This window comes from Rhodococcus aetherivorans (assembly GCF_025722975.1).
GTDB lineage: Bacteria > Actinomycetota > Actinomycetes > Mycobacteriales > Mycobacteriaceae > Rhodococcus > Rhodococcus aetherivorans.
On sequence record NZ_CP106982.1, the window covers coordinates 3437322 to 3551697 of the forward strand.

Annotated in this window: 108 protein-coding genes, 2 tRNA genes and 1 pseudogene (2 of these 111 only partly in view); 45 read left to right on the top strand and 66 right to left on the bottom strand. The window is 72.6% G+C overall.

Going from position 1 to position 114376, the window contains the following annotated elements; translation table 11 throughout:
- The 5 genes from OCS65_RS15395 to OCS65_RS15415 all read left to right on the top strand — a co-directional run.
- A protein-coding gene (locus OCS65_RS15395) for a flavin-containing monooxygenase (protein WP_050035243.1) crosses the window boundary here: on the top strand, positions 1-1433 show its 3' portion. It extends 232 nt beyond the left edge of the window; 1433 of the gene's 1665 nt are visible here — the last part of the coding sequence; its start codon lies off the left edge, out of view; it ends in the stop codon at positions 1431-1433.
- Complete coding sequence (locus OCS65_RS15400; protein WP_050035242.1) at positions 1430-1810, top strand: hotdog fold domain-containing protein; 381 nt, start codon at positions 1430-1432, stop codon at positions 1808-1810. Before OCS65_RS15395 ends, OCS65_RS15400 begins: the two co-directional genes overlap by 4 nt.
- Entirely contained in the window at positions 1807-3105 is a 1299-nt protein-coding gene (locus tag OCS65_RS15405; RefSeq protein ID WP_185712753.1) for an NAD(P)/FAD-dependent oxidoreductase, read from the top strand. The genes OCS65_RS15400 and OCS65_RS15405 overlap by 4 nt, the downstream gene beginning before the upstream one ends.
- Before the next feature lie 77 nt (positions 3106-3182).
- A complete protein-coding gene (locus OCS65_RS15410) occupies positions 3183-3878 on the top strand; it encodes a hypothetical protein (protein ID WP_050036361.1) in 696 nt (231 codons plus the stop codon).
- On the top strand, positions 3875-5221 hold the full coding sequence (locus OCS65_RS15415) for a flavin monoamine oxidase family protein (RefSeq protein ID WP_144415024.1): 1347 nt from the start codon (positions 3875-3877) through the stop codon (positions 5219-5221). Before OCS65_RS15410 ends, OCS65_RS15415 begins: the two co-directional genes overlap by 4 nt.
- A 150-nt stretch (positions 5222-5371) precedes the next feature.
- Here the strand turns inward: OCS65_RS15415 and OCS65_RS15420 are convergent, their stop codons facing one another.
- From OCS65_RS15420 to OCS65_RS15445, 6 genes are all read right to left on the bottom strand, one after another.
- Positions 5372-5563, bottom strand: a complete 192-nt coding sequence (locus OCS65_RS15420) for a hypothetical protein (RefSeq protein ID WP_158507569.1) — start codon at positions 5561-5563, stop codon at positions 5372-5374.
- A gap of 460 nt (positions 5564-6023) precedes the next feature.
- Entirely contained in the window at positions 6024-7265 is a 1242-nt protein-coding gene (gene mshC / locus OCS65_RS15425; protein WP_006939365.1) for a cysteine--1-D-myo-inosityl 2-amino-2-deoxy-alpha-D-glucopyranoside ligase, read from the bottom strand.
- A gap of 51 nt (positions 7266-7316) precedes the next feature.
- Positions 7317-8120 (bottom strand): SCO1664 family protein, encoded by an 804-nt coding sequence (locus tag OCS65_RS15430; protein ID WP_050035239.1) that lies wholly within the window; start codon positions 8118-8120, stop codon positions 7317-7319.
- 4 nt (positions 8121-8124) lie between these two features.
- A complete protein-coding gene (locus OCS65_RS15435) occupies positions 8125-8709 on the bottom strand; it encodes a DUF3090 domain-containing protein (RefSeq protein WP_006939363.1) in 585 nt (194 codons plus the stop codon).
- A gap of 42 nt (positions 8710-8751) precedes the next feature.
- Positions 8752-9432 (bottom strand): histidine phosphatase family protein, encoded by a 681-nt coding sequence (locus OCS65_RS15440; RefSeq protein ID WP_006939362.1) that lies wholly within the window; start codon positions 9430-9432, stop codon positions 8752-8754.
- A gap of 56 nt (positions 9433-9488) precedes the next feature.
- Complete coding sequence (locus OCS65_RS15445) at positions 9489-10334, bottom strand: undecaprenyl-diphosphate phosphatase (protein WP_170914091.1); 846 nt, start codon at positions 10332-10334, stop codon at positions 9489-9491.
- 191 nt (positions 10335-10525) lie between these two features.
- On the opposite strand from OCS65_RS15445, the gene OCS65_RS15450 reads away from it, so the two are divergent.
- From OCS65_RS15450 to OCS65_RS15470, 5 genes are all read left to right on the top strand, one after another.
- Positions 10526-11464 carry an aldo/keto reductase gene (locus OCS65_RS15450; protein WP_029543698.1) on the top strand — a complete coding sequence of 313 codons (939 nt, stop codon included), beginning with the start codon at positions 10526-10528 and terminating at the stop codon, positions 11462-11464.
- A 108-nt stretch (positions 11465-11572) separates the two neighbouring features.
- Positions 11573-12247, top strand: coding sequence for a biliverdin-producing heme oxygenase (locus tag OCS65_RS15455; protein ID WP_006939358.1), 675 nt, complete (start codon positions 11573-11575; stop codon positions 12245-12247).
- Positions 12244-13254 (top strand): heme/hemin ABC transporter substrate-binding protein, encoded by a 1011-nt coding sequence (locus tag OCS65_RS15460; protein ID WP_006939356.1) that lies wholly within the window; start codon positions 12244-12246, stop codon positions 13252-13254. The genes OCS65_RS15455 and OCS65_RS15460 overlap by 4 nt, the downstream gene beginning before the upstream one ends.
- On the top strand, positions 13251-14330 hold the full coding sequence (locus OCS65_RS15465) for a FecCD family ABC transporter permease (RefSeq protein ID WP_006939355.1): 1080 nt from the start codon (positions 13251-13253) through the stop codon (positions 14328-14330). The genes OCS65_RS15460 and OCS65_RS15465 overlap by 4 nt, the downstream gene beginning before the upstream one ends.
- A complete protein-coding gene (locus OCS65_RS15470) occupies positions 14327-15229 on the top strand; it encodes a heme ABC transporter ATP-binding protein (RefSeq protein WP_006939353.1) in 903 nt (300 codons plus the stop codon). The genes OCS65_RS15465 and OCS65_RS15470 overlap by 4 nt, the downstream gene beginning before the upstream one ends.
- Here OCS65_RS15470 and OCS65_RS15475 read toward each other — a convergent pair.
- Positions 15182-15529, bottom strand: coding sequence for a hypothetical protein (locus OCS65_RS15475; RefSeq protein ID WP_006939351.1), 348 nt, complete (start codon positions 15527-15529; stop codon positions 15182-15184). The two genes, OCS65_RS15470 and OCS65_RS15475, sit on opposite strands and share 48 nt — an antisense overlap.
- 138 nt (positions 15530-15667) lie before the next feature.
- Here OCS65_RS15475 and OCS65_RS15480 point away from each other — a divergent pair, with 138 nt between their 5' ends.
- Genes OCS65_RS15480 through OCS65_RS15490 form a run of 3 tightly spaced genes read left to right on the top strand, consistent with a single transcriptional unit; the run spans position 15668 to position 18047 of the window.
- Positions 15668-16675 (top strand): NHL repeat-containing protein, encoded by a 1008-nt coding sequence (locus OCS65_RS15480; protein WP_006939349.1) that lies wholly within the window; start codon positions 15668-15670, stop codon positions 16673-16675.
- Entirely contained in the window at positions 16675-16935 is a 261-nt protein-coding gene (locus tag OCS65_RS15485; protein WP_006939347.1) for a DUF5703 family protein, read from the top strand. Before OCS65_RS15480 ends, OCS65_RS15485 begins: the two co-directional genes overlap by 1 nt.
- 41 nt (positions 16936-16976) lie before the next feature.
- Entirely contained in the window at positions 16977-18047 is a 1071-nt protein-coding gene (locus tag OCS65_RS15490) for a quinone-dependent dihydroorotate dehydrogenase (protein WP_006939345.1), read from the top strand.
- A gap of 110 nt (positions 18048-18157) precedes the next feature.
- Here the strand turns inward: OCS65_RS15490 and OCS65_RS15495 are convergent, their stop codons facing one another.
- Together OCS65_RS15495 and OCS65_RS15500 are read right to left on the bottom strand one after the other, a co-directional pair.
- On the bottom strand, positions 18158-18691 hold the full coding sequence (locus OCS65_RS15495; protein WP_006939343.1) for a YbhB/YbcL family Raf kinase inhibitor-like protein: 534 nt from the start codon (positions 18689-18691) through the stop codon (positions 18158-18160).
- A 29-nt stretch (positions 18692-18720) separates the two neighbouring features.
- Positions 18721-20082 carry a M20/M25/M40 family metallo-hydrolase gene (locus OCS65_RS15500; protein WP_006939341.1) on the bottom strand — a complete coding sequence of 454 codons (1362 nt, stop codon included), beginning with the start codon at positions 20080-20082 and terminating at the stop codon, positions 18721-18723.
- 113 nt (positions 20083-20195) lie between these two features.
- Between OCS65_RS15500 and OCS65_RS15505 the strand changes: the two genes are divergently transcribed.
- Together OCS65_RS15505 and OCS65_RS15510 are read left to right on the top strand one after the other, a co-directional pair.
- Positions 20196-20281, top strand: a tRNA-Leu gene (locus OCS65_RS15505).
- A 225-nt stretch (positions 20282-20506) separates the two neighbouring features.
- Positions 20507-20592 (top strand) — tRNA-Leu (locus OCS65_RS15510).
- Positions 20593-20668: 76 nt separating this feature from the next.
- On the opposite strand, the gene OCS65_RS15515 is transcribed toward OCS65_RS15510, so the two are convergent.
- Entirely contained in the window at positions 20669-20893 is a 225-nt protein-coding gene (locus OCS65_RS15515) for a PLDc N-terminal domain-containing protein (RefSeq protein ID WP_006939339.1), read from the bottom strand.
- 146 nt (positions 20894-21039) lie between these two features.
- On the opposite strand from OCS65_RS15515, the gene OCS65_RS15520 reads away from it, so the two are divergent.
- The 6 genes from OCS65_RS15520 to OCS65_RS15545 all read left to right on the top strand — a co-directional run bounded on the left by OCS65_RS15520 (position 21040) and on the right by OCS65_RS15545 (position 27392).
- On the top strand, positions 21040-22482 hold the full coding sequence (locus tag OCS65_RS15520; protein WP_006939337.1) for an SDR family oxidoreductase: 1443 nt from the start codon (positions 21040-21042) through the stop codon (positions 22480-22482).
- Positions 22483-22623: 141 nt separating this feature from the next.
- Positions 22624-23022, top strand: a complete 399-nt coding sequence (locus tag OCS65_RS15525; RefSeq protein WP_185712751.1) for a universal stress protein — start codon at positions 22624-22626, stop codon at positions 23020-23022.
- Between the two features lie 47 nt (positions 23023-23069).
- Positions 23070-23456 carry a DUF2784 domain-containing protein gene (locus OCS65_RS15530; RefSeq protein ID WP_006939334.1) on the top strand — a complete coding sequence of 129 codons (387 nt, stop codon included), beginning with the start codon at positions 23070-23072 and terminating at the stop codon, positions 23454-23456.
- Positions 23457-23466: 10 nt separating this feature from the next.
- Positions 23467-24711, top strand: coding sequence for a saccharopine dehydrogenase family protein (locus tag OCS65_RS15535; protein ID WP_029543680.1), 1245 nt, complete (start codon positions 23467-23469; stop codon positions 24709-24711).
- A 284-nt stretch (positions 24712-24995) separates the two neighbouring features.
- Positions 24996-25940 (top strand): sulfite exporter TauE/SafE family protein, encoded by a 945-nt coding sequence (locus OCS65_RS15540; RefSeq protein ID WP_006939331.1) that lies wholly within the window; start codon positions 24996-24998, stop codon positions 25938-25940.
- 21 nt (positions 25941-25961) lie between these two features.
- Positions 25962-27392 (top strand): CoA transferase, encoded by a 1431-nt coding sequence (locus tag OCS65_RS15545; protein WP_029543678.1) that lies wholly within the window; start codon positions 25962-25964, stop codon positions 27390-27392.
- Here OCS65_RS15545 and meaB read toward each other — a convergent pair.
- The 3 genes from meaB to mutA are packed head-to-tail and all read right to left on the bottom strand — an operon-like array spanning position 27337 to position 32475.
- Positions 27337-28356 (bottom strand): methylmalonyl Co-A mutase-associated GTPase MeaB, encoded by a 1020-nt coding sequence (meaB, locus tag OCS65_RS15550; RefSeq protein ID WP_006939329.1) that lies wholly within the window; start codon positions 28354-28356, stop codon positions 27337-27339. The genes OCS65_RS15545 and meaB overlap by 56 nt on opposite strands.
- Positions 28357-28362: 6 nt before the next feature.
- The gene (gene scpA / locus OCS65_RS15555) at positions 28363-30609 is read right to left on the bottom strand and encodes a methylmalonyl-CoA mutase (protein WP_006939328.1); all 2247 of its coding nucleotides are present in this window, start codon (positions 30607-30609) and stop codon (positions 28363-28365) included.
- The gene (mutA, locus tag OCS65_RS15560) at positions 30610-32475 is read right to left on the bottom strand and encodes a methylmalonyl-CoA mutase small subunit (RefSeq protein ID WP_231772831.1); all 1866 of its coding nucleotides are present in this window, start codon (positions 32473-32475) and stop codon (positions 30610-30612) included. It abuts the gene before it with no gap.
- 224 nt (positions 32476-32699) lie between these two features.
- On the opposite strand from mutA, the gene OCS65_RS15565 reads away from it, so the two are divergent.
- The 3 genes from OCS65_RS15565 to OCS65_RS15575 are packed head-to-tail and all read left to right on the top strand — an operon-like array spanning position 32700 to position 34510.
- Positions 32700-33356 (top strand): TVP38/TMEM64 family protein, encoded by a 657-nt coding sequence (locus OCS65_RS15565; protein ID WP_185713472.1) that lies wholly within the window; start codon positions 32700-32702, stop codon positions 33354-33356.
- A gap of 39 nt (positions 33357-33395) precedes the next feature.
- Positions 33396-33977 (top strand): hypothetical protein, encoded by a 582-nt coding sequence (locus OCS65_RS15570; protein WP_185712747.1) that lies wholly within the window; start codon positions 33396-33398, stop codon positions 33975-33977.
- A complete protein-coding gene (locus OCS65_RS15575) occupies positions 33974-34510 on the top strand; it encodes a hypothetical protein (RefSeq protein WP_050035231.1) in 537 nt (178 codons plus the stop codon). The genes OCS65_RS15570 and OCS65_RS15575 overlap by 4 nt, the downstream gene beginning before the upstream one ends.
- Positions 34511-34522: 12 nt before the next feature.
- On the opposite strand, the gene OCS65_RS15580 is transcribed toward OCS65_RS15575, so the two are convergent.
- The 3 genes from OCS65_RS15580 to OCS65_RS15590 all read right to left on the bottom strand — a co-directional run bounded on the left by OCS65_RS15580 (position 34523) and on the right by OCS65_RS15590 (position 37077).
- Complete coding sequence (locus tag OCS65_RS15580; RefSeq protein ID WP_006939305.1) at positions 34523-35761, bottom strand: SPFH domain-containing protein; 1239 nt, start codon at positions 35759-35761, stop codon at positions 34523-34525.
- Positions 35762-36193, bottom strand: a complete 432-nt coding sequence (locus OCS65_RS15585) for an NfeD family protein (protein WP_029543671.1) — start codon at positions 36191-36193, stop codon at positions 35762-35764.
- A gap of 62 nt (positions 36194-36255) precedes the next feature.
- A complete protein-coding gene (locus OCS65_RS15590; RefSeq protein ID WP_231772913.1) occupies positions 36256-37077 on the bottom strand; it encodes a DUF3097 domain-containing protein in 822 nt (273 codons plus the stop codon).
- A 107-nt stretch (positions 37078-37184) separates the two neighbouring features.
- Here OCS65_RS15590 and OCS65_RS15595 point away from each other — a divergent pair, with 107 nt between their 5' ends.
- Positions 37185-37994 (top strand): hypothetical protein, encoded by an 810-nt coding sequence (locus tag OCS65_RS15595; protein ID WP_006939299.1) that lies wholly within the window; start codon positions 37185-37187, stop codon positions 37992-37994.
- An 85-nt stretch (positions 37995-38079) separates the two neighbouring features.
- Here the strand turns inward: OCS65_RS15595 and OCS65_RS15600 are convergent, their stop codons facing one another.
- The 8 genes from OCS65_RS15600 to OCS65_RS15635 form a co-directional block, all read right to left on the bottom strand.
- Positions 38080-39144 carry a ferrochelatase gene (locus OCS65_RS15600; protein WP_006939297.1) on the bottom strand — a complete coding sequence of 355 codons (1065 nt, stop codon included), beginning with the start codon at positions 39142-39144 and terminating at the stop codon, positions 38080-38082.
- Positions 39145-39153: 9 nt separating this feature from the next.
- Positions 39154-39966 carry an NADH-dependent enoyl-ACP reductase InhA gene (inhA, locus tag OCS65_RS15605; protein WP_006939295.1) on the bottom strand — a complete coding sequence of 271 codons (813 nt, stop codon included), beginning with the start codon at positions 39964-39966 and terminating at the stop codon, positions 39154-39156.
- A 52-nt stretch (positions 39967-40018) separates the two neighbouring features.
- Positions 40019-40768 carry a 3-oxoacyl-ACP reductase FabG1 gene (gene fabG1 / locus OCS65_RS15610; RefSeq protein WP_029543667.1) on the bottom strand — a complete coding sequence of 250 codons (750 nt, stop codon included), beginning with the start codon at positions 40766-40768 and terminating at the stop codon, positions 40019-40021.
- Positions 40769-40847: 79 nt separating this feature from the next.
- On the bottom strand, positions 40848-41828 hold the full coding sequence (locus tag OCS65_RS15615; protein ID WP_006939291.1) for a VWA domain-containing protein: 981 nt from the start codon (positions 41826-41828) through the stop codon (positions 40848-40850).
- Positions 41825-42778 (bottom strand): DUF58 domain-containing protein, encoded by a 954-nt coding sequence (locus OCS65_RS15620; protein ID WP_029543665.1) that lies wholly within the window; start codon positions 42776-42778, stop codon positions 41825-41827. Before OCS65_RS15620 ends, OCS65_RS15615 begins: the two co-directional genes overlap by 4 nt.
- The gene (locus OCS65_RS15625; protein WP_006939288.1) at positions 42775-43935 is read right to left on the bottom strand and encodes an AAA family ATPase; all 1161 of its coding nucleotides are present in this window, start codon (positions 43933-43935) and stop codon (positions 42775-42777) included. Before OCS65_RS15625 ends, OCS65_RS15620 begins: the two co-directional genes overlap by 4 nt.
- A 153-nt stretch (positions 43936-44088) precedes the next feature.
- Positions 44089-45888 carry an NlpC/P60 family protein gene (locus tag OCS65_RS15630; protein ID WP_029543663.1) on the bottom strand — a complete coding sequence of 600 codons (1800 nt, stop codon included), beginning with the start codon at positions 45886-45888 and terminating at the stop codon, positions 44089-44091.
- Positions 45889-46232: 344 nt separating this feature from the next.
- A complete protein-coding gene (locus OCS65_RS15635) occupies positions 46233-46778 on the bottom strand; it encodes an Rv1476 family membrane protein (protein ID WP_006939285.1) in 546 nt (181 codons plus the stop codon).
- A 257-nt stretch (positions 46779-47035) separates the two neighbouring features.
- Between OCS65_RS15635 and acnA the strand changes: the two genes are divergently transcribed.
- A complete protein-coding gene (acnA, locus tag OCS65_RS15640) occupies positions 47036-49840 on the top strand; it encodes an aconitate hydratase AcnA (RefSeq protein ID WP_065922572.1) in 2805 nt (934 codons plus the stop codon).
- Positions 49841-49937: 97 nt separating this feature from the next.
- Positions 49938-50510, top strand: a complete 573-nt coding sequence (locus OCS65_RS15645; RefSeq protein ID WP_006939281.1) for a TetR/AcrR family transcriptional regulator — start codon at positions 49938-49940, stop codon at positions 50508-50510.
- A gap of 5 nt (positions 50511-50515) precedes the next feature.
- Here OCS65_RS15645 and OCS65_RS15650 read toward each other — a convergent pair whose 3' ends face one another.
- Both OCS65_RS15650 and OCS65_RS15655 read right to left on the bottom strand, forming a co-directional pair.
- Entirely contained in the window at positions 50516-50761 is a 246-nt protein-coding gene (locus tag OCS65_RS15650; RefSeq protein WP_006939279.1) for a helix-turn-helix domain-containing protein, read from the bottom strand.
- 154 nt (positions 50762-50915) lie between these two features.
- Positions 50916-52544, bottom strand: coding sequence for an ABC-F family ATP-binding cassette domain-containing protein (locus tag OCS65_RS15655; protein WP_006939277.1), 1629 nt, complete (start codon positions 52542-52544; stop codon positions 50916-50918).
- A 125-nt stretch (positions 52545-52669) separates the two neighbouring features.
- On the opposite strand from OCS65_RS15655, the gene OCS65_RS15660 reads away from it, so the two are divergent.
- From OCS65_RS15660 to ku, 3 genes are read left to right on the top strand one after another with little or no spacing between them, the layout of a single operon-like run.
- Positions 52670-53458, top strand: coding sequence for an SDR family oxidoreductase (locus OCS65_RS15660; RefSeq protein WP_043798805.1), 789 nt, complete (start codon positions 52670-52672; stop codon positions 53456-53458).
- Positions 53459-53461: 3 nt separating this feature from the next.
- Positions 53462-54571: a lycopene cyclase family protein gene (locus tag OCS65_RS15665; RefSeq protein ID WP_006939274.1), complete on the top strand. Its 1110-nt coding sequence runs from the start codon at positions 53462-53464 to the stop codon at positions 54569-54571.
- Between the two features lie 52 nt (positions 54572-54623).
- Entirely contained in the window at positions 54624-55601 is a 978-nt protein-coding gene (gene ku / locus OCS65_RS15670) for a non-homologous end joining protein Ku (protein WP_006939272.1), read from the top strand.
- Positions 55602-55664: 63 nt separating this feature from the next.
- Here ku and OCS65_RS15675 read toward each other — a convergent pair whose 3' ends face one another.
- The 8 genes from OCS65_RS15675 to OCS65_RS15710 all read right to left on the bottom strand — a co-directional run bounded on the left by OCS65_RS15675 (position 55665) and on the right by OCS65_RS15710 (position 62690).
- Complete coding sequence (locus tag OCS65_RS15675) at positions 55665-56057, bottom strand: MarR family winged helix-turn-helix transcriptional regulator (RefSeq protein ID WP_044476102.1); 393 nt, start codon at positions 56055-56057, stop codon at positions 55665-55667.
- Positions 56058-56149: 92 nt separating this feature from the next.
- Positions 56150-56530, bottom strand: a complete 381-nt coding sequence (locus OCS65_RS15680) for a metal-sulfur cluster assembly factor (RefSeq protein ID WP_006939268.1) — start codon at positions 56528-56530, stop codon at positions 56150-56152.
- Positions 56530-57027: a Fe-S cluster assembly sulfur transfer protein SufU gene (sufU, locus tag OCS65_RS15685; protein WP_006939267.1), complete on the bottom strand. Its 498-nt coding sequence runs from the start codon at positions 57025-57027 to the stop codon at positions 56530-56532. The genes OCS65_RS15680 and sufU overlap by 1 nt, the downstream gene beginning before the upstream one ends.
- Positions 57027-58280, bottom strand: coding sequence for a cysteine desulfurase (locus OCS65_RS15690; protein ID WP_006939266.1), 1254 nt, complete (start codon positions 58278-58280; stop codon positions 57027-57029). The genes sufU and OCS65_RS15690 overlap by 1 nt, the downstream gene beginning before the upstream one ends.
- Before the next feature lie 14 nt (positions 58281-58294).
- On the bottom strand, positions 58295-59095 hold the full coding sequence (sufC, locus tag OCS65_RS15695; protein WP_006939265.1) for a Fe-S cluster assembly ATPase SufC: 801 nt from the start codon (positions 59093-59095) through the stop codon (positions 58295-58297).
- Positions 59096-59139: 44 nt separating this feature from the next.
- A complete protein-coding gene (gene sufD, locus OCS65_RS15700; RefSeq protein ID WP_043798812.1) occupies positions 59140-60375 on the bottom strand; it encodes a Fe-S cluster assembly protein SufD in 1236 nt (411 codons plus the stop codon).
- On the bottom strand, positions 60376-61821 hold the full coding sequence (gene sufB / locus OCS65_RS15705) for a Fe-S cluster assembly protein SufB (RefSeq protein WP_006939262.1): 1446 nt from the start codon (positions 61819-61821) through the stop codon (positions 60376-60378).
- A gap of 89 nt (positions 61822-61910) precedes the next feature.
- Positions 61911-62690, bottom strand: a complete 780-nt coding sequence (locus tag OCS65_RS15710; protein WP_065922574.1) for a helix-turn-helix transcriptional regulator — start codon at positions 62688-62690, stop codon at positions 61911-61913.
- Positions 62691-62749: 59 nt separating this feature from the next.
- Here OCS65_RS15710 and mptB point away from each other — a divergent pair, with 59 nt between their 5' ends.
- The 4 genes from mptB to OCS65_RS15730 are packed head-to-tail and all read left to right on the top strand — an operon-like array spanning position 62750 to position 67250.
- Complete coding sequence (gene mptB / locus OCS65_RS15715; protein ID WP_029543646.1) at positions 62750-64495, top strand: polyprenol phosphomannose-dependent alpha 1,6 mannosyltransferase MptB; 1746 nt, start codon at positions 62750-62752, stop codon at positions 64493-64495.
- Positions 64492-65436 carry an ABC transporter ATP-binding protein gene (locus tag OCS65_RS15720; RefSeq protein WP_006939255.1) on the top strand — a complete coding sequence of 315 codons (945 nt, stop codon included), beginning with the start codon at positions 64492-64494 and terminating at the stop codon, positions 65434-65436. The genes mptB and OCS65_RS15720 overlap by 4 nt, the downstream gene beginning before the upstream one ends.
- Positions 65433-66230, top strand: a complete 798-nt coding sequence (locus tag OCS65_RS15725; RefSeq protein ID WP_029543644.1) for an ABC-2 transporter permease — start codon at positions 65433-65435, stop codon at positions 66228-66230. The genes OCS65_RS15720 and OCS65_RS15725 overlap by 4 nt, the downstream gene beginning before the upstream one ends.
- A 54-nt stretch (positions 66231-66284) precedes the next feature.
- Positions 66285-67250 (top strand): COX15/CtaA family protein, encoded by a 966-nt coding sequence (locus OCS65_RS15730; protein ID WP_006939252.1) that lies wholly within the window; start codon positions 66285-66287, stop codon positions 67248-67250.
- 79 nt (positions 67251-67329) lie between these two features.
- Here OCS65_RS15730 and OCS65_RS15735 read toward each other — a convergent pair whose 3' ends face one another.
- Complete coding sequence (locus OCS65_RS15735) at positions 67330-67671, bottom strand: hypothetical protein (protein WP_006936605.1); 342 nt, start codon at positions 67669-67671, stop codon at positions 67330-67332.
- A 22-nt stretch (positions 67672-67693) separates the two neighbouring features.
- Between OCS65_RS15735 and OCS65_RS15740 the strand changes: the two genes are divergently transcribed.
- Positions 67694-68659, top strand: a complete 966-nt coding sequence (locus tag OCS65_RS15740; protein ID WP_006936604.1) for a quinone oxidoreductase family protein — start codon at positions 67694-67696, stop codon at positions 68657-68659.
- Positions 68660-68746: 87 nt separating this feature from the next.
- Here OCS65_RS15740 and OCS65_RS15745 read toward each other — a convergent pair whose 3' ends face one another.
- Positions 68747-69724 carry a heme o synthase gene (locus tag OCS65_RS15745; RefSeq protein ID WP_263507263.1) on the bottom strand — a complete coding sequence of 326 codons (978 nt, stop codon included), beginning with the start codon at positions 69722-69724 and terminating at the stop codon, positions 68747-68749.
- Positions 69725-69908: 184 nt separating this feature from the next.
- On the opposite strand from OCS65_RS15745, the gene tkt reads away from it, so the two are divergent.
- From tkt to pgl, 5 genes are read left to right on the top strand one after another with little or no spacing between them, the layout of a single operon-like run.
- Positions 69909-72011: a transketolase gene (gene tkt, locus OCS65_RS15750; RefSeq protein ID WP_029543638.1), complete on the top strand. Its 2103-nt coding sequence runs from the start codon at positions 69909-69911 to the stop codon at positions 72009-72011.
- Between the two features lie 5 nt (positions 72012-72016).
- Complete coding sequence (tal, locus tag OCS65_RS15755) at positions 72017-73153, top strand: transaldolase (protein WP_029543636.1); 1137 nt, start codon at positions 72017-72019, stop codon at positions 73151-73153.
- 4 nt (positions 73154-73157) lie between these two features.
- Positions 73158-74699 carry a glucose-6-phosphate dehydrogenase gene (zwf, locus tag OCS65_RS15760; protein WP_006936597.1) on the top strand — a complete coding sequence of 514 codons (1542 nt, stop codon included), beginning with the start codon at positions 73158-73160 and terminating at the stop codon, positions 74697-74699.
- Positions 74696-75604 (top strand): glucose-6-phosphate dehydrogenase assembly protein OpcA, encoded by a 909-nt coding sequence (opcA, locus tag OCS65_RS15765; protein WP_373566476.1) that lies wholly within the window; start codon positions 74696-74698, stop codon positions 75602-75604. The genes zwf and opcA overlap by 4 nt, the downstream gene beginning before the upstream one ends.
- On the top strand, positions 75597-76364 hold the full coding sequence (gene pgl, locus OCS65_RS15770) for a 6-phosphogluconolactonase (RefSeq protein ID WP_029543632.1): 768 nt from the start codon (positions 75597-75599) through the stop codon (positions 76362-76364). Before opcA ends, pgl begins: the two co-directional genes overlap by 8 nt.
- 3 nt (positions 76365-76367) lie before the next feature.
- Here pgl and OCS65_RS15775 read toward each other — a convergent pair whose 3' ends face one another.
- Positions 76368-76529, bottom strand: coding sequence for a hypothetical protein (locus OCS65_RS15775; RefSeq protein ID WP_155951779.1), 162 nt, complete (start codon positions 76527-76529; stop codon positions 76368-76370).
- A 150-nt stretch (positions 76530-76679) separates the two neighbouring features.
- Between OCS65_RS15775 and OCS65_RS15780 the strand changes: the two genes are divergently transcribed.
- The 3 genes from OCS65_RS15780 (at position 76680) to OCS65_RS15790 (ending at position 79421) form a co-directional block, all read left to right on the top strand.
- Positions 76680-77168, top strand: a complete 489-nt coding sequence (locus OCS65_RS15780) for an SRPBCC domain-containing protein (RefSeq protein ID WP_006936589.1) — start codon at positions 76680-76682, stop codon at positions 77166-77168.
- An 11-nt stretch (positions 77169-77179) separates the two neighbouring features.
- On the top strand, positions 77180-77374 hold the full coding sequence (locus tag OCS65_RS15785) for a hypothetical protein (protein ID WP_006936588.1): 195 nt from the start codon (positions 77180-77182) through the stop codon (positions 77372-77374).
- 160 nt (positions 77375-77534) lie between these two features.
- Positions 77535-79421, top strand: coding sequence for an alkyl/aryl-sulfatase (locus OCS65_RS15790; RefSeq protein WP_263507265.1), 1887 nt, complete (start codon positions 77535-77537; stop codon positions 79419-79421).
- A gap of 37 nt (positions 79422-79458) precedes the next feature.
- Here the strand turns inward: OCS65_RS15790 and OCS65_RS15795 are convergent, their stop codons facing one another.
- From OCS65_RS15795 to rpe, 16 genes are all read right to left on the bottom strand, one after another.
- Positions 79459-79869 (bottom strand): nuclear transport factor 2 family protein, encoded by a 411-nt coding sequence (locus tag OCS65_RS15795; protein ID WP_006936582.1) that lies wholly within the window; start codon positions 79867-79869, stop codon positions 79459-79461.
- 94 nt (positions 79870-79963) lie between these two features.
- On the bottom strand, positions 79964-82735 hold the full coding sequence (gene ppc / locus OCS65_RS15800; protein ID WP_263507266.1) for a phosphoenolpyruvate carboxylase: 2772 nt from the start codon (positions 82733-82735) through the stop codon (positions 79964-79966).
- 70 nt (positions 82736-82805) lie between these two features.
- Positions 82806-83039 (bottom strand): preprotein translocase subunit SecG, encoded by a 234-nt coding sequence (gene secG / locus OCS65_RS15805; protein WP_003939471.1) that lies wholly within the window; start codon positions 83037-83039, stop codon positions 82806-82808.
- Between the two features lie 73 nt (positions 83040-83112).
- Positions 83113-83895 carry a triose-phosphate isomerase gene (gene tpiA / locus OCS65_RS15810; RefSeq protein WP_263507270.1) on the bottom strand — a complete coding sequence of 261 codons (783 nt, stop codon included), beginning with the start codon at positions 83893-83895 and terminating at the stop codon, positions 83113-83115.
- A gap of 1 nt (position 83896) precedes the next feature.
- Positions 83897-85108 (bottom strand): phosphoglycerate kinase, encoded by a 1212-nt coding sequence (locus tag OCS65_RS15815; protein WP_006937693.1) that lies wholly within the window; start codon positions 85106-85108, stop codon positions 83897-83899.
- Between the two features lie 20 nt (positions 85109-85128).
- On the bottom strand, positions 85129-86148 hold the full coding sequence (gap, locus tag OCS65_RS15820; RefSeq protein ID WP_006937692.1) for a type I glyceraldehyde-3-phosphate dehydrogenase: 1020 nt from the start codon (positions 86146-86148) through the stop codon (positions 85129-85131).
- A 177-nt stretch (positions 86149-86325) separates the two neighbouring features.
- The gene (whiA, locus tag OCS65_RS15825) at positions 86326-87303 is read right to left on the bottom strand and encodes a DNA-binding protein WhiA (RefSeq protein WP_170914087.1); all 978 of its coding nucleotides are present in this window, start codon (positions 87301-87303) and stop codon (positions 86326-86328) included.
- Positions 87300-88367, bottom strand: a complete 1068-nt coding sequence (locus OCS65_RS15830; protein ID WP_029543623.1) for a gluconeogenesis factor YvcK family protein — start codon at positions 88365-88367, stop codon at positions 87300-87302. The genes whiA and OCS65_RS15830 overlap by 4 nt, the downstream gene beginning before the upstream one ends.
- Positions 88364-89218 (bottom strand): RNase adapter RapZ, encoded by an 855-nt coding sequence (gene rapZ, locus OCS65_RS15835; protein ID WP_170914089.1) that lies wholly within the window; start codon positions 89216-89218, stop codon positions 88364-88366. Before rapZ ends, OCS65_RS15830 begins: the two co-directional genes overlap by 4 nt.
- 71 nt (positions 89219-89289) lie before the next feature.
- A complete protein-coding gene (uvrC, locus tag OCS65_RS15840; RefSeq protein WP_263507271.1) occupies positions 89290-91443 on the bottom strand; it encodes an excinuclease ABC subunit UvrC in 2154 nt (717 codons plus the stop codon).
- 9 nt (positions 91444-91452) lie between these two features.
- On the bottom strand, positions 91453-91926 hold the full coding sequence (locus OCS65_RS15845) for a PH domain-containing protein (RefSeq protein ID WP_029543619.1): 474 nt from the start codon (positions 91924-91926) through the stop codon (positions 91453-91455).
- Entirely contained in the window at positions 91923-92405 is a 483-nt protein-coding gene (gene ribH, locus OCS65_RS15850) for a 6,7-dimethyl-8-ribityllumazine synthase (protein WP_006937682.1), read from the bottom strand. The genes OCS65_RS15845 and ribH overlap by 4 nt, the downstream gene beginning before the upstream one ends.
- Positions 92406-93656: a bifunctional 3,4-dihydroxy-2-butanone-4-phosphate synthase/GTP cyclohydrolase II gene (locus OCS65_RS15855; protein WP_006937680.1), complete on the bottom strand. Its 1251-nt coding sequence runs from the start codon at positions 93654-93656 to the stop codon at positions 92406-92408. It abuts the gene before it with no gap.
- 60 nt (positions 93657-93716) lie between these two features.
- Positions 93717-94325, bottom strand: coding sequence for a riboflavin synthase (locus tag OCS65_RS15860; RefSeq protein WP_006937678.1), 609 nt, complete (start codon positions 94323-94325; stop codon positions 93717-93719).
- A 10-nt stretch (positions 94326-94335) separates the two neighbouring features.
- On the bottom strand, positions 94336-95379 hold the full coding sequence (ribD, locus tag OCS65_RS15865) for a bifunctional diaminohydroxyphosphoribosylaminopyrimidine deaminase/5-amino-6-(5-phosphoribosylamino)uracil reductase RibD (RefSeq protein ID WP_006937676.1): 1044 nt from the start codon (positions 95377-95379) through the stop codon (positions 94336-94338).
- Positions 95376-96059 carry a ribulose-phosphate 3-epimerase gene (gene rpe / locus OCS65_RS15870; protein ID WP_029543611.1) on the bottom strand — a complete coding sequence of 228 codons (684 nt, stop codon included), beginning with the start codon at positions 96057-96059 and terminating at the stop codon, positions 95376-95378. Before rpe ends, ribD begins: the two co-directional genes overlap by 4 nt.
- Positions 96060-96232: 173 nt before the next feature.
- On the opposite strand from rpe, the gene ppsA reads away from it, so the two are divergent.
- A complete protein-coding gene (gene ppsA / locus OCS65_RS15875; RefSeq protein ID WP_072635229.1) occupies positions 96233-98512 on the top strand; it encodes a phosphoenolpyruvate synthase in 2280 nt (759 codons plus the stop codon).
- A gap of 87 nt (positions 98513-98599) precedes the next feature.
- Here the strand turns inward: ppsA and OCS65_RS15880 are convergent, their stop codons facing one another.
- From OCS65_RS15880 to fmt, 3 genes are all read right to left on the bottom strand, one after another.
- A complete protein-coding gene (locus OCS65_RS15880; RefSeq protein WP_263507272.1) occupies positions 98600-99529 on the bottom strand; it encodes a 1-phosphofructokinase family hexose kinase in 930 nt (309 codons plus the stop codon).
- 91 nt (positions 99530-99620) lie between these two features.
- A complete protein-coding gene (locus OCS65_RS15885; protein WP_006937668.1) occupies positions 99621-101066 on the bottom strand; it encodes an RsmB/NOP family class I SAM-dependent RNA methyltransferase in 1446 nt (481 codons plus the stop codon).
- Complete coding sequence (gene fmt / locus OCS65_RS15890; RefSeq protein ID WP_006937666.1) at positions 101063-101986, bottom strand: methionyl-tRNA formyltransferase; 924 nt, start codon at positions 101984-101986, stop codon at positions 101063-101065. The genes OCS65_RS15885 and fmt overlap by 4 nt, the downstream gene beginning before the upstream one ends.
- 248 nt (positions 101987-102234) lie before the next feature.
- Between fmt and OCS65_RS15895 the strand changes: the two are divergent.
- A pseudogene (locus OCS65_RS15895) lies at positions 102235-102594 on the top strand (rhodanese-like domain-containing protein); the annotation flags it as partial.
- On the opposite strand, the gene OCS65_RS15900 reads toward OCS65_RS15895, so the two are convergent.
- The 10 genes from OCS65_RS15900 to carB form a co-directional block, all read right to left on the bottom strand.
- Entirely contained in the window at positions 102494-103642 is a 1149-nt protein-coding gene (locus OCS65_RS15900; RefSeq protein ID WP_029543608.1) for a phosphatase PAP2 family protein, read from the bottom strand. The pseudogene OCS65_RS15895 and the gene OCS65_RS15900 sit on opposite strands and share 101 nt — an antisense overlap.
- A 114-nt stretch (positions 103643-103756) precedes the next feature.
- Entirely contained in the window at positions 103757-104734 is a 978-nt protein-coding gene (locus OCS65_RS15905; protein WP_006937662.1) for an esterase/lipase family protein, read from the bottom strand.
- Between the two features lie 244 nt (positions 104735-104978).
- Positions 104979-106997: a primosomal protein N' gene (locus tag OCS65_RS15910; RefSeq protein WP_263507273.1), complete on the bottom strand. Its 2019-nt coding sequence runs from the start codon at positions 106995-106997 to the stop codon at positions 104979-104981.
- 21 nt (positions 106998-107018) lie between these two features.
- Positions 107019-108233: a methionine adenosyltransferase gene (metK, locus tag OCS65_RS15915; RefSeq protein ID WP_006937654.1), complete on the bottom strand. Its 1215-nt coding sequence runs from the start codon at positions 108231-108233 to the stop codon at positions 107019-107021.
- Between the two features lie 125 nt (positions 108234-108358).
- Entirely contained in the window at positions 108359-109642 is a 1284-nt protein-coding gene (gene coaBC, locus OCS65_RS15920) for a bifunctional phosphopantothenoylcysteine decarboxylase/phosphopantothenate--cysteine ligase CoaBC (RefSeq protein ID WP_050035210.1), read from the bottom strand.
- Entirely contained in the window at positions 109639-109941 is a 303-nt protein-coding gene (gene rpoZ / locus OCS65_RS15925; RefSeq protein ID WP_003935406.1) for a DNA-directed RNA polymerase subunit omega, read from the bottom strand. Before rpoZ ends, coaBC begins: the two co-directional genes overlap by 4 nt.
- Complete coding sequence (gmk, locus tag OCS65_RS15930) at positions 109938-110585, bottom strand: guanylate kinase (RefSeq protein ID WP_050035209.1); 648 nt, start codon at positions 110583-110585, stop codon at positions 109938-109940. The genes rpoZ and gmk overlap by 4 nt, the downstream gene beginning before the upstream one ends.
- A gap of 67 nt (positions 110586-110652) precedes the next feature.
- Complete coding sequence (mihF, locus tag OCS65_RS15935; RefSeq protein ID WP_003935409.1) at positions 110653-110973, bottom strand: integration host factor, actinobacterial type; 321 nt, start codon at positions 110971-110973, stop codon at positions 110653-110655.
- A gap of 423 nt (positions 110974-111396) precedes the next feature.
- Positions 111397-112221, bottom strand: a complete 825-nt coding sequence (pyrF, locus tag OCS65_RS15940) for an orotidine-5'-phosphate decarboxylase (RefSeq protein WP_006937640.1) — start codon at positions 112219-112221, stop codon at positions 111397-111399.
- Positions 112218-114376, bottom strand: partial view of a carbamoyl-phosphate synthase large subunit gene (gene carB, locus OCS65_RS15945; RefSeq protein ID WP_006937639.1) — the 3' portion only. Its footprint extends 1231 nt past the window's final position; the window shows 2159 of its 3390 coding nt (coding positions 1232-3390); its start codon lies beyond the right edge, outside the window; the stop codon is at positions 112218-112220. Before carB ends, pyrF begins: the two co-directional genes overlap by 4 nt.

The window sequence follows — 114376 nt, forward strand, 5'->3', positions numbered from 1 at the left end:
AATGGACGTGGAGTCAGCGATTCGCGCCGCAGGCCGAGATCCTCGGTTACATCAACCACGTGGCCGACCGCTTCGACCTGCGCAGGCACTTCACGTTCAATACCCGCGTGGTCGGCGCGAGATGGAACGCGGCCGACCGGCTGTGGGAGGTGCAGCTGGACAACGGCGAGACCCGCCGCAGCCGCTACGTGATCTCGGGCGCCGGCGGTCTGTCCACCCCCAAGGACTTCGACGTGCCGGGCCTCGAGAACTTCACCGGTCTCCAGGTGTCCACCAGCCGGTGGAACATCTCGCTCGACGACCTCGCCGGCAAGCGTGTCGCCGTGATCGGCACCGGATCCTCGGGCGTGCAGGCCATCCCCCTGATCGCACAGGTCGCCGAGCACGTCACGGTCTTCCAACGTACCCCGAATTACGTGATGCCGGCCCGCAACACCGACCTCTCCCCAGCGCAGATCGACTCCATCAAAAGCAACTACCCGACGATCCGCGAGGAATGCCGGCACTCCCCCGGAGGCATCCCCGATCGTCCCGCGGTCGACAGGGCCTTCGACGTGTCGGACGAGGAGCGTCAGCGGCGCTACGAGGCGGCCTACGAGCTCAGTGGATTCAACGGCGTCGGTGCCGAGTTCGCCGACCTGCTCACCGACGTCGAGGCGAACCGGACCGCGTCGGAATTCATCCACAACAAGATCCGGGAGATCGTCAAGGATCCGGCCACCGCCGAACTGCTGGTGCCCAAGTACCACTCTCTAGGCGCCAAGCGCAGCTGCTTCGGAACGGACTACTACGAGACCTTCAACCGGCCCAACGTGTCGTTGGTGTCGCTGCGCGACGAGCCGATCGAGACGATGACCACGAACGCAATCGTCACCTCGACGGGGACGTACGAGGCGGATGCCGTGGTGCTCGCCATCGGGTTCGACGCCTTCACCGGCCCGCTGTACGGGCTGAACCTCACCGGTGCCTCCGGCCGGAAACTGCAGGAGGCCTGGCACGACGGTGTCCGCACGTACCTCGGGATCATGACCGCGGACTTCCCCAACTTCTTCATGGTCGGGGGCCCGCAGAGTCCCGCGCTGGCGAGCAACGTGGTGATGACCATCGAACAGGCCGTCGACTGGATCGCAGACCTGCTCGAGCACACCCGCGACTGCGGCGCCACCGTCGTCGAGGCCACCGCCGAGGGCCAGAACGACTGGGTGAACATCACCGAGGAGACCGTCGCTGCCACCCTGTACGCCACCACCGACTCGTGGTACCGCGGCTCCAACGTCGCCGGCAAGCCCAACACCTTCATGGGCTACGTGGGCGGCGTCGGCAAGTACCGCCGCATGTGCACCGAGATCGCCAAACGCGGCTACCCCGGCATCCAGCTCGACGGCGAGGCACAGTCCCGCCACCTGGGCCCGATCCATCAGGAGATCTCGTGAGCACGGCAGTCCACCGACGCTACGTCGCCTTCTCCGACGCGCACTACGCGGGCAATCTGGTCGACGGCGCCTTCGCCCTGAAGTTGTTCGGAGACGTCGGCACGAACCTGTCGATCGAGATCGACGGCCACGAGGGCCTGTTCGCCGGCTACTCGTCCGTCGAGTTCCTCGCCCCGGTCCGCGGCGGCGACGTCGTCGAGGCCGAGGCCACGTTGGTGAAAAAAGGCAACCGCAGCCGCACGGTCGACTTCGAGCTCCGGGTGATCTGCCGCGCGGCGGACGACTCCGGCCGGTCCGAGGTCCTCGAATCGCCGCTGGTCGCGGTGCGCGCTCGCGGCACCGCGGTCATCCCTGCCGGGAAGGAGCGAGCGTCATGAAACTGATCCACGAGACGGGTTGGGCCCCACCGCCCGCCACCGTCGCACCACCCCTGACCGGTGACATCGACTGCGATGTCGTGGTGATCGGAGGCGGCGGGGGCGGCATGTCGGCCGCCCTCCGCCTCGCCGAGAAGGGCGTCGACGTGGTCCTCCTCGAGGCACAGACCCTCGGCTGGGGCGCCAGCTCCCGCAACGCCGGATACATCACGAACTCGGTCGCCGCCGACCCGGAGCTGCTGGGTCTACTGCTCGAGGCTGAGCGATTGCGCCACCTGTACCGGTTCGCCGAGAACGCGGTGCACTTCGCCGAGGACGCCATCACCCACCACGGGATCGACTGCGGCTACCAGCAGGCCGGCATCGTGATGGCCGCGGTGTCCAAGGGGCAGCTGCGGCGCGCGCGCCGCAACGCGAAGGTCTTGGCCGAGGCCGGATCGTCGGCCGAGTTCGTCGAGGGTCGTGCCGCGGGCCTTCCGGACGGCTTCCTGGGCGGAGTGCGCGAGGGCGTCGGCGGCACGCTCAACCCGGGTGAGTTCGTCCTCGGCCTGCGGGCCGCGACGATCACGTCCGGTGTGCGCGTCTACGAGCACACCCCCGCCCGCGACGTCACGGACACCGGCGGCGGGGTCACCGTCGACACCCCGGACGGACGGGTTCGGGCTCGCAAAGCACTGCTGACCACGAACGCCGACAGCGCGGGCCTGTCCATCGCGCCGAAGAACCTCGCCACCCCGGTGTGGACCTCCCTGGTCGAGACGGAACCCGTCACCCCCGAGCGACTCGACGAGATCGGCTGGACCAGCCGCGCCCCGATGGTCACGCTGCACATGATCCTCGAAAGCTACCGCCTCACCCCCCGGGGCACCATCGTGTTCGGCACCCGCCGCCTACAGACCGGCCGGACCCCCCTCCCGGACCGCACCCCCGACCAGCACGTCGCCGACGACCTCGTCCGCGGATTCCACGAGCGATTCCCAGGCCTGCGCGACGTCCCGCTACAGCAGGCCTGGGGTGGCTGGATCGGCATGAGCTCCACGTGGCTCCCCGTCGCCGGCGAGGCCTCCGACAACGTGCTCTACTCGCTCGCCTGCAACGGCCACGGCTTCGCCCAGGCACAGTACGTGGGCCATCTGCTGGCAGATCGGATCAGCGGCGCGGCGCTGCACGACGATCTGGCGGCGATCTGGCACGGCCGCAAGCACTTCCGACGCAGCTTCGTCAGCGGCCCCGCCCTGTACGCAGGCTGGCTCGCCGATCGCGCCTCGGACCGCCTGGCAGCCCTGACGAAATAACAAATCGCCCCGACCCGGTTGCTCGGATTCTTCATCGCTCATCCGAACGGCTGATGTCATCACGCAAGGAGAAGGCCATGTCCATCCGAGAACTGCTCTTCGCGGCCGCGGACATCTGGATGATCACCGTCGGATTCACCTACGGAATCAAGTTCCTTCGGAACTACAAGAACTATCTGCTCGGCATCGAGTGGATCATCGTCGCGACGTCGGGTACGAACTTCCTGATCTACGGCCTCGTCGAGGCTGGTCACGACAGCCCGATGTACGCCGCCGCATACTTCCTGGACGCCTTCTCCCGGTCCATCGGTATCACGCTGATCCTGGTGCTCGGACTGATGAAGGTCACCCACCGGTACAAGCCGTCCGCGGCGGTGGACATCGGTGCGTTCGCTCTCGCGACCGTGGTGGGCATCGTCCTCAGCCAGTTCGCTGAGGAGATCGGCACCCCCGGCAAGATTTTCTACCTCGTGGCCAACGTGCTCACCACGATGTTCCTGATCTACTTCGTCCAGCGCCTGTGGAACATCGGCGAGCGTGGGCATGCTGTGTGGGCCGCCGTGGCCACCGCCTGCGGGTTCGTCATCGCCGCGACCTACGACTTCGTCCACATCTCGGGCGACGACGCGGAGCACACGATCTTCTACATCTTCGCCCTGTCCACCTGGGGCCTGCAGATGTTCGTCTACTACCGCGCCTACCGGGCGTTCGACGCCCACAACAAGTGCGTCGACGCCCAGGCGGTCAGCAGCGACGCTCCAGCCACGGCTTGAGCCACGAAGAGACCACCGAGGTAGTCGTCGTCGGCGCCGGAATGGCAGGTTTGACGGCGGCGACCACGCTGGCGCCGGAGATCGACGTGGTTGTGCTTGAGTCCACCGATCGCACGGGCGGGCGAGTCGAGACCGTGCGGCAGGGCGACTACTGGATCAATGTCGGCACCCAGTTCACCGAGGGCACCGGCACGCTGATCGATGCGCTCAACCGGCACGGCATCGAGATGGGTTCGCTCGCAGGCAAGAGCGTCGCGCTGTACCTGAACGGCGGGGTGATCGACACCTCGAATCCCGTCGCGCTCATGTTCCGCACCCGGATGACCATCCTGGACCGTCTCGGGATGGCCATGGTCGGTGCACGCATCCTGGCGGTGATGCCGTTCCTGGAGTCGCAGCGCCGGATCGCGCAACGGGTTCGCGCCAGGCTCGACACCACGCTGGCGTCGTACCTACTCACGGGAGTCCGGTCGGAGCTGGCCGCCGCTGTCGTCCGGTCGTGGTCGGCGCAGTGGATGGGATGCGAGGTGGAGGAGACGGCCGCCACCCAGTTCGTCACGTCGGTGGGCCTCGCGCTGGCCGACCCGGAGAAGATCCCGAACTTCTCGCTGCCGGTGGGTGGCAACCAGACGCTGACCGACGTGCTGACGGAGGATCTCGGTGACCGGATCCGGCTGAACTCGGCGGTGCACTCGGTGCGGCAGGACGGTGACGGCGTGGTCGTCGACTACCACGACGGTGACCGACCGGTGCGGCTGCGGGCCGAACGCGCGATCGTGACCACCCCCGCCGACATTGCCGAGCGGATCATCCCGGACCTTCCCCAGCAGCACCGGAACGCGTTCAACGACATCACCTACGGGCGGTACGTGATCGTCGGATTCTTCACCGACGAAGTCGGGCCGCAGCGCTGGGACGACCACCTCGGCATCTCTACGCCGCAACTGTCATTCCAGGCGATGTTCAATCACGCCGCGGCGATGCGGAGCGGCGGCGAGCGTAAACCGGGTGGCGCCCTGGCTTGTTTCGCCGGCGGGGCTCAGGCCGACTCTTTGCTCGACCTGCCCGACGAGGAGATCGTGGCGCGATTCGCCGAGGACCTACTCGCCGTGTTCCCCGAGCTGGAAGGGAAACTGGGCGAGGGCATCGTGCGACGTCACCGCCGGGTCGTGCCCTTCTGGGCGCCCGGGCGGAGGAACTCGCTTCCGACGTTGCGTGATCCGCTCGGACCCATCTACCTCGCCGGCGACTACCAGCTCGATCTGCCGTCGCTCGCCGACGCAGCCACGTCGGGCGAACGAGCGGCGAACGCCGTACTGGCGAATCTGAACCGACCGCGATAGACGAGGACCCGGCAGCCCAGCGTGATCAGTCGTTTCCCCAGACTCCCGGGGTGCGGGGTAGGTCGCCGACGAACCGCATCGGTTCGTCGACACCGCGACGGTTGGCTGGCGCAAGATGCCGCACTGCGGCGCTGGCGGCTGCCGCCGGGCTCAGTGCACCCGAAGCACTGTGCCGGCGTCGGCCAGCACGGCGCTGGCCTCTGCGGCGTCGGCGTCGGTGCCGGTCGGATCGAGATAGGTGCCCTCGCCATGTTCGGTGTCGGCTGTGGTTGAGGCGACGGCGCCGGTGTGGTCACGCTCCGCCACTGGGTCGGGGTGCCTCGGTGCGGGATCGAACGCCATCGACCACACGATCCAGCCCGCTCAGCGGCGGCGTGGATCCCGACCTGGCAGGAACTGCATCTACCACGACCGAAACTTCCACCTACCTGTGGCAATTGCGACGAGTACGGCTGGCTTCCCGACGACGAACTCGGCAGAGCGGTTCGCCGCCCTTGCCGCCGCACCGGATTCGAGCGGCCGGTAACACCCCTCGGAGTTCCGAGCGCACGCAGGCGCGCCGAACCTCGCTCCGCCCACGACCGCACGCACCGAATGCTGCGTGCGAGTAATGCGTGACGCGGAAGAAGCGTCCATTCGCCGTGGTCGTTCCGATGGATCCGCCGTCACATCGCAACAACCTTCCTGAACCTATCGGGCCGCAGCGACGCACTCCTGGACCGGCACGCTCCACACTATGAGTCGAAAGTGCACATCTGCCTTGGCCTGTCGTGACGAAATGTGCACGTTCGACAAACCAGCTTCAGCGCAGCGGGATGCCGAGCAGGGCGTCGACGGCGTTCGCGAACGCGACGGGCGCGGAGGTGTCGTCGCCGCCGCGGTCGACGGCGAAGCGGGCCCAGGCGTCGAGGGCGTCGAGGGCCTTGGGGGTGTCGAGGTCGTCGGCGAGGTGCTGACGCAGCCGCGCGATGGTGTCGTCGGCGGACTGGGCCGAGCCCAGGGCCGCGGCGTCGCGCCACAGGGCGAGGCGGGCCTGGGCGTCGGCGAGGACCTGATCGGTCCAGGCGCGGTCGGTGCGGTAGTGCCCGGCGAGCAGGCCCAGGCGGAGGGCGGCGGGGTCGACGCCCTGGCCGCGGAGCTTGGAGACGAACACGAGGTTGCCGCGGGACTTGGACATCTTCTCGCCGTCGAGGCCGATCATCCCGGTGTGCACGTAGTGCCGGGCGAAGCGGCGGTCGCCGGTGACTGCCTCGGCGTGGGCAGCGGAGAATTCGTGGTGGGGGAAGATCAGGTCGCTGCCGCCGCCCTGGACGTCGAAGCCGCTGCCGATGCGGTTGAGGGCGATGGCGGCGCATTCGATGTGCCAGCCGGGGCGGCCGTCGCCGAACGGGGACGGCCAGGCCGGTTCGCCGGGCCGCTGCGCGCGCCAGAGCAGGGCGTCGAGCGGGTCGCGCTTGCCGGGCCGGTCGGGGTCGCCGCCGCGTTCGGCGAAGAAGTGCTCCATGGTGGCGCGGTCGTAGCCGGATTCGTAGCCGAACTGCTCGGTGGCGTCGGCGCGGAAGTACACGTCGGGGTATTCGGCGTCGTCGACGATGTACGCGGCGCCGGAGGCGACGAGTTTCTCGACCAGTTCGACGACCTCGCCGACGGATTCGACGGCGCCGATGTAGTCGCGGGGCGGCAGGACGCGCAGCGCCTCCATGTCCTCGCGGAACAGGGCGGTCTCGCGCATGCCGAGGACGATCCAGTCTTCGCCGTCGCGGGCGGCCCGTTCGAACAGCGGGTCGTCGACGTCGGTGACGTTCTGGACGTAGTGCACGTCGTGGCCGGCGTCGCGCCACACGCGGTGGACCAGGTCGAAGGCGAGGTAGGTGGCGGCGTGACCGAGGTGGGTGGCGTCGTAGGGGGTAATGCCGCAGACGTACATCGTGGCCGTGGGGCCCGGGGTGACGGGGCGGACCGCGCGATCGGCGGTGTCGTACAGCCGGAGCGGGGGGCCCTGACCGGGGACGGACGGGAGCGCGATGTCGGACCATGACAGCATGCGCACGAGCCTAGTAGAGGGCGCGGGCGGCTCCGGACGGAGGCCGGGTCCTCAGAACGCCGGCCAGGGGATGCGCCGCTCTCCGACCGGGCGGGGCATGACGGGGCGGCGGAGCAGGGCGCCGACGCGGCCCCGCAGGGCGGCGACCTCGCCGGCGGTGATGTGGGTGCCCAGCCGCTGCCCGAGTTCGCCGTCGAGTTCGCGGGCGAGTTTGTCCAGGTCGACGAGCAGCGACGGGTCGACCTGGCTGCCGGCCCAGCCCCACAGCACGGTGCGCAGCTTGTTCTCCCGATGCAGGCAGATGCCGTGGTCGACGCCGTACACGCCGCCGTCGACGCCCTCGAGGGCGTGCCCGCCCTTGCGGTCGGCGTTGTTGAGGATCACGTCGAGCACGGCCATGCGCTGCAGTCGCGGGTCGTCGGCGTGGACGAGGACGACGTCGGTGCCGTCGAGATCGCGGGCGCGCAGGACGGGCAGCCAGCCGGGCGGGACGGCGTCGATCGGGCACAGGTCGACCAGGTCGAGGCGGCCGGGCGGGTCGGCGGGGTCGGGGGTGTCGATCCACCGCTGCACCATGCCGGTCCCGAAGGGTCCCTCGCGCAGCACGGTGGTGGGGATGACGCCCCAGCCGAGGGCCTCGGAGACGAGGTAGGAGGCCACCTCCCGGCCGGCGAGGGTGCCGTCGGGGAAGTCCCACAGGGGCCGTTCGCCGCGGACGGGCTTGTACACGCAGCGCACGGTGGTCGCGTCGAGGGTGGCGTCGCACACCAGGGTGGCGTTGCTGGCGTGCACGACGCGGCCGACCACGGTGAGTTCGCCGTCGGTGAGCACGGTGCGGACGTCGGGGCTGCCCACCGGCTCAGGTCTCCTCGCCGAGCCAGGCGGCGGGGTCGAAGCCCTCGGTGCGCAGGTACCCGTTGGTGCGTACGCAGATGTGGCCGCCGCCGACCGGTTCGCCGCACAGCGGGCACGGGGTGCGGCCGGCGGCGACGACGAGTTCGGACCGGGCGGCGAATTCGCGGGCCTGCTGGGGGGTGAGGAAGACGCGGACCGCGTCCGGGCCCTCCTCGGCGTCGTCGAGGACGACGGACTCGTCGACTTCGGTCTCGGTGACGGCGAGCAGCTCGACGACGACGTTGCCGCTGTCGGCGTCCCAGCCCAGGCCCATGGTCCCGACGCGGAACTCCGCGTCGATGGGGGTGACGAGCGGACTGATGTCGACGTCCGCGTCCTCGGGCAGGTCCGTGCCGAAGCGGCGGTGCACCTCCTCGAGCAGCAGGCCCATGCGGTCGGCGAGGATCTGCACCTGCTGCTTCTCGAGCATCACGCTCACCACCCGGGAGGCGTGCACGGCCTGCAGATAGAACACCCGGTCGCCGGGTTCACCGACGGTGCCGGCGACGAACCGGTCCGGGGTCCGGAAGACATGTATCGCGCGGGCCATCGCACCTCCTCGTTGTCGAATCCATCCGGTGTCGCTCTCCCATTATCCGCCGCGGGGACCGACCTCCCCGCCCGGCACGGGCGCCGGTTGCGCCGGCGGCGCGAGCCCGGACAGGTCCGAGCCGGTGTCGTTGACGCGCAGCACGAACGGGCGGGTCTCGGTGTAGCGGACGACGCTGAGGGAGGCGGGCTCGGCGACGATGCGCTGATAGCCGTCGAGGTGCGTGCCGAGCGCGTCGGCGAGGACGGCCTTGATGACGTCGCCGTGGGTGCAGGCGATCCAGACGACGTCGCCGCCGTGGGCGGCGGCGAGGCGGCCGTCGTGTTCGCGGACGGCGGTGACGGCGCGGGCCTGGACCTGTGCGAGGCCTTCGCCGTCGGGGAACACCGCGGCGGAGGCGTGCTGCTGGACCACCTTCCACAGCGGTTCCTTCAGCAGGTCACCGAGTTCGCGGCCGGTCCACTGCCCGTAGTCCACCTCGACGAGGCGGTCGTCGACGAGGGGGGTCAGGCCGCGGTCGGCGGCGAGGGGGGTCACCGTCTGGCGGCAGCGCAGCAGCGGCGAGTGCACGATCTCGGCGATGGTGAGGCCGGCGAGCCGGTCGACGAGGCCCTTGGCCTGGATGTGGCCCATCTCGTCGAGTTCGACGCCGGGGGTGCGGCCGGCGAGGACCCGGGAGGTGTTCGCCGTCGAGCGCCCGTGCCGCAGCAGGATGACCGTCATGAAGCCAGCCTAATGGGCCGGGCGCCCGACGAGCGGGCCCGGCGTGGGTCCCGGGGTCAGGTGGCCGAGATGGTGCCGGTGGCGAGCAGGGCCAGGACGACGGCGCCGAGGGCGATGCGGTAGCCGACGAACCAGTACATCGAGTGGTTGACGACGAACCTGAGCAACCAGGCGATCGAGGCGTAGCCGACGGCGAATGCGACGGCGGTGGCGACGAACAGCTGGGCGCCGGAGGCGTTGAGGCCCTCCCCGGCGGGTTCGAACGCGTCCGGGAGGCTGAACAGGCCGGAGGCGACGACGGCGGGGATGGCGAGCAGGAACGAGTACCGGGCGGCGGCCTCGCGGGTCAGGCCGAGGAACAGGCCGGCGCTGATGGTGCCGCCGGAGCGGGACACCCCGGGGATCAGGGCCAGCGCCTGCGCGCTGCCCATGAGGATGCCGTCGCGGAGGGTGAGTTCGTCGAGCTTGCGGGTCTTGCGGCCGTAGCGTTCGGCGGCGGCGATGACGAGGGCGAACACGATGAGCATGGTGGCGATGAGCCACAGGTTGCGGGCGCCGGTGCGGATCTGGTCCTTGAACAGGAATCCGAGGACGCCGACGGGGATGGTGCCGACGATCACGTACCAGCCCATGCGGTAGTCGAGGTCGCTGCGGTGTTCGCGGTGGGCGAGGCCACGGAACCACGCGGCGACGATGCGGACGATGTCCTTGCCGAAGAAGACCAGGACGGCCGCCTCGGTGCCGAGCTGGGTGACGGCGGTGAAGGACGCGCCGGCGTCGGTGCCGAAGAAGATCTCCGAGACGATCCGCAGGTGGCCGGAGGACGAGATCGGGAGGAACTCGGTCAGACCCTGCACGAGGCCGAGGACGAGGGTCTGGAGCCAGGTCATGGATTCGCCGATCACGCGGCGACCTCCGGGTGATCGTGGGGACGGTCGCCGGGGGTGGGGTCGATTTTCACCTGGGCGAGGGTACGCGGCGCGGCGGAACGGTTTTCGCGGCCTCGCGGCACTAGGGTGCTGGGTCAGGGGCGGCGGTCGCGGCTGCGGCGGATCGGCCCCGTCGGTCGGATGGTCACGAGGCGCGGGCGGATATGGAACACAGAACGGTGGGTGCGAGCGGGCTGCGGGTCTCGCGGCTCGGTCTGGGCACCCTGAGCTGGGGACGCGGCACGGACGGGGACGAGGCGGCGGCGCAGCTGTCGGCGTTCGTCGACGCCGGCGGCACCCTGGTCGACACGTCCCCCGCCTACGGCGACGGGGTGGCACAGCGGATCCTGGCGGAGCTGCTCGACGACGTGGTGCCGCGGGATCAGCTGGTGGTGTCCGGCAGCTCGGGCATCGACACCTCGAAGGTCGGGGCGGGCCGGGTGGACTGTTCCCGTGCGGGCCTGCTCACGCAGCTGGACCGCACGTTGCGGGAGCTGGGCACCGACCACCTGGACCTGTGGCAGGTGGCGACGTGGGATCCGCGGACGCCGGTCGACGAGGTCGCGGCGGCGCTGGAGTTCGCGGTGACCAGCGGCCGGGCCCGGTACGTGGGGGTGCGTGGGTACCTGGGCTGGCAGCTGGCGACGGCCGCGGCGGTGGCGACGCGCCACGCGCCGCTGGTGGCGACGCAGGTGGAGTACTCGCTGCTCGCGCGCGGGGTCGAGGAGGAGCTGATCCCGGCGGCGCTGCACCACGGGGTGGGGGTGTTCGCGGCGGTGCCGCTGGCGGGCGGGGTGTTGACGGGCAAGTACCGCGACGGCATCCCGGCGGACTCGCGCGGCGCCGACGACGTGCACACCGAGGAGGTGCGCAGCTATCTGACCGAGCCGGCGGCGCGGGTGGTCGAGGCGGTGGCGACGGCCGCGGACGGGCTCGGGACGTCGCCGCTGGCGGTGGCGCTGGCGTGGGTGCGGGACCGGCCGGCGGTGGCGTCCACGGTGGTCGGCGCGCGGGATCTGGCGCAGCTGACCGGGGTGCTGGTGGCCGAGGAGCTGGAGTTGCCGGCCGCGATCGCGGCCGCGCTCGACGACGTCAGTGCGTGACCTCGGACACGTCGCCCCCCGGATCCGCCGCCGGGTCAGGTTAGCCTGTCTTCTAGGTCGGCGTGGGTGCGCCGACGGTGGACGTCGGGCACGAGGAGGAACCGGTCGATGACCGCGATCGAGGTCACGGGGTTCGCGGAACGGCTCCGGCGCGAGACGGCGCAGGCGCACAGCGATACCGAGAACGCGCAGTTCGTCACCGAACTGCTGGCCGGCCGGCTCACCCGGGAGGGCTACGCGGCGCTGCTCGCCCAGTCGTGGTTCGTCTACGAGGCGCTCGAGCGGGTGGGCCGGGGCCACGCCGGCGACCCGATCGCCGGGCCCTTCCTGGACGACGCGTTGCTGCGCACCCCGGCGCTCGAGGCGGATCTGACGTTCCTGCTCGGCCCGCGGTGGCGGGAGACGATCGCGCCGCTGCCCGCGGCCGAGCGGTACGTCGCGCGGCTCGAGCGGGTGGCCGCGGCGCGGCCGGAGGTGTTCCTGGCCCACCACTACCTGCGGTATCTGGGGGACCTGTCCGGCGGCCAGATCATCCGGCGCATGCTCGAGCGGGCCTACGGGTTCGACCGGGACGGGCTGCGGTTCTACATCTTCGACGACATTCCCAAGCCCAAACCGTTCAAGGACGCCTACCGGGCGAAGCTGGACGCGGCGCCGCTCGACGAGGTGCAGCAGCGCACGGTGATCGACGAGGCCAACCTCGTGTTCGGGCTCAACGGCGACCTGTTCGCCGACCTGGCCGCCGACCTCGATCGGTACCGCACGACCCCTCCCCTGCCATGACGCGGCGCGGCCTCTTCGCGTTCCTCGCCGCGGCGCTCGCGCTCGTCGCGCTCGTCGCCGGCTGTTCGGCCGCCCCGACCGGGGGTGCCGGGACCGGGGCGCGCACCGCGGTGGTGGACGACCCGAACCCGCGGCCGATCACCGAGGCTCCCGCCCCGGCGCTGCCGGTGACGGTCCGCAGCGTCGACGGCGCCGAGGTCACCGTCACCGACGTCGCCCGCATCGTCACCGCCGATCGGTCGGGCACCCTCGCGCAGACCGTGTTCGCCCTCGGTCTGGGGGACCGGCTGGTGGGGCGGTCGACGGCGGGTTTCCCCGCCGTCGAGCAGGTGCCCAATGTCACCCCCGGTGGGCACGGGCTCTCGGCCGAGGCGATCCTGGCCCTGGCCCCGACGGTGGTGCTGACCGACACGTCGGTCGGCCCGCTGGCGGTGCAGGAGCAGCTTCGGGCCGCGGGCGTGCCGGTGGTGTTCGTCGACCCGCGCCGCACGCTGGCGACGGTCGGCGAGCAGATCCGTTTCGTGGCCCGGGCCCTCGGCGTGCCCGCGGCGGGTGAGGCCCTGGCCCAGCGCACCGACGACGAGATCGCCGCGGCCCGCGCGGCCGTGCCGGACGACGGCGACCGCCCGACCGTGGCGTTCCTGTACCTGCGCGGGTCGGCGATCAAGATGCTCGGCGGTCCCGGGTCGGGCGCCGACGCGCTCGTCGAGGCCCTCGGTGGCCGCGACGCGGGCACCGTCGCCGGCTTGACCTCCGAGTTCACCCCGATCACCAGCGAGGCGATGATCGCGTCCGCCCCCGATGTGATCTTGATCATGACCGAGAGCCTCGCCTCCGTCGGCGGACCCGCGGGGCTCGCCCAGCTGCCCGGCGTCGCGCAGACCCCCGCCGGGCGCGACGGCAACGTCGTCGACATGGCCGACTCGGTGCTGCTGAGCTTCGGCCCGGACACCGGGCGGGTGCTCGCCGCGCTCGCCGCTGCGCTCTACCCCGCCGCGCCGGCATGAGCGCCGTCGACACCGCCGCGCCCGCCCGGCTGCCCGCCGCGCACCGCGGCCGGACCGCCGCGGTGGTCGCGGGCCTGACGGTCGCGCTGCTGGTGCTGGCGGTGCTCTCGGCGTGCCTCGGGCAGGTGCCCACGTCGCCGGCCGAGGTGATCGGCAGCGTGCTGCACCGCGCCGGGCTCGACCTGGGGCCGCTGCCCGCCCACCCGGCCGGGGAGGTCACGCTGTGGGAGGTGCGGTTCCCGCGGGTGGTGCTGGCCGTCCTGGTCGGCGCGTCGCTGGGCTGCGCGGGGGCCCTGTTGCAGGGGGTGTTCGCCAACCCGCTGGCCGAGCCCGGCGTGATCGGCGTGTCCGCGGGCGCCGCCGTCGGCGCGTGCGCCGCGATCGTGCTCGGCGGCGCGTTCACCGCCGGATGGGCCCTGGCCGGCGCCGCGTTCGCCACCGGTCTGCTGACCACGAGCCTGGTCTACGTGCTCTCGCGTTCCGAGGGCCGCACCGAGGTGGTGACGGTCATCCTCACCGGCGTGGCGGTCAACGCGTTCGCCGGCGGCCTGATCGCCCTGTTCACCTTCGTCGCCACCCCCGCCGCCCGCGACCAGATCGTCTTCTGGCAGCTCGGCAGCCTGGGCGGGGCCACGTGGGACGTCGTGGCGGTGGTCGCGCCGCTGGCGCTGGGCGGGATCGCGGCGGCCGTCGTGCTCGCCCCGAAGCTGGACCTGCTCGCCCTCGGCGAGCACGTCGCGCGGCATCTCGGTGTCGACGTCGAACGGGTGCGGCAGGCCGCCATCGTGATCGTCGCCGTGCTGGTGTGCTCCGGGGTCGCGTTCACCGGCATCATCCTGTTCGTCGGCCTCGTGGTGCCGCACCTGATGCGGATCGCGCTCGGGCCCGCGCACCGCGTGCTGATCCCCGCCGCCGCGCTGTGCGGCGCGGTGGTGCTGCTGGCCGCGGACCTCGGCGCCCGCACCCTGGTGGAGAACGCGGACCTGCCGCTGGGCATGCTGACCTCGCTGGTCGGCGGCCCGGTGTTCTTCTGGATGCTGCGCCGCACCCGGGCGCGCCAGGGAGGCTGGGCGTGAGCCCGCGCCTGCCGTGGCCGGACCGGCACGTGCCGGCCCGTGCCGGCCGCGGCGCGGTGACGCTGCGCGCCGCCGGGGTGCGGGTCCGCCGCGGGGACCGCGTCGTCCTCGACGGCGTCGACCTCGAGGTGCGGGTCGGGGAGGTGCTCGCGCTCGTCGGCCCCAACGGCGCCGGCAAGTCCACCCTGCTGGCCGCGCTCGCCGGCGACCATCCCGTCGCCGCGGGCCGCGTGGCGGTCGGCGACCGCCCGCTGGAGGAGTTCTCGGCCGCCGCCCTGGCACGTCGACGGGCGGTGCTGCCGCAGCAGCACGCCGTCGGCTTCGCGTTCACCGCGCTGGAGGTGGTGCGGATGGGTCGCGCGGCGTGGGCGCGCACCGGGCGCAGCCGGGACGACGACGCCCTGGTGGCGGCCGCGCTGACCGAGGCCGACGTCACGCATCTGGCGCACCGGCCGTTCCCCGCGCTCTCCGGCGGCGAACGGGCCCGGGTGGCGCTGGCGCGGGTACTGGCCCAGGACACCGAGACGCTGCTGCTCGACGAGCCCACCGCCGCGCTCGATCTGGGCCATCAGGAGACGGTGATGCAGGTGGTGCGGGCCCGCGCCGACGCGGGTACCGCCGTCGTGGTGGTGCTGCACGACCTGGACCTGGCCGCGGCGTACGCCGACCGGATCTGCGTGCTCGAACGGGGCCGCGTTGCCGCCGACGGCCCGCCCGCGCAGGTGCTGACCGGCGAGCTGCTCACCCGCGTGTACGACTACCCGGTGCGGGTCCACGCCCATCCCGAGACCGGCGCACCGCTGGTGCTGCCGCACCGGCCGCCGCGGCACCGCGAGGCGGGTGCGGCGGGGTCAGCGGCCCGGCAGCAGCCCGAGCACGCGGTCGAGCAGCGTCGGTGACCGGCACGGCCGGGCGCGCGCGACGGTGTCCCGCACCGCCGCCACCACGCTGCGTTCGTCGGCGAGGTCGATCTCCGCGACCGACGCCCGGGCCCGGGCGATCACGTCCGCCGCGGTGGGGACGGCGACACGGCCCGCGGGCCGGTACACCTCCACCCGCAGCGTCTTGCGGCGCACCCGGAACGAGAACGGCTGTCCCTCGTCGGTGCGACCGAACCCGTGCGCGTGGACGCCCGGGCTGACGTATTCGACGGCGAAGCCGTCGGCGGGCACGTCGGCCGAGCCGGTGGGCCAGGTCACATCGGTCTCCTCGCGGGGTGGAGGGCGGGCGAGGCGCCTGCGGCGGCGCCGCGGCGATCAGGAACACTGGGGGTCGGGTGCGGGGCCGGCGACGGTGCCGCCCCGGACCGACCGTGGACGAGTACGAGGAGCGAGACGATGGGCAGACCGGCAGCACGTGGCGCCGCCGCGGCGGTGGGGTTCGCGTTGGCGCTGGTCACCGGGTGTTCCTCCTCGAACAGCGGCGACAACCTGCCCACCATCGACGCGGCCACGCCGGCCGTGGCTCCGGCGCCGGCCGTCCCGCCGGCGGGAACGGTGCAGGCGCTGGGCCGTGCCGTCGACGCCCTCACCGTCGATCCTGGCACGAGTACGGTCGCCGCGCTCACCGACGACGGGTCGCGGCTGCTGCTGCTCGGGGCCGCCGATCCGGCCGCGGCGCCCCGCGAGGTCGCGCTGCCGGCCGCGGCGGTGACCGTGGTTCCCGGGGCCGACGGCGAGGTCCTGGCCCCCGGTCCCGGAGTCGTCGCGCGGGTGGATGTGCGGGCGGGCACCGTCGCCGAGGTGCCGGTCGACGGCGACGCCCGCGCCGCGGCCGTGCTGGCGGACGGCCGCCTCGCCGTGGGCACCGCCGACGGTGTCACCCACGTCGTCGACCCGTCTGGTGCGACGCAGACCGTCCCCGGCCTGGCCTCGGTCGACGCGCTCGCCGCGGTGGGCACGTCGCTCGCCGCCCTGGACCGTCGCCAGACCTCGCTGACCGAGGTCGACGTCGCCGACGGTGATCTGGGGCTGGCGTTGCGCGCCGGGGAGGGCGCCACGCAGCTGACCACCGATCCGTTCGGCCGGGTGCTGGTGACCGACACCCGCGGCGGGGAACTGCACGTGTACACCCTCGACCCGCTGGTGCTGCGCCAGCGTTACCCGGTGCCGAACGCCCCGTACGGCGTCGCCTACGACACCGCGAACGATCTCGTGTGGGTCACCTCGACCGGCAGCAACGAGGTCATCGGCTACGATCTGTCGACCGGGATTCCGCAGGAGCGGGGCCGGTACGCGACGGTGCGGCAACCGAACTCGGTGGCGGTCGACGCCACCGACGCGGTCCTGGTGATCGGGTCCGCGACCGGGGACGGACTGCAGCGGATCCCGATCGGGGGTGTGTGATGGCAGGGGCACGCGAGGTGGGCGGCCGGTGGACCCGGCTGCCGGTGGGCTGGGACACCAGCAACGACGAGTACGAGTACGTGCCGCTGCGGCTGCCGCGCGACGTGTCCCGGGTCAGCGCGTCGCTGCGGCTCGCCATCCAGGCCGAGTTCCACGGCTGGGAGCTGACGCGGGTGCGGCTGTATCCCGACGGCAGCCGCCGGGTGCTGCTGCGCCGCCGCAAGACCGGCCACCACGTTCCCGAACCCACCGTTCGTTGACGCCGACCCCGGGCACCGCCCGGGCCTGCAGGGAGTGTTACGTGTATCGCTTGTTCCTTCGACTGCTGTTCCTGCTGCCGCCGGAGCGGATCCACCACATCGCGTTCACGGCGATGCGGCTCGCGACCCGGGTCCCGCCGCTGCGGGCGCTGATCGCGAAGGTCCTCGTCGTCGACGATCCGGTGCTGCGCAACACGGTGTTCGGGGTGACGTTCCCGGCCCCGCTCGGCCTCGCGGCCGGCTTCGACAAGGACGCCGCCGGGGTGAACGCCTGGGGCCCCCTCGGCTTCGGGTTCGCCGAGATCGGCACCGTCACCGCCCAGGCGCAGCCCGGCAACCCGGCGCCCCGGCTGTTCCGCCTGCCCGCGGACCGGGCGCTGATCAACCGGATGGGCTTCAACAACCACGGGGCCGGGGAGGCCGCGAACCGCCTGCGCACCCGCGTGCACACCGTCCCCATCGGCGCGAACATCGGCAAGACCAAGATCGTCGCGCCCGGGGACGCCGCCGACGACTACACCGCCAGCGCGCGGCTGCTCGGCCCGCTCGCCGACTTCCTCGTCGTCAACGTCTCCTCCCCCAACACGCCCGGGCTGCGGGACCTGCAGGCGGTCGAGTCGCTGCGGCCGCTGCTCGCGGCGGTGCTGGACACCGTGCACGTGCCGGTCCTGGTGAAGATCGCCCCCGACCTGTCCGACGACGACATCGACGCGGTGGCCGACCTCGCCGTCGAGCTCGGGCTGGCGGGCATCGTCGCCACCAACACCACCATCCGGCGGGACGGGCTGCGCACCGACCCGGCCCGGATCGCGGAGATCGGCGCCGGCGGCCTGTCCGGTCCGCCGGTCGCGGAGCGCTCGCTCGAGGTGCTGCGCCGGCTGCACGCGCGGGTCGGTGACCGGCTGGTGCTGATTTCGGTCGGCGGCGTCGAGACCGCCGAGCAGGCGTGGGAGCGGATCCTCGCCGGCGCGTCGCTGGTGCAGGGCTACACCGGTTTCATCTACGGCGGCCCGTTCTGGGCGCGCCGCATCCACAAGGGCCTCGCCCGCAAGGTGCGGGCCGCGGGCTTCGGTTCGGTCGCCGAGGCGGTCGGCGCGGACGCCCGCGTCTGATCCGCCGAGCCCGGCTCGGCGGGCCGGGACACGCCCGTCCGGACAGGCACACCCGTGCGGACGGGTGTGCCTGTCCGATTCCGGTGCGGAGGCGATCCGCGGAACGCGGTCTACTGCTCGAACGTGCCGTGCAGCGTCGCGCGCGCGATCGCGTGCGAGAACACGTTGAAGCCGAGGAACGCGGGCGTCGAGCCGGTGCCCACCCCGTCGAGCTTGTCCACGTCGAGGGCGTGCACGGCCACGATGTAGCGGTGCGGGCCGTGCCCGGCCGGCGGGGCCGCGCCGAGGAAGCGGTGCAGGCCGCCGTCGTTCTTCAGGGTGACCGCGCCCTCGGGCAGGCCGGAGCCGGTGTCGTCGCCGGCGCCGGCGGGCAGCGACGTCACCGAGGCCGGGATGTTCGCCACCGCCCAGTGCCAGAACCCGGACGCGGTCGGCGCGTCGGGGTCGAACACGGTGACGACGAAGCTCTTGGTCTCGGGGGGAAAGCCCGACCACGACAGCTGCGGGGAGATGTCCTGCCCGCCGGGAACCCCGAAGATCCCGCTGGCCTGTGCCGGCTTCAGCGGCCGACCGTCGGTGATGTCCTCGCTGGTGAGCTCGAACGTGGGCAGGTCGGGCAGCGGCGCGTACGGGTCGTGGGCCATACCGGTCCTTTCTCTGGGTGCTGGTGTGCTCAGGCGTGCAGCAGGAAGTGTTCCATGACGCGGGTGCCGAAACGCAGCGCGTCGACCGGTACACGCTCGTCCACCCCGTGGAACAGCGCGGCGAAATCCAGCTCCGGGGGCAACTGCAGCGGGGCGAACCCGAAGCAGCGGATGCCGAGCTTGGCGAAGGCCTTCGCGTCGGTGCCGCCGGAGAGCATGTAGGGCACGGTCCGGCCGAGGGGATCGTGGGCGAGGATCGCCGCGTTCATCGCCTCGACGAGGTCGCCGTCGAATGTGGTCTCGTACGAGTCGAGGTCGGTGATCCACTCGCGGGTGACGTCCGGGCCGATCAGTTCGTCGACGGTGCGTTCGAACTCGGCGCGCCGGCCCGGCAGGATGCGGCAGTCGACGACGGCCTGCGCCGTCTGGGGAATGACGTTCGCCTTGTACCCGGCGTCGAGCATGGTGGGGTTGGCGGTGTCGCGCAGGGTGGCGCCGACGATGCGGGCGATGGACCCGAGTTTGGCGAGGGTGCCGTCGAGGTCGGGCGAGGCTGGATCGAAGTCGAGTCCGGTCTCCTCGGCGACGGCGGCGAGGAACTCGGCGACGGAGTCGGTCAGCACGAGCGGGAAGGTGTGGGTGCCGAGCCGGGCGACGGCCCGGGCGAGGGCGGTGACGGCGTTGTCCTCGTGCAGGAACGAGCCGTGGCCGGCGCGGCCCTTGGCGGTCAGCCGCATCCAGCCGAGGCCCTTCTCGGCGGTCTCGACGAGGTAGAGGCGGCGCTCCCCGCCGTCCCGGCGCGGCACGGTCAGGGAGAATCCGCCGACCTCGCCGACGGCCTCGGTGATGCCGTCGAACAGGTCGGGGCGGTGCCGCACGAGCCAGTGGCTGCCGTAGGTGCCGCCGGCCTCCTCGTCGGCGAGGAACGCGAAGACCAGGTCGCGCGGCGGCACGATGTTCTCGGCCTTGAATCGGCGGGCGACGGCCAGCATCATCCCGACCATGTCCTTCATGTCGACCGCGCCGCGACCCCAGACGTAGCCGTTCTCGACGGCGCCGGAGAAGGGGTGCACGCTCCAGTCGGCCGGTTCGGCGGGGACCACGTCGAGGTGCCCGTGCAGCAGCAGTGCGCCCCGGGACGGGTCGGCACCCGGCAGGCGGGCGAACACGTTGCCCCGGCCGGGAGCCCCGGATTCGACGTATTCGGTGGTGTAGCCGACCTCCTCGAGCCGCGCCGCCACCCACATCGCGCAGTCCCGTTCGCCGCGGGTGGTGGCGAGGTCTCCGGTGTTGGAGGTGTCGAAGCGGATCAGCTGCGACACCAGGTCGACGACTTCGGCCTCGGCGCGGGATCCGCCGGCCGGCTGGGCGGGATTCGATGTTGTGGACACGGTCCCCTGTCTACCATCGATCTCGGCAAACACGCAGGTGGGCGGGGCGATTTGGGCGCCGCGACGCGGTGGGTTACTCTTTCACAGCGCCCGCGGAAGTGGGAGCGGAGCAGGTCCGAGTGGCGGAATGGCAGACGCGCTAGCTTGAGGTGCTAGTGTCCTATTAACGGACGTGGGGGTTCAAGTCCCCCCTCGGACACTCTGAGTTGAGACAGACGGCGAAGGCCCCGAACCGATCAGGTTCGGGGCCTTCGCCGTTGCGGCGCCGCGCGGCCGTCCGTCGGGCCCGGCGGCGCGCACCGCCGGAGCGTTCCCCCCCGGACGCCGGGGCGGCCGGACGCGGGCCGCTGACCAGCGGATTGGGACCGCGCGCCCGGGTGGGTTACGCTGAAACGGCACCCGCGGGAGCGGGGAGCATCAGCATGTCCGAGTGGCGGAATGGCAGACGCGCTAGCTTGAGGTGCTAGTGTCCTATTAACGGACGTGGGGGTTCAAGTCCCCCCTCGGACACTCCGAGTCGAGACAGACGGCGAAGGCCCCGAACCGATCAGGTTCGGGGCCTTCGCCGTTGCGGCGCCGGAGCCGCTCAGCCGATCCGGCCGCGGCGGAAGTACGCGATCGGACCGATCCAGTTCACGGCGATCATCGCAGCCCACTTCGCCTTGCTGCCCGCGACCTTGTCCGCCGGGCGCCGCGCCAGATCGATCCATGCCGTCGCCGCGAGCGAGAGCTGCACGCAGGCGAGCGTGAGAACGAGCGTCTGCTGCCACGGGGACAGGTCGCGGAACTTCGGGCGGCGCCGTGCGGTCATCGTCGTCTCCTGGGGTCGGGGATCCTTCCGGCCCGAGCCTGCCAGGTTTCGGGCGCCGTGGGCAGGGCCACAGGTCCCGCGGGGTCGGCCCCGCGCGCACCGCCGGATACCATCGGTCGGTACCGCACCACACGACGAACAGGCCCATGACTTCGCACACCGACGCGTCGGGCATCGACCCGGCCGACCTCGCCACCTGCCTCCGCGTCCTGTCCCTCGTGGACGAGCTCGACGCCGACCATCCGGATTCGGTGACGGTGCAGCGCGCCGTCGGGAGCATGTTCAAAAAGCTCAAGCAGTTGCGCCGCAACGAGACCCGCCGGGCCAAGGTCGCCGCGGACCGGCAGGTGCTCGCGGCGACGGCGACCGGATCGCCCACCCGCATCGACGACGAGACAGCCGGGATCGCGCTGAGCTCGAACGCACCGGGGGCGAGCGCGGGCACCCTGATCCGGCCGCGGGGCTGCTACGTGTGCAAGGACAAGTACACCCGGGTCGATGCGTTCTACCACCAGCTGTGTCCGCGCTGCGCTGCGGAGAACCACGCGAAACGGGACGCCCGTACCGATCTGACGGGACGGCGGGCGCTGCTCACCGGCGGCCGCGCCAAGATCGGCATGTACATCGCGTTGCGGCTGCTGCGGGACGGCGCCCACCTGACGATCACGACCCGCTTCCCGAACGACGCGATCCGCCGCTTCGCCGCCATGGACGACAGCCCCGACTGGCTGCACCGGCTGCGGATCGTCGGCATCGACCTGCGCGACCCCGCCCAGGTCGTGGCGCTCGCGGACGACGTGGCCGCGCAGGGCCCGCTGGACATCCTCGTCAACAACGCCGCGCAGACCGTGCGCCGCTCCCCCGGCGCGTACTCCGCCCTCGCCGAGTCCGAGTCCGGCCCGTTGCCGGCGGGTCCGTTGCCGGAGGTGCTCACCTTCGGCAAACCCTCGGACGCCCATCCGGCCGCGCTGGCCGGGTCGCTGCCGTCCGAGCTGACCGCCGAGTCGCTCACCTCGCTCGCGCTGGTCGCCGGGTCGGCGACTCCCGCACGGATCGCCGCCGGGGTCGCGGTCGACGCCGGCGGCCTGCTGCCCGACCTGGTGCACACCAACAGCTGGGTGCAGACGGTCGGCGAGGTCGAGCCGCTCGAACTGCTCGAGGTGCAGTTGTGCAACTCCGTGGCCCCGTTCATCCTGGTCAATCGCCTGCGACCGGCCCTGGCGGCGTCCCCGGCCCGCCGCACGTACGTGGTGAACGTCTCGGCGATGGAGGGGCAGTTCGGCGGGCGCCGGTACAAGGGCGCCGGGCACCCGCACACCAACATGGCCAAGGCCGCGCTGAACATGCTCACCCGCACCAGCGCCGAGGACCTGCGCGCCGACGGGATCCTCATGACCGCCGTCGACACCGGCTGGATCACCGACGAACGGCCCCACCACACGAAGCTGCGCCTGGCCGACGAGGGCTTCCACGCCCCGCTCGACCTCGTCGACGGGGCGGCCCGCGTGTACGACCCGATCGTGCAGGGCGAGGCCGGGGTGGACCTGTACGGCTGCTTCCTCAAGGACTACCGCCCGGCCCCGTGGTGAGCGCGCCGGCACCCGGCAGCTGAGATCCATCCGACACGTCCCCGCAGGTGGAGACCAGTTCCACACCGCCGGGAGCGGCCAGGGAGACCCCCGGACGGGGATACTGGAAGGCACACGTCACCGCCGCCCCCGGAGGACCCCATGCCCGTTGCCGTAGTCCACGCCGCGACCCCGGAAGGACATGCCGCGCTCACCACGGCCGCCCGCGAGGCCGCACACAGCGACGGCACGACCCTCGTGCTCGTCGCGGTCGACGACGACGGCCCGTCCGGGCAGCGGGAACTCGAGTCGGTCCGCACGGACGTCACCGCCACCCTCGGCGCCGACGGGTGGGAGCTGCGGACGGCGGTGCACGACGGGGACCCGGTCGGCGCCCTCGTCGACCTGGTGGAGCGGTCCGGCGCGGAACGTCTCGTGGTGGGCACCCGCGACCGCAACGCGCTCGGCAAGTTCCTGCTGGAACGACGCCTGCAGCGGCTGCTGCTCGAGGTGCCGGTGCCCGTCCTCGTCGTCAAGGGCACCGACGCGGACGCAGGATAGAAGCCCGGAACTGCCGCTCCCCCGCCCGATCCGGATAGGCTGGCGGCATGGCGTACCGGCTGTTGGCCGACGTCACCGTGGTCGTGCACCTGGCCTTCCTGCTGTATGTGACGTTCGGCGGTTTCCTGGCGTGGCGGTGGCCCCGCACGCTGGTGCTGCACGTCGTGGCGGTGGTGTGGGGGTTCGCCACCGTCCTCGTCGGGTTCGACTGCCCGCTGACCGATCTGGAGAACTGGGCGCGGCGCCGCGCCGGGATCGCCGGCCTGCCGCCGAGCGGGTTCATCGACCACTACCTGACCGGGGTGATCTACCCGGAATCGGCGGTGGGGCTCGTGCGGGCCGCGGTGGCGGTGACGATCGTGGTGTCCTGGCTCGGCTGGTGGCTGCGGCGCCGTCGTGTGAGCCGCGTCGCATCCCGACTTACCCGGCAGTAGGGTGTGGCGCATGACTGCCTCCCGCGATCTCGACATCGTCGTCTACGGCGCCACCGGCTTCGTCGGCCGGCTCACCGCCGCCTACCTCGCCGAGCACGCCCCCGAAGGGGTGCGCATCGCGCTCGCCGGCCGCTCCGCCGAGCGCCTCGAACGGATCCGCACCGGGCTGGGCGCCGCCGCGGCGGCCTGGCCGGTGCTCGCGGCGGACGCCGGCGACCCGCAGTCGCTCGCCGCCCTCGCCGCCCGGACCCGCGTGGTGGTCACGACGGTCGGGCCCTACGCCAAGTACGGGCTGCCGCTGGTGCAGGCCTGTGCCGAGGCGGGCACCGACTACGTCGATCTCACCGGCGAGGTGCTGTTCCACCGCGAGAGCATCGACCGGTTCGACGACGTGGCCCGCCGCACCGGCGCCCGCATCGTCCATTCCTGCGGATTCGACTCGATCCCCTCCGACCTCGGCGTGCACGCGCTGCACCGGGCCGTACAGGCCGACGGCGCCGGCGACCTGACCGACACGACCCTGGTGGTGCGTGCGATGCGGGGCGGCGTCAGCGGCGGCACGATCGACTCGATGCGCACCCAGGTGGACGTGGTGCGCCGGGACGCCGAGGCCCGCAAGGTCGCCCTCGCCCCGTACTCGCTGTCGCCGGACCGGTCCCGCGAGCCGGACCTCGGGCGGCAGAACGACCTGGCGACCGTCGACGGGAAGTCCTTCGCCCCCGAGCTGTCCGGCCGGCTCGCACCGTTCTTCATGGGCCCCTACAACACGCGGGTGGTGCGCCGCAGCAACGCGCTCACCGGCTGGGCGTACGGGCCGCGGTTCCGCTACCGGGAGGTGATGAACGTCGGCTCGTCGCGGTTGTCGCCCCTTGTGGCGACCGGTGTCGCGGCCGGCTTCGGGGCGCTGGTGGCGGGCCTGGCGTTCCCCCCGACCCGGTTCCTGCTCGACAAGGTGCTGCCCGCGCCCGGGCAGGGCCCGTCCGAGTCGGCGCGCGAACGCGGCTTCTTCACCATCGACCTGTACACCACGACGAGCACCGGCGCCCGCTACACCGCCCGCGTCGCCGCCCAGGGCGATCCCGGGTACAAGGCGACCGCGGTGATGCTCGGCGAGTCGGCGCTGTCGCTGATCCTCGGCGGCGACCGTCTCCACGCGGGCGGCGGGGTGCTCACCCCCGCGACGGCCTTCGGGGACGTGCTCACCGACCGGTTGCGCGCCGCCGGATTCGAGATCACGGCCCGGCGCCTGCCGTGACCGGCCGCGGCGGCATCCCCGGGCGCGACACGCCGCCCGAAGATGCCGCCGCCGCGCACGACCGGCTATGCTCGGACGGATCGTCGCGAGCGCGGCGGACAGCAGACCGGCGAAGGGACACGAACGTGCAGGCGACGAGCATCGCGGCGGCTCCGGCCACCCTGCTCGCGTTGATGGCGTTCTGGCCCACCCGACGGGGCGCGTGCTTCGACCAGGAGTGTTGCTGAGCGGCGTCCGCCGCCCACCCTCCCCCGGTTCGCTCCTTCGTGGTCGGAGTCTTCTGCATGTTCGCTCTCCTGGTGTTCACGCTCGTCGGTATCGGCGCACAGCTCGTCGACGGTGCCCTCGGCATGGCCTTCGGTGTCACCGCCACCACCCTCCTGATCTTCAGCGGGATCGGCCCCGCACACGCCAGCGCCGCCGTGCACCTCGCGGAGGTCGGCACCACCCTCGTCTCCGGCGCCTCGCACTGGCGGTTCCGGAACGTGGACTGGGGGGTGGTCGCGAAGCTGGGCGTGCCCGGCGCGGTCGGCGCATTCCTCGGCGCCACCGTGCTCTCCAGCCTGTCCACCGAGGCCGCGATTCCGGTGACATCGACGATCCTGCTGGCCATCGGTGTCTATGTGGCGCTGCGGTTCTCCGTCCGGCCGCCCGCCGTCGCGCACGCCCGCACCTCGCCGCACTCGGCGAGGTTCCTGTCTCCGCTGGGCCTGTTCGGCGGGTTCATCGACGCCAGCGGCGGCGGTGGATGGGGGCCGATCACCACGAGCACCCTGCTCTCCCGCGGCAAGACGGCCCCGCGGACGGTGATCGGCTCGGTCAGCGCCTCCGAGTTCCTCGTCGCGCTCGCCGCCAGCATCGGCTTCCTCGTCGGTCTCGGCCGGGAATCGCTCGGCAACCTCCTCGTCGTGGCCGGTCTCGCCCTGGGCGGGGCGATCGCCGCGCCGATCGCGGCATGGCTGGTCAGCCGGGTGCCGGCCACCCTGCTCGGCACCGCCGTCGGCGGCGTCATCGTGCTGACCAACGCGCAGAAGCTGTTCACGGCGTTCGAGATCTCCGGCACGGCCTCCACCCTGCTGTACCTGCTGATCGTGGCCGGATGGATCGCGCTGCTCACGGTCTCGTGGCGCCGCTCCCGGCTCACCCGCGCCGAATCCGCCGGTGCGCTCGAACGCCTCGAGCCGGCCCGCCCCGAACTGCGCGAGCCGGCCGCGGACCGCACGAGCTGAACCTCGCTCTAGGCTCGGCGCATGACGCGCCCCCTCGCCCTGCTCGACGACTACAGCGCCGCCCTCGCCGACGCCGGCCTCGACGTCCCGGCCGACCCGGCCACCGGCATCCGCTGCGCCCCGGCCGGGCACTTCCTCGCCGCCCGGCTGCCGGTGGGCGACCTCGCCACGGGGGCCGTGGCGGCCTTCGCGTCGGCCGCCGACCGATACCGCCACACCCGCGGACTCGAGCCGCAGGGGGCGCGGCTCGACCCGGAGCGCATCGCCGCCTCGTTCGCCGGGGACCGGATGCTGCGCCTGGCCGGCCGGCCCGTTCACGGGTTCGCGGCACTGTCCGGGTTCTTCGCCGCCGCCGACGGGTGGGTGCGCACCCACGCCAACTACCCGCACCACCGCGTGCGTCTGCTCCGCGCACTCGACCTGCCGGACGGTGCGGGCCGGGACGACTGCGCCGCCCGGATCCGGCAGCTGCCCGCCGCGGCGGTCGAGGACGCGGCCGCCGCGCACGACGCGATCGCGGTGCGGGTGCGCACCGAGCACGAGTGGGCCACGAGCGCGCAGGGCCGGGGCGCGGCGGCGGGCCCGCTGGTACGGATCCTCGCCCGGTCCGACAGTGCCGGCGAGACCCGGCCGGGCGGCGATCCGGCGCGGCCACTGACCGGGATCCGGGTGCTGGATCTGACCCGGGTGATCGCCGGCCCCGTCGCCGCCCGGGCGCTGGCCATGCTGGGGGCGGACGTGCTGCGGGTGGATCCGCCCGCGCTGCCCGAGATCGCCTGGCAGCACGCCGAGAACGGGCAGGGCAAGCGCACCGCGCTGCTGGACCTGCGCACCGCCCGCGGCCGGGAGACGTGCCGCCGCCTGCTCGCCGACGCCGACGTGCTGCTCACCGGCTACCGGCCCGGGGCGCTCGACGCGCTGATCGGCGCACCCGTGCACCAGGCCCGGCCGGGCGTGGTGCACGGCCGGGTGTGCGCGTGGGGATGGTCCGGGCCGTGGGCGCCCCGTCGCGGCTTCGACTCGATCGTGCAGGCCGCCTCCGGGATCGCCGTCGTCGAGGGCCGCCCGGACGCGCCGGGAGTGCTCCCGGTGCAGGCTCTCGACCACGCGAGCGGCTACCTGCTCGCGGCCGGGGTGCTCGACGCGCTCACCGCGCGGCTCCGGGACGGGCGGGGCCGCGACGCAGCGGTCGCGCTGGCCCGCACCGGGGCGTGGCTGCTGCAGGCGCCCGGCCGCAACCCGCACCCGGCGACGCCGGCGAGCCCCGGCGCGGGCACCGTGGCCACGCACGCGGCGGTGACCGCGGCCCGGCCCGCGCTCGCCGAGTATCCGGACTATCCGTTCCCGGCCCGCGCGTGGGGCGCCGATCCGGCGGCCTGGGCCCCGGCTCCGGTGTCTAGGGTGCGGCGTCGAACGCGTCGAGGATCTGCTGGGCGGCCAGGGCTGCCGTGAGGGAGCCGTCGCGCACGGCGCGTTCGACATCGCCGCGGAGCGCACGCACCCGCGGGTTGGTCTCGAGCCGGCGCAGCAGCTGGTCGTGCACCATGGTCCAGGTCCAGTCCACCAGCTGGCGGCGCCGGTTCTCCTCGAACAGGCCCGCCTCGGTGAGCACCCGGCGGTGTTCGAGGACGGTGTCCCAGAACGTGTCCAGGCCGGCGCCCTCCAGGCCGCTCATGGTGATCACCGGGGGTTTCCACACCGCGTCGTGCGGGTGCACGAGCCGCAGCGCGCCGGCGAGTTCCCGGGCCGCCACCCGCGCGTCGCGTTCGAACGGCCCGTCGGCCTTGTTCACCGCGACGAGGTCGGCGAGTTCGAGGACGCCCTTCTTGATGCCCTGCAGCTGGTCGCCGGTGCGGGCGAGGGTCAGGAAGGTGAAGCAGTCCACCATGTTCGCGACGGTGACCTCGGACTGCCCGACGCCGACGGTCTCGACGAGGATCACGTCGAATCCGGCGGCCTCGAGCAGCACCATCGTCTCGCGGGTGGCCTTGGCGACGCCGCCGAGGGTGCCGGCCGTGGGGGACGGCCGGATGTAGGCGTCGCGCTGCACCGACAACCGGGCCATGCGCGTCTTGTCGCCGAGGATGGAGCCGCCGGTGCGGGTCGACGACGGGTCCACCGCGAGCACCGCCACCCGGTGGCCCTTGCCGAGCAGGTACATGCCCAACGCGTCGATGAAGGTGGACTTGCCGACGCCGGGGACGCCGGTGATGCCCACGCGCATCGCTCCGCCCGCCTCCGGGAGCAGGCGCAGCAGCAGCTGTTGTGCCTGCTCCCGGTGGTCGTCCCGGGTGGATTCGACCAGGGTGATCGCCTTCGCCAGGCCGGCCCGCCGGTTGGCGAGCACGGCCTCGGCGAGGGCGTCGACGTCGACCGCGGGCCGACGGGTGGGACTGCCGACCGGGGTGCTGCCCATGCCGGGTCAGGCTCCCAGGTCGTGACCGAGCTGGTCGGCGAGCTTGTGCAGCAGGCCCACCGCGGCGTCCGCGATGACGGTGCCGGGCGGGAAGATCGCCGCGGCCCCGGCCTGGTACAGCTCGTCGAAGTCGCCGGGCGGGATGACGCCGCCGACGACGATCATGATGTCCGGGCGGCCCACCTCGGCGAGGGCCTCCCGCAGCGCGGGCACCAGGGTCAGGTGTCCCGCGGCCAACGACGACACGCCGATGACGTGCACGTCGTTGTCGGCCGCCTGGTTCGCGACCTCCTCGGGGGTCTGGAACAGCGGTCCCACGTCGACGTCGAAGCCGAGGTCGGCGAAGGCGGTGGCGATCACCTTCTGCCCGCGGTCGTGACCGTCCTGCCCCATCTTCGCGACGAGGATGCGCGGCCGGCGGCCCTCCTCCTCGGCGAACTTCTCGACGAGTTCGGTTGCGGTGCTGATGTTGCCTGCCTTTCCGGCCTCGTCCCGGTAGACCCCGCTGATGGTGCGGATCTCGGCCTGGTGCCGTCCGTACACCTTCTCGAGGGCGTCGGAGATCTCGCCGACGGTGGCCTTGGCGCGGGCCGCGTCGATGGCCAGGGCCAGCAGGTTGTGGTCCGGGCCGCCGTCGGCCGAGCCGGCGGCGCGGGTCAGCGCGTCCAGCGCGACCTGCACGGCCTCGGGATCACGGTCGGCGCGCAACTGCTCGAGCTTGGCGATCTGCTCGGCCCGCACGCGGGAGTTCTCGACCTTGAGGACCTCGATCTCGTGGTCCTCGGTGACCTGATACTTGTTGACGCCGATCACCGGCTGGCGGCCGGAGTCGATCCGCGCCTGGGTGCGGGCCGCGGCCTCCTCGATGCGCAGCTTCGGGATGCCCTCGGAGATGGCCTGGGCCATGCCACCGGCCTCCTCGACCTCCGCGATGTGCTTGCGGGCGCGGTTGGCGAGCTCGTGGGTGAGCCATTCGAGGTAGTACGAGCCGCCCCACGGGTCGATCGGCCGGGTGGTGCCCGATTCCTGCTGCAGCAGCAGCTGGGTGTTGCGGGCGATGCGGGCGGAGAAGTCGGTCGGCAGTGCCAGCGCCTCGTCGAGGGCGTTGGTGTGCAGCGACTGGGTGTGGCCCTGGGTCGCGGCCATCGCCTCGATGCAGGTGCGGGCGACGTTGTTGAACACGTCCTGCGCGGTGAGCGACCAGCCGGAGGTCTGCGAGTGGGTGCGCAGCGACTTGGACTTGGCCGACTTCGGGTGGAACTTCTCGACGAGCTCGGCCCACAGCAGACGGCCGGCCCGCATCTTGGCGATCTCCATGTAGAAGTTCATCCCGATGGCCCAGAAGAAGGACAGGCGCGGGGCGAACTTGTCGATCTCCATGCCCGCGTCGAGGCCGGCGCGGAGGTACTCGACGCCGTCGGCGAGGGTGTAGGCCAGCTCGAGGTCGGCGGTCGCACCGGCCTCCTGGATGTGGTAGCCGGAGATCGAGATGGAGTTGAAGCGCGGCATGTTCGCGCTGGTGTAGGCGAAGATGTCGGAGATGATCCGCATCGACGGCTTGGGCGGATAGATGTAGGTGTTGCGGACCATGAACTCCTTCAGAATGTCGTTCTGAATGGTTCCGGCCAGCTGCTCGGGCTTGACGCCCTGCTCCTCCGCGGCGACGACGTACAGCGCCAGGATCGGCAGGACGGCGCCGTTCATGGTCATCGACACCGACACCTGCGACAGGTCGATGCCGTCGAACAGCTGCCGCATGTCGAGGATCGAGTCGATCGCGACGCCGGCCATGCCGACATCGCCCTGCACGCGGGGATGATCCGAGTCGTAGCCGCGGTGGGTGGCCAGGTCGAACGCCACCGACAGGCCCTTCTGCCCGGCCGCGAGGTTGCGCCGGTAGAAGGCGTTGGACTCGGCGGCGGTGGAGAAGCCCGCGTACTGGCGGATGGTCCACGGCTGGTTGACGTACATCGTCGGGTACGGGCCGCGCACGAACGGCTCGAGGCCCGGGTAGCTGCCCAGCGGGTAGCCCTCGGCGACGATCCGGTCGCGGTCGGCCTTGGTGTAGACGGGCTTGACGTCGATGCCCTCGGGCGTGGACCACACCACCTGATCGGTCGTGTAGTGGTTGGCGGCGGCGACCGATGCGACGAGCGCCGTGGCCTGCTCCTCGGTGGGGGCGGCGGGAGCCGGCGCCGCCGGATCCGTCAGCGGGACGTCGGCGAAGCTGCCGATCTCGTGTTCGATGCTCACTTACGCTCCCAGGGTGGTCAGCAGGTCGGTCAGCGCGGCGATCGCGTCGATCTTGGCGGTGAGGAACCCGTCCGGGCGCTCGGCGCCGGTGGTCTCGCTCACGGCCCTCTCCGGCCCGGCCAGCAGGACGGTACCGATCCCGGCGCCGCGGAGCGCGGTGACCGCGGCGGCGGCCTGTTCGCCGTAGCGCTTGTCGGTGCCGCACACGACGGCGACGGTGGCGCCCGAGTCGCGGACGGCGGCGGCGATGCTGTCGTCGTCGACGGACAGCGGGCCGGGGTTGACCGTCTCGATGCCGCCGGAGGCGAGCAGGTTCGCGGCGAACGTCGTGCGGATGTTGTGCTCGGCGATCGGGCCGAGCGGGGCGAGCAGCGCCCTGGGCCGGGTGCCGTGCGCGGCGAGATGGAGGTCGGAGCGGTTGCGCAGCGCCTCGAACGCCGCGGCGTACCGGGCGACATCGGCGCCGGCGTCGGCGGTCTCCGCGGGCAGCGGGGCCTCGGCGAGGTTCGGGAACTCGTTGACTCCGGTCACCGCGGTCCGGCGGTGGGCGATGTCGGAGTCCCGGCGGGCGCGGGTGGCGGCGATGCGCTCGCCGATCAGGCCGTCGTCGAGGGCGGCGCGGTAGCCGCCGGCCGCCTCGATCTGCTGGAAGAACTCCCACGCCTTGGCCGCGATCTGCGCCGTGAGTTCCTCGACGTACCAGGACCCGGCGGCCGGGTCGAGGACGCGGCCGAGGTTGGATTCCTCGAGCAGCAGCAGCTGGGTGTTGCGGGCGATGCGCGCGGAGAAGGCCTCCGACACGCCGAGCGCACCGGTCGGCAGGGCGGTGTCGAACGGGAGCACGGTGACCGCGTCCGCCCCGCCGATGCCGGCGCCGAACGCGGCGAGGGTGGTGCGCAGCATGTTCACCCAGGGGTCGCGCTGGGTCATCATCGCGGCGGAGGTGACGGCGTGCTGGGGGGCGTGGCCGGCGTCGGCGGCGCCCACGACCTGCGCGATGCGGGCCCACAGCTGCCGGCCGGCGCGGAACTTGGCGATGGTCTGGAACTGGTCGTCGGTGGCGGCGAGCCGGAACTCGATCTGGCCGAGCGCACGGGCCGCGGACTGGCGGCTGCCGGTCAGCTCGCGCAGGTACTCGAGGCCGGCGGCGACGGCGGCCCCGAGTTCCTCGGCGTCGGCGGCCCCGGCGTTGTGGAACGCGGTGCCGTCGACGGTGAGGGCCCGCACGGTCTCGGCGCGGTCCGCGGCGGCGTGGGCGAGTTCGACGGCCTGGGCGACGGTGACGTCGGCCCGACCCGAGAACGCGCTGGTCAGCGGCGCGGCACCGAGGTGCAGGCGCACGGCGCCGCGGTCGGCGACGTCGGTGCGCGCATCGAGCAGGGCGTAGAGGGCGGCCGCGGCGGCGGCGGTGTCGGCGCCGGCGTCGAGGGTGACCGGCGCGAGGTCGAACAGGACCTTGTCGAGCGCGGCGGGCAGGTCGGCGATCGCGATGCCGTCCGCGCCGACGCGCAGCCACAGGGCGCTGACGCCGTTCTCGAGGGCGTCGAGGATGCGCTCGTTCACGTCACCGGCGGTGTCGCCGAAGCGGGCGCTGACGAGCCAGCCGGTGTTGACGTCGCGGGTCGCGGAACCGCCGCGGACGAACGGGAAGGAGCCGGGCAACGGCGCCTCGGGACGCTCGTCGCGCACGCCGTAGAGGGGGGCGACGGCGACGTCGTCGTAGGTGGTGGTCGCGAGCAGCCGCTGCGGTTCCGGTCCGAGCTCCGCGGGGTCGACGCGGCGGGACTTGGCCAGCACCCCCGCCACCGCCTCCTGCCACTGCGCATAGGCGCGCGCAGCGTCCTCGGCTTCTGAAGCTAATGACACGTGAGGGTCCTCTCGTACGCAGCGGGCGGGCTCGCCGAACACGGCCGTGGGAAACCTTAAACCGATTCCGATGTGATGCTAGCCGCATACACGCCGGCCCTATTGTGGGGATCACCACAGTTTCCCTAGCGATCGATAATGTCGTCGCCTAAGGAATCTACCGCGTGCCGAGGCAACCGCTCGTCCGGCCCCCGGCCCCGGTATCGTGACCGTTCGTGACGAGGATGCTGCGGGACCGCCGGATCCTCGGTGCCCTCGCCGTACTGGCCGCGCTCGCGGTCGTCGCGGTGCTGCTCCCCCACCCGTCCGTCGCCGAGGTGCGTGCGTGGGCCGAGTCGGCCGGGCCGCTCTTCCCGCTGCTGTTCTTCCTGATCCACGCGGTGGTGACCGTGGCCCCGTTCCCGCGGACGGTGTTCACCCTCAGCGCCGGGGTGCTGTTCGGGTCGGCCACCGGGATCGCGGTGACCGTCGCCGCCACGACCGTCAGCGCCGTGCTGGCGCTGCTGCTGGTGCGCGCGATCGGCCGCGGCGTGGTCGAGGCCCACCTGAATCATCCGACGGCGCAGGCGGTCGACGAGCGGCTGGCCCGCCGGGGCTGGCTCGCGGTGGGGTCGCTGCGGCTGATCGCGCCGCTGCCGTTCGCGGTGGTCAACTACTGCTGCGGGGTCTCGTCGGTGCGGCTGGTCCCGTACACGCTGGGCACGGTCGCCGGCATCCTGCCGGGCACGGTGGGCGTGGTGTTGCTCGGCGACGCCCTGACGGGACGGACCGATCCCGCATTGCTGGCGGTCTCGGCGGTGTGCATCGCTCTCGGCGCGTCGGGACTGTGGCTCGAGTCGCGCCTCCCGGCGCCCGCCCCGCGCCCGACCGGTCAAGTCTGAAACCTTGATTTTCCATATTCAAGTCTGCATCCTTGAGCCATGTTCGTGTTGACCGTCGACCAGCGCGGCAGCCGTCGCGACGTCGACCGGGTCGCGGACCTGCTCACCGAGCTGCGCGACGCCCAGCTGCTGCGCCCGTTCGAACGCACCGCCGGCGACGAGGTCCAGGCCGTCGCCGACGACCCGGCCGTCGTCGTCGATCTCGCACTCGACCTCGTCCGCCGCGGCTGCTGGAGCGTCGGCATCGGCGCCGGCGCCGTCGAGCAGCCCCTGCCGGCGCAGACCCGCGCCGGCCGGGGACCGGCGTTCGAGCATGCCCGCCGCGCCGTCGACCGCGCCAAGAACGCCCCCGCGCGGGTCGCCGTGGAGGGCTCGGACGCCGCCGCGGCCGCCGACGCGGATGCCGCCCTCACCCTGGTGGCGCTGCTGGTGACCCGCCGGTCCGACGCCGGGCACGAGGCCGTCGACCTCGTCCGGGGCGGGCTGACGCAGGCCGAGGCCGCCGCGCGGCTCGGCATCAGCACCCAGGCGGTGTCGCAGCGCCTGGCCGCCGCCGGCTGGCAGGCCGAACCGGCCGGGCGCGACCTCGCCCGCCGCCTCCTGGAAAGGGCCGACCGTTGACCGTCGTCACCCTGGTTCTGCTCGCCGTCGCCGCGCTGGCTCCGGCCCTGAGCCTGCGCCGCGGCGCACCGGTGTGGCTCGTCGCCGGGCTCGCTACGGCGGCGCTCGCCGGCGCCGCCCTCACCGCGACGGCCACGCCCGCCGTGCACGGCGTCGCCCTCGCCGCGACCCTGGTGCTCACGACCCTGGCGGCGGTCACCGGGGGCGCCCCCGCCGTGCTGGCCTCGTTCCGCATCGCCCGCCGCCAGCCCGACGCGGGACCGACCCCCTCCCCGTCGCCGGCCGGCCCCGAACCGCCGCCCGGGCCGCTGCGCGGCGGGCGGGTGATCGGCCTGCTCGAGCGGGCGGCGGTCGCCGCCGCGATCCTGTCCGGCTGGCCGGAGGGCATCGCCGTCGTGCTGGCCGTCAAGGGCCTGGCCCGCTACCCCGAACTGCGCGAACCCCAGGCCTCCGAGCAGTTCATCATCGGCACCTTCACCAGCGTGCTGTGGGCGATCGCGGTGTGCGGGGTCGGGCGGGGCCTGCTCACCTGAGCGGCCCTCCGGTCACCGGGGTTCGCCGTGCCGCTGCCCCGGCTGCGGCTGCACCCATCCGCCCGTGATCGGCTCCGACGGCGGCAACGCCGTCGCGGGGGACGCGGCCGGCTCCCCGCCCCGGCGTTCGGCGCCGGTCGGGTTGTGCAGCGCCGGATCGACCGGCTTGCGGGCGACGGCCTCGGCGGCGGCGACGGCCTGCGCGACCTCCGGGTCGCGCGCGGTGGAGAACCAGTCGGCCACCTCGTCGGTGTCGTCCTCCGGCCGCGGGAGCCTCTCGTCGACCGGGCTCGGCTCGAACCGGAACACCCCGTCCTCGCCCGGCGCACCGAGGTGCCGGGCGAAGCCCTTGAGGGCGTCCCCGAAATCGCTCGGCACCATCCACACCTTGTTCGCGTCGCCCTGCGCCATCTGCGGCAGCGTCTGCAGGTACTGGTACGCGAGCAACTCGGGCGTCGGCCGACCGGACTTGATCGCCGCGAACACCTTCTCGATGGCCTTCGCCTGGCCCTGCGCCTCGAGGTACTTCGCGGCGCGGTCACCCTGGGCGCGCAGGATCCGCGACTGGCGATCGGCCTCCGCCTCGAGGATGGCCGCCTGCTTGGCGCCCTCGGCCGACAGGATCCGGGACTGCTTGTCGCCCTCGGCGGTCTTGATCGCCGACTCCCGGTGCCCCTCGGCGGTGAGGATCATCGCCCGCTTCTCCCGGTCCGCCTTCATCTGCTTCTCCATCGACTCCTGGATCGACGGGGGCGGATCGATGCTCTTGAGCTCCACCCGGGCCACGCGCAGTCCCCAGCGGCCGGTCGCCTCGTCGAGCACGCCGCGCAGCTGCCCGTTGATCGAATCGCGGGACGTCAGCGTCTCCTCCAGGGTCATGCCGCCGACCACGTTGCGCAGCGTGGTCACCGTCAGCTGCTCCACCGCCGCGATGTAGTTGCTGATCTCGTACACGGCGGCCTGCGGATTCGTCACCTGGAAGTACACGACCGTGTCGATGCTCAGGGTGAGGTTGTCCTGGGTGATCACCGGCTGCGGCGGGAACGAGACCACCCGCTCGCGCAGGTCCACCTTGGCGCGGATCCGGTCGACGAACGGCACCAGGAACGTCAGCTGTCCCGACACGGTCCGGTAGTAGCGGCCGAGCCGCTCGATCACCGCGGCCTCGGCCTGCGGCACCAGCGCCACCGATTTGACGACCACCAGCGCCACGAACGCCACGACGACGGCGAGCACGATCAGCGCTTCCATCTACGGCCCCTTCCACACGACGGCCGTCGCGCCGTCGATCTGCATCACGGTCACGGTCGTGCCGGGCGGATACACCTCGGTGACGTCCAGCGGACGCGCGGTCCACACCTCACCGTCCAGCTTCACCTGCCCGGAGTGCGCGGCCACCTCCTCGAGCACCAGTGCCTGCTTGCCCGGCAGGGCGTCCACGTTCGTCGCCTTCGCCGGCGGCAGGGCGTAGCGCCGGCGCAGCACCGGCCGCACCCCGCCCAGCAGCACCAGCGACGACACCGCGAACACCACCGCGTCGGCCCATACCGGCAGATCCGTCGCGGCGGACACCCCGGCGGTGGCCAGGGCTGCGCCTCCGAGCATCAGCAGGACGAAATCACCCGTCAGCGCCTCTGCGGCGGCGAGCACCAGCCCGGCGATCAGCCATATCAATGCCGACACGACGCCATCCAACCACAAATCGGACATCGCGGGTGGCTCCGCAGGTCACGGCCCCGGCGCGGTCAGTCCCCGGTGGGCTCGGTGACGAAGTCGACGAGCCGCTCGACCGCCCCGATCAGCGGCGCCTCGAGATCCCGGAAGCTCGACACCGCCGAGTAGACGCGGCGCCACCCGTCCTGCGGGCTGCCCCACCCCAGCGCCCGGCACACCCCGGTCTTCCAGTCCTGCCCGCGCGGAATCGTCGGCCACGCCTCGATTCCCAGCGCCTTGGGCCGCACCGCCTGCCACACGTCGACGAACGGATGCCCGGTGACGAGCACGTGCGGCCCGAGGTTCGCGGTCAGCCGCTCCTCCTTGGATCCGGCGACGAGATGGTCGGCGAGCACCCCCACGCGGCGGCCGGGACCGGGCGCGAACCCGGCGAGCCGCTCCCCGAGATTGTCCAGGCCCTCGAGTTGCTCGACCACGACCCCCTCGACGCGCAGATCGTGCCCCCACACGCGTTCGACGAGGGCCGCGTCGTGCACGCCCTCCACCCAGATGCGGCTGCCGCGCGCGACCCGCGCCCGCAACCCCTCGACCTTCGTGGACCCGGACGCGGACCGGGTGGGGCCGCCCGCCGTCGGCCGCGGCGCGGGCCGCACCAGCGTCACCGGCCGGCCGTCGAGGAGGAACGCGGCGGGGCGCAGCGCGAACAGCCGGGTGCACCGCGAAGCGTCCTCGAGCCGGACGAAGTCGCCGTCGTAGGTGCGTTCGATGCCGACGATCGCACCGCACCAACCGGACGCGACGTCCTCGACCACCAGGTCCTTCTCGGCGGGCACCTCGGGGATCGTGGGCTTACGGGCGCGCGGATGGTCGGCGAAGATGTCGCCGCCGTACATGTCGGGACTCACGCCCGCCACGTTAGGGCCGCCGCGGCCGCCGCGGCGGGAGGGCACGCCGACCGGCCGTGGCCCCGTTGCCGGGACGGCGCCTATGCTCGGAAACCGTGAGTTCACCCGGTCAGACCCTGACGGTGTGGGCCGGTTCCTGGTTGGCCGGGCACGCCGCACCGGACGACGTCATCGACGCCCTGCACGCCTGGGCGCCGATGCATCTGGTGGTCTCCCGCGACGAGCCCGCCGCCGACTTCTCCGCCGTGCCCGAGCATTCGCCCGTGGACGGCGCCGCCGTGCTGCTGTCCGCGCTGCGCCGGGCCGATCCGGCCGGCGTGGACGGGATCCGGCTGGTGCTGCCCGTGCCCGGCGACGTGCGGGGCCTGCCGCCGGGCACCGAGCTGGCGCGCGCCGCGGTCGCGGCCGGCGAGGCGGTGCTCGCCGGCGCACCCGGGACCCCCGGTCTCGGCTTCGTCCCCTCGGTGGAGGGGCCCGACGTGCTGCGCTGGACGCTGTTCGCGGTCCCGGCGGTGCCCGAGCCGCCCGCCGAGCCCGGCCTCGGGGAGGCCGAGTTCGCCATGCGCGAGGCGGTGCGGGACGCGGCGGCGAGGGTGGGCCGGGTGCTGACCGTCGGCGCGGACGGCCGCACCGCCGACCCCAGGGAGCAGATCGCGGCCGAGGTCGCCGAACATGCGCGGCACCGGTATCCGGAGTCGATGCCGGGGCGTGCGGCCCGCATCCTCGACTCGGCCGATCAGGTCGCGGCCATCCTCACGGTCGCCGGCCGCGGTGTGGAACCGAGGGCCGCCTCGGCCAGCGGGCAGGCCGCGCGGGAGGAGGCGCTGCGTCCGCTGTGGGCCGCGGTGCGGGCCGCCCGGCTCGGGGCGGTGGCGGCCGCGGTCCGGGCGGGGCATCACGCCTGACCCGATGCCGCGGACACGCCTCGGAGAGGCCCGGCGTCCTCGTTCTCTTACCCCGAGCCCGGGGTGGTGGGCTGAGCCCGCCCGGTCAGCGGCGGGGCCGGGCCGGTGGCCGGCAGCATTCCGGTGCGCACAGCACGCCGTTGCAGCCGACGCCCAGCAGCGGCTGGGTGCCGCGCCGCACGGGGGCGGCGCCGTCGAGGTGTTCGCGCACCAGCTCGCGCACCATCTGCACGAACCGCGGGTCGGGGCCGGCGGTGGCGGCGCGGGCGAACGCCATGCCGAGTTCCGCGGCCCGGTCGCGGGCTTCGGTGTCGAGGTCCCAGACGACTTCGAGGTGGTCGGAGACGAAGCCGACGGGCACGACGACGACCGCGTCGACGCCGCGCGCGTGCAGGGCCTCGAGGTGGTCGACGATGTCCGGCTCGAGCCACGGCACCTGCGGCGGCCCGGATCGGGACTGCCACACCAGGTCGTGGTCGGCGCTGCCGGCGGCGGTGGCGACCAGGCGGGCCGCCTCGGCGACCTGCCGGCTGTACAGGTGCCCGCCCAGCTCGGGTGGGCCGCCGGTGGCGTCGGCGGCGGTGGGCACCGAGTGGGCGGTGAACACCAGGCGCGCCGCGTCGCGGCGGTCGGCGGGCAGCTGTGCCCGCGCCGCGGCGACCGCGTCGGCGACGGCGTCGAGGAACAGCGGGTGATCGTAGAAGTGCCGCAGCTTGGTCAGCACGGGTGCGTCGTCGCCGACGGCGGCGCGGGCGCGGGCGATGTCCTCGTGGTACTGCCGGCACCCCGAATAGCCACCCCACGCCGAGGTGGGGAACACCAGCGCGTTGCGCACCCCGTCGTCGCGCATGGCCGCGACGGTGTCCTCGATCATCGGGTGCCAGTTGCGGTTGCCGAAGTAGATCGGCAGATCCAGCCCGGCGGCGGCGAAGTCCGCCTCGAGGCGCGCGATGAGGTCGCGGTTGAGGGCGTTGATCGGTGAGACACCCCCGAAGTGCAGGTAGTGCTCGGCGACCTCGTCGAGGCGTTCGGGCGGCACGCCGCGGCCCCGGGTGACATTCTCGAGGAACGGGCGCACGTCGTCCGGCCCTTCCGGACCGCCGAACGAGAGCACCAGCAGTGCGTCGTACGGCTCGGAGGTACGGGTCATGGCTCGACCCTAGGCGCCGGCACCGAAGCCGACCTGGGAATGGAATCCCCCGTCGACGTAGACGATCGACCCGGTGGTGCCGGGCAGCCAGTCGGACAGCACCGTGCACACGGTCTTCGCGACGGGCGTGGGGTCATCGACGTCCCAGCCGATCGGGGCCGCTGCGGACCAGCCCTCGTTGAGCCGGTTCATCTCGGCGCCGGGGCCGGTGGCGTCGCCGGCGATGGCCTTGGCGGCGAGGGTCTTGATCGGGCCGGCGGCGACGAGGTTGGAGCGGATACCGCGGCCGCCGACCTCCTTGGCGACGTACCGGTTGACGGACTCGAGGGTGGCCTTGGACACGCCCATCCAGTTGTAGAACGGGACGGCGCGGGCGGGGTCGAAGTCCATGCCGACCAGGGAGGCGCCGTCGTTGAGGACGGGCAGCAGGGCCTTGGCGAGCGCGGCGTAGGAGTAGGCGGAGACCTCGAGGGCGACGGCGACGTCGGTCCACGGCGCGTCGAGGAACGGGCTGCCCAGGCAGGAGCGGGGGGCGAAGCCGATGGAGTGCACGACGCCGTCGAGGCCCTCGGGGGCGAGCTCGCGCACCCGGCCGGCGAGGGTGTCGAGGTGGTCGGTGTTCTGCACGTCGAGTTCGAGGGCCGGGGGCACCGGCTGCGGCAGCCGCTGCGCGATGCGATCGATCAGGCGCAGCCGGTCGAAGCCGGTGACGACGACCTTCGCGCCCTGTTCCTGCGCGACCTTCGCGGTGTGGAAGGCGATGGAGGCGTCGGTGATGATGCCGGTGACGAGAATGGTCTTGCCCTCGAGCAGTCCGCCCATGAGTGTGTCGGTCCTCCAGTGAGTTTCGGATGTGGTGGCGTGCGTGCCGGCGTCAGTGCCCCATGCCGAGGCCGCCGTCGACGGGGATGACCGCGCCGGAGACGTAGGCGGAGTCGTCGGACGCGAGGAAGCTCACGACCGCCGCGACGTCCTCGGGCTTGCCGAGACGCTGCAGCGGGATGAACTTCTTCGCGGTGTCGCGGACGTCGTCGGAGAGCTCGGCGGTCATGTCCGTCTCGATGAATCCGGGCGCGACGACATTCGCCGTGATCGAACGCGAGCCGAGTTCGCGGGTCACCGAGCGGGCCAGGCCGATGACGCCGGCCTTCGAGGACGCGTAGTTGATCTGCCCCGCCTGACCGGCCATGCCGACGACCGAGCCGAGGAAGATCATCCGACCCCAGCGCCCCCGCAGCATCGCGCGGTTGGCGCGCTTCGCGCACCGGAACGCACCGGTGAGGTTGGCGTCGATGACCTTCGCGAACTGGTCCTCGGTCATCCGCATCAGCAGCGTGTCGTCGGTGATGCCGGCGTTCGCGACCAGGACCTCGACCGGGCCCTGGTGCTCTTCGACCTCCTTGAACGCGGCGTCGACGGACGCGCTGTCGGTGACATCGCACCGGACGCCGAACAGTCCGTCCGGGGCGCCGGAGCCGCGGTGGGTGACGGCGACCTTGTGGCCGTCCGCCTGCAGGCGGCGAGCGACGGCGAGGCCGATGCCGCGGTTGCCGCCGGTGACGAGAACCGAGCGGGGGGTGGCCGCGGGGCGCGGCGATCCGGCGGGGCTGCTTGCGTCAGTCATGGGGTCAAACCCTATCTGGTGGCGGTACGGGTCGGTAACAAGGCGCCCGCGGCGGCGGGCACGCGGTCCGCGGCGCAGGTCAGGGCAGGCGTTGGCGCAGCAGCAGGGCGGCGGCGACACCCCCGGCGACGGCGAGGACACCGAGGATCAGCCACGGGCGGCTGGCGTCGCCGCGGGTGGTCTCGTACCCGATCTGTTCCTCGAGGGTGTTGTAGGCGTCCTCGAGTTCCTGCAGGTTCGATGCGGTGAAGAAGGTGCCGCCGGAGAGGTTGGCGATCTCCTTCAGGGACGGGTCGTCCACCGGCACCGGGATGCGCTCGTCCTCGATCGTGACGGTGCCGTACTCGGTGCCGAAGGAGATGGTCGAGACGGGCACGTCCTTGTCCGCGGCCTGCCGGGCGGCGGTGAAGCCGCCGCGCGGGTCGTCGGGGCTCTCCGGGACGGTCTGCTTGCCGTCCGAGAGCAGCACGATCCGCGCCGGGGGTGCCTGGTCGCCGCCGCCGAGCACCGCGGCGAGGGTGTCGACGGACTGCAGGGCCGTGAAGATCGCCTCGCCGGTGGCGGTGCGCTCGCTCAGCTGCAGGTTGTCGATCGCGGTCTTGGTGGCCTCCCGGTTGGTGGTCGGCGAGACGAGCACCGACGCGGTGCCGGAGAACGCCACCAGGCCGAGGTTGATGCCGGGAGTCAGGTCGTCGGCGAACGACTTGGCGGCGGCCTGCGCGGCGGCGAGGCGAGTGGGCTCGACGTCGGTGGCCTGCATCGACAGCGACACGTCGATCACCAGGACGACGGTGGCGCGGTTGCGCGGAACCCGCTGCTCGGCGGTGGGCCCGGCAGCGGCGACGGTGAGCAGCGCCAGCCCGGCCAGCAGCAACGCGACCGGGACGTGCCGGCTGCGGCCGGGCCGCTGGGGGGCGACCTTCTCGAGCAGCTCGAGGTTGGTGAACCGCAGCGTGTGCCGCATCCGGCGGCGTTGCACCGCCACGTATCCGGCGGCGAGGGCCCCGACGACGAACAGGAACAGCAACCACCACGGCGCGGTGAAGTCGGAGATGCTCACCGGCCCCCCTTCACCGGGGCGCCGAAGCTGTGGCGGCGGGCGGCGACGAACCGGACCACGTCGTCGATCCAGTTGCGGTCGGTGCGCAGGCTCAGCAGCGGGGCGCCGCAGCCGCGGACGGCCTTGCGCACGGCGGCGCGGTGCTCGGCGGCGGCCCGGGCGTAGTCGGCGCGCAACTGCTCGCTGGTGGTGAACTCGCGGGTGTGCCCGGTCTCGGGGTCGTGCAGCACGACGTCGCCGAGGTCGGGCAGTTCGAGGTCGCGGCGGTCGAGGACTTCCACCGCGAGCAGGTCGTGCCGGCCGGACAGGGCACGCAGCGAACGCTCCCAGTCGATGGGGCCGAGGAAGTCGCTGACGACGACGGCCAGGCCGCGGCGACGCTGCGGGCGGCGCAGCGACTCGATCAGCCCGCGCAGGTCCCCGCGGGTGCCGTCGGGGGCGTGCGGGGTCGTCGCGATCGAGCGGAGCATCGCCTGCGTGTGCAACTGGCCGCCGCGGGCGGGCACGCGGTGGGTGCGCGCCCCGGTGCTCACGACGGCACCGATCCGGTTGCCGCCGCCGCCGGCGAGGTAGCCGACCGCGGCGGCGGCGGCCACGGCGAGGTCCCGCTTCTCGCAGACCCCGGTGCCGAAGTCGAGGCTGGGCGAGAGGTCGATCGCCAACCAGGTCTCGAGTTCGCGGTCGGCGACGGTCTGCCGCACGTGCGGGTGGGTGGTGCGGGCGGTGACGGACCAGTCCATCTGCCGCACGTCGTCGCCGGGCTGGTACTCGCGGGCGTCGCCGGGCTCCGAGCCGGGCCCCGGGATGAGCCCGAGGTGGTCGCCGTGCAGCACCCCGTCGAGGCGGCGCCGCACGGTCAGCTCGAGGGTCCGCAGCGCCGCCGTGAGGGCGGGGTCACGCAGCTCGCCGGAACGGAAGGTCGGCGGGGTCACCGGGGGGCGTCGGCTCACCGCTGCCCCGCACCCGCCTCCGGCCCGGTCACGCCTGCCGCCGGCGCGGCCGCGGCCCCGACCGGGACCGGGGCGGGCGGGTTGGCCTGCGGGGCGACCTGCGGCATGCCGACGGTCTGCAGGATGCGGGCGATGATCTGGTCGGGCGTGACGTCGTCGGCGAGGGCGTCGTAGGACAGCACCAGCCGGTGCCGCAGCACGTCCGGGATGATGTCGACGACGTCCTGCGGCACGACGTAGTCGCGACCGCGCAGCAGCGCCAGGGCGCGCGCGGCGGAGATGATGCCGAGGGTCGCCCGCGGGGAGGCCCCGTAGGCGATCCACCCGTCGACCTCGGTCAGGCCGATCTCGCCGGGGGCGCGGGTGGCGAAGATGACGCGCACCACGTAGTCGACGAGGGCGTGGTGGACGAACACGCGGTTGGCGACCTGCTGCAGGCGGATCAGCTCGTCGCTGTCGAGGACCTGCTTGGGTTCGGGTGCGGCCACCCCCATGCGGTAGACGATCTCGCGTTCCTCCTCGACCGTGGGGTAGTCGACGAGGACCTTGAACAGGAACCGGTCGCGCTGGGCCTCCGGCAGCGGATACACGCCCTCGTTCTCGATCGGGTTCTGGGTGGCCATCACCAGGAACGGGTCGGGCATGGGGAAGGTCCTGCCACCGATCGTGACGTGCCGTTCGGCCATCACCTCGAGCAGCGCGGACTGTACCTTCGCCGGGGCCCGGTTGATCTCGTCGGCGAGCACGAAGTTCGCCACGACGGGCCCGAGTTCGGTGTCGAACGCCTCGCGGCCCTGCCGGTAGATGCGGGTGCCGACGAGGTCGGTCGGCACCAGGTCCGGGGTGAACTGCACGCGGGAGAACGAGCCGCCGACGACCTTCGCGAACGTCTCGACCGCGAGGGTCTTGGCTACGCCGGGAACACCTTCGAGCAACACGTGGCCGCGGGCGAGGACGCCGACGAGCATCCGCTCGACGAGCCGGTCCTGACCGACGATCACCCGTTTGACCTCGTAGATCGCCTGCTCGAGCAGGCGCACATCGTGTGCCTGGTCCGACGTGCGTGCCGCGTCCCCGGCCGGGGCGGCCGCGGCCGCCGTGGCGGTCTTCGCGTCCGACGTTGCCGTGCCCGACGTGCCACCCTCGCGTGAGGTCACCAAGAATCCACCGCTTTCGCCTAGGTCGTTCCTGCTCGAAGTCACCTACCCACACCACTATTCCAGGTGCCGGACGCCCCCGCCGTCGCCGAGCCGACGCCCGCGGTCACCGGTGTCGAGCGAGCCCGCCTCCGGCCGGGCCGAAGCGGTGCCTCAGGACACCATCCGTACCACGTACGGGGTCATGCCGTCCCAGCGTACCGGTGAGATCTTCACGTGCGAACCCGACTGCGGCGCCTCGATCATCTGCCCGTCGCCCAGGTAGAGGCCCACGTGCTGGCTGGCGTTCGGGCCGTAGAAGATCATGTCGCCGCGGCGCATCTCGGCCGACGGCACCTGCTCGCCCGCGGTGTACTGGTAGCCGGTGTAGTGCGGCAGCGAGATCCCGATCCCGGCGAATGCGTAGATCATCAGCCCGGAGCAGTCGAAGCCGACCTTGTTGTAGTCCCCGTAGCTGTCGGCGACGCCGCCGTCGCGGATGCCGAGGGTCGGACCGTTCTCGTCGCCACCACCCCAGGCGTAGGGCACCCCGATCTGCGACATCGCCCGGTCGATCACCGTTTCGACGGCGGCGGTGCCGCCGAGGGTCGAGCCCGGCTTGGGAGTGGTCCTGGGCCGGCTGCGGGTCGGCGGAGACGTGGTGGTGCCCTCCTCCTCGACCGGGTCGGCGCGGTCGGGGATCGTCGAGTCCTCCGAGTCGGACTCGCCGCTGCCGTCGGTCGTCGGCTCGCCCGATCCGTCGGTGCCGTCCCCGGATCCGCCGGTGCCGTCCCCGGATCCGTCGGTGCCCGACCCGCCGGTGCCGTCCTCGGATCCGTCGGTGCCCGACCCGTCGGTACCCGACTCGTCCTGCTCGGGCGTGGTGCGGCCCGGCCGGGTGGTGGTCGCGTCGGAGGTGGGTGGCAGCGGCGACTCGAATCCGACCTCGGACTCGCCGGATTCGGCGGCCGCCGGCCGGGGCCGCACGTAGTCGTCGATCTGGGTGTGGGGCCGCTGCCCGTTGGCCAGTTCGGCCGCGCGGGCGCGGGCGTCGGCGTCGGCGGCGACGCGCCGGGCGGCGTCGGCCGCAGCCTGCCGGGCGGCGGTCTCGGCCGCGGCCGCCGCGGCCTCCTCGGCCTGCCGCTGCCGATCCCACTCCGCGTACTGCGCGCGCTGGCCCTCGAGCCCGGTGACGGTGCCGCGGGCCCGGTCGAGTTCGGCCTGCGCCTGCGCGCGGTCCTGTTCGATGCGTTGCTTCTCGGCCGTCTGCGCGGCCAGCGCGGTGCGCGCCTCGGCGATCGCCGCCTCGGCGGCGGCCCGGCGTTCCTCCGCCGCGGCGGCGGCGGCGTCCGCCTCCTGCTTGCTGGCCCGCGCCCGCGAGTCCCGGTTGGCCTGCTCGGTGCGGGCACGTTCGAGGGCGTCGAGGACGACGGTGCGGCCCGCGGAGAGCAGGCGCATGATCTGGGCGCGGTCGAGCAGGTCGTCGGGACCGGTGGAGCCGATGAACGAGGCGAGGGAGGCGACATTGGTGCCCTGGACGTAGCTGTCGCGGGCGAACGCGTCGAAGTCCTGCTGCGCCTGCCGGATCCGGGTGCCCGCGTCCTTCAGCGCCTGCTGCGACAGGGCGACCGCGTGGGCGGCGGCGTCGGCGGCGTCGCGGGCGGACTGCAGGTCCACGAGGGCACGGTTGACGTTCTCCCGCTTGACCGCGACCTGATTCTCGAGTTCGGCGAGTTGCTGGTCGGCGGTGGCGATCCGGAGGATGAGGCTGCCCACCTGGTCCACCCCGGCGGCGACGGCCACCCCGGCGGCCGCGAGATCGGCATCGCCGGGATTCGGCGGCGGGGACGGTACCGCGCCGGCGGACGCGGCGGTACCCGCGATCAGGGAGACGGCCAGGCCGAGACCGAGAACCAGCCGGGTCGTGCGGGACAGTCGGCGTCTTCGGGGCGTCCGCGACGGCTGTCGGGACATCGCCTGCCGTATACCGCTACGCCTCACATCGCCCTCCCTCGGTCGCGCCGGCGGGACGCACCCGAGCGCAACCTGGAAAGGGGTCGCCGCAGCAGCGATCCACCGCGGACGAGGCCGCGGTTGCATCGCTCGGCAGCCCGGCGTCGCCTCACGGTTCGCACCGCGACCCGACTCCGGGTATGTGTGACACCCCTTCCCCAAGAGCGCCAAGTGCACCGTACGACACTTTGCACCCCGAGGAAACTCCAGTCACAAATAACAGAAGGGTAATTCGACCTGTGTCAACGCCCTGAACTGTGACGACGGCCACAGTGGTGGCCGGGAAAATTCTCGGTGCGGTCCGGTCAGCGGGCGGGCCGGTCGGCAGCGACCGTCTCCGCCCCGCCGGTGTCGCCGCGGCGACGGACCGCCTTGGCGAGGTACGTGGCCCCCGCCGCGCCCGCGACCGCGAGCAGCAGCAGCACCGTCAGCAGCGTCCAGGGCGGCGCGGGCTCGGTGAGTGCGTCGACGAAGTTGGACGCCGAGACGACCGGATCGCCGGTGTAGGTGCGGTCCTGCGCGGACTCGAGGAGCACCCGGTCGATGCTGTCGCTGTGGGCGCCGGCCCAGCCGGGGCTCAGCACGAGCACGGTGCCGCCGTCCTCGCCGGCGACGTCGGTCGCGAGGTCGCGCAGTTGCGAGTCGAGCCGGGGATCGCGGTCGAGCACGACGATGCTCAGGTCGATGCCGTGCTGTTGCGCGCGTTCGACGACGGCGACCAGGTCGTCGACGCGGTCCGGGGGTGCCGAGACCTGGTCGTCGGCGAGATCGGCGAGGACCTGCTCGAGCGAGACACCCGGGGGGAGGTCGGTGGCCGACGGTGTCAGGACACGTGACAGGGGCGCAGACATCTCTCTCCGTGGGGCTCGACGGCCGCCGCTCGTGCGGCGCCGTTCGTACCCTACGCGACGGCGCCGCGGCGGCGGCCGGACGCCGGATCGGCGGTTGTGTCCCATCGGTTCACAGGACAAGCGTACTGTTAGACTTGCCGCGAGACGCCTCCGACGCCGTCCGGCCCTGTTCTGCGGCCCGGCTCGGCTCCGGGGCCTCGCTTCGGCCGTCGACACAGCCCCGTCGGCGGCGAGCCTCATCGACGAGTGGAGCTGACGTGAGCACCAGTATTGATTCGTTCGGCGCCAAGGGGACGCTGGAGGTCGGAGAGAACTCCTACGAGATCTTCCGCCTCTCGGCCGTTCCGGGCACCGAGAAACTCCCTTACGCACTGAAGGTTCTCGCCGAGAACCTGCTGCGCACCGAAGACGGTGCGAACATCACCGCCGATCACATCCGTGCCATCGCGAGCTGGGATCCGTCGGCCGAGCCGAGCGTCGAGATCCAGTTCACGCCCGCCCGCGTGATCATGCAGGACTTCACCGGCGTGCCCTGCATCGTCGACCTCGCCACGATGCGCGAGGCCGTCGAGACCCTCGGCGGCGACCCGAACAAGGTCAACCCGCTGGCCCCCGCCGAGATGGTCATCGACCACTCCGTGATCATCGACGTCGCCGGCCGCGCCGACGCCTTCGAGCGCAACGTCGACATCGAGTACCAGCGCAACGGGGAGCGCTACCAGTTCCTGCGCTGGGGCCAGGGCGCCTTCGACGACTTCAAGGTCGTCCCGCCCGGCACCGGCATCGTGCACCAGGTCAACATCGAGCACCTCGCGCGCACCGTCATGGTCCGGAACGGCCAGGCCTACCCCGACACCTGCGTCGGCACCGACTCGCACACCACCATGGTCAACGGCCTGGGCGTGCTCGGCTGGGGCGTCGGCGGCATCGAGGCCGAGGCCGCGATGCTCGGCCAGCCGGTCTCCATGCTCATCCCGCGCGTGGTCGGGTTCAAGCTCACCGGTGAGATCAAGCCGGGCGTGACCGCCACCGACGTGGTCCTCACCGTCACCGAGATGCTGCGCAAGCACGGTGTCGTCGGCAAGTTCGTCGAGTTCTACGGCAAGGGCGTCGCCGAGGTGCCGCTGGCCAACCGCGCCACCCTGGGCAACATGAGCCCCGAGTTCGGCTCCACCGCGGCGATCTTCCCGATCGACGAGGAGACCGTGAACTACCTGCGCCTGACCGGCCGCAGCGACGAGCAGCTCGCCCTCGTCGAGGCCTACGCCAAGGAGCAGGGCCTGTGGCACGACGCGGATGTCGAGCCGCAGTACTCCGAGTACCTCGAGCTCGACCTCGGTGACGTGGTTCCGTCCATCGCCGGCCCGAAGCGCCCGCAGGACCGGATCCTGCTGTCGGAGTCGAAGAGCGCCTTCCGCAAGGACATCCACAACTACGTGGAGGAGCACCACCCGGCCGACCACACCCAGCTCGACGAGGCCGTCGAGGAGTCCTTCCCGGCGTCCGACCCGGTCGCCCTGTCCTTCGCCGACGACGGTGCCGTGAATGTCCAGTCGGCCGCGAACGGCTCCGAGGGCCGGCCGACCAAGCCGGTCAAGGTCGTCTCCGAGGAGAAGGGCGAGTTCGTCCTCGACCACGGTGCCGTCGTGATCGCCTCCATCACCTCCTGCACCAACACCTCGAACCCGTCCGTGATGCTCGGCGCCGCGCTGCTCGCCCGCAACGCCGTCGAGAAGGGCCTGTCGGCCAAGCCGTGGGTCAAGACCTCCATGGCCCCCGGCTCGCAGGTCGTCACCGACTACTACGAGAAGGCCGGCCTGTGGCCGTACCTCGAGAAGCTCGGCTTCTACCTCGTCGGCTACGGCTGCGCCACCTGCATCGGCAACTCCGGCCCGCTGGACGAGGCGATCAGCAAGGCCATCAACGACAACGACCTGACGGCCACCGCGGTGCTCTCCGGCAACCGCAACTTCGAGGGTCGCATCTCCCCCGACGTGAAGATGAACTACCTGGCGTCCCCGCCGCTGGTCATCGCCTACGCCCTCGCCGGCACGATGGACTTCGACTTCGAGCACGACGCCCTCGGCCAGGATGCCGACGGCAACGACGTGTTCCTGAAGGACATCTGGCCCTCCGCCCAGGAGATCCAGGACACCATCGGCTCCGCGATCAGCCAGGAGATGTACGTCAAGGGCTACGCGGACGTGTTCAAGGGCGACGAGCGCTGGCGTGGCCTGCCCACCCCGGAGGGCAAGACCTTCGAGTGGGATCCCCAGTCCACCTACGTGCGTAAGCCCCCGTACTTCGAGGGCATGCCCAAGACCCCGGCTCCGGTCACGGACATCAAGGGGGCGCGGGTGCTCGCGCTGCTCGGCGATTCGGTCACCACCGACCACATCTCCCCCGCCGGCAACATCAAGGCGGGCACCCCGGCCGCGCAGTACCTCGAGGCCAACGGTGTCGAGCGCAAGGACTTCAACTCCTACGGCTCGCGGCGCGGCAACCACGAGGTGATGATCCGCGGCACGTTCGCGAACATCCGGCTGCGCAACCAGCTCCTCGACGACGTCTCGGGCGGCTACACCCGCGACTTCACGCAGGACGGCGGCCCGCAGGCGTTCATCTACGACGCGTCGCAGAACTACCAGAACGCCGGCATCCCGCTGGTCGTGCTGGGCGGCAAGGAGTACGGCTCCGGTTCCTCGCGGGACTGGGCCGCCAAGGGCACCAGCCTGCTCGGCGTCAAGGCCGTCATCACCGAGTCGTTCGAGCGGATCCACCGCTCCAACCTCATCGGCATGGGTGTCGTCCCGCTGCAGTTCCCCGCCGGCGAGTCGGCCGCCTCGCTGAAGCTGAACGGCACCGAGGTCTACGACATCGAGGGCATCGAGAAGCTGAACGAGGGCGTCACCCCGAAGACCGTCAAGGTCACCGCGACCCGGGAGAACGGCGAGAAGGTCGTCTTCGACGCGGTCGTGCGGATCGACACCCCCGGTGAGGCGGACTACTACCGCAACGGCGGCATCCTGCAGTACGTGCTGCGCAACATGATCAAGGGCTGACGTCCGAGATCGGTTCACCGCACACGCAGTGCACCGGCGGCGGGCTCGGGACGTCTCGTCTCGGGCCCGCCGTCTCTTCCCCGAAAGGACGTTCGCGGTGCCCAAGGTCAGTGAGGACCACCTCGCCGCACGCCGGAGTCAGATCCTCGCCGGCGCGCGACGGTGCTTCGCCGAGTTCGGCTACGACGGCGCCACGGTGCGCCGCCTGGAGGACGCCACGGGACTGTCCCGCGGCGCGATCTTCCATCACTTCAAGGACAAGGACGGGCTGTTCCTGGCGCTGGCCCAGGAGGATGCGGCGCGGATGGCCGACGTCGCCGCCGAGCAGGGCCTCGTGCAGGTGATGCGGGACATGCTCGCCTCACCGGAGCAGTTCGACTGGCTCGGCACCCGGCTGGAGATCACCCGGCGCCTGCGCACCGACCCGGACTTCGCGAAGGCGTGGACACAGCACTCCGCCGAGCTGACCAAGGCGACCGTGGGCCGGCTCGAGCGGCAACGCGAAGCCGGCCGGCTGCGCGACGACGTGCCGACCGAGGTGGTGCTCAGCTACCTGGACCTGGTCCTCGACGGCCTCATCGCGCGGCTCGCCTCGGGCACCGCCGACAGCGAACTGTCGGCGGTACTGGACCTGGTCGAGGAGTCCGTGCGACGGACCGCCGCCGGCTGACCCGCTCAGGTCGAGGCGCGCGCCGCGCTCCGCCGGTTCGGTCCGCCCCGGCCACGCAGCGCTACATGGGACTCCACGAGCACGTTGTGCACGAACCCGTAGGAACGGCCCGTCTCCTGCGCCAGCGTCCGGATGCTCGCCCCGGCCTCGTAGCGGCGTTTCAGTTCTGCCTGGAGACGGTCACGCGATTCCCCCGTGACCCGTGTGCCCTTGGTCAGTACATTCCCGGCGTGCCCGGATTTGCGTGCCATCGGATCCTCCCGTCGGCTCGGCAAGGCCCCGCTTCCAGGCTAGTGGACGGGGCGAGGTGCCGGGAGGAATCGCGCAGGTCCGGGCCGCGGCCGCACCCCGCGCCGGCACGATCGGCTCCGGGTACTCCCGCGCACGGTCACGCAGGGCCGGACCTCACGCCAGCTGGATCAGCTCCAGGTACTCCTGCGACCAGTGGTCCTCGGAACCGTCCGGCAGCAGGATCACCCGCTCCGGATCGAGCGCCTCGGCCGCGCCGGGATCGTGGGTGACGAGCACGACCGCACCGGCGTAGCTGCGCAGCGCGTCGAGCACCTGCTCCCGCGAGACCGGATCGAGGTTGTTGGTCGGCTCGTCGAGCAGCAGCACGTTCGCCGCGGACGACACCAGTCCGGCCAGCGCCAGCCGGGTCTTCTCACCGCCGGACAGCGTCCCGGCCGGCTGGTCGAGCTGCGGGCCGGTGAACATGAACGCCCCGAGCAGCCCCCGCAGGTCCTGCTCCCCCGCGTCCGGCGCCGCGTGCCGGATGTTCTCCCACACCGTCGCGTCGTCGTCGAGGGTGTCGTGCTCCTGGGCGAAGTAGCCGATCTTCAGGCCGTGGCCGGGCGCCAGCCGGCCCGCGTCCGGGGTCTCCACCCCCGCGAGCAGGCGCAGCAGCGTGGTCTTTCCGGCACCGTTGAGACCGAGCACGACGACGCGGCTGCCCCGGTCGATCGCCAGGTCCACACCGGTGAAGATCTCCAGCGAGCCGTACACCTTCGTCAGGCTCTCGGCCATGAGCGGGGTCTTGCCACACGGCGCCGGCTCCGGGAACCGGATCTTGGCCACCTTGTCGGCCACCCGCACCTCGTCGAGCTCGGCGAGCAGCTTGTCGGCGCGCTTGGCCATGTTCTGCGCCGCGACGGCCTTGGTGGCCTTCGCGCCGAGCTTGGCCGCCTGCTGCCGCAGGGCGGACGCCTTCTTCTCGGCGTTGGCGCGTTCGCGGCGACGGCGCGCCTCGTCGGTGGCCCGCGCGTCGAGGTACTTCTTCCAGCCCATGTTGTAGATGTCGGCCTCGCCGCGCACCGCGTCGAGGAACCACACCTTGTTCACGACGTCGGCGAGCAGGTCCACGTCGTGGCTGATGACGACCAGGCCGCCGTCGTGGTTCTGCAGGAATCCGCGCAGCCAGGTGATCGAGTCGGCGTCGAGGTGGTTGGTGGGCTCGTCGAGCAGCAGGGTGGTGGTGGACTTGCCGGAGCCGTCGGAGGCGGCGAACAGGATGCGGGCGAGTTCGACGCGGCGGCGCTGACCACCGGACAGGGTGCGCAGGGGCTGGCCCAGGACCCGGTCCGGCAGTCCGAGGCTGGTGCAGATCCGGGCGGCCTCGGACTCGGCCTCGTACCCGCCGAGCGCCGAGAAGCGTTCCTCGAGCGACCCGTACTTGCGTACCGCCCGGTCACGGACGTTCTCGTCGACGGCCTCGGCCATGACGGCCTGCTGCTTCTCCATCGCGCGCAGGATCTCGTCGAGGCCGCGGGCGGAGAGCACACGGTCCTTGGCCAGGACGTCCAGGTTGCCCTCGCGGGGATCCTGCGGCAGGTAGCCGAGGTCGCCGGAGCGGACGACGGCGCCCGCGTACGGCTCGCCCTCCCCCGCGAGGATGCGCAGGGTGGTGGTCTTGCCGGCACCGTTGCGCCCGACCAGCCCGATCCGGTCGCCGGGCTGCACCCGCAGCGCCGGGCCCGGCGCCGAGAGCAGCGTCCGCACGCCGGCGCGGACTTCCAGATCGGTGGCGGTGATCACGCGTGAGGCTCCTCGGGGACGACTCGGATTGGCTGCCAATGATGCCGCAGGGGCAGGCGCACGAACCATTCATTTTACCGTGTCCACCCCGGGATGCCGGGGTGAGATGCGCTACGTTCGCCGGCATGACCACTTCCCCCGACACCTCCCCCGGCTCCGACCTCACGGGCCGCGCGGCGCTGGTCACCGGAGCGAGCCGCGGGATCGGCAAGGCGATCGCCGCGGCGCTGCTCGCCCGCGGCGCGAGCGTGGCCCTCACGGCCCGCCACGCCGAGCCGCTCGCCGAGGCCGCCGGCGAGCTGCGCGCCCTCGGACACGGCGGGCAGGTGCTCGAGCTGCCCGGTAACGCCGGGGACGCCGACACCCGCGCCGAGGCGGTGCGCCGCACCGTCGCCGAGCTCGGCGGGCTCGACATCCTGATCAACAACACCGGCATCAACCCCGTCTACGGGGCGTTGATGGACGCCGACCTGGACGCCGTCCGCAAGATCTTCGACGTCAACGTCGTCGCCGCGCTGGGATTCGTGCAGCAGGCCTACCGCGCGTGGATGGCCGAGCACGGCGGTTCCGTGATCAACGTCGCGAGCGTGGCGGGCCTGCGCTCGACCGGCGTGATCGCCGCGTACGGGGCGTCGAAGGCGGCGCTGATCCGGCTGACCGAGGAGCTGGCCTGGCAGCTGGGGCCGGGCGTGCGCGTCAACGCGGTCGCGCCCGGGGTGGTGAAGACGAGGTTCGCGGCCGCGCTCGTCGCCGGCGGTGAGGACACCGCCGCCGCCCGATACCCGATGGGCCGCCTCGGCACGCCCGAGGACGTCGCCGAGCTGGTCGCGTTCCTGGTCTCCGATGCGGCCGGCTGGATCACCGGGGAGACTGTGCGGGTGGACGGTGGACTGCTGGCGACGGGAGCGATGTAGCGGGTGATAGACGCGGAGGTGCTGGTCGTCGGGCTCGGGCCGGCGGGGCGTGCGGTGGCACACCGGGCGGTCGCCGCGGGTCTCGACGTGCTGGCCGTGGACCCGCAGCCGGATCGGCCGTGGACTGCGACGTATGCGGCGTGGCTCGACGAGCTGCCGTCGTGGCTGCCCCCCTCGGTGCTCGCGGCGCGGGTGGACGAGCCGGCGGCGTGGACGGTGCGGCCACACCGGATCGAGCGCCCCTACGGTGTGTTCGATGCGTCGGCACTGCAGCGAAGCCTGGCGCTGGAGCCGGCGCGGGTACGGGCCGGCCGGGTGGACGCCGTCGCCCCGGATCGCGTCACCCTCGCGGACGGAAGCGTGCTGCGGGCCCGGAGCGTGATCGACGCGCGCGGGGTGCCCGCCGACCGCTCCCGCGCCCAGCAGACCGCCTTCGGGGTCACGGTCGACACCGCCACTGCCGCACCCGTGCTGGAGGGCCGCGCCGCCTGGTTCATGGACTGGCGGCGCGACAACCGCACCCGCTCCGGGGATGCGCCGTCGTTCCTGTACGCGGTGCCGCTCGGCGGCGGCCGGGTGCTGCTGGAGGAGACCTGCCTGGTGGGGCGGCCCGCCATTCCGCTCGCCGAGTTGCGGCGCCGCCTCGAGGCCCGGCTCGCCGCGCGCGGGGTCACGCTGAGCGGGACGGAGCCGGTGGAGCGGGTGCGGTTCGCCGTGCAACCCCCGCCGGGGTCGGCGCGCGGGGTGGCCCGGTTCGGCGCCCGCGGCGGGCTGATGCACCCGGGCACCGGCTACGCGGTGGCGGCGTCGCTGGCGGCGGCCGATCCGGTGGCGCACGCGCTCGCCGGGGGCCGCAGCGCCACGGCGGCGTTGTGGTCCCCGTCCGCGCGTGCGGTCGCGCAGCTGCGCGCCTCGGGGCTGCGGGTGCTGCTGGGACTACGCCCGGAACAGACCCCGGCGTTCTTCGCGGGGTTCTTCACGCTGCCACCGGAACGCCAGCGCTCCTACCTGTCGGGCCGCACCGACCTCGGCGGGACGGTGGCGGCGATGACCCGGATGTTCGCGACGGGTTCGCCGGCGTTGCGCGGGGCGATGCTGCGCGCCCTGTGGTGAGGAGTTCGCCCGGTTCCGCGCGGCGGGCGCCGATCTCGATCATGATGGAACCATGCGTTCGATCTGGAAGGGTTCCATCGCGTTCGGGCTGGTGAACGTGCCGGTGAAGGTGTATTCGGCCACGGAGAGCCACGACATCCGGTTCCACCAGGTGCATGCGAAGGACGGCGGGCGGATCAAGTACGACCGGATCTGCACCGAGTGCGGCGAGTCGGTGCCCTACACCGAGATCGACAAGGCCTACGACTCCGACGAGGGCGTGCGGGTCGTGCTCGCCGACGAGGACTTCGACAAGCTGCCCGTCGCGGAGAAACACGAGATCCCGGTGCTGCAGTTCGTCCCGACCGAGCAGATCGACCCGATCCTGTTCGAGAAGTCGTACTACCTCGAGCCGGACTCGTCGTCGCCGAAGGCGTACACGCTGCTGGCCGAGACGCTCACGCAGACCGATCGCACCGCACTGGTGCACTTCACGCTGCGGCAGCGCACCCGGCTGGCGGCGCTGCGCAACCGCGACGGCGTGCTCGTGCTGCAGACCCTGCTGTGGCCGGACGAGGTGCGGTCGGTGGCGTTCCCGGTGCTCGACGACGCGGAGCCGCCGAAGCAGAAGGAACTGGCGATGGCGGAGATGCTCGTCGAGTCGATGGCCGACGACTTCCGTCCGGACGAGTTCACCGACGAGTACCAGGTCGAGCTGCGGTCGCTGATCGACGACATCATCGCCCGGGGCGGCGAGAAGGTGCTGCCGGTGACCCCGGCGGGGGAACCCGCCGCCGAGGACGCCGAGGTGCTGGACCTGGTGGCTGCGCTGCAGCGCAGCGTGGACGCCGCCGCGGCCGGCGACGAGTCGGGCGCGGCCGCGCCCGCCCGGGGCGCGGCGGCGAAGAAGACGCCCGCCAGGAAGAGCGCCGCGAAGAAGACGCCGGCGAAGAAGACCACGGCCGAGAAGCCCACCGCGAAGAAGACGGCGGCGAAGAAGACCACCGAGAAGGCCCCCGCGAAGAAGTCCACCGCGCGCAAGCGGGCCTGAGGCCCCGGCACCGGCCGGGGCCTCAGGTGTCGGATGGGTGCCGGCCGCGGCCGGCACCACATCTCAGTCCAGTCCGTCGCCGAGGCGGCGCAGGAGCGCCGTGAGCTGCTCCACGTCGGCCGGGTCCCATGCGGACAGCCGGCGACGCCACCGCGCCGTCTGCTCGCGCTGCAGCGCGGTCAGCCGCTCCCGGCCTTCCGGGGTGAGCGCCACGAGCCGCGCCCGCGCGTCCTGCGGGTCCGTCGTCCGCTCGACCAGGCCGAGCCGGGCGGCGGCGTCGATGCGCCGCGTCAACGTCGACTTCTCGATGGCGAGATCCGCGAGCAGCTCCGACATCGCCACCGCGTCGGCGCGGCCGAGCAGCACCAGCAGCGGGTAGCACGCCGGATCCAGCCGGGGGTGGACGGCGCGGGCCCGCTCCCCCATCTGTGCCCGGCCGCGGCGCATCAGCGCCATGAACTCGTGTTCGAGGGCGGTGATCGGATCCGGGGAGCTGCCGGCCCCCGGATCCGGGGGCGCCTGGGAGCTGGGCCGGGTCACCGGCCGCGTCAGACGGTGAAGCCGAGCGCGCGCAGCTGCTCGCGACCGTCCTCGGTGATCTTGTCCGGCCCCCACGGCGGCATCCACACCCAGTTGATGCGCAGCTCGTCGCACAGGCCGCTGCGGACGAGAGCGTTGCGGGACTGGTCCTCGATCACATCGGTGAGCGGGCAGGCCGCCGACGTGAGCGTCATGTCGATGGTGACGGCCTCGTCGTCCTCGGTGATGCCGTAGACCAGGCCCAGGTCGACGACGTTGATTCCGAGCTCGGGATCGACGACGTCGCGCATCGCCTCCTCGAGCTCCTCGAACCGCTCGGGGTCGAGGGTGGGAGCCGCGTCCGGGGCTGCGGCGGTGGTCTCGTCCGCCGGGGTCACGGGTTCGGTCATCAGTTCTGTCCTCCGCTGGCTACGGGTGCGGTGCTGTGAGTGCTGTGGGTGCTGTGGATGCTGTCGGCGATCTGCACGACGGCGTCCTTGAAGGCCATCCAGCCCAGCAGCGCACACTTCACGCGCGCCGGGTATTTCGAGACGCCGGCGAAGGCGATGCCGTCGCCGAGTACGTCCTCGTCGCCCTCGACGGTCCCGCGGCTGCCGACCATCTCCGCGAACGCGTCGACGGTGGCCAGGGCCCGGTCCAGCGGCTCCCCGATCACCTGGTCGGTGAGCACCGAGGTGGACGCCTGGCTGATCGAGCAGCCCTGCCCGTCGTAGGAGACGTCCGCGACGGTGCCGTCGTCGGCGAGATGCACCCGCAGCGTCACCTCGTCGCCGCAGGTGGGGTTCACGTGGTGCACCTCCGCGCCGTAGGGCTCGCGCAGACCCCGGTGGTGCGGGTGCTTGTAGTGGTCCAGGATGACCTCCTGGTACATCTGCTCCATCCGCATCAGCGCGCTCCGAAGAAGGCCTGGGCCCGGCGGATCGCCGCGCCGAGCGCGGCCACCTCGTCGAGCGTGTTGTACACGGCGAAGGAGGCGCGGGCGGTCGCCGCGACCCCGAATCGACGGTGCAGCGGCCACGCGCAGTGGTGCCCGACGCGGATCTCGACGCCCTCGTCGTCGAGGATCTGCCCGAGATCGTGCGCGTGGATGCCGTCGACGACGAACGACACCGCCCCGCCGCGCTGCTCGGCCGTGGTGGGGCCGACGATCCGCACGCCGTCGATGCCGGCGAGTTCGGCGAGGGCCGCCGCGGTGAGCTCGTGCTCGTGCGCGGCGACGGCGTCCATGCCGATCTGCTGCAGGTACCGCACCGCGGCGCCGAGACCGACGGCCTGCGACGACATCGGCGAGCCGGCCTCGAAGCGCTGCGGCGGCGGCGCGAACGTCGACGCCTCCATGGTGACGGTTTCGATCATCGAGCCGCCGGTGATGAATGGCGGCACGTCGGCGAGCAGCTCACGGCGGCCGTAGAGGACGCCGACGCCGGAGGGGCCGAACATCTTGTGGCCGGAGAACGCGGCGAAGTCGACGCCGAGCGCGTGGAAGTCCACGCTCATGTGCGGCACGGACTGGCAGGCGTCGAGGACGACGATCGCGTCGACGGCCTTCGCGCGCCGTACCAGCTCCTCGACCGGCGCCACGGCCCCGGTGACGTTGGACTGGTGGGTGAAGGCGACGACCTTGACCCGGTCGGTGAGTTCGAGGGAGTCGACGTCGATGCGGCCGTCGTCGGTCACGCCGAACCAGCGCAGCGTCGCGCCGGTGCGCCGGGCGAGTTCCTGCCAGGGCACCAGGTTGGCGTGGTGTTCGAGTTCGGTGACGACGATCTCGTCGCCGGGCCCGAGGCGCCGCGGGAACCGGGCGTCGGCGAAGGCGTAGGCGACGAGGTTGAGCGATTCGGTGGCGTTCTTGGTAAACACCACCTCGTCGGGATCCGCGCCGACGAAGTCGGCGATCACGGCGCGGGCGCCCTCGTAGGCGTCGGTGGCCTCCTCGGACAGCTCGTGCGCTCCCCGGTGCACGGCCGCGTTGCAGGTGGTCAGGAACGCGCGTTCGGCGTCGAGGACCTGCGTCGGGCGCTGCGAGGTGGCCCCGGAGTCGAGGTAGACCAGGGGCTTTCCGTCGCGCACCGTGCGCCCGAGGATCGGGAAGTCGGCCCGGATCCGGGCGACGTCCACCGTGGGCACCTGCACCGTCATCGGCTCACTGCTCCTTACTTGTCGGCACCCGCGGCCGCGGCGGCGGCCTGGGTGAAGCGCACGTAACCGTTGGTCTCGAGTTCCTCGGCCAGCTCCGCGCCGCCGGACTCGACGACGCGGCCGCCGACGAACACGTGCACGAACTGCGGCTTGATGTAGCGCAGGATGCGGGTGTAGTGGGTGATCAGCAGCACGCCGCCGTGCTCGCGTTCCTGGTAGCGGTTGACGCCCTCGGACACCACGCGCAGCGCGTCGACGTCGAGGCCGGAGTCGGTCTCGTCGAGGATGGCGATCTTCGGCGCGAGCAGGCCCAGCTGCAGGATCTCGTGGCGCTTCTTCTCGCCACCGGAGAAGCCCTCGTTGACGGAGCGGTCACCGAACGCCGGGTCGATGTCGAGTTCGGTCATCGCCGACTTGACCTCCTTGACCCAGTGCCGCAGCTTCGGCGCCTCGCCGCGGACCGCGGTCGCGGCGGTGCGCAGGAAGTTCGACATGGACACGCCCGGAACCTCGACGGGGTACTGCATGGCCAGGAACAGGCCGGCGCGGGCCCGCTCGTCCACGCTCATCGCGAGCACGTCCTCGCCGTTGAGGGTGATCGACCCGGAGGTCACCTCGTACTTGGGGTGGCCGGCGATGGCGTACGACAGGGTGGACTTGCCCGACCCGTTGGGGCCCATGATGGCGTGCGTCTCCCCGGACCGGACGGTGAGGTTCACGCCCTTGAGGATGTTGATCGGCTCGGCGTTGTCGTCGGTCTGGGCGACGCGGACGTGCAGGTCCTTGATCTCGAGGACGTTCTGCTCGGGGGACATGTCGGTAACGGTTCCTTCGCGAAGATGGGGAGAACGGGTGGGGGTCAGGCGCCGACGGCGGCGAGCTCGGCCTCGATGGCGGCCTCGAGCCGCTCCCGGACGGCGGGCACGGTGATCTTCTCGACGAGTTCGTGGAAGAATCCGCGGACCACCAGGCGGCGCGCCTGCTCCTCGGAGATGCCGCGGGCACGCAGGTAGAACAGCTGCTCGTCGTCGAACCGGCCGGTGGCGCTGGCGTGACCGGCGCCGACGATCTCGCCGGTCTCGATCTCGAGGTTGGGCACCGAGTCGGCGCGGGCACCGTCGGTGAGCACCAGGTTGCGGTTCAGCTCGAAGGTGTCGGTGCCCTCGGCCTCGGCGCGGATGAGCACGTCCCCGATCCACACGGTGTGCGCGTCCGGCTTGCCGGAGCCCGGATCGCCCTGCAGGGCACCCTTGTACACCACGTTGGACTTGCAGTGCGGCTGCGCGTGGTCCACGAGCAGGCGCTGCTCGAGGTGCTGGCCGGCGTCGGCGAAGTACAGACCGAGCATTTCGGCGTCGCCACCGGGCGCGTCGTACCTGACGGTCGGCGACACGCGCACGAGGTCACCGCCGAGGCCGACGGTGAAGTGCCGCAGCACGGCGTCGCGGCCGAGGCGGGCGTGGTGGGCCGTCACGTGTACCGCATCGTCGGCCCAGTCCTGGATGGCGACGATGTTCAGGCGCGAGCTGTCGCCGAGGACGAACTCGACGTTCTCCGCGTAGGTGCCGGAACCGCGCTGGTCGAGGACGACGGTGACCGACGCGAACGGCTCGAGCCGCACCTGCAGGTGTCCGAACGCGACCTTCCCCTCCCCGGGGCCGGTGACGGTGATCGTGACCGGCTCGGTGACCTCGACCTCGCGGCCGACGGTGACGACGGTGGCGGTGGTGAAGCCCGAGTAGGCCTGGGCGGCGACACGGTCGGCCGGCACGCCGCCTTGGCCGAGGCGGGCATCGTCGCGGCCGACGGTCTCGACCTGCACCCCCTCGACGGGGGTGACCTCGACGGTGGGGGCGCCGTCGGCGACCGCGGTGCCGTCGTGCAGGCCCCGCAGCCGGCGCAGCGGGGTGAACCGCCAGGCCTCGTCGCGACCGGAGGGGATCTCGAAGGCGTTCACGTCGAACGACGTGAAGACCTCCCCCTTGTTGACGGCCGGCCCGCGGGCGGTCTTGATCGCGGGCCCGGCGGCGTTCTCCGAGCGCACGGCTCCCTGCACCCCGGTGGCGGTGGGGGTGTTCTTCGCTTCCGCAGTCATTTAGCCGACTGCCCCTTCCATCTGCAGTTCGATCAGGCGGTTGAGCTCGAGCGCGTACTCCATCGGCAGTTCCTTGGCGATGGGCTCGACGAAGCCGCGCACCACCATCGCCATCGCCTCGTCCTCGGTCAGTCCGCGGCTCATCAGGTAGAACAGCTGGTCGTCGGAGACCTTGGAGACGGTCGCCTCGTGGCCCATCGTCACGTCGTCCTCACGGATGTCGACGTACGGGTAGGTGTCCGAGCGGGAGATCTGGTCGACGAGCAGTGCATCGCACTTGACGGTCGACTTCGACCCGTGGGCGCCCTTGTTGACCTGGACCAGGCCGCGGTAGGAGGCGCGACCGCCGCCGCGGGCCACCGACTTCGACACGATGGTCGAGGAGGTGTGCGGCGCCAGGTGCAGCATCTTCGCGCCGGTGTCCTGGTGCTGGCCCTCGCCGGCGAACGCCACGGACAGCACCTCGCCGCGGGCGTGCTCACCCATCATCCATACGGCCGGGTACTTCATGGTGACCTTGGAACCGATGTTGCCGTCGATCCACTCCATCGAGCCGCCGGCCTCGACCTTGGTGCGCTTGGTGACGAGGTTGTAGACGTTGTTCGACCAGTTCTGGATGGTCGTGTAGCGGCAGTGCCCGCCCTTCTTGACGATGATCTCCACCACCGCCGAGTGCAGCGAGTCCGACTTGTAGATCGGGGCGGTGCAGCCCTCGACGTAGTGCACGGAGGCGCCCTCGTCGACGATGATCAGGGTCCGCTCGAACTGGCCCATGTTCTCGGTGTTGATCCGGAAGTAGGCCTGCAGCGGGATGTCGACGTGCACGCCGGGCGGGACGTAGATGAACGAGCCGCCCGACCACACGGCGGTGTTCAGCGCGGAGAACTTGTTGTCGCCGGCCGGGATGACCGACCCGAAGTACTCCTTGAAGATCTCCGGGTGCTCGCGCAGGCCGGTGTCGGTGTCGAGGAAGATCACACCCTGGGACTCGAGGTCCTCACGGATCTGGTGGTAGACCACCTCCGACTCGTACTGCGCGGCGACACCGGCGACGAGGCGCTGCTTCTCCGCCTCGGGGATGCCGAGCCGGTCGTAGGTGTTCTTGATGTCCTCGGGCAGCTCTTCCCAGCTCGCGGCCTGCTTCTCGGTGGAGCGCACGAAGTACTTGATGTTGTCGAAGTCGATGCCCTCCAGGTTCGAGCCCCACACCGGCATCGGCTTCTTCTCGAAGGTGCGCAGCGCCTTGAGGCGGATGTCGAGCATCCACTCGGGCTCGTCCTTCTTCGCGGAGATGTCGCGCACGACCGCCTCGGACAGGCCTCGCTGGGCCGTGGCGCCGGCGGCGTCGGAATCCGACCAGCCGTAGCCGTAGTGACCGAGGGACGCGATGGTCTCCTCCTGTGTCAGCGGCGCGCCGGCCGACGCCTGATCCGATGTGACGGTCATGTGAGCTCCTTCCGGAGTCTTGTTCGGTGCCGGCGAGGGCTGATCGCCGGCGGACAACGTGTTGCTCTGTCGGGGGAAGCGGGTCGTGCTCAGGTCTTGCCGATGTCCGGCGGCAGCACCGGGACGTGGGTGGTGCAGAAACTGTCGCCGTTGGCGATGGTCGCCAGCCGCTGCACATGGGTGCCCAGGATCTCGGTGAACGCCTCCCGTTCGGCCTCGCACAGCTCCGGGAACTGCTCGGCCACGTGCGAGACCGGGCAGTGGTGCTGGCAGATCTGCACGCCGGTGCCCACCCGCCGGGTCGACGCCGCGAACCCGGCGTCGGTGAACGCCGCCGCGATGTCCTCGGCGGTGGCCTCGATCTCGGTGGCGCTCCCGGACTCCGCGGGCGGGACCCCGCCGAGGATGGACTGCACGCGCCGCCGGGCGAAGTCCTCGACGGCGGCCTCGCCGCCGACCTCCCGCAGGTGCCGCATCGCAGCACTGGCGAGGTCGTCGTAGGAGTGTCCCAGCCGGGCCCGGCCCACCGCGGTGAGCTGGAATCGGCGCGCCGGCCGTCCCCGTCCCCGGCCCTCCCGCCGCGGCGGCGGAGCAGCCTGGGCCTCGCCGGTGTCGATGAGGGCGTCGAGGTGGCGGCGCACCCCGGCCGCGCTCAGGCCGAGCCGGGCACCGATCTCGGTGGCCGTGATCGGACCCTCCTCGAGCAGCAGCTGCACCACCGCCGCCCGGGTCTGGCCCTCGTGCGTGCCCGGCGCCTGGGTGACCGGGAACGCGGCGACAGGCGTGTGACCTGCGCGTTCCTCGTGCACCCGGGCAGCGGACGTCGTTTTCACAACACCAGTGTGACGGAATTCCCCGGGCCGGTCCACAAAGGGTGCCCTACCTAACTGCGGCGGGGCCCGGTTCCCGGCCCCGCTACGCTGCTCGGGTGCCGTCGCCCACCGTGGAACCCGACCCGACCGGCCCGGCGCCGAGCCGCCGCGCCGCGGACCTCGGAGCCCGTGCCGTGGAACTCGGCCGCCGTGCCCTCGGACTCGACGGCCGCGGCGGCGACCCGGCCGTGGCCGCGATCCTGCACGGCGACGAACTCGAGGGCCGCGGCCTCGACGCCACCGAGACCACCCAGTTGCACCGGATCCGGTTGTTCGGCGCGACGGGCACCGTGCTCATGGCGGTCGGCGCGCTCGGCGCCGGCGCGCAGCCGGTGCTGCAGAATCCCGTCCAGGGTCTGCGCCTGCTCGGGCTGCCCGCGCGCATGCCCAGCGCCGCGCTGACCCTCACCATGACCGGCACCGTGCTGGTGGTCCTCGCGTGGCTGTTGCTCGGCCGCTTCGCGATCGGCCGCCGCGACCCGGACGGGGTGCCCCGCCGGCTCACCCGCTCCCAGCTCGACCGCACGCTGCTGCTGTGGATCCTGCCGTTGATCGTGGCACCCCCGATGTTCAGCAAGGATGTGTACTCGTATCTCGCGCAGAGCGAGATCGCCGCCCGCGGACTCGACCCGTACGGGATCGGCCCGGCCGGTGCCCTGGGCGTCGACCACGTCCTGACCCGTACCGTGCCCAACATCTGGCGCGACACCCCCGCCCCCTACGGACCGGCGATCCTGTGGCTGGGGCAGCGCATCACCGACCTGACCGGCGAGAACATCGTCGCCGGGGTCTTCCTGCACCGCGTCTCCGCGCTCGCCGGGGTCGCGCTGATCGTGTGGGCGCTGCCGCGGCTCGCGCGCCGCTGCGGCGTCGCCTCCGTCAGCGCCCTGTGGCTCGGCGCGGCCAACCCGCTGCTGCTGTTCCACCTCGTCGCCGGCATCCACAACGAGGCCCTGATGCTCGGCCTCATGCTCGCCGGCCTCGAGCTCGCGCTGCGCGGCATCCACACGCCCGATCCGGCGGGGCCGCTGCGCGGCCGGGCACTCGCCTGGCTGCTGGCCGGTTCCGCCGTGATCGCGTTGTCGTCGATGGTGAAGGTCCCCTCGCTGCTCGCCCTCGGCTTCGTCGGGATGGCGCTCGCGCACCGCTGGGGCGGCACCCTGCGCGCCGTGGCCGCCGCCGCCGCACTGCTCGCCGTGGTCGCCGCCGTCGTCGTGGGCGCGGTCAGCTGGGGCAGCGGCCTCGGCTTCGGCTGGACCCAGACGCTCGGCACCGCAACCGAGGTGCGCAGCTGGATGTCCATCCCGACGCTGCTCGGCCTGGGCACCGGCTTGGCCGGGGTGCTGCTCGGGCTCGGCGACCACACCACCGCGATCCTGTCGCTCACCCGGCCCGTCGCCGCGCTGATCGCGGCGCTGGTGACGGTGCGGATGATGTTGGCGGTGCTCACCGGCCGGCTGCATCCCGTCGGCGCGCTCGGCGTGTCCCTCGGCGCTATCGTGCTGCTGTTCCCGGTGGTGCAGCCGTGGTACCTGCTGTGGGCGGTGATCCCCCTGGCCGCGTGGGCCACCCGGCCGATCTTCCGGCTCCCCACGGTGGCGTTCTCGTCGCTGGTGAGCGTGATCCTCATGCCCAACGGCGGCGAGTACCAGCCGTTCATCATCGTCCAGGCGGCCATCGCGACGGTCGTCGTCGTGGGCCTGGCCATCTTCGCCACCCGCAACCGGCTGCCCTGGCGCGACGAGGAGGACGCACCACCGCGTCCCGCCGATTCGCCCGGCGCCTACGCTGGAACCTCGTGACCTCGAGATCCCCCGTCGCTGCGCCACCCGCCGTACGCCTGGAGGGCGTCGTCAAGCGATTCGGCGACCTCACCGCGGTCGACGGTCTCGACCTGACCGTCGAACGCGCCCAGGTACTCGCGCTGCTCGGCCCCAACGGTGCCGGCAAGACCACCACCGTGGAGATGTGCGAGGGCTTCGTCGCACCCGATTCCGGCACCGTGCGCGTCCTCGGGCTCGACCCGATCGCCGACTCCGAGGCCCTGCGCCCGCGGATCGGGGTCATGCTCCAGGGCGGCGGCGCCTACCCAGGGTCCAAGGCCGGGGAGATGCTCGACCTGGTGGCTGCCTATTCCGCGGATCCGCTGGATCCGGCCTGGCTGCTGCGCAGCCTCGGGCTCGAGGAGGCCCGCCGCACCCCGTACCGGCGGCTGTCCGGCGGGCAGCAGCAGCGGCTCGCGCTGGCGTGCGCGCTCGTCGGCCGGCCGGAACTCGTCTTCCTCGACGAGCCGACCGCAGGTCTGGACGCGCAGGCGCGGTTGCTGGTCTGGGAACTGATCGACGCCCTGCGGCGCGACGGAGTCGCGGTGCTGCTCACCACGCACCTGATGGACGAGGCCGAGGAGCTCGCCGACGAGGTCGTCATCATCGATCACGGCCGGATCGTGGCCGCCGGTACCCCCGCCGAGGTCGCCCGCACCGGCGCGGAGGGCCAGTTGTGGCTCACCGCCGCCGCGGGTCTGGACCTCGCTCCCCTGCGCGCCGCCCTGCCGGACACGTTCCGGGTGCGCGAGGCCGGTCCCGGCCGGTACCTGGTGGAGGGCCCCATCGATCCGCAGGTCGTCGCGGTGGCCGCGTCGTGGTGCGCGGACCAGGGCGTCCTGGCCAGCGAGATCCGGGTGGACCAGCGCAGCCTCGAGGACGTGTTCCTGGACCTGACCGGACGGGAGATCCGAGGATGAGCATGTCGCACGAGCGGCTGGCGGCCAACCGGTTCGCCCCCGGCACCTTCAGCCCGCGGCCCCGGCCGAACGCCCCGGCGGCGATGCTCGCCGCGCAGACCCGCATGGAACTGCTGCTGCTGCTGCGCAACGGCGAGCAGCTGCTGCTGACGATGTTCATCCCGATCACCCTGCTGATCGGGCTCACCCTGCTCCCGATCGGCGACCTCGGCGCCACCCGGGTCGACCGGGTCCTGCCGGCCGTGATGACGGTCGCGGTGATGTCCACGGCGTTCACCGGGCAGGCCATCGCGGTCGGATTCGACCGCAGATACGGTGCATTGAAAAGACTCGGCGCCACCGCGCTGCCGAAATGGGGCATCATCGCAGGCAAGAGCAGTGCGGTCGCGCTCGTCGTCGCGCTGCAATCGATTCTGCTGGGTGGCATCGGCCTCGCCCTCGGCTGGCGCCCCGAGCCGGTCGGGCTGCTCCTCGGGGCCGTCGTCATCGCGCTGGGCACCGTGACGTTCGCGACGCTGGGCCTGCTGCTCGGCGGCACGCTGCGCGCCGAGATCGTGCTGGCCCTGGCCAACATCATCTGGTTCGTGCTGCTCGGCATCGGCAGCGTCGTCCTCGCCGGCGACGGCCTGCACGAGGCGGTGGTGCACGTGGCCCGCCTGGTTCCGTCGGGGGCGCTCGCCCTCGCCCTCGACGACGCGCTGCGCGGCGGCATCGACTGGCTGGCTGTGGCGATCCTCGGCGCATGGGCGGCCGTCGGCGGCTTCCTGGCGAGCCGGCTGTTCCGCTTCGTCTGACCCGGCACCCCACCCCACTACAGCCTGTAGTGGACCGGCCCGTACCATCGTCATGTGCTGTATCGCGGCTTTCTGAGCCTTGTCGACCGTCTGCCCCTGCCGTCCCTGCGGACCCAGCGGCTGCTCGCGCTGATCGCGATCCTGACCCAGGGCGGTATCGCCGTGACCGGGTCGATCGTCCGCGTGACCGCGTCCGGCCTGGGGTGCCCCACCTGGCCGCAGTGCTTCCCGGGCAGCTTCGTGCCCGTCGGCGTGTCCGAGGAGGTCGCCACCCTGCACCAGGTCGTCGAGTTCGGCAACCGGCTGCTGACCTTCGTCGTCGTCGCCTCCGCCGCGGCGGTCGTGCTGGCCGTGACCCGCGCCCGGCGCCGCCGCGAGGTCCTCACCTATGCCTGGCTGATGCCCGCTGGCACCGTCCTGCAGGCCGTCATCGGCGGCATCACCGTGCTCGCCGGCCTGGCCTGGTGGACCGTGGCGGTGCACCTGCTGGCGTCGATGCTGATGGTGTGGCTCGCGGTGCTGCTGTACGCGAAGGTCGGCGAGCCCGACGACGGGGTGGTCGTGGAGACGATCCCCCGCCCGCTGCGGACCCTCACCGCCCTGTCCGCCGCGCTGCTCGCCGGGGTGCTCGTCGCGGGCACGATGGTCACCGGCGCCGGCCCGCACGCCGGCGACAAGAGCGCCGACAGGCCGGTGCCGCGCCTCGAGATGGACATCGAGTCGCTGGTGCACCTGCACGCCGAGCTGCTCGTCGGATACCTCGGCCTGCTCGTCGGCCTGGCCTTCGCGCTGTACGCCGTCGCCGCCCCCCATCCGGTGAAGAAGCGCCTGCACGTGCTGCTCGCTCTCGTCGTCGCCCAGGCCCTGGTCGGGGTCGTGCAGTACTTCACCGACGTGCCCGCCGCACTCGTCGCCGTGCACGTCGCCGGTGCCGGGCTGTGCACGGCCGCCACGGCGGCGGTGTGGGCGGCCGGGCGGGTCCGCACCACCGAACCGGTCCGCGAACCGGTCACCGTCTGACGCCGGCGCACGCGATACGGCGAAACGGCTCCGGGGGCCGCCCGTGACGGGCGGCCCCCGGAGCCGTTTCGAGGATCGGTCAGCGCTCGTTGCGCGCCCGCGGGAACCGGGTCTGGTTGGCCACCCAGCCGGCCATCTTCTTCCAGTGGCCCTGCTGCGGGGTCGCGATGCTGGTCACCTCCCGGTCCCACTCCGAGACGGTGACGTCCGGCAACGCCTGGACCACGGCGTGCGCGGTGGCGAGATCCCGCACCACCCGGTCGCCGAGCACCCCGTCCTCGGCGACGAGGGTGATGCGCACCGCGCCCCGCGCGACCGGCTGCAGCACCGCCTTGGCGGAGCCGCCGTGCGCGGCGACGAAGCTGCGGAAGGACTTCACGATGTCGGCCGGTGCGGCCACGACCTGAGTATCGGCGCTCATGCCTGCAGAATACTGTGAACGCATGCGCGCAATCGAAGTGGCACGGTTCGGCGGCCCCGAGGTGCTCACCCTCGTCGACCTCCCGGCTCCCGAGCCCGGCCCAGGTCAGCTGCTGGTACGGACCGACGCCGTGGGCATCAACTTCATCGACACCTACTTCCGCACCGGGCTGTACCCGCGGGAGCTGCCGTACGTCCCCGGGACCGAGGGCACCGGCCGCGTCGTCGCGGTGGGTGAGGGCGTGGCCGACGTGGGGGTCGGCGACCGGGTGAGCTGGGCGTCGGCCGACGGTTCCTACGCGGAACAGGTGCTCGTGCCGGCGGCGGTGGCCGTACCGGTGCCCGACCCCGTTCCCGCCGAGCAGGCCGCGTCGGCGCTGCTCCAGGGCATGACCGCGCACTACCTGCTGAATTCGACGTATCCGGCGCAGCCCGGCGAGACGGTGCTGGTGCACGCGGGCGCCGGCGGCGTGGGCCTGCTGCTCACCCAGCTCGCCGCCGCGAAGGACGTGCGGGTGATCACGACCGTCTCCACCGACGAGAAGGAGACCCTGTCGCGGGAGGCGGGCGCGGCCGAGGTGCTGCGCTACACCGACGACCTCGCCGAGCGGGTCCGTGACCTCACCGGCGGGGAGGGCGTCGCGGCCGTCTACGACGGGGTCGGCGCCGCCACGTTCGAGTCGTCGCTCGCATCGCTGCGCATCCGCGGCACGCTGGCGCTGTTCGGCGCCGCCAGCGGCCCGGTGCCGCCGTTCGACCTGCAGCGACTCAACCCGGCCGGCTCGCTGTACGTCACCCGCCCCACCCTCGCGCACCACGTGCGAACGCGCGAGGAGCTGATGTGGCGGGCGGGCGACGTGTTCGCCGCCGTCGCCGACGGCACCCTGACCGTCCGTGTCGGCGCCCGGTATCCGCTGGCGCAAGCGGAGCAGGCACACCGGGACCTCGAGGCCCGCCGCACGACCGGCTCGATTGTGCTGGTCCCCTGAGGCCCGCCCCGAGCGAATGTATCGTTCCGTCGCTCAGCGGCAGCGGACGATACATTCGCTCGGCCCCGGCGCGGACGCTGACGCGGATCAGAAGAACGAGGCGACGGTGCGCAGGTCGAGCACCGAGTCCACGGCCAGGCCCAGGCACACCAGGGCGAGGTAGTTGTTGGACTGCAGGAACAGCTTGAGCGGCTTGACCGCCGCTCCGCCCCGGACGCTGCGGTACAGCTGGTGCGCGACGAGCAGGAACCACGCGCCCGCGGCGACGGTCACCACCGCGTACACCAGGCCGGCGGCCGGCACGAGCACCAGCGTCGCCAGGACGGTCGCCCACGTGTAGAACAGGATCTGCTTGGTGACGTGCTGCTCGCTCGCGATCACGGGCAGCATGGGCACGCCGGCGGCCTTGTAGTCCTCCTTGTAGCGCATCGCCAGGGCCCACGTGTGCGGCGGCGTCCAGAAGAAGATCACCAGGAACAGCACGATCGGTTCCCAGCTCAGCGAGCCGGTGACCGCGGCCCAGCCGACCATCACCGGCATGCACCCGGCGGCTCCGCCCCACACCACGTTCTGCCAGGTCCTGCGCTTGAGGACCATCGTGTAGACCAGCACGTAGAAGGCGATCGTGGCAACGACGAGCAGGCCGGCGAGCAGGTTCGCCCGCCACCACAGCCACAGGAACGACACGACGCCGAGCACCATGCCGAACACGAACGCGTGCCGGGTCGGGACGGCCTGCCGGGCCAGCGGCCGCAGCGCCGTCCGTTTCATCACCTTGTCGATGTCGGCGTCGACGACACAGTTCAGCGCATTCGCGCTGGCCGCGCCCATCCACCCGCCGAACAGGGTGCTCAGGATGAGCACCAGGTCGACCTCGCCGCGGTCGGCGAAGAGCATCGCCGGGATGGTCGCCACCAGCAGCAGCTCGATCACGCGCGGCTTGGTCAGCGCGATATAGGCGAGCACCGTGCCCGAAACGCGTCCCCACACCGTGTCGGGGCGAGGCGCCCGGGGTGTCTCGGGGGCGCCGAAGCCGTGTCCTCCCGGCCGTTGCCCTGTCCGCACCCTGTCTCCTTGCACCACGCGATTACGCACCTTCGCTCGCCGTCGCCCTACTACGAACGATGGTAGACGTCGCGCAGGCCCGGACCGAATCGACCCGCAAAGCGCAGCACATTACTCTGGAGGGGCGCTCGAGGCTTTCGCGCCCGCACGCTCCCCGTATACCCATGTCAGGAGACTTCTGCTCGTGTCGATCACAGACGAGATCCGCTCTCTCACCCAGGCAGTGCACCCCGCCGACTGGACCGACCTCGACACCAAGGCCGTCGACACCGCCCGCGTGCTCGCCGCCGACGCGGTCCAGAAGGTGGGTAACGGACACCCCGGCACGGCGATGAGCCTGGCCCCGGTGGCCTACACGCTGTTCCAGAGGGTGATGCGGCACGACCCGACCGACCCGCACTGGGTGGGGCGGGACCGGTTCGTGCTCTCGTGCGGGCACTCGAGCCTGACCCTCTACATCCAGCTGTACCTGTCGGGCTACGGGCTCGAGCTCGCCGACCTCGAGGCGCTGCGCACGTGGGGTTCGAAGACCCCCGGCCACCCCGAGTTCGGGCACACCGCGGGGGTGGAGATGACCACCGGCCCGCTCGGGCAGGGCCTGGCCTCCGCCGTGGGCATGGCGATGGCGGCGCGCCGCGAACGCGGCCTGTTCGACCCGGACGCGGCGACCGGCGCGAGCCCGTTCGACCACCACGTCTATGTCCTCGCCTCCGACGGCGACATCGAGGAGGGCGTGACGTCGGAGGCCTCGTCCCTCGCGGGCGTGCAGCAGCTCGGCAACCTGATCGTCTTCTACGACGACAACAAGATCTCCATCGAGCACGACACGGCGATCGCGCTCGGTGAGGACGTCGCCAAGCGCTACGAGGCGTACGGCTGGCACGTGCAGACCGTCGAGGGCGGCGAGAACGTCACCGCGATCCTCGACGCCGTCGAGGCCGCCAAGGCCGTCACCGACAAGCCGTCGCTCGTCGTGCTGCGCACCATCATCGGCTACCCGGCGCCGACCAAGATGAACACCGGCGACGTGCACGGCGCCGCCCTCGGCGCCGACGAGGTCGCCGCCGTCAAGACCGCCCTCGGCTTCGACCCCGCCAAGCACTTCGACGTCGACCCGGCCGTGATCGAGCACACCCGCGCCGTCGTCGAGCGCGGCGCGGCGGCCCGCACCGCATGGCAGGCCGAGTTCGACGCGTGGGCGGGCCGGGAGCCGCAGCGCAAGGAGCTGTTCGACCGGTTGCAGTCCGGGGAGTTCCCGGCCGGCTGGACCGAGGTGCTGCCCACCTACGAGCCGGCCGCCAAGGGCCCGGCCACCCGCAAGGCGTCCGGCAGCGCCCTCGCCGCGCTCGGTCCGGTGCTGCCCGAGCTGTGGGGCGGTTCGGCGGACCTGGCGGGCTCGAACAACACCACGATCCCCGGCTCGGATTCGTTCGGCCCGGTGTCGATCTCCACGAAGGACTGGAACGCCCAGCCGTACGGGCGGACGCTGCACTTCGGCGTGCGCGAGCACGCGATGGGTTCGATCCTCAACGGCATCGCCCTGCACGGCCCGACCCGCCCCTACGGCGGCACCTTCCTGGTGTTCAGCGACTACATGCGTCCCGCGGTGCGGCTCGCCGCGCTCATGCAGACCCCGGCGATCTACGTGTGGACCCACGACTCGATCGGCCTCGGCGAGGACGGCCCGACGCACCAGCCGGTCGAGCACCTCACGGCGCTGCGCGCCATCCCCAACCTGGCCGTGATCCGCCCCGGCGACGCGAACGAGACCTCGTTCGCGTGGGCCGCCGCGCTGGAGAACAAGACCGGCCCGACCGCCCTGGCCCTGACCCGCCAGGACGTGCCGGTGCTGGAGGGCACCCGCGAGAGGGCCGCCGAGGGCCTGGCCCGCGGCGCGTACGTGCTGGCCGAGGCGTCGAGCGGCACCCCGGAGGTGGTGCTGCTCGGCACCGGCTCGGAGTTGCAGCTCGCCGTCGCGGCCCGCGAGGTCCTCGAGGCCGACGGCGTCCCCACCCGCGTGGTGTCGGTGCCGGTCCTCGACTGGTTCCTCGAGCAGGACCAGGCGTACCGCGACGCGGTGCTGCCGCCGGCGGTGCGTGCCCGCGTCTCCGTCGAGGCCGGCCTGGCGATGCCGTGGTACCGCCTGCTCGGCGACGCCGGTGAGGCCGTTTCGCTCGAGCACTTCGGCGCCTCCGCCGACCACAAGACCCTGTTCCGCGAGTTCGGCATCACCGCCGAGGCCGTCGTCGACGCCGCCCGCCGCTCGCTGACCCGAGTGAAGGGATGATCCCGATGACCCAGCAGGTAACCCAGAACGAGAACCTCGCCCAGCTCTCGGCCGCCGGTGTGTCCGTGTGGCTCGACGACCTCTCCCGGGACCGCATCGAGTCCGGCAACCTTGCCGAGCTGATCGCCACCCGCAGCGTGGTGGGCGTGACCACCAACCCGTCGATCTTCCAGGCCGCGCTCAGCAAGGGTCACGTCTACGACGCCCAGGTCCGTGAGCTCGCCCTGGCCGGCGCCGACGTGGACACCACCATCCGCACCGTCACCACCGACGACGTGCGCGCCGCGTGCGACGTCCTGGCCCCGGTGTTCGAGGCCACCGGCGGCGTCGACGGCCGCGTCTCCATCGAGGTCGACCCGCGGCTGGCGCATTCCACCGATGCGACCGTGCAGCAGGCGATCGAGCTGTGGCGCATCGTGGACCGCCCCAACCTGCTCATCAAGATCCCCGCGACGGTGGCCGGCCTGCCCGCCATCGCCCGCGTGATCGGCGAGGGCATCAGCGTGAACGTGACGCTGATCTTCTCGGTCGAGCGCTACGAGCGGGTCATCGAGGCCTACCTCGACGGTCTGACCGCCGCCAAGTCGGCCGGCCACGACCTGTCGACGATCCACTCGGTGGCCTCGTTCTTCGTCTCCCGCGTCGACACCGAGATCGACGCGCGGCTCGAGGCCATCGGCACCCCCGAGGCCCTCGCGCTGCGCGGTAAGGCCGGCGTCGCCAACGCCCGCCTGGCGTACGCGGCGTACCGCCGGGCGTTCGAGTCGGGTGCCCGGTTCGAGCAGCTCGCCGCCGCCGGGGCGCGGCCGCAGCGCGCTCTGTGGGCGTCGACCGGGGTGAAGAACCCGGAGTACTCGGACACCCTGTACGTCACCGAGCTGGTCGCCCCGCACACGGTCAACACCATGCCGGAGAAGACCCTCGAGGCCGTCGCCGACCATGGGGAAGTCACCGGCGACACGGTCACCGGCACCGAGAAGGCCGCCGCGAACGTGTTCTCCGCGCTGTCGACGATCGGGGTGAACCTGCCCGAGGTGTTCCGCAAGCTCGAGGACGAGGGCGTCGAGAAGTTCGAGGTGTCCTGGAACGAGCTGCTCGCCGCCACCTCCGAGCAGCTGATCGCGCACGGCGCGAAGAGCTGACGCGGTGCGCGAACCCGAGACGGCGGCGTGGGTCAACCCACTCCGGGACGAGCGCGATCGGCGGCTGCCCCGGATCGCCGGGCCGTGCGCCCTGGTGATCTTCGGGGTCACCGGTGACCTGGCCCGCCGCAAGCTGATGCCGGCGGTGTACGACTTGGCCAACCGCGGCCTGCTGCCGCCCGGGTTCGCGCTCGTCGGCTTCGCCCGGCGGGACTGGGTCGACGAGGACTTCGGCCGGGTCGTCCACGACGCGGTGAAGGCCAACTCGCGCACCAAATTCCGCGAGGAGGTGTGGAACCGCCTGGCCGAGGGCATTCGCTTCGTGCAGGGCAGCTTCGACGACGACGCCGCGTTCGCCGAACTCGCGTCGACGCTCGCCGAACTGGACAAGGCCCGCGGCACGGGCGGCAACCACGCCTTCTACCTCTCCATCCCGCCGAATGCGTTCCCGGTGGTGTCGGCGCAGCTGAAGCAGTCCGGGCTCGCGATCGCGCGGGAGGGCACGTGGAGCCGCGTGATCATCGAGAAGCCGTTCGGCCACGACCTGACGAGCGCCCGGGAGCTGAACCGGCTGGTCGCCGAGGTGTTCCCCGAGGAGGCGGTGTTCCGCATCGACCACTACCTCGGCAAGGAGACGGTGCAGAACATCCTGGCGTTGCGGTTCGCGAACCAACTGTTCGACCCGCTGTGGAACGCGCACTACGTCGACCATGTCCAGATCACGATGGCCGAGGACATCGGCCTCGGCGGCCGCGCCGGCTATTACGACGGCATCGGCGCCGCCCGGGACGTGATCCAGAACCACCTGTTGCAGCTGCTCGCGTTCATCGCCATGGAGGAACCGATCAGCTTCGACCCGGCCGAGTTGCGGGCGGAGAAGATCAAGGTGCTCTCCGCGACCAGGCTCGCCGAGCCCCTCGACGAGACCACCGCCCGCGGCCAGTACATCGCGGGCTGGCAGAACGGCGGTCAGGTCGTCGGCCTGCACGAGGAGCAGGGCTTCGCGGCCGACTCGACCACCGAGACGTACGCGGCGATCACGTGCGAGATCGACACCCGCCGCTGGGCCGGAGTGCCGTTCTACCTGCGCACCGGCAAGCGCCTGGGCCGGCGCGTCACCGAGATCGCGATCGTGTTCAAGCGGGCCCCGCACCTGCCGTTCGATCAGACGATGACCACCGAGCTCGGCCAGAACGCACTCGTGATCCGGGTGCAGCCGGACGAGGGGGTCACCCTCCGCTTCGGCTCCAAGGTGCCCGGGTCGGGCATGGAGGTCCGCGACGTCAACATGGACTTCAGCTACGGCCAGGCGTTTACCGAGTCCTCCCCCGAGGCGTACGAGCGGCTCATCCTCGATGTGCTGCTCGGCGTGCCGTCCCTCTTCCCCGTCGACGACGAGGTCGAGCTGTCGTGGAAGATCCTCGACCCCGTGCTCGAGCACTGGGCGGCACACGGTAAGCCCGAACCGTACGAGGCCGGCACCTGGGGACCGTCGGCGGCCGACGAGATGCTCCGTCGCTCGGGCCGCGAATGGAGACGCCCGTGAGAATGCAGTTGCGCAACGCGACCGCGATCGACATCAGCAAGCAGCTGGTCCAGCTGCGGCAGACCGGGGGCATCGTCACGCAGGGGCGCGTGCTCACGCTGGTGGTGTGCACCGACGGTCCGCGCGGACTCGAGGCCGCGATCACCGCGGCCATCGGGGCGTCGCGGGAGCATCCGTGCCGTGTGATCGTCGTCGGCCGCGGCCGCGCGGGCGGCGAACCGCGCATGGATGCGGAGATCCGCATCGGCGGCGACGCCGGCGCCTCGGAGGTGCTGATCCTCGCGTTGCACGGCCCGCTCGCCGACCACCAGGAATCGGTGATCGTGCCGTTCCTGCTGCCGGACACCCCGGTGGTGGTGTGGTGGCCGAACACGCCCCCGGAGGTGCCCGCGGCGGATCCGGTGGGCCGGCTCGCCGTGCGTCGCCTGACGGACGCGACGAACTCGTCGCGCCCCATGGCCGAGATCGTCTCCCGGCTGCCCGGCTACACCCCCGGCGACACCGACCTCGCGTGGGGCCGGATCACCTACTGGCGGGCGTTGCTCGTCTCCGCGCTCGACCAGCCGCCGTTCGAGCCGATCGAGTCGGCGCTGGTGTCGGGGCTCGGCAGCGAACCCGCGGTGGATCTGCTCGCGGGCTGGCTCGCGAGCCGGATCGACGGCCCGGTCCAGCGCGCGGTGGGCGATCTGCGGGTCGAACTGCGCACCCGCACCCAGACGATCTCGCTCGAGCGGCCCCAGGACGGGCGTGTCGCGACGTTGCGGCGCACCGGTAAACCCGATTCGCTGATCACGCTCGCACGCCGCGACTCCTCGGAATGCCTCGCCGAGGAACTGCGACGGCTCGACCCCGACGAGGTGTACCACTCGGCCCTGACCGCACTGTCCAAGGTGGAGTATGTCTGACGTGCACGACACTTCCCAGAACGTCCGCGTGCGGCGCTGCGAGACGGGCGACGACGTCGCGCGAGCGGCCGCCGCAGCCTTCGTCGAGGCCGTGGTCGCCGCGCAGCACGCCCGCGGCCGCGCGTCGGTGGTGCTCACCGGGGGCGGCACCGGTATCGCCGTGCTCGATGCGGTCCTGCGTGCCCCCGGTGGGATCGACTGGTCCGCGGTCGACGTGTACTTCGGCGACGAGCGATATCTGCCGCCGGGCGACCCGGAGCGCAACGAGGTCCAGGCGCGCGCGGCGCTGCTCGACCACGTGCCGCTCGATCCGGCGCGGGTGCACGCGATGCCCACCCTCGACGAGGCCGGGGCCGGTTCCCCCGACTCGGCGGCGCGCACGTACGAGGAGGTGCTCGCCGCGAACTCCCCCGACGGCACGACCCCCGAGTTCGACGTGCACCTGCTGGGCATGGGCGGCGAGGGCCACATCAACTCCCTGTTCCCGCACACCGACGCGGTGCGCGAGCAGGACCGCTTCGTCGTCGGCGTCGAGGACTCCCCCAAGCCGCCCGCCGCGCGGGTCACGCTCACCCTTCCCGCGATCCGTCGCGCCCGGCAGGTGTGGCTGCTCGTCACCGGTGCGGCCAAGGCCGAGGCCGTCGCGGCCGCGGTGGGCGGCGCCGCCCCGGTGGACGTCCCGGCGGCCGGGGCGCGGGGCCGCGAGCAGACCGTGTGGTTCCTCGATGCGGAGGCCGCCGCGGCACTGCCCGCCGACTGACCGTCACCGCCACGGTCCGTCCCGGTCGGGCTCGCCCGCCCGTGGATCCGGGGGCCGGCAGCCGTCGGTCACGCCGCAGCGCAGGCGCGCGGTCCAGCTCGGGTTGCGGGTCGTGTGCAGCCCGGTGAGGCGGGCACGGCTGCAGCGCACCGTCCTACGGTCCATGGTGGGGCTCCTCCCCTGTGGTGTTCCCTGCCTCGTTCGACGCCGCGGCCGCCCCGGCGGTTCCCCGCCGAGTCGGTCCGACCCCGAACCCGGCAGGGTGACACCCGGCGGATCACAATGGGGACAGCACTGCGTGGAAAGGAGCGTTCGATGAGCACCCCGACCACCGTCCTCGGCGAGATCCGTCCCGAGCACGGCTGTCCGGACGGGTCCTCGCTCGTGACCCTGCACTACGTGCGCAGTTTCGCGCTGCCGGTGGGCGAGGTGTGGGCGGCGTTGACCGAGTCGGACCGGCTCGAACGCTGGTACGGACGGTGGACGGGCGACCCCACCTCCGGACGGGTGCGGCTGACGATGACCGACGAGCACGACACGGCGACGACGGACGTGCGGATCCTGCGCTGCGATCCACCCCACGAGCTCGGCGTCGACCAGGACGGGTGGCATCTCGAGGTCACCGTGAAGCAGGTCGGTGTCGTCACCACGCTCGAGTTCTCCCACCGGCACGTACCGCGGTCGGAGACCTCGGAGGTCGGTCCCGGCTGGCAGTACTATCTCGACCGGCTCGACGCCGTGCTCGCCGGCCGCGCCCTGCCCCGCTGGGACGGCTACCTCGACCTCGCCGACGAGTACCGCTGAACACCGCACAGGTGCTGGGCCGGCTCGCCGACGCCCTCGGCCACCGCGGAATCCGTCTGTACCCGGCCCGCGACAGCGGGGTGGTCCGCGACGTGCTCGTCGCCGCCGGGGACGAGGCCTTGCTCGCGCACGCGCATCCGACCGTGGAGGCGGCGGGCACCGCTGCCCGCGTCGAACTGGACGAGGCCGACGGTCCGGATCGGTGACTGCGCCCGCGCACGCCGGAGCCGCACGCTCCGTCTGCACGGGTCCGGCCGCCTCGCCGGCGGCGGGCAGCGCCGGCGGCGGATTCCCCGATTCCGTGCACCCGCCGCGACGGGCCGACCGTACCCTCGACACAGCCGAGATTCCGAGGAGGGCGGCGTCATGAGCGCAGGCGGTGCCAGCGAGACGACCCGGCGGAACCTGCAGGCCGCGGCGGCCGCGCTGCCCGCGGACGACGGGCAGGATTCCGAGGACGTGACGCGCGGGTTCGTCGGCCGCAGCGAGCAGCGGCGGATCACCGGCGCGGACGGGCGGGTGGTGTGGGACCTCGACGCCTACGCGTTCCTGGACGGGTCCGCGCCGGAGACGGCGCATCCGAGCCTGTGGCGGCAGGGACGGCTGCTCGCCGAGGACGGCCTGTTCGAGGTGGTGCCGGGGATCTACCAGCTGCGCGGATTCGACCTGTCGGTGATGACCGTCGTCGAGGGTGAGGCCGGGGTGATCGTGATCGACCCCCTGATCAGCGCGGAAACCGCCGCGGCTGCCCTGGCCCTGTACCGCGGGTACCGCGGCGACCGACCCGTCTCCGGGATGATCTACACCCACTCCCACGTCGACCACTTCGGCGGTGTCAAGGGTGTGCTCGACCCGGGGCTCGTCGAGGCCGGGACGGTCCCCGTCGTCGCCCCGGCCGGGTTCCTCGAACACGCGGTGGCGGAGAACCTCTTCGCCGGCACGGCGATGTCGCGCCGCTCGGGCTACATGTACGGCGCGGCGCTCGAGAAGGGTCCGGCCGGTCAGATCGGGGCCGGGCTGGGCGAGACCACCTCGGCCGGCACCGTCACGCTCATCGCGCCGACCGTCGACATCACCGCGACCGGGCAGGAACTCACCGTCGACGGGGTGCGGATGGTCTTCCAGCTCACCCCCGGCACCGAGGCCCCGGCCGAGATGAACATCTGGTTCCCCGATCGGCGAGCCCTGTGCGCGGCGGAGAACGCCACCCACACCATGCACAACATCCTCACGCTGCGCGGCGCGGTGGTGCGCGACGCGCACGCCTGGGGCCACTACCTCAACGAGACGATCGGCCTGTGGGGCGACGCACTCGACGTCGTGTTCGCCTCGCACCACTGGCCGACGTGGGGCCGCGAACGTGCGCTCGAATTCCTGTCCGTGCAGCGCGACATGTACCTGTACCTGCACGATCAGACGCTGCGGATGATGAACCAGGGGCTCGTGGGCGCGGAGATCGCCGAGCGGTTCGAGATGCCCCCGGCCCTGGCGGCCGCGTGGCACACCCACGGCTACTACGGCTCGGTGAGCCACAACGTCAAGGCGATCTACCAGCGGTACATGGGGTGGTACGACGGCAATCCCGCCAACCTGTGGGCCCATCCCCCGGTCGAGGCAGCCCGCCGGTACGTCGACGCCATGGGCGGCGCCGACGCCGCCCTCGCCGTCGCGCGGGACGCCTTCGAGGAGGGCGACTACCGCTGGGTGCTCGAGGTCTGCAAGCATCTGCTGTTCACCGACGACACCGACCAGGCCGCCCGGGCCCTGCAGGCCGACGCGATGGAGCAACTCGCGTACGGCTCCGAGAACGGCACCTGGCGCTGCATCTACCTGGCCGGCGCGAAGGAGCTCCGCGACGGGATCTTCGGCTCGCCCGTGCAGTCCTCGGGCGACTTCCTCGATGCGCTGACCGTCCCGCAGCTCTTCGACAGCCTGGCCGTGCGGGTGGACGGGCCGCGCGCGTGGGACCTGCGGCTCGTGATCTCGTGGATCCTCACCGACCTCGGGATCACGTATCTCACGGAGCTGCAGCACGGCGTGCTCAACCACCGGACCGTCGACGCGCCGCTGCCGGGCAGCACGGTGTTCACCCTCACCCGCCGCACGCTGATCGGTGCGCTCACCGGGCAGCTGGATCCGGCGACGGCCCTCGCGGACGGGACGATCGCGGTGACGGGCGACCCGACGGTGGCGGGCCGGCTCTTCGAGGTGCTCGCACCGGTGGATCCGGACTTCGCGATCGTCACGCCCTGACTCCCGCCGCTGCCGGGACCGCGGCGCGGTCCGGAGGTCAGCCGGGCCTGAGCACGGCGGCGTCGCCGAGGTCGTGGGACACGGTGAAGGTGCGGGAGGTCAGGCGCCAGCCGTCCCGGGTGCGGGTCCACCGATCGTCGTATTCGCCGAAACACTCGTAACTCGCTCCGGCGGCCGGACCCGCGCCCTGATGGTGGACGCGGGCATACGTCAGTGACCGGGCCCGGTCGCCGTCGACCTCGACACGGTGGTTGCCCAGCAGATGCTGCGACGGTCCGCAGCCACCGAGGTGCGCGCGGACCACGGCGACGATGCCGTCGCGGCCCGCGGCACCGTAGCCGGTGGCAGAGTCGGTGAAGGCGGCCCCGAGGGCCTCCCAGTCGCGGCGGTCGAGGGCGGCGGCGAGCTCGGCGAGCCGTTCGATGATCTGTTCGCGGTCGTGTGTCACCTGTCCCGTTGTAGCGGGCTCACGGCCGTTCGGGGCGCCGTCTTCCCGCTGAGCGGGCACGGGGCCCCGGCGTTCGGCCGCTGTCACCCCGCCGCTAGCCGCTGTTGCGCAGCGCGGTCGCGAGCCCGTTCATCGTCAGCTGGATGCCGCGGCGGACCCGGTCGGTGTCCTCGCCCGCGCGGAATCGGCGCAACAGTTCGACCTGCAGGTGGTTCAGCGGCTCGAGGTACGGGAAGCGGTTGTGCACCGATCGGGCCAGCGCCGGGTTGTCCGCGGTCAGGTCGGGGTGACCGGTGACCGCCAGGTAGGTGCGCACGGTGCGGTCGTGTTCGGCGGTGATCTTGTCGAACACCCGGTGCCGCAGATCGGGATCGGGCACCAGCTCGGCGTAGCGCGCCGCGAGACCGAGGTCGGACTTGGCCAGCACCATCGCCATGTTGGACAGCACGGTGCGGAAGAACGGCCAGCGGCGGTACAGGCCGGTGAGGGTGGCCAGACGCTCGTCGTCGCCGCCGATCCAGGTCTCGACGGCGGTGCCGGTGCCGTACCAGCCGGGCAGCATGACCCGGGACTGGGTCCACGCCAGCACCCAGGGGATCGCCCGCAGGTCGGCGATCGACGACGTCGGCTTGCGGGAGGTGGGCCGGCTGCCGATGTTCAGGGCCCCGATCTCCGCGACCGGCGTGGCGGTCCGGAAGTACTCGACGAAGCCGGGGGTCTCGTGTACCAGGTCGCTGTAGGCGGTGCGGGCGAGTTCGGCGAGCTCGTCGAGCACCGCGTACGCCGGGGCGGCGTCGCTGCCGAGTCCCTCGACGTCGAGGAGGGTGGACTCGAGGGTCGCGGCGACGAGTGATTCGAGGTTGCGGCGCGCCAGCTTCGGCTCGGCGTACTTCGCGGCGATCACCTCGCCCTGCTCGGTCAGCCGCAGCGAGCCGGCGACGGCCCCGGGCGGCTGCGCGAGGATCGCGTCGTAGCTCGGGCCACCGCCGCGGCCGACGGTGCCGCCGCGGCCGTGGAACAGGCGCAGCCGGATCCCGGCGGTGCGCGCGGCCTCCACCAGGTCGAGTTCGGCCCGGTACAGCGCCCAGTTCGCGGCGAGGTACCCGCCGTCCTTGTTCGAATCCGAGTAGCCCAGCATGACCTCCTGCACGCCGCCGGCGGCGTCGACGAGGTTGCGGAACTCGGGGACGGCAAGGGCGGCGGTGAGGATCTCGGCGCCGTGCCTCAAATCGTCGATGGTCTCGAACAGCGGGATCACCGCGACCGGGCAGCGCGGTCCCGCGACGTCGTGCTCGACGAGACCGACCTCGTCGAGCAGGATCACGGCCTCGAGCAGGTCCGACACCGACCCGCACATGCTGACGATGTAGTGCGGCACCGCCTGGGGTCCGAGACGCGCGACGGCGTCGGCGGCGGCGCGCAGCACGCCGAGTTCGCGGGTGGTGTCGGCGCCGAGCCGCGCGCCGGGCGCGCTGAGGGGCCGGCGGGTGCGCAACTCCGCGGCGAGCAGGGCGACCTTCTCGTCCTCGGGCAGGGTCGGATAGTCGTCGGTGACGCCCGCCCAGGCGAGCAGTTCGGCGATCACCCGGCCGTGCACCTCGGAGTTCTGCCGCAGGTCGAGGGAGGCGAGGTGGAAGCCGAAGGCCTCGACGGCGCCGCGGACGTGCGCGAGCCGGTCGTCGGCGAGGGCGGCGCCGCCGCCGGCGCGCAGGGCGACGTCGAGGATGTCGAGGTCGGCGAGCAGGTCGGCGGGCGTGTCGTAGCCGGCCAGTGGGCTCGGCAGCGCGTGCGGGGGCGGTTCGTCCAGCAGTCGCGCCGCGGTGGCGGTCAGGCGGCCGCGGATGCCGCGCAGCGCGCGGCGGTACGGTTCGTCGGCGCGCGACGGGGCGTCGTCACCGGAGGCGTCGGCGAGCCGGCCGAGGTCGTCGGTGATGCGGACCAGGCGCGCGGACATCGACAGTTCCCGCTCGAGCTGTTCGAGCTCGGCGAGGTGGTGGCCGAGGGCGGTCGCGGCGGCCCGGTCGGTGGCGCGGTGGACGACCTCGGCGGTCACGTTGGGGTTGCCGTCGCGGTCGCCGCCGATCCAGGTTCCGGTGCGCACCAACGGGTCCGGCAGCAGGGGGACGCCGGGCCAGCGTTCGCGCAGGGCGCGCCGGACCTCGGCGTTGAGGGCCGGGACGACGCGGAACAGGGAGGCGTCGTAGTACCGCAGGCCGACCTCGATCTCGTCCTGGATGCGGAGGCGGGCGAGCCGGATGAGGGCGGTCTGCCACAGGGTGAGGATCTGCCGCCACAGCTGCAGGTCGATGTCGGAATGCTCGTCGGGCTCGGCGCGTTCGCGGCGGCGCATGAGGTCGGTGATGCGGCTCTGCACGTCGAAGACGGTTCGGCGGCGGGTCTCGGTGGGGTGGGCGGTGATCACCGGGGAGACGAGGGCGCCGTCGAGCGCGGCGGCAACCTCGGCGGGGTCGAGTTCGGCGGCGTCGAGTTTGCGGTAGGTGGCGGCCAGCGAGCTGTCCTGTGCCGGTTCCCCGGCGCGCACGTGCACGGCGCGGCGGCGTTCGCGGTGCAGGTCCTCGGCGAGGTTCGCCAGCAGCGCGAAGTGGCTGAAGGCGCGGATGACGGGGAGGGTGTCGTCGGTGGGGACGTCGGCGAACATCGCCGCGACCTCGGCCCGGTCGATCTCGGAGCGGCGCACCCGGAAGCTCTCGACGCGGGCGCGTTCGACGAGGGCGAAGAGGTGCTCGCCGGCCTGTTCCCGGACGATGCGGCCCAGCATCCCGCCGAGCAGCCGGATGTCCTGGCGCAGGGGCTCGGTCGCGGAGCGGGACCCGGAGGGGTCGGCCGGGCGGGCGGTATCCGTCATCCGGTCAGTATCGCGGCCGACGCACGACGGCGCGACCCGGAATTCCGGGTCGCGCCGTCGTGCGGAGCGATCAGCTGAACTTGATCTGCAGGCCGATGCCGAGGATGGCGATCAGCCAGACGATGCCGGTGAAGACGGTCAGCCGGTCGAGGTTCTTCTCGGCGACACTGGAGCCGGACAGGCTGGACTGGACACCGCCACCGAACAGGGTGGACAGACCGCCGCCCTTACCGCGATGCAGCAGCACGAGCAGGATCAGCAGCAGGCTGGTGGTGATCAGCAGGATGTCGAGGAACAGTGCCATGGCGCCAGACTACAGGGCGCCGTCGCGGCGTCCTTCCGGGCCTCGGGGGGATCCGGAAGGGCGCCGCGGGTGCTTACAGCGGGCCGCCCGCGGCGATCGCGGAGAGCTGTGCGAACTCGTCGGCCTTGAGCGAGGCGCCGCCGACGAGACCGCCGTCGATGTCGGGCTGAGCGACGAGCTCGCCGACGTTCTTGGCGTTGACCGAGCCGCCGTAGAGCACGCGGACGGCGTCGGCGACCTCCGGGGAGGCGAGCTCGGCGAGGGTGGCGCGCACCGCGGCGCACACCTCCTGGGCGTCGGCAGCCGAGGCCACCTTCCCGGTGCCGATGGCCCACACCGGCTCGTACGCGACGACGATCTTCGCAATCTCGTCGGACGAGAGCCCGGCGAGGGACCCGCGCAGCTGGGCGATGTTGTGGGACACGTGCCGGCCGGCCTCGCGGACGTCGAGGCCCTCGCCGATGCAGACGATCGGGGTCAGCCCGTGCCGCAGGGCCGCCTTGGTCTTGGCGAGCACGATCTGGTCGGTCTCGCCGTGCAGCGTGCGCCGCTCGGAGTGGCCGACGACGACGTAGGCGCAGCCCAGCTTGGCCAGCATCGCACCGCTGATCTCGCCGGTGTAGGCGCCGGAGTCGTGGGCGGAGACGTCCTGGGCACCGTAGGTGAGCAGCAGCTTGTCGCCCTCGATCAGCGTCTGGACGCTGCGGATGTCCGTGAACGGCGGCAGCACCGTCACGTCCACCTTCTCGAGGTACTTCTCCGGCAGCGCGAAGGCGATCTTCTGCACCAGGGCGATGGCCTCGAGGTGGTTGAGGTTCATCTTCCAGTTGCCGGCGATGAGCGGCTTACGGGTCATCTCAGGCCTCCAGTGCAGCGATGCCGGGCAGTTCCTTGCCCTCGAGGTACTCGAGGGAGGCGCCGCCGCCGGTGGAGATGTGCGAGAACCCGTCCTCGGGCAGGCCGAGCAGGCGCACCGCCGCGGCCGAGTCGCCGCCGCCGACGACGCTGAACGCGCCGGCGCGGGTGGCCTCGACGATCGCCTCGGCGACCCCCTTGGTGCCGGCCGCGAACTTCTCGAACTCGAACACGCCCATCGGGCCGTTCCAGAACACGGTCTTGGCGCCGGTGAGGTACTGGGCGAACCGGGCCACCGACTCGGGGCCGATGTCCAGGCCCATCCAGCCGTCCGGGATCTCGGTGACGGGCACCGTCTCGGCCTCGGCGTCGGCGGCGAACGCGTCGGCGACGACCACGTCCTGCGGGATGTGGATGACGTCGCCGAACCGCTCGAGCAGGCCCTTGCAGGTCTCGGTCATCGACTCCTCGAGCAGCGAGTTGCCCACCGAGATACCTTGCGCCGCAAGGAAGGTGAAGCACATGCCGCCGCCGATGACGAGGGTGTCGACCTTGGGGGCGAGGGCCTCGATCACGGCGAGCTTGTCGGAGACCTTCGAGCCGCCGAGCACCACCGCGTAGGGCCGCTCCGGATCGGCTGTGAGCTTGGCCAGCACCTCGACCTCGGCGGCGACGAGGTTGCCCGCGTAGTGCGGCAGCAGGTTCGCCACGTCGTACACCGACGCCTGCTTGCGGTGCACCACACCGAATCCGTCGGAGACGAACGCGCCGTCCTCGCCGACGAGTTCGACGAGCTCGCGCGCCAGCGCCTGCCGCTCCGCCTCGTCCTTGCTGGTCTCGCGCGGATCGAAACGGATGTTCTCGAGCAGGAGGATGTCGCCGTCGGTCAGGCCCTCCGAGCGGGCCAGCGCGTCCTGTCCGACGACGTCGCCGGCGAGCTGGACGTTGCGGCCGAGCACCTCACCGAGCTTCGCCGCGACCGGGGCGAGGGAGAACTTCGGATCGGGCTCGCCCTTGGGCCGGCCCAGGTGGGCGGTGACGACGACCTTCGCGCCCGCCTCGGCGAGCGCGGCGATCGTCGGGGCGGACGCGACGATGCGGCCGGGGTCGGTGATCGTCGCGCCGTCCAACGGGACGTTGAGGTCCGAGCGCACCAGCACGCCACGACCCTCGACGCCGGCGTCGAGCAGATCCTTCAGGGTCTGAACTGCCACTGTTCGACTGTCCTGTTCGGTCAGAGGGACTTCGAGACCAGGCCGATGAGGTCGACCAGGCGGTTGGAGTAGCCCCACTCGTTGTCGTACCAGGAGACGATCTTGACCTGGTCGTCGATGACCTTGGTCAGGCCGGCGTCGTAGATCGACGAGTGCGGGTCGGTGACGATGTCGGAGGAGACGATCTCGTCCTCGGTGTACTTGAGGATGCCCTTGAGCGGGCCCTCGGCGGCCGCCTTCATCGCCGCATTGATCTCCTCGATGGAGGCGGGGGTGGCGAGGTTGGCGGTCAGGTCGGTGACCGAGCCGGTCGGGATCGGCACGCGCAGGGCGTAGCCGTCGAGCTTGCCGACCAGCTGCGGCAGGACGAGGCCGATGGCCTTGGCGGCGCCGGTGCCGGTGGGCACGACGTTCAGGGCGGCGGCGCGGGCGCGGCGCAGGTCCTTGTGCGGGCCGTCCTGCAGGTTCTGGTCCTGGGTGTAGGCGTGGACCGTGGTCATCAGGCCCTTGACGATGCCGAAGCTGTCGTCGAGGACCTTGGCGATCGGGCCGAGGCAGTTGGTGGTGCACGAGGCGTTGGAGATGATGTTCTGGCTGCCGTCGTACTTGTCGTCGTTGACGCCCATCACCACGGTGAGGTCCTCACCCTTGGCGGGCGCCGAGATGATCACCTTCTTGGCGCCGGCGTCGAGGTGGCCCTTGGCCTTCGACGCGTCGGTGAAGATGCCCGTCGACTCGACGACGACGTCCACGCCCAGGTCGCCCCACGGCAGCGCGGCCGGGCCTTCCTTGACCTCGAGCGCCTTGATGCGGTGGTCACCGACGACGATGGTGTCCTCACCGTCGAGGCTGACGTCCTGCGGCAGGCGGCCGAGGATCGAGTCGTACTTGAGCAGGTGGGCCAGAGTCGCGTTGTCGGTGAGGTCGTTGACCGCGACGATCTCGATGTCGGTGGTGCCGAGCGCCCTCTGCGCCTCGACAGCCCGGAAGAAGTTACGTCCGATACGACCGAAGCCGTTCACGCCTACCCGGACAGTCACAATTACGCTCCTTTGCCCATCTCTGCTGGTTGTGCCAGTGGTGCCCACCGCGGTGCCGGAGACATCGGCGCCGGTCGGCAGGACTCATCGGTCGATGTGACCCCTACCCTATCTGCGGGGCCGGCGGGGCGCGGCAGGAGGCCCGCGGCGGCGCGGCCGCCGCCCGGGGCCGGCCGGCTAGGCCTCGTCGAGCAGCTCCGGGGTCACCGCGGATTCGGTGTCCGGGATGCCGAGATCCTTGGCCCGGCGGTCCGCCATGGACAGCAGCCGGCGGATGCGTCCGGCGACGGCGTCCTTCGTCATCGGCGGGTCGGCGAGCTGGCCCAGCTCCTCGAGCGACGCCTGCCGGTGCTGCACGCGCAGGGCACCGGCCGCGGCGAGGTGGTCGGGCACGTCGTCGCCGAGGATCGCCAAGGCCCGCTCGACGCGGGCGGCCGCGGCCACCGCGGCGCGCGCGGAGCGGCGCAGATTGGCGTCGTCGAAGTTGGCGAGCCGGTTGGCGGTGGCGCGGACCTCCCGCCGCATCCGGCGCTCCTCCCAGGTCAGCCGGGTGTCCTGGGCACCCATGTGGGTGAGCAGCGCGCCGATGGCGTCGCCGTCGCGGACGACGACCCGGTCGGCGCCGCGCACCTCGCGGGCCTTGGCGGCGATGCCGAGGCGCCGGGCGGCGCCGACGAGCGCGAGCGCGGCCTCCGGGCCCGGGCAGCTGATCTCGAGGGCGGACGAGCGGCCCGGCTCGGTGAGCGAGCCGTGGGCGAGGAATGCGCCGCGCCACGCCGCCTCGGCGTCGGCGATGCTGCCGCCGACGACCTGCGCGGGCAGGCCGCGGACCGGGCGGCCACGCACGTCGAGCAGGCCGGTCTGGCGGGCCAGGGCCTCGCCCTCCTTGGCGACGCGCACCACGTAGCGCGAGCTCTTGCGCAACCCGCCGGCGCCGAGGACGTGCACCTCCGCGGAGTAGCCGTAGAGCTCGAAGATCTCGCGGCGCAACCGGCGGGCGATCGACCCGAGGTCCACCTCGGCCTCCACGACGACACGGCCCCCGACGATGTGCAGCCCGCCGGCGAAGCGCAGGAGGGCGGACACCTCGGCCTTGCGGCTGCTGGTGCGGGTGACCGCCAGCCGGCTCAGCTCGTCCTTGACCTCCGCTGTCATTGCCACGTGGGGATCTCCCTTCCGTCCCGCTGCGCGAGGTCCCGGGGGCGGGCCGCGTCGGGCAGGTGTTGAGCCAGGACCGCCGCCAGCTTGGCGGGGTCGTGTCGGTGGGTGCCGGTCTCCGCCACGTCGGCGTAGACCACCTGGGCGCCGAATCCGGCGGCGGCCCGGCACAGGTGTTCGCGTTCCCGGCCCTCGGGCACCGATGCGGAGTCGACCACCACGTGGTCGACCCGGAACTCCGGGGCGTGCTGGGCCAGCACGTGCAGGTGCCGCTCGGAGGAGAACCCGGCGGTCTCCCCCGGTTCGGCGGCCAGATTGAGCACCAGCACCTTGCGGGCCGGCGCCGTCACCAGCGCCTCGAGCAGGTCGGGGACGAGCACGTGCGGGATGACGCTCGAGAACCACGAGCCGGGCCCGAGCACGACGAGGTCGGCGGCGCCCACCGCGTCGAGCGCGTCGGGACACGCCGGGGGGTCGGCCGGGATCAGCCGCACGCGCCGGACCTTGCCGGGGGTGGTGGCGACGGCGACCTGCCCCCGGATGATGCGGCTGGCCCGCGGATCCGATTCGAGGCCGGACACGTCCGCCTCGATGTCGAGGGCGATCGGCGACATCGGCAGCACCCGGCCGCGCACCTCGAGCAGTTCGGCGACGCGGTCGAGGGCGGCCACGGGATCGCCGAGGACCTCGGTCAGCCCGGCCAGGATGAGATTGCCCACCGAGTGGCCCGCGAGCGCGCCGGTGCCGCCGAACCGGTGCTGCACCGTCTCGGTCCAGGTGTGCACCCCGGGGGTGTCCGCGGCCAGCGCGGCCAGCGCCATGCGCAGGTCGCCGGGCGGGATGACGCCGAGTTCGGCGCGCAGCCGGCCGGAGGAACCGCCGTCGTCGGCGACGGTGACGACGGCGGTGACGCGGTCGCTGAGCCGGCGGACGGCGCTGAGCGTGGCGTACAGGCCGTGGCCGCCGCCCAGGGCCACGATCGACGGATTCGGCGCGGTGCCCTGCCCGCCGGCCGGGCCGCCGGTCCCGGGCGCCGGGGCCGCGGAACCGGGCCCCGTCATTCGCGCCCCAGATCCCGGTGCGCGACGTGCACCGACAGCGTCGGGTCGGCGTCGAGCCGCGCGGCGAGCGCCTCGCTCATCGCCACGCTGCGGTGCTTGCCACCGGTACAGCCCACCGCGATCGTCATGTAACGCTTCCCCTCCCGGCGGTAACCGGCCGTGGTCAGTTCGAGCAGCCGATGATAGGTCTGCAGGTATTCCTGCGCCCCGTCCCGGCTCAGCACGTAGTCGCGGACGTCGACGTCCTGGCCGGTGTGCGGACGCAGCTCGGGCACCCAGTGCGGGTTGGGCAGGAACCGCACGTCGCACACCACGTCCGCGTCCATCGGCAGACCGTACTTGAATCCGAACGATTCCACGGTGACCCGGATCGAGTCGGCGTCGCCGTCGCCGAACGCGGACTCGATCTTGCGGCGCAGTTCCGGACCGGACAGCGACGACGTGTCGACCACCAGATCGGCGGCGGCCTTGACCGCGGCGAGCTGGGCGCGTTCGGTGGCGATGCCGTCGGTGAGGGTGCGGTCGGCGGCGTCGGCCTGCAGCGGGTGGCTGCGGCGGACCTGCTCGAAACGACGCACGAGGACCTCGTCGGTGGCCTCGAGGAACAGCACGCGGGTGCGCACGGGCCGGGCGGCCAGTTCGGTGACGACCCAGCCGAGGTCGCCGGTGAACAGGCGGCTGCGTACGTCCATGACCACGGCGAGGCGCTGCAGCGGCGGGTCGGCCCGCACCGCGAGATCGACCATCGAGGTGACCAGCTGCGGGGGCAGGTTCTCGGCGACGAACCAGCCGAGATCCTCGAGGGCCGTCGCGGCGGTGCTCAGACCGGCTCCGGACAGGCCCGTGACCAGGGCGACCTCCGCCCGCGGGCGGTGGTCGTCCCGGGGCCGGGGCCGAGGCTGCGCCGTCTCCGCCTCGTGTGTCACAGTTCCGACTCCGTTCGTCCGCCCGACACGCCGACGGTGCCATCATCACCCACCGGCGTGTCCGCCGCAGCCTCACCCGCCGGGGCCGGCACGGTGTCCGGGACGTCGCCGCGCAGGGCGTCGAGCACGGCGCGGGCGGTGGCGACGCCGATGCCGGGGACCGCGGTGATCTCCTCCACGGTCGCCTCCCGCAGCCGGGCCACCGACCCGAAGTGCGCGACGAGCGCGTTGCGGCGGGCCTGCCCGAGCCCGCGCACCCCGTCGAGCGCGGAAGCGGTCATGCGCCGGGATCGCTTGCTGCGGTGGTAGGTGATGGCGAAGCGGTGCGCCTCGTCCCGGACCCGCTGCAGCAGGTACAGCGATTCGCTGGTGCGGGGCAGGATGACCGGGTCCTCCTCCCCCGGCACCCAGACCTCCTCGAGCCGCTTGGCCAGTCCGATCACCGCGACGTCGGTGATGCCGAGTTCGTCGAGCACCTCCGCCGCGGCGGCGACCTGCGGGGCACCGCCGTCGACGACGTACAGATTCGGCGGGTACGCGAAGCGGCGGGGCCGCCCGGTGGCCGGATCGAGCGCGGCCTCCGGGGCGAGGTCGCCGCCGTCACCGTCGCGGGCCGCGGCCGGGTCACCGTCGCGGGCCGCGGCCGGGTCACCGCCGGCCGCGGCGAGGTCCCGGTTGTGCCGCAGGAACCGGCGCCGGGTCACCTCGGCGATGGAGGCGACGTCGTCGGAGCGGCCGTCGCCGGCGGCCTCGCGGATGGCGTAGTGCCGGTAGTCCGCCTTGCGGGGCAGGCCGTCCTCGAACACCACCAGCGACGCGACGACGTCGGTGCCCTGCACGTGGCTGATGTCGACACACTCGATGCGCAGCGGCGCCGAGTCCAGGTCGAGGGCCTCCTGGATGCCCTGCAGGGCGGCCGAGCGGGCGGTGAAGTCGCCGGCGCGGCGCAGCTTGTGCTGGGTCAGGGCCTCGTGCGCGTTGCGCTGCACGGTCTCGGCGAGGGCTTTCTTGTCGCCGCGCTGCGGCACCCGCAGCCGCACCGGGCCGCCGCGCAGGGTGCCGAGCCAGCGGCTCATCTCCTCCGGCTCGGGCGGCAGGGCGGGCACGAGCACCTCGCGGGGCACGGCGCTGCCCGCCGGTTCGGCGCCGGCCGCCGACAGGGCGGCCTCCTCGCCGTAGAACTGGGTGAGGAACTGCTCGACCAGCAGCGACAGTTCCGTCTCGGCGGTGCCGGAGGCACCCGCCGCGTCCTCGGGCCGGTCCACCACGTCGCCGGACTTCTCCACCACCCAGCCCCGCTGGCCGCGCACGCGGCCGCCGCGCACGTGGAACACCTGCACGGCCACCTCGAGGTCGTCGCCGGCGAAGGCGACGAGGTCGGCGTCGGTGCCGTCGCCGAGCACCACCGCCTGCTTCTCCAGGGCGCGGCGCAGCGCACCGAGGTCGTCGCGCAGCCGCGCGGCGGTCTCGAAGTCGAGGTCCTCGGCGGCGGCCTGCATGCGCTGTTCGAGGTCGCGGACCAGCTTGTCGGTGCGGCCGGCGAGGAAGTCGCAGAAGTCCTCGACGATGCGCCGGTGCCCGGCCGCGTCGACACGGCCCACGCACGGTGCCGAGCACTTGTCGATGTAGCCGAGCAGGCACGGGCGGCCGATCTGCGCGTGCCGCTTGAACACTCCGGCCGAGCAGGTGCGGGCCGGGAACACCCGCAGCAGCAGATCGAGGGTCTCGCGGATGGCCCAGGCGTGGGAGTAGGGACCGAAGTACCGCACGCCCCTGCGGCGCGGCCCGCGGTAGACGAACAGCCGTGGGTACTCCTCGTTCAACGTCACCGCGAGCATGGGGTAGGTCTTGTCGTCGCGGTAGCGGACGTTGAACCGGGGATCGAACTCCTTGATCCAGTTGTACTCGAGCTGCAGCGCCTCGACCTCGGTGCCCACGACCGTCCACTCGACGGACCCGGCGGTGGTCACCATCTGCCGGGTCCGCGGGTGCAGCGACGCGACGTCGGCGAAATACGAGTTCAGCCGCGACCGCAGGCTCTTGGCCTTGCCGACGTAGACGACGCGGCCGTGCGGATCGCGGAACTTGTACACCCCCGGCTCCACCGGGACGGTGCCGGGGGCAGGGCGGTAGGTCGAGGGGTCGGGCACGGGTCCAGGCTAGTCGGCCGAGCCGACACCCCCGCCGTACCGCTGTTCGAGCTCGCGGAACGCGGCCAGCGCCGCGACGGCGTACTCCCCGTCGCGGGCCTGCACAGCGACGACGGGCACGTACTCGTCCTGCGGCAGCTCGAGCCGGGGCCACGGCTTGCCCTGGGGGAAGGTCATGCCCCGCACCTGGTCCCAGCCGAACGCCTTCTCACCGAGGACGTTGCGCACCACCACGCCGGACGCCCCGGCACGCAACCGGGGCCGGGTCAGCAGCAGCACACTGCCGGAGACGACGACGCCGACACAGACGATGGCGATCTGGTCGGCGACGCGCAGGTTCACGCCGGTGTCGCCGCCGGCGCGCAGCACGAGCGCGGCCCCGATGTGGCCGAGCATGAGCACGATCGCCGCGACGATCGCCCACCGGGACATCTTGCGGCTGCGGACCTCGAGGTCCCAGCGGGTGTCGGCGGCGGAGGTCACCGCGCGGCCCCGCGCAGCCGCCGCAGGGTCACGGCGGTGTCGAGGGCGGCAGCGCACGCCTGCCCGCCCTTGTCCTCGACGGAGCCGGGCAGTCCGGCCCGGTCGATCGCCTGCTGCTCGTCGTTCGTGGTGAGGACCCCGTTGCCGACGGGGGTGCCCTCGTCCAGCGCGATGCGGGTGAGCCCGTAGGTGACGGCGTCGCACACGTACTCGAAATGGGGGGTCCCGCCGCGGATCACGACGCCGAGGGCGACGACCGCGTCGTGGGTGCGGGCCAGCTGCTGGGCGACGACCGGCAGCTCGATCGCGCCGGCGACACGTTCGAGGGTGACGTCGGTGACGCCGGCCTGCTCGGCGACGCGCTGCGCCCCGGCGACGAGCGCCTCGGAGATCTCGGCGTGCCAGCGGCCGGCGACGATGGCCAGCCGCAGCCCGGCCGCCTCGGACAGCTGCAGCTCGGGCAGTCCTTCGCCGCTCATCTACGCGTCCCCCGCCTCGTAGTCGTCCAGGCCGATCAGGTCGTGGCCCATGCGGTCCCGCTTGGTGCGCAGGTAGGTGATGTTCTCGGAGTTCGCGCGCAGCGGCATCGCCACCCGCTCGGTGATCTGCAGCCCGTAGCCGTCGAGGCCGACCCGCTTGGCGGGGTTGTTGGTCAGCAACCGCATCGACGAGATGCCCAGGTCCACGAGAATCTGCGCGCCGATGCCGTAGTCGCGGGCGTCGGCGGGCAGGCCGAGCTGCAGGTTCGCGTCCACGGTGTCCGAGCCGGAGTCCTGCAGCTGGTAGGCCTGCAGCTTGTGCATCAGGCCGATGCCGCGGCCCTCGTGCCCGCGCATGTACAGCACCACACCGCGGCCCTCCATGGCCACCATCTCGAGTGCGGCGTCGAGCTGCGGGCCGCAGTCGCACCGCAGCGAGCCGAACACGTCGCCGGTCAGGCACTCCGAGTGCACCCGCACGAGCACGTCGGCACCCTCACCGTCCGGGCCGGGGATGTCGCCGAGCACCAGCGCGACGTGCTCGACCTCGTCGTAGACGCTCTGGTAGCCGACGGCGGTGAAGTCGCCGTGCCGGGTGGGGATGCGGGCCTCGGCGATGCGCACGACGTGCTTTTCGTGCTTGCGGCGCCAGGCGATCAGGTCGGCGATGGAGATCAGGGCGAGCTTGTGCTCGTCGGCGAAGACCCGCAGTTCCTCGGTCTGAGCCATGTGGCCCTCGTCCTTCTGCGAGACGATCTCGCAGATCACGCCGGCCGGGCGCAGGTCGGCCATGCGGGCGAGGTCGACGGCGGCCTCGGTGTGGCCGGGCCGGCGCAGCACGCCGCCCTCCTTGGCGCGCAGCGGCACCACGTGCCCGGGGCGGGTGAAGTCCTGTGCGGTGCTGTTCGGATCGGCGAGCAGCCGCATCGTGGTGGCCCGGTCCGAGGCGGAGATGCCGGTGCCGATCCCTTCCCGCGCGTCGACGGTCACGGTGTAGGCGGTGCCGTGCTTGTCCTGGTTGGTCGAGTACATGGGGGGCAGGCCGAGGCGGTCGCAGTCCTCCCCGGCCAGCGGCACGCACAGGTACCCGGAGGTGTAGCGCACCATGAACGCCACCAGTTCGGGAGTGGCCTTCTCGGCTGCGAAGATGAGGTCGCCCTCGTTCTCGCGGTCCTCGTCGTCGACCACGACGACCGCCTTGCCGGCTGCGATATCGGCGATCGCGCGCTCGATGGTGTCGAACCTCGTCACTTGCGTGGGCTCCAAAATCTCGTGTACGGACAAACTGATTGCCGAGTTCAACAGTACGACTCAGCGGCCGGCGGCCTGCAGCCGCTCCACATACTTCGCGATGACGTCGACCTCGAGGTTGACGAGCGTGCCGGGGGCGGCGCTGCCCAGGGTGGTCAGCGACAGCGTGGTCGGGATCAGGGAGATCTCGAACCACTCGTCGCCGGGCTCGCCGCCGAGCGCGGAGACGGTCAGCGAGACCCCGTCCACCGTGATCGAGCCCTTGTGCACCACGTACCGGGACACGTCGGCAGGCAACGAGATCCGCACCACGGTCCAGTTCTCCGACGGGGTGCGCGAGAGCACGGTGCCGGTGCCGTCGACGTGGCCCTGGACCAGGTGCCCGCCGAGGCGGCTGTTCAGCGCGGCGGCCCGCTCGAGGTTGACGCGGCTGCCGGGACCGAGCTGCGACAGGCTCGAACGGTCGAGGGTCTCCTTCATCACATCGGCGGTGAAGGAGTCGCCGCCCGGGACGTCGACGACGGTCAGGCACACACCGTTGACGGCGATGGAGTCGCCGTGGCCGGCGTCGGAGGTCACGACGGGTCCGCGGACGGTGAACCGCGCCGCGTCGGCCAGGTCCTCCCGCGCGACGATCTCGCCCAGTTCCTCCACGATCCCGGTGAACACAGCTCGCTCCTCACTCCCGGTCGGGGACCAGGGTCAGCAACACGTCGGCGCCGACGGTTTCGACGCGCTCCCGACGAAACCGTAGCGCCTCGGCGATCGTGCGCACGCCGGCGTCCCGCACTGCGGACGGTCCGGACCCGAGCAGCACCGGCGCGAGATAGGCCTGGATGCGGTCGACCCGGCCCGCGGCGAGGAACGCACCGGCCAGGCGCGGGCCGCCCTCGAGCAGCACGTCCACCCGGTCCGCGAGCGCGCCGAGCACCTCGTCCGGATCGTGGGTGCGCAGCACCAGGGTGGGCGCGGCATCATCGAGAACTCTTGCGGTCTTCGGGATCTCGCTCCTGCCGACGACCACGCGCAGGGGCTGGTGCGGGGCCAGCGAGCCGTCCGGCAGCCGGGCGGTCAACCACGGGTCGTCGGCGAGGACGGTGCCGGTGCCGACGACGATCGCGTCGAGCCGCGAGCGCTCGGCGTGCACGCGGGCGCGTGACTGCGGGCCGGAGATCCAGCGGCTGGTGCCGTCGGCGGCGGCGCTGCGCCCGTCCAGGCTCGCGGCGTACTTCCACGTCACGTGGGGCCGTCCCGTGCGCTGCCGGTGCAGCCAGGCACGCAGGGCTCCCGCCTCGGCGGGCTCGGCGCCGAACCCGCCGTGCACCCGCACGCCGCCGTCCCGCAGCGTCCGCGCACCCCCGGCCGCCGCCGGGTGGGGATCGGCCACCGCGTAGTAGACGGCGGCGACGCCGGCGCGCAGCAGGGCCTGCGCGCACGGACCGGTACGGCCGGTGTGATTGCACGGCTCCAGGGTCACGACGGCGGTGCCGCCGCGGGCCCGCTCCCCGGCCGCCTCGAGTGCGACGACCTCGGCGTGGGGGCCGCCCGGCGGCCGGGTCGCCCCGACCCCGGCGACCTGTCCCGCCGCGTCGAGGATCACCGCGCCGACGGGCGGGTTGGGGCTGGTGGTGCCGCGCACCGACTCCCCGGCGTCGAGCGCGAGGCGCAGTGCCGCCTCGAGCGGGGCACCGCTCACGGCCGCCTCGAGCGGTGCATCGCTCACGTGGCCAGGGTCAGGTGCGGGGAGGCGTGGGCGGCCCGTTCGCGCAGCTTGCGCACCGCCTCGCCCGGGTCGTCGGCCCCGTACACGGCCGACCCGGCGACGAAGCAGTCCACCCCGGCCTCGGCGGCCGCCTCGATGGTGTCGGCGTTGATGCCGCCGTCGATCTCGACGAGCAGGGTCAGCTCCCCGGCGTCGACGAGACGGCGGATCGCGCGGACCTTGTCGAGCACGTCGGGGATGAACGACTGGCCGCCGAAGCCGGGCTCGACGCTCATCACCAGCAGCGTGTCGAACTCCTTCAGGATCTCGAGGTAGGGCTCGAGCGGGGTGCCGGGCTTGACGCTCAGGCCGGCCTTGGCGCCGGCGGCCCGGATGTCGCGGGCGACGGCGACGGGATTCTCGGTGGCCTCGACGTGGAAGGTGACATTGTGCGCGCCCGCCTCGGCGTAGGGCGGCGCCCAGCGGCCCGGGTCCTCGATCATCAGATGACAGTCGAGTGGGATGTCGGTTGCCTTCAGCAGCGACTGCACCACCGGCAGGCCGAGGGTCAGGTTCGGCACGAAGTGCGCGTCCATGACGTCGACGTGCAGCCAGTGCGCGTCCGCGACTGCGGCGGCCTCGTCGGCCAGGCGCGCGAAATCCGCGGAGAGGATGGAGGGGGCGATCATCGGGTGGGCCACGTCCACCGAGTTTAACGGTCCCGCCGGCGGGGCCCGCCGCGCGTCGCGGCGCCCGCCCGCCCGGGGACAGGTTTTCATGACTTTCGACCCCTGGTTCGACCCTCTGGGCGATGCTTGAGTGGACGGTGGCGGGCCCGGATCCGCTGGGCCCGAAGCGGCAGTGGGGAGCGACGATGGCCACGCACACGGTGTGGGTTCGACCGATCGGCGAGGTGGGCGCGGAGGATGCGCCGACCGTGGGGGGCAAGTCCGCCAACCTCGGGGAGATGACCCGGGCCGGGTTCCCCGTGCCGCCCGCCTTCGCGATCACCACCGCCGCCTATCTCGATTCGATGGCCGCCGCGGGGGTGCGCGACCGGCTGCGCGCCGAGGCCGTCCCGGCCTCCGACATCGACGACGCGACGCTGATCCGCACCTCCGCGGAACTGGCCGCGCTGGTGACCGGGGCCGCGGTGCCCGACGAGATCCGCGCCGACATCGTCGCCGCCTACGAGAAGCTGGGTGTGGACGTGCCGGTGGCGGTGCGGTCCTCCGCGCCCGCCGAGGACGCCGCGGACACCTCGTTCGCCGGGATCCACGAGTCGTACACCAACATCGCCGGCGCCGACGCGGTGGTGCGCGCCGTGCAGGCGTGCTGGGCGTCGTTGTGGTCGGAGCGGGCCCGGACCTACCGGGGCCTGCGCGGGGTGACCGACGAACCGTCCATCGCCGTCGTGGTGCAGGTGATGGTGCGCTCGGAGGCCTCGGGGGTGGCGTTCACGGCCGACCCCCGCACCGGCGAGCTCGACCGCATCGTCGTCGAGGCCGCCCTCGGCCTCGGCGAGGTCGTCGTGGGCGGCCAGGTCGAGCCGGACACCTACGTCGTCGCCAAGGACGGCTTCGCCGTGCTCGACGTGCATCTCGGGCATCAGGAGTTCCAGATCGCCTCCACCGACACCGGCGACAGCCGCGTCGCGGTCGATTCGTCGCGGCAGACGCGGGTGCTCGACGAGGAGCAGCTCGAGAAGGTCGCGCGGCTCGCCGCGGGCGTCGAGCAGCACTACGGCCGGCCGCAGGACCTCGAGTTCGCGTTCGCCGAGGGCGAGCTGTGGATCGTGCAGACCCGCCCGATCACGACCCTGGGGATGCCCGGGGCCGCCGCGGCGTCCGGCAACGGGCAGGCGACACCGCTGCTGACCGGGCTCGGCGCCGGCCCCGGCCGGGCGACCGGACGGGTCCGGGTGCTGCAGGAACTGGTCGACGGCAAGCGCCTGACCGAGGGGGAGATCCTCGTGGCCCCGATGACGCGGCCCGACTGGCTGCCGATCCTGCGCCGCGCGGGGGGCATCGTCACCGACGGTGGCGGCATCACCTGTCACGCCGCGATCGTCGGCCGCGAACTCGGCAAGCCCGTCGTCGTCGGCGCCCGCACCGCGACGCAGGACCTGCGGGACGGCCAGGTGATCACGGTGGACGGCGATGCCGGCGTCGTGTTCGACGGGGAGGTCCGCGCCGACCGGCCGACCGCGGCGCAGACCGCCGCCCCGGCGGCCGCGGCCCCCTCCCCGACCGTCACCGCGACGGCCGTGTACGTCAATCTCGCCACCCCCGACGCCGCGCAGGCCGTCGCCGCCACCGACGTCGACGGGGTGGGGCTGCTGCGGGCGGAGTTCATGATCACCGAGGCGCTCGCCGGGGAGCATCCCGCCTACATGATCGCGCAGGGCCGGCGCGAGGAGTACGTGTCGAAGATGGCCGAGGGCGTCGCGCGGATCGCGGCGGCCTTCGCCCCGCGGCCGGTGGTGTACCGCGCAATCGACCTGCGCAGCAACGAGTTCGCGAACCTGAAGGGGGGCGAGGTGGAGCCGGACGAGGAGAACCCGATGATCGGGTACCGCGGCTGCTTCCGCTACGTGCGCGATCCCGAGCTGTTCTCGCTCGACCTCGACGTCCTGCACCGCGTGCGCGCGCAGCACCCCAACGTGCACCTGATGATCCCGTTCGTGCGCACCCGTTGGGAACTGAGGGAGTGCCTGGCCCAGCTCGACGCGCATCCGCTCGGCACGGATCGCCGGATGCTGCGCTGGATCATGGCCGAGGTGCCGTCGGTGGTGTACTGGCTGCCCGAGTACGCGAAGCTCGGCATCCACGGCGTGTCGATCGGCAGCAACGACCTGACCCAGCTCGTGCTCGGCGTCGACCGCGACTCCGAGGTGTGCAAGGACCTGTTCGACACGCTCGACCCGGCGGTGCTGGACGCGATCGACCACATCATCGAGCGGGCGTCGGCGGCCGGCCTGACCACGTCGCTGTGCGGGCAGGCCGTCTCCACCAGCACGGAACTGGCCGAGCATCTCGTGCGCCGGGGCATCACGTCGGTGTCGGTGACGCCGGACGCGGCGGCGCAGACCCGGCGCACGGTGGCGCAGGCCGAGCAACGGATCGTCCTGGACCGCGCACGGCACGAGCACTGACCGCGTCGTGCGCTCCGAGCGAGCGGACCATGCCGTCGGCCGCTCGGGACCGCCCTGACGGGGGGAACGATCCGGTCGCTCGGGGCGTCACCGCTGCCGCGCGAGGACGTCGAACCGCTCGACGTCGTCGCGGCGGCAGACCTGACTGCCCGGGGTGAGCAGGGCCGCCGAGCCCGCCGCGATGCCGAGCGCCAGGGCGTCGCGCAGCGAGCGGCCCCGCAGCAGGCCCACGACCAGCCCGGCGACCATGCTGTCGCCGGCGCCCACGGCGCTGCGCACGGGCACGTCCAGGGCCTTCAGCCGGGCAGTGGTGTCGGCGGAGACGAGCAGCGCCCCCTCCGGCCCGAGGGACACCACCACGACCTCGGCGACGCCGGCGTCGACGAGTTCGTGGGCGGCCGCGGCCTGTTCGTGCGGGGTGCGCAGTACCCGGCCCACCCATTCGCGCAGCTCCCGCAGGCTCGGCTTGACCAGGTGCACGCCCGACTTGATGCGGCGCAGTGCGTCCCCCGACGAGTCGAGGACGAAGCGCGCACCGGCGTCGGTGGCGGCGTCGGCCACGCGCTGGACGAACTCGCCCGGCACGCCCGGCGGAAGGCTGCCGCTGGCGACGACGTACCGTGCGCCGGTGGCGGTCTCGACGAGCAGGTCCAGGCACCGTTCCTGGTCCTCCACGCTCAGCTCCGGGCCGGGCAGCACGAACCGGTACTCGTGGCCGGTGCTGCGTTCGATCGCCGTGAACGACTCGCGGGTCATGCCGTCGATGTCGATGCGCCGGCTGTCGACACCCCCGGCGGCCAGCAGCGCCGAGAGCGTATCCCCGGTCGGACCGCCGGCCGGATACACCGCCCCGGCCGACACGCCGAGCACCCCGGCGACCTTCGCGACGTTGATCCCACCTCCCCCGGCCTCGAGCCGCGGCGCCTCGCAGCGCAGTTTGCTGGTGGGCCGCACCTCGGCGGTGTAGGTGGTCACGTCGAGCGCCGGGTTCATGGTCAGGGTGACGATGTCGGGCACGACGTGCCTCCTGCAGGGAGCGGCCGGGTTGCGTCCGACCGTATCCGAGCGCGGACCGATTCTTCCGGCGTTCGCGCCACAGGCTCGCGGATCAGCCCGCCGGTGTGCGCAGCGCGGCCATGAACATCGCGTCGGTGCCGTGCCGGTGCGGCCACAGTTGCACGGACGGGCCGTCGCCGAGACGCGGCACGCCGGGCACGAGCTCGCGCGTGTCGAGCTGCTCGACCTGGTGCCGACGGACGGCGTCGGCGACGACGGCGAGGGTCTCGGAGGTGTGCGGGGAGCACGTCGCGTACAGCACCACGCCGCCGGGCCGCAGCAGGCCGATCGCCGAGGCGAGGAGCTGTTTCTGCAGCCGCACCAGCTCGGCGACGTCGCCGGGGCTGCGACGCCACCGCGATTCGGGCCGGCGCCGCAGGGCGCCCAGCCCGGTGCACGGCGCGTCGACCAGGATGCGGTCGTAGCCGGACCCGAGGCCGGGATCGCGACCGTCGGCGACGTGCACCGTGACCGGGAGGCCGCGGGTGGCCTTGCGGATCAGCTCGGCGCGGTGCTCGACCGGCTCGACGGCGTCGACGGTGAAGCCGTCGATGTCCGCCAGCGCGCCGAGCAGGGCGGCCTTGCCGCCGGGACCGGCACACAGGTCCAGCCACCGGCCGTGGTCGGGTCCGTCGAGCGGGGCGAGCGTGAGCGCCCGCGCCACCAGCTGGCTGCCCTCGTCCTGCACGCCGGCCATGCCCTCGCGCACGGGGTCGAGCTTGCCGGGGTCGCCGCCGCCGTCGAGATGCACGGCGTAGGGCGACCAGGGGCCGATCTCCCCGCCGGTGGCCAGCGCGAGCTCCTCCGCGGTGATCACCCCCGGACGAGCCACCAGGTGCACCACCGGCCGGGCGTCGTCCGCCGCGAGCACCTCCTCGAGCTCCCCGGCGTCGGGACCGAGCGCGACCGCGAAGGCCTTCGCGATCCACTCCGGATGCGCATACCGGAATGCCAGGTGTCCCACGGGGTCACGAGCCGGGTCGGGGGCGAGCTCGACGATCCACTGTTCCTCGGGCTTCTCCGCGACGCGCCGCAGCACCGCATTGACGAATCCGGACTTGCCGTGGCCGAATTCGCTGCGGACGATGTCGACGCTCGTCGCGACGGCCGCGTGCGGGGCGATGCGGGTGCGCAGCAGCTGGTACGTGCCCAGCCGCAGGGTGTCCAGCAGCGCCCCGTCGATCTCGGTGACGGGCCGGTTGGCGCACGCGGCGATCACGGCGTCGAGCAGACCCTGGGCGCGGGCGGCGCCGTACGTCAGCTCGGTGGCCAGGGCGGCGTCGCGACCGTCGAGACGCCGCTCCCGCAGCAGCGCCGGCAGCACCAGGTTGGCGTAGGCGTCGCGCTCCCGGACCGCGCGCAGCACGTCGCGGGCGGCGAGACGGGCCTGGTCGAGGCCGGCCTCCGCGGGGGACGGCCGGCGGGCCTGCCGAGGCTTGTTGTTGCGGTCGCCGGGTCCGCGGCGCGAGCGGCGGGCGGGGCGTCGGGACTCGGTCACTGGGCGCGTACCTCCGGGTCGAGCCGGGCGCCGCGAACCCAGTCCGCGGCCGCCATCGTCTTCTTGCCGGGCGGCTGGACCTGCCCGAGCCGCACGGCGGTGCTGCCGGTGCCGACGAGGACACCGTCCTTGCGGGCCAGGATCTGCCCGGGCGCGAGGGTCTCCTCGGTGCCGGTCACGGGCCCGAGCTTGACGCGCAGGTCGCCGATCATCGTCCAGGCACCGGGTGCGGGCGTGACCGAACGGATGTGGCGGTCCACGAGGTGCGCGGGCCGGTCCCAGCTCACGCGGGCCGACTCGACCGTGACCTTGGGGGCGTGCGAGACGCCGTCCGTGGGCTGCGGCACGGCCGTGAGCACCCCGTCCTCGAGACCGTCGAGAGTCGATTCGAGGAGCGCGGCACCGGAATCGGCGAGCCGGGCGAGCAGATCCCCCGCCGTGTCGGCGGGCCGGATCGTCTCGGTGACCACCCCGTAGACCGGGCCGGTGTCCAGGCCCTCCTCGAGCCGGAACGTGCTCGCGCCGGTCACCTCGTCCCCCGCGGCGAGCGCGGCCTGCACGGGCGCGGCGCCGCGCCACGCGGGCAGCAGCGAGAAGTGCAGATTCACCCAGCCGAACTTCGGGATGTCGAGCACCGGTTGCGGGATGAGCGCGCCGTAGGCGACGACCGGGCAGCAGTCGGGGGCGAGTTCGGTCAGCCGGGCCACGAAGTCGGGGTCGCGCGGCCGCTCCGGGGTGAGGACCTCGATGCCGTGGTCGTCGGCGAGCCGCCCCACGGCCGAGCGGACGACACGCCGCCCGCGGCCGGCGGTGGTGTCGGGCCGGGTCACCACCGCGACCACCTCGTGGCGCGGCGAGTCGAGCAGGCGGCGCAGCGACGGTACGGCCGGTTCGGGGGTCCCGGCGAACACCAGCCGCACGTCAGCGGCCCGTCCGCGCGCGAGGAGCGAGGCCCCGGCCCCGGGAGGCGGACTGCGCTGGGCCGACCGAACTGTTCACGAATGCTGCTCCCGGATCTCGACGACGAATGGTGCCCTCAGTCTAGGGACCGGGCCTGCGGGCGGTGACAGCCGTCCGCGAACCCGAGGGGTCGGGCCGGACGTGACGAATCCCGGCAACCGCCGTGCAGCGTCGATAGGCTGAGCCGATGGCAGAGACGCGAGAACGGATGGCACGGTCCCCCCGTGTGCGCTCGGCGGACCCCGCGGGCGTGCCCTGGCCGGCGGCGCAGGAGCAGGACGTGGTCCTGGTGGACACCACGTGGGGCGAGCTGCAGCCGCTGCAGTGCGCGGCCGGGGTGGTGACCGTCGGTGAGCTGGAACTGACGGAGCTGGTCGCGAACGGAGCCGTGCTCGTCGACACCCGTGTCCCGGACTCGCGCAAGGGCAGGTCCATTCCGGGCGCGGTCAACCTGCCGCACGGCCGGATCACGGAGCTGCGGGACCGGCTCGATCCGTCCCGGGTGTCGATCCTGTTCTGCAACGGCCCGCAGTGCCCGCAGTCCCCGATGGCGATCCGGGAGCTGCTCGAGGCGGGATATCCGGCGTCCTCGCTGGCGTACTACCGCGGTGGCCTGCACGACTGGGTGACGTTGGCGATGCCGCTCGAGCAGGTGGACTGATCTGCGGGGCGAGCCGCGCTCCGCGGCGCGCCTCCCAGGCCCGGGCGGCCAGCGCGGCGAAACCGACGTAGCCCCAGCCGAGCAGCACGTCGACCACGTAGTGTTCGCCGCCGTAGACGAGCGTGAAGGCCATGGCGAGCGGGAACGCCACCAGCAGCGCCCGCATCCAGCCGCGCCGCGCTATCGGCCACAGGGCGACCGCCACGAGCAGCGCGAACGCCGAGTGCAGCGACGGCAGCGCGGCGACCGGGTTGCCCTGCGCCTCCAGCCATCGGGTGCCGACGTCGATCGGCACCACCCCGAAACCGAAGCCGGTGACCCGCCCGACGCCGTCCGGCAGCACGCCCACCTCGGAGGCGTACCACGGTGGGGCCGCCGGCACGAGGATGTAGGTGATCAGTCCGAAGTACGACAGGAGCAGCACCCGTCGCATGTACCCGGCCCAGCGTGACCGCGAGTACAGGTACAGCAGGGCCGCGAGCAACCACGGCACGAGAAAATGGCTGGTGTAGACGACGGCGGTGATCATGGTCCAGCCGGGCCGCTCCCCGTCCGCGCCGAGCAGGCGTTCCTGCAGCCACACCGTCGGGACCGTGCCGCCGAACAGCCAGCTCTCCACGGCGACCGGTTCGTGTACCCGCACGGGCAGGCCGAGTTCGTCGGCGATGCCGCGGGTGTGGTCGTAGACCACGAGCGCCGCGACCAGGGGCAGCCAGTCGACGACGACGCGCACGTGCCCGCGCCACGGCCGGTCGATCGCGAAGGCGATCAGCCCGGCGACGATCCAGGCCGCCTGGTACACCCGGTCGGCGGGGATGCCCATCGTGACGACGGTGCCGATCAGCGCAGCGAGGTACACGCACCGCGCGGCCACCCGGAGGTACTGGCGCGGCGACACCAGCTGCGGCGCCCGCATCACCGCGAGAGCGCGTCCCGGAAGCGAGGGGGGGTTCACCGCTACCTCCCTTCGGCGCGCTGTCCCGGGCGCCGGTGACCGTCGTCCGCAGGGGCTCGTGCCGCCCGCATACCCATGATCGGGGCACCGGGCACGCCCCGGGGGCGGATCGGGTCAGGAGTTGCTCTCGATGATCAGTTCGGGGATGCCCGTGCCGAGCGGCACCGGGACGCACTCGCCGAGGGCGTACCGCTCAGGGGCGAGCGCGTGCCGGATCACGGTGAGCGAGAACGGGTCGTACACCATGTTGAAGTGCCCGGTCTGATCCGGTGGGCACAGGTCCTGGATCATCAGGTTGACCGCCCCGGGTCCGCGCAGCGCCACGTTGGTGGACGGCTGGATGACCTCGTCGACGCGGGATCCGATGGTGGTGTAGCGGACGCCGGGAACGGTGTCGACCGGGGTGTTGAGTTCGGTGAGCAGTTCCGAACCCTGCAGTTGCTGCGCGAGGGCCACCGAGAAGAAGTCCTCGACCGCGTCGGTGGCGCCGGGAGCGGCCACGGCCGCGGTGCCGAGCCCGTAGAAGGTGCCACCGTAGCTCGGCGAGGCCACGCCCACCCAGCGGTCCACGACGGCCGATCCGCCGAGGCGGTTGACGTAGTACCGCGCGACGGTGGCGCCCTGCGAGTAGCCGAGGAGATCGACCTTGTCGGCGCCGGTGTCGGCGCGCACACGCTCGACGAACCCGCCGAGCTGCGCGGCGCTGACCCGGATGTCCCCGGTGCCGTAGTCGTCGGCACCGTCGGCCTTTCCGTAGTCGAGAGCGAAGACGCACCAGCCGGCGTCGGCGAGCATCGGGGCGACCGCGGCCCAGTCCGAGTAGGAGTTGGAGTCGGTGCCGTGGGCGAGGACCACCGGCCGCGGATGGTCCGGGGCGGGCACGCACCCGAAGTCGTTCGACCGCGCCGGCGCCGCCCCGGGGTGGTCTTCGGCGTAGCCGGCGGCCTGGGCATGCGTGGTGGCGACGGGGCCCGGGGTGACGGGCACGAACGCTGTCGATCCCGAGGGCGCGGCGCCCGCGCCGGTGACGGACACGGCGGCCACGGCCGCCGCACCGGCCAGCGCTGCAACGATCCTGCGTGTGCCGTTCACGGCCCCTCCCTTCCGGTCCGCCCGTGCCGGTCCGCACCGTCCGCCACTGGTTCGGTTCACCAGGATCGACCCTGCCCCTGTGATTTATCGTGACACAGTCGCCCTCTCGCGGCATGCCGTCTTTCTGCAGGTGGCGGGCGGTTCTGCCGTCCTGTCGCACGGCAGGGTCCTCGCCCTCTCGGGGCACCCGGCCGGGCGGGACACAGCCGGCGCGCACCGTCCCGGCCGGGAGAGACAACGGCCGTCACCCGATGCGCAGCGGATCGATCTGCACCCGCAGCGCGCCCTCACCACGGCGGGCACTGCGGGCGGCCTGCGCCTCGCGCAACGCCCGGCCGAGGGCGAGGCCCCGACCGCGCGGCACCCGGATCACCATGCGCTGCACCTCGTCCGGCTCGGGATCGTCGGCCCCGAACGGTAACCGCTCCCGCGGCGGCAACGGCACCGGACCGAGCACCTCCGCCTCCGGCGGCAGCGTCGCGGCGGCCAGCAGGTCGGCGACCGCGGCCGCGGTGCCGTCGACCGCGGCCATGTGCACCGCGGGCGGGAAACCGACCTCGGCGCGCTCGGCGAGCTGGGACTGCGCGTGCCCGATCGGGTCCCACCGCACCAGCGCCTGCACGGTGGGAATGCCGGAGTCGGCCACGACGACGACCTGGCCGCCGTCGGCGAAGGGCCGCACCAGCGACGACGCGGTGAGCCAGCGGCGCATCGTCTCCTCGGCGGCCCGCAGGTCCGCGCGGCCGAGCAGCGCCCACCCGTCGAGCAGCAGCGCCGCGCCGTACCCGCCGGCGGTGACGGGCTCGGCACCCACGGTGGCGACGACGAGCGCAGGCCCCTCCGGGGCGGTGGCCTTGACCTCCGCCCCGCCGGAGGTGACCACCGGGACACCGGGAAAGGCCCGGCCGAGTTCCTCCGCGGTGCGCCCGGCGCCGACCACGACGGCGCGCAGCGCGCGGGCGCCGCACGCGTGGCAACGATGGGTGGCGTCGGTGATGCCGCACCACCGGCAGGCGGGCGTCGCGGCGCCGTCCGGGCCGGCCGCCTGCGGCAACGCGAGCGGGCCGTTGCAGTGCCGGCAGCGGGCCGGGGTCCGGCACTTGGCGCACGCCAGCGCGGGCACGTAGCCGCGGCGTGGCACCTGCACCAGCACCCCCCGGTCGGCCTTCAGGGCGGCGCGGGCGGCGGCGAACGCGATGGCCGGCAGGCGGGCGGCGCGGGCGGCGGGATCGCGTGCGAGCGCCTGGTCGCTGTCGGCGAGCGCAGTGATCTTCGGAGCGCAGGCCCGGACGACGTCGCGGGGCGCGGAGAGGTCGTGGGCCCACCCGGCGTCGACGAGGGCCTGGGTCTCGGCGGTGCGGGCGTGCCCGGCCAGGACGACGGCGGCGCCGGCGGCGTGGGCCCGCAGCAGCGCCACCTCCCGCGCGTGCGGGTACGGCGCGCGCGGCTCGGAGTGCAGGTCGTCGCCGTCGTCCCACACCACGATCAGCCCGACGGCCGGGGTGGGGGCGAACACCGCGGCCCGGGTCCCGACGACGATGCGGGCGGTGCCGCGCAACGCGGCGAGCCAGCGCCGGTAGCGCACGGCCCGACCGAGCCCTGCGGCGAGCCCGACGACGCAGTCGGCGCCGGCGAGGTCGGTGCAGGCCGCCACGACCCGGTCGAGGTCGCGCTGATCGGGTACCACGAGCACCGCGGCGTGCCCGGTGGCGGCGACCGACGCGGCGAGTTCGGCCAGGCGGCGGGGCCAGTCCTCCCCCGGCAGCGCCTGCCATGCCGCGCGGGGGGTGCGGCCGGCGGCGAGGGCGTCGAGGAAGTTCTCGCCGTGCCGGTACCGGGCCCAGGCGGCCCGGTCGACCTCCGGCGCGGCGGGCGGTGCGGCGGGCGGCGGGTCCTCCGCCTCGACCCGCGCGTGCCGCGGCGGCACCGCCAGCCGCAGCACGTCGGCGCGGGTGCCGGCGTAGCGGGCGGCGACCGCGTCGGCGAGGGCGGCGATCTCCGGGGTCAGCACGACCTCCGGGGAGACGATCCGGTCGAGCCAGCCGAGCCGGCCGGTGTGCTCGCTGCTCGGGGCCCGAGCCAGCAGGAAGCCGTCGACGAGCCGGCCGGCGAACCGGACGCGTACCCGCACGCCCGCCCGCGCCTCGGCATCGAGCTCACGCGGGATCAGATAGTCGAACTCGCGGTCGAGATGCGGCAGCGGCAGCAGCGGCAGGATCCGCGCCACCGGATCCGTCTCGGCGGCGGTCCTGTCGGTGGCCACCCGGACCCCTGACGGGGCGGGCTACAGACCGGCGGCGGCGCGCAGCTTCTCGGCCCGGTCGGTGTTCTCCCACGGCAGGTCGATGTCGGTGCGGCCGAAGTGCCCGTACGCGGCGGTCTGCGCGTAGATCGGACGCAGCAGGTCCAGGTCCCGGATGATCGCGCCGGGCCGCAGGTCGAACACCTCGGTGATCGCCTGCTGGATCCGCGCCGGGTCGGTCTTCTCGGTGCCGAAGGTCTCGACGAACAGCCCCACCGGGGCGGCCTTGCCGATCGCGTACGCCACCTGCACCTCGAGCCGGCCGGCCAGGCCCGCTGCCACGGCGGTCTTGGCCACCCAGCGCATCGCGTAGGCCGCCGAGCGGTCCACCTTCGACGGGTCCTTGCCCGAGAACGCGCCGCCACCGTGACGGGCCATGCCGCCGTAGGTGTCGACGATGATCTTGCGGCCGGTCAGGCCCGCATCGCCCATCGGGCCGCCGAGCACGAACGACCCGGACGGGTTCACCAGCAGCCGCACCTCGGCGGTGTCGAGCCCGGCCAGGCTCGGATCCGCCAGCACCGCCTCGACGACGTGGGTGCGCAGATCCGGGGTGAGCAGGTTGTTCAGGTCGATGTCCGCCGCGTGCTGGGTGGAGATCACCACCGTGTCCAGCCGCACCGGCCGGTCACCGTCGTACTCGATGGTGACCTGGGTCTTGCCGTCCGGCCGCAGGTACGGCAGCACCCCGGTCTTGCGGACCTCGGTGAGCCGGCGCGAGAGCCGGTGCGCCAGCGCGATGGGCAGCGGCATCAGTTCCGGGGTGTCCGAGCAGGCGTAGCCGAACATCAGGCCCTGGTCGCCGGCGCCCTGCAGCGCCACCTCGTCGTCGGTGAGCACCCCGGAACGCGCCTCGTGCGAGACGTCGACGCCGCCGGCGATCTCCGGGGACTGCGCGCCGATGGCGATGTTCACCCCGCAGGAGTTGCCGTCGAAACCCTTCGAGGACGAGTCGTACCCGATCTCGAGGACCCGGTCGCGCACGATCTTCGGGATGTCCGCGTAGGCCGAGGTGGTGACCTCGCCGACCACGTGCACCTGCCCCGTGGTCACGAGGGTCTCGACCGCGACACGGGCGCGAGGGTCTTCGGTGAGCAGCGCGTCGAGGACGGAGTCGCTGATCGCGTCACAGATCTTGTCCGGGTGCCCCTCCGTCACGGACTCACTGGTGAAAAGCCGACCGCCGGTCTTGCTCACGGAACTCCCTCTCGACTGGTTGTGTCTAGCTCGAACGAACGAACTGATGTCAACGATATGGGCGACGCTACTGTTCCGGTCGCGCCGGCGCGAGACTTTCGCTCACGGGCGCGCCGCCCCGGGGGTCACGGACGTTCCGGCGCCAGCAGCGGCCGCAGTGCGTCGAGGACACGGCTGGCCATCAGCGCCTTGGAGCCGTGCGCGAGGGCGGTCTCGGAACCGTCCGCGGCCAGCAACCAGCCGTCGTTGTGGTCGACCTCGAACGCCTTCCCGTCGCCGACGGCGTTCACGACCAGCAGGTCGCAGCCCTTGCGGGCCAGCTTGGCGCGGGCGTGGGTGAGGACGTCGCCCTCGGCGTCGCCCGTTTCGGCGGCGAAGCCGACGATGACGGTGCTCGCCGGCAGCGTGCCCTCGGCGCGGGCGGTCACCAGCCCGGCGAGGATGTCCTCGTTCTTGGTCAGCGCGATCGCGTCCGGCTCACCCCGGCCCTTCTTGATCTTGCTGGTGGCGAAGGTGGTGGGCCGGAAGTCGGCGACGGCCGCGGACATGACGACCGCATCGGCGCCGGCGGCGTGCTTGGTGACCGCGGCCTGCATCTGGGCGGCGGTCTGCACCCGCACCACGTCCACCGCGGCGGGGTCGGCCAGGCCGGCCACGGCCCCGGCGACGAGGGTGACGTCGGCGCCACGCTGGGCGGCCAGCCGGGCGAGGGCGTAGCCCTGCTTGCCGGAGCTGCGGTTGCCGAGGAACCGGACCGGGTCCAGCGGTTCGCGGGTGCCGCCGGCGGAGACGACGATGCGCCGGCCGGTCAGGTCCCGCGGCAACGCGTCGGGCCGTTCGAGCAGCAGCGACGCCAGGCCGAAGATCTCGTCGGGCTCGGGCAGCCGGCCGGCGCCGGTGTCGTGCCCGGTGAGCCGGCCGGAGGCGGGCTCGACGACGACGACGCCGCGACGGCGCAGGGTGGCGACGTTGTCCACCGTCGCGGGGTGTTCCCACATCTCGGTGTGCATCGCCGGCGCAAACACGACCGGGCACCGCGCGGTGAGCAGCGTGGCGGTGAGCAGGTCGTCGGCGCGGCCGTGGGCGGCGCGGGCCATCAGGTCGGCGGTGGCGGGGGCGACGACGACGAGGTCGGCCTCCTGCCCGAGCCGCACGTGCGGCACCTGCGGCACGTCGGCGAACACGCCGGTGTGCACGGGGTTGCCGGACAGGGCCTCGAAGGTGGCGCGGCCGACGAACTCGAGCGCCGAGTCGGTCGGGATGACCCGTACGTGGTGTCCGCTCTCGGTGAAGGCGCGGATCAGCGCACAGGCCTTGTACGCGGCGATGCCGCCGCCGACGCCGATGACGACGCGGCGGCGCTGCCCGAATTCCGAGTGGTCCGCGGTGCCCGCGGCGCGCTGGCTCACTCGCCTTCGGCGTGCTCGAGCAGGTCTGCGTGGATCTCCCGCAGCGCGATCGACAGCGGCTTCTCCTGCAGGCCCGGCTCGACGAGCGGGCCGACGTACTCGAGAATGCCGTCGCCGAGCTGGTTGTAGTAGTCGTTGATCTGCCGGGCGCGCTTGGCCGCGTAGATCACCAGCGCGTACTTCGAGGAGGTGCGCTCGAGCAGCTCGTCGATGGGCGGGTTGGTGATGCCCAGCGGGGTGTCGTAGGCCGGCAGGTCGTGCCCGGCGGTGTCGGACACGGCTGCTTGGGTGCTGCTCACTCGGTATTCTCCTGTGTCGTTCCGGAGCTCTGGTGGGGTCCGGGGTTCGGGGTCGAGGCCGGGGATGTGGTGATCGGCCGCGGACGGTCGGCGGGATCGTCGCGGGGACCGACCAACAAGGATACCAATTCGTCGCAGGCGCGGTCGACGTCCTCGTTCACGATCACCGTGTCGAACTCGTCGCGCGCGTCGAGTTCGGTCCGGGCGGTCTCGAGCCGGCGGCGGACGACCTCGTCCGATTCGGTGCCACGGCCGGTGAGGCGGGCGACCAGCACATCCCAGCTCGGCGGCGCCAGGAAGGCCAGCACGGCCTCCGGCATGGCGGCGCGCACGGACCGGGCGCCGGTGAGGTCCACCTCGACGAGCACGGGGCGTCCCGAGGCGAGCGCGTCCCGCACGGGCCCCGCGGGAGTGCCCGAGCGTTGCAGACCGCCGTGGATCTCGGCCCACTCGAGCAGGTCCCCGGACTCGATCATCCGATCGAAGTCGTCGCGGCTGACGAAGTGGTAGTCCACCCCGTTCACCTCGCCGGGCCGGGGATCGCGGGTGGTGGCCGACACGCTGAACAGCAGGTCGGGCACCCGGCTGCGGAGCCGGCGGACAACGGTCGACTTCCCGACGGCGGAGGGGCCGGCCAGCACCACCAGCCGGCCCCTCCGCGTCGTGGAACCGCTGTCCGACACGGTGTGTGCGTCAGCTACCACCGGTCGCTCAGGCGTCGAAGTCGAACCTGGCGAGCAGCGCCTTGCGCTGACGGTCACCCAGGCCGCGCAGGCGACGCGTCGGGGCGATCTCGAGCTCGGTCATGATTTCCTGCGCCTTGACCTTGCCCACCTTCGGCAGGGCCTCGAGCAGGGCGGACACCTTCATCTTGCCGAGGATCTCGTCGTTCTCGGCATCGGCCAGGACCTGCTTGAGGTCGGTGCCGCCGCGCTTCAGGCGGTCCTTGAGCTCAGCCCGGGCGCGACGGGCAGCAGCCGCCTTCTCCAGAGCAGCGGCGCGCTGCTCGTCGGTCAGCTGGGGAAGGGCCACGGTTCCTCCGTCTCATCGTTGGCAAACAGTCTCATCCGCCGGTTAACCAGCGGCGATAGCGACCGTACTCACGCCGGACGACGATTGCGAACCCACCCCCCGCCGTTTCGGCTCGAAAACACGTGCGGTAGTGCGCCCGGATCGCCGTCCCCGACCCGGTCCGGCCGGGCCCCGCGGGCACCGTCCACCACCTCGGCGAACACGGCATCACCGCAGGTAGAGGCGCTGCGCACGGCGTGGCGGGCCGGTGCGAGCGTCCGCCTGCGAGGCGACGCCGACGCCGGCTCGTCCCGGCCGGAAACGGATCCGAAAAATTTCCGCGCGCGAGCGTGTCGGGGCGCTCCCACCTGCATCGGAACGGACATTCGGCCCGGATCCGGGAATCGGATCCGGGCCGAGCCGGAGGTGGCGGTGCGGGGCCGGTCAGGCCCGCAGGAAGGCGAACGAGTCCACGGTGCGGGCCACGGCGCCGCGCAGCGCCGCGACCGTCGGGCCCGCCCGCAGCACCTCGCGGGAGACGTTCGGCACGACGGCGTCGAGGTGCTCGCCCGCCAGACGGCGCACGTCGTCGGCGGTGCCGCCCTGGGCGCCCACGCCGGGCATCAGGATCGGCCCGTGCAGCGCGCTCAGGTCCGGCGCCCGGGTGAGGGTCGCCCCGACGACGACACCCACCGAGCCGAGGGTGTCGGCGCCGGCGTTGCGGGCCGCGGCCTCGTCGACCATCACCTGCGCGACGCTGCGCCCGTCGGCGACGCGCGCGTGCTGCACCTGCGCCCCCTCCGGGTTGGAGGTGGCCGCGAGGACGAACACCCCGCGCCCGTCGGCGGTGCGGCGCAGCGCCGGCTCGAGCGACCCGAACCCCAGGTACGGCGAGACGGTGACCGCGTCGGACCCGAGCGGGGACGCGTCGGTCAGCCACGTGCGGGCGTAGGCGTCCATCGTCGAACCGATGTCGCCGCGCTTGGCGTCCGCGAGGACGAGGGTGCCGGTGCCCCGCAGCGCCGCGACGGTGCGTTCGAGCACCGCGATGCCCGCGGAACCGAACGCCTCGAAGAACGCGACCTGCGGCTTGACCACGGCCACCTGCCCGGCGAAGGCGTCGACGCACGCCTCCGCGAACCGCTCGAGACCCGCGACGTCGACCGTCAGCCCCCAGTCGGTGAGCAGTTCCGGGTGCGGGTCGATGCCGACGCACAGCGGCCCGCGCTCGGCGAGGGCCGCGTGCAGGCGCTGCCCGAACGTCGTCACGACGCCGGGCCCGTGGTGCCGTCGGGCAGGCCGCCGACGCCGGCGGACTCCGCCGCCGCGTCCTCGCGGAGCCCGGCGTGCATCTCCTGCAGCGAGCGGACCCCGATGTCGCCACGGATGGCGGCCTCGATGCCCTGGACGGCCGCGGAGGCACCCTGCACGGTGGTGATGCACGGGATGTTCGCGGCGACGGCGGCGGTGCGGATCTCGTAGCCGTCGATGCGCGGCCCGGAATTGCCCCACGGGGTGTTGATCACCATGTCGACCTCGCCGGCGCGGATCTTCTCGACGATGGTGTGTGCCCCCTCGGGCCGCTCCTCCTCCGACACCTTGTACACGTGCTCGCACGGGATGCCGTTGCGGCGCAGCACCTCCGCGGTGCCGATCGTGGCGAGCACCCGGAAGCCGAGGTCGGCGAGCCGCTTGACGGGGAAGATCAGCGACCGCTTGTCCTTGTTGGCGACCGAGACGAACACCGAGCCGGAGGTGGGCAGCGACCCGTAGGCGGCGGTCTGGCTCTTGGCGAACGCGGTGCCGAAGTCGTCGTCGATGCCCATGACCTCGCCGGTGGACTTCATCTCCGGGCTGAGCAGCGAGTCGATGCCGGTGCCGTCGGCGCGGCGGAACCGGTTGAACGGCAGCACCGCCTCCTTCACCGCGACGGGAGCGTCGGCCGGGGCGTGCCCGCCGTCGCCGTGGGCGGGCAGAATGCCCTCGGCGCGCAGGTCGGCGATGGTCTCGCCCATCATGACCCGGGCGCAGGCCTTGGCGAGCTGTACCGCGGTGGCCTTCGAGACGAACGGCACGGTGCGGGAGGCGCGCGGGTTGGCCTCGAGCACGTAGAGGATGTCGTCCTTGAGGGCGTATTGCACGTTGAGCAGGCCCTTGACGCCGATGCCGCGCGCGAGGGCCTCGGTGGAGCGGCGCACGTTCTCGAGATCGGAGCGGCCGAGGGTGATCGGCGGCAGCGCACACGACGAGTCGCCGGAGTGGATGCCGGCCTCCTCGATGTGCTCCATGATGCCGCCGATGTAGACGTCGGTGCCGTCGCACAGAGCGTCGACGTCGATCTCGACCGCGTCGTCGAGGAAGCGGTCGACCAGCACCGGGCGGTCCTCGGAGATCTCGGTGGCGCGAGAGATGTAGTTCTCGAGCGCCGTCTCGTCGTAGACGATCTCCATGCCGCGCCCGCCGAGCACGTAGGACGGGCGGACCAGCACCGGGTAGCCGATGCCGGCGGCGATCTCACGGGCGCCCTCGAAGGTGGTGGCGGTGCCGAACTTCGGCGCCGGCAGGCCCGCCTCGGTGAGCACCCGGCCGAACTCGCCACGGTCCTCGGCCAGATCGATGGCCTCCGGGCTGGTGCCGACGATCGGCACCCCGGCAGCCTTCAGCCGCCGCGCGAGCCCGAGCGGGGTCTGGCCGCCGAGCTGGACGATGACGCCGGCGACGGTGCCGGACTGCGACTCGGCCCGGTACACCTCGAGGACGTCCTCGAAGGTGAGCGGCTCGAAGTAGAGGCGGTCGGCGGTGTCGTAGTCGGTCGAGACCGTCTCGGGGTTGCAGTTGACCATGACGGTCTCGTAGCCGGCCTGCGACAGGGTCAGGGCGGCGTGCACGCACGAGTAGTCGAACTCGATGCCCTGGCCGATGCGGTTGGGGCCCGAGCCGAGGATGAGCACCTTCGGCCGCTCGTGCTGCTCGGCGACCTCGGTCTCGGCGTCCGGGTCGAGCTCGTACGTCGAGTAGTGGTACGGGGTCCTGGCCTCGAACTCGGCGGCGCAGGTGTCGACGGTCTTGTACACCGGGTGCACGCCGAGCTGCTCGCGCAGGGCACGCACCGCGTCCTCGTCGCCGAGTTCGGGGCGCAGCGCCGCGAGCTGCCGGTCGGAGAAACCGTGGTGCTTGGCGAAGCGCAGTTCCCGCGCACCGAACGTCCCGGCGGCGCGCACCTTCTCCCCCAGCTCGACGATCTGCTGGATCTGGTCGAGGAACCACGGGTCGATCTTGGTGGCGTCGAACAGCTGCTCGACGGTGGCGCCGAGCTCGAAGGCCTTGGCGATGCCGTAGAAGCGGCCGTCGTGCGGGACCTTCAGCTCCTCGAGCAGGCTGCCGAGATCTTCCGTCTCGACCTCGGGGCCGGTCCAGAACCCGG

Excerpts from the sequence above, each read along its gene's own strand:
- OCS65_RS15405 (WP_185712753.1), top strand. The coding sequence starts at position 1,807 with ATGAAACTGATCCACGAGACGGGTTGGGCCCCACCGCCCGCCACCGTC.
- OCS65_RS15410 (WP_050036361.1), top strand. The coding sequence starts at position 3,183 with ATGTCCATCCGAGAACTGCTCTTCGCGGCCGCGGACATCTGGATGATC.
- OCS65_RS15420 (WP_158507569.1), bottom strand. The coding sequence starts at position 5,563 with ATGGCGTTCGATCCCGCACCGAGGCACCCCGACCCAGTGGCGGAGCGT.
- mshC (WP_006939365.1), bottom strand. The coding sequence starts at position 7,265 with ATGCTGTCATGGTCCGACATCGCGCTCCCGTCCGTCCCCGGTCAGGGC.
- OCS65_RS15435 (WP_006939363.1), bottom strand. The coding sequence starts at position 8,709 with ATGGCCCGCGCGATACATGTCTTCCGGACCCCGGACCGGTTCGTCGCC.
- OCS65_RS15440 (WP_006939362.1), bottom strand. The coding sequence starts at position 9,432 with ATGACGGTCATCCTGCTGCGGCACGGGCGCTCGACGGCGAACACCTCC.
- OCS65_RS15450 (WP_029543698.1), top strand. The coding sequence starts at position 10,526 with ATGGAACACAGAACGGTGGGTGCGAGCGGGCTGCGGGTCTCGCGGCTC.
- OCS65_RS15455 (WP_006939358.1), top strand. The coding sequence starts at position 11,573 with ATGACCGCGATCGAGGTCACGGGGTTCGCGGAACGGCTCCGGCGCGAG.
- OCS65_RS15460 (WP_006939356.1), top strand. The coding sequence starts at position 12,244 with ATGACGCGGCGCGGCCTCTTCGCGTTCCTCGCCGCGGCGCTCGCGCTC.
- OCS65_RS15465 (WP_006939355.1), top strand. The coding sequence starts at position 13,251 with ATGAGCGCCGTCGACACCGCCGCGCCCGCCCGGCTGCCCGCCGCGCAC.
- OCS65_RS15480 (WP_006939349.1), top strand. The coding sequence starts at position 15,668 with ATGGGCAGACCGGCAGCACGTGGCGCCGCCGCGGCGGTGGGGTTCGCG.
- OCS65_RS15485 (WP_006939347.1), top strand. The coding sequence starts at position 16,675 with ATGGCAGGGGCACGCGAGGTGGGCGGCCGGTGGACCCGGCTGCCGGTG.
- OCS65_RS15495 (WP_006939343.1), bottom strand. The coding sequence starts at position 18,691 with ATGGCCCACGACCCGTACGCGCCGCTGCCCGACCTGCCCACGTTCGAG.
- OCS65_RS15515 (WP_006939339.1), bottom strand. The coding sequence starts at position 20,893 with ATGACCGCACGGCGCCGCCCGAAGTTCCGCGACCTGTCCCCGTGGCAG.
- OCS65_RS15520 (WP_006939337.1), top strand. The coding sequence starts at position 21,040 with ATGACTTCGCACACCGACGCGTCGGGCATCGACCCGGCCGACCTCGCC.
- OCS65_RS15525 (WP_185712751.1), top strand. The coding sequence starts at position 22,624 with ATGCCCGTTGCCGTAGTCCACGCCGCGACCCCGGAAGGACATGCCGCG.
- OCS65_RS15530 (WP_006939334.1), top strand. The coding sequence starts at position 23,070 with ATGGCGTACCGGCTGTTGGCCGACGTCACCGTGGTCGTGCACCTGGCC.
- OCS65_RS15535 (WP_029543680.1), top strand. The coding sequence starts at position 23,467 with ATGACTGCCTCCCGCGATCTCGACATCGTCGTCTACGGCGCCACCGGC.
- OCS65_RS15540 (WP_006939331.1), top strand. The coding sequence starts at position 24,996 with ATGTTCGCTCTCCTGGTGTTCACGCTCGTCGGTATCGGCGCACAGCTC.
- OCS65_RS15545 (WP_029543678.1), top strand. The coding sequence starts at position 25,962 with ATGACGCGCCCCCTCGCCCTGCTCGACGACTACAGCGCCGCCCTCGCC.
- meaB (WP_006939329.1), bottom strand. The coding sequence starts at position 28,356 with ATGGGCAGCACCCCGGTCGGCAGTCCCACCCGTCGGCCCGCGGTCGAC.
- OCS65_RS15565 (WP_185713472.1), top strand. The coding sequence starts at position 32,700 with ATGCTGCGGGACCGCCGGATCCTCGGTGCCCTCGCCGTACTGGCCGCG.
- OCS65_RS15570 (WP_185712747.1), top strand. The coding sequence starts at position 33,396 with ATGTTCGTGTTGACCGTCGACCAGCGCGGCAGCCGTCGCGACGTCGAC.
- OCS65_RS15580 (WP_006939305.1), bottom strand. The coding sequence starts at position 35,761 with ATGGAAGCGCTGATCGTGCTCGCCGTCGTCGTGGCGTTCGTGGCGCTG.
- OCS65_RS15590 (WP_231772913.1), bottom strand. The coding sequence starts at position 37,077 with ATGTACGGCGGCGACATCTTCGCCGACCATCCGCGCGCCCGTAAGCCC.
- OCS65_RS15600 (WP_006939297.1), bottom strand. The coding sequence starts at position 39,144 with ATGACCCGTACCTCCGAGCCGTACGACGCACTGCTGGTGCTCTCGTTC.
- inhA (WP_006939295.1), bottom strand. The coding sequence starts at position 39,966 with ATGGGCGGACTGCTCGAGGGCAAGACCATTCTCGTCACCGGCATCATC.
- fabG1 (WP_029543667.1), bottom strand. The coding sequence starts at position 40,768 with ATGACTGACGCAAGCAGCCCCGCCGGATCGCCGCGCCCCGCGGCCACC.
- OCS65_RS15630 (WP_029543663.1), bottom strand. The coding sequence starts at position 45,888 with ATGTCCCGACAGCCGTCGCGGACGCCCCGAAGACGCCGACTGTCCCGC.
- OCS65_RS15635 (WP_006939285.1), bottom strand. The coding sequence starts at position 46,778 with ATGTCTGCGCCCCTGTCACGTGTCCTGACACCGTCGGCCACCGACCTC.
- OCS65_RS15650 (WP_006939279.1), bottom strand. The coding sequence starts at position 50,761 with ATGGCACGCAAATCCGGGCACGCCGGGAATGTACTGACCAAGGGCACA.
- OCS65_RS15660 (WP_043798805.1), top strand. The coding sequence starts at position 52,670 with ATGACCACTTCCCCCGACACCTCCCCCGGCTCCGACCTCACGGGCCGC.
- ku (WP_006939272.1), top strand. The coding sequence starts at position 54,624 with ATGCGTTCGATCTGGAAGGGTTCCATCGCGTTCGGGCTGGTGAACGTG.
- OCS65_RS15675 (WP_044476102.1), bottom strand. The coding sequence starts at position 56,057 with ATGGCGCTGATGCGCCGCGGCCGGGCACAGATGGGGGAGCGGGCCCGC.
- OCS65_RS15680 (WP_006939268.1), bottom strand. The coding sequence starts at position 56,530 with ATGACCGAACCCGTGACCCCGGCGGACGAGACCACCGCCGCAGCCCCG.
- sufU (WP_006939267.1), bottom strand. The coding sequence starts at position 57,027 with ATGCGGATGGAGCAGATGTACCAGGAGGTCATCCTGGACCACTACAAG.
- OCS65_RS15690 (WP_006939266.1), bottom strand. The coding sequence starts at position 58,280 with ATGACGGTGCAGGTGCCCACGGTGGACGTCGCCCGGATCCGGGCCGAC.
- sufC (WP_006939265.1), bottom strand. The coding sequence starts at position 59,095 with ATGTCCCCCGAGCAGAACGTCCTCGAGATCAAGGACCTGCACGTCCGC.
- sufD (WP_043798812.1), bottom strand. The coding sequence starts at position 60,375 with ATGACTGCGGAAGCGAAGAACACCCCCACCGCCACCGGGGTGCAGGGA.
- sufB (WP_006939262.1), bottom strand. The coding sequence starts at position 61,821 with ATGACCGTCACATCGGATCAGGCGTCGGCCGGCGCGCCGCTGACACAG.
- OCS65_RS15725 (WP_029543644.1), top strand. The coding sequence starts at position 65,433 with ATGAGCATGTCGCACGAGCGGCTGGCGGCCAACCGGTTCGCCCCCGGC.
- OCS65_RS15735 (WP_006936605.1), bottom strand. The coding sequence starts at position 67,671 with ATGAGCGCCGATACTCAGGTCGTGGCCGCACCGGCCGACATCGTGAAG.
- OCS65_RS15740 (WP_006936604.1), top strand. The coding sequence starts at position 67,694 with ATGCGCGCAATCGAAGTGGCACGGTTCGGCGGCCCCGAGGTGCTCACC.
- tal (WP_029543636.1), top strand. The coding sequence starts at position 72,017 with ATGACCCAGCAGGTAACCCAGAACGAGAACCTCGCCCAGCTCTCGGCC.
- pgl (WP_029543632.1), top strand. The coding sequence starts at position 75,597 with ATGTCTGACGTGCACGACACTTCCCAGAACGTCCGCGTGCGGCGCTGC.
- OCS65_RS15775 (WP_155951779.1), bottom strand. The coding sequence starts at position 76,529 with ATGGACCGTAGGACGGTGCGCTGCAGCCGTGCCCGCCTCACCGGGCTG.
- OCS65_RS15780 (WP_006936589.1), top strand. The coding sequence starts at position 76,680 with ATGAGCACCCCGACCACCGTCCTCGGCGAGATCCGTCCCGAGCACGGC.
- OCS65_RS15790 (WP_263507265.1), top strand. The coding sequence starts at position 77,535 with ATGAGCGCAGGCGGTGCCAGCGAGACGACCCGGCGGAACCTGCAGGCC.
- ppc (WP_263507266.1), bottom strand. The coding sequence starts at position 82,735 with ATGACGGATACCGCCCGCCCGGCCGACCCCTCCGGGTCCCGCTCCGCG.
- secG (WP_003939471.1), bottom strand. The coding sequence starts at position 83,039 with ATGGCACTGTTCCTCGACATCCTGCTGATCACCACCAGCCTGCTGCTG.
- tpiA (WP_263507270.1), bottom strand. The coding sequence starts at position 83,895 with ATGACCCGTAAGCCGCTCATCGCCGGCAACTGGAAGATGAACCTCAAC.
- whiA (WP_170914087.1), bottom strand. The coding sequence starts at position 87,303 with ATGACAGCGGAGGTCAAGGACGAGCTGAGCCGGCTGGCGGTCACCCGC.
- OCS65_RS15830 (WP_029543623.1), bottom strand. The coding sequence starts at position 88,367 with ATGACGGGGCCCGGTTCCGCGGCCCCGGCGCCCGGGACCGGCGGCCCG.
- ribH (WP_006937682.1), bottom strand. The coding sequence starts at position 92,405 with ATGAGCGGCGAAGGACTGCCCGAGCTGCAGCTGTCCGAGGCGGCCGGG.
- ppsA (WP_072635229.1), top strand. The coding sequence starts at position 96,233 with ATGGCCACGCACACGGTGTGGGTTCGACCGATCGGCGAGGTGGGCGCG.